The organism is Dyadobacter sandarakinus, assembly GCF_016894445.1.
GTDB lineage: Bacteria > Bacteroidota > Bacteroidia > Cytophagales > Spirosomataceae > Dyadobacter > Dyadobacter sandarakinus.
In genome coordinates this window covers 3,463,667-3,579,009 of the sequence record NZ_CP056775.1, presented here as the reverse complement: position 1 = coordinate 3,579,009, position 115,343 = coordinate 3,463,667, and the positions used below count along the sequence as shown (strand labels likewise).

The following is a 115,343-nucleotide window of genomic DNA, read 5'->3' as shown; positions in this document are numbered from 1 at the left end:
GATCGCCGCCCTGGATCATGAAATCAGGAATTACGCGGTGGAATATCAGTCCGTCGTAAAAGCCTTTTTTTGAAAGGTCAACAAAGTTCTTTACCGTTCCTGGCGCATCCTCATCGTATAGTTCGATCAGCATGGTCCCTTTGTCGGTGATCATTTCTGCTTTTGTCATATCAGAGTTTGAGAATAAAATGGATTACTTCAATTTGCCGCACTATTTTCCGGCACCTATAACAACACAAAGAAAGGGATAAACTATCCCTTTCGCGGCATTCAAATCAAATAAATAATCTGGATTTCTAGGAGCCGGCAAGTGTTTTGGCCAGCTGCGTACCTGCTTTTTCCTGTTCCGTTTTGAAATCGGCAATCCGGCTGAGTACATCGCCGTTTACCCATTCGCGGCTTCTTTCCGGGTTTGAAAACCACTCTTTCACTGCAAGCAGTTTATAAATATACCTGGCAGTTTCGGTATTCAGGCGCAGCTTGAAGTAGTTGTTTTTGTTCTGGGAATCCATCCGGTTCTGGATGTGGGTTGGACCGGCATTGTAGGCAGCGGCAACCAGTGTCCATGATCCAAGCTGGCGGTGCAGCTCCCGCAGATATTTACCCGCTGCATGGGTTGATTTTACAAGATGTTTGCGATCGTCCCTGGTGTCATTTACTACCAGCCCGAGCGATTTGGCAGTGGAGGGCATCATTTGCCAGTAACCTCCTGCGCCCCGCCGCGACGTTACTTCGTCGCTCATTTCGCTCTCTATCAAAGGAATGTATTTAAAATCGGCTGGTACTCCGTACTTTTTCAGAATGGGCTCAATAATCCGCATTCTCTTTTGGGTCCTGGTCATCAGCTTACGAAAGGTGGGATTATCGTAATTCCTGATCGTGTTCTGGTATCGCTCGGCAATTCGAAGCTCCGATAACGGGATCGCTTCTCCACAGAAGTCAATAGCAAGAAGATCTGAATCAATGATGCTGGTTTCTTTCAGTTCCTTCTTTTCCACCTCCACCTCGCGCACCGGCAGCTTGCCGAATATTGCGATTGAGAAGGCCATAAAGATAAGTCTAATCATGCATGTTTTATTTCGTGAAACATCAGTTAAGGCTTTCAGCCGGAGTGCAAAGATAACGTGGTTGAACAAATAATATTTCCTTTTATGTTTAACCTGCTATGAATCAAATACTTACGTATTTTCGTATAGTATTAATTCAAGATGCTTCCATTTGGCTGCCTTTTTGATTTACTGCACAAAATCCGCGCCCGGGCATCTTTACTCAGAATTTTCGCTTGCTGCTGCACTGTTCTGCAGAATGCCGGCAAAAAACAAGAATCAAAGGCTTATATATAGAAAAATATTTTTGTTTACTGATAATCAGAATGTTATGGTTTTTTTTGGTAACATGTAGCCAGGTGCTTTCTTGGTTTTCAGGTAAAATTCTATGATCGCCTCCAATTTGTTCAGCTGGTTTCCCGGTGGAAACATTATCTTGCACTGATACATTTTACCGCAAAATGGTTACAGTTCAGGAGGCAAAACAGCGGGTCGCTGCCCATACAAAATTACTGCCAGTACAGGTCCGGGATCTTTCGGCGGCTTCTGGTTTCGTGCTGGCCGAAGATATTGCCGCTCCGATCTCGCTTCCAACGTTCAGGCAGTCATCCATGGATGGTTATGCTATTCTGCATACCGATGTTGTGGAAAAAGGCATCGTTTTGAGTATCCGGGGTGAGTCAAGAGCCGGCCAGGCCCAGGTTCCCGCATTACATCCCGGACAGGCATGCCGCATTTTTACCGGCGCGCCCGTCCCTGAGGGTGCTACCGCCGTCATCATGCAGGAGCATACTTCGGCAGTCAACGGGAAGGTTACTTTGCAGGAATTTCCCGTACCTGATGGCAAAAACATCCGCAGGGTAGGTCAGCAGATCCGTGAGGGAGAAGTAGCCCTCAAAGCAGGTACCCGCCTTTCTCCGGGCGCGATCGGATTTTTGAGAGGGTTGAATGTGCAGCAGGTAACCGTGTACCGCAAGCCGCGCGTGGCCATGCTACTGACCGGCGACGAGCTGCTGCAGCCCGGCGAACTGCTGGTACCGGGTAAAATTTACGAATCCAACTCAGGCATGGTCGTGGCTGCGCTGGCCAGGGAAGGTGTTACGGAAGTAGCATTGTCCTACACCCAAGATGACAGCCGGTCTACCATTGAGGCATTGGAAAAGCTGACGAAAGATTTTGACCTGGTGCTGATCAATGGTGGAATTTCGGTTGGTGACTACGACTACGTGGGTCAGGCATTGGGTGAAATCGGAGCCGAGACCATCTTTTATAAAGTAAAACAAAAACCAGGTAAACCCCTGCTGTTTGCCAGAAAGGACACTACCCTGTATTTTGCCTTGCCAGGAAATCCGGCGTCCACCCTGGTTTGTTTTTATGAGTACGTGCTGCCGGCAGTCAGGATGATGAGCGGCTTTCCCGATCCTTTTGTCAGAAAAATCAGGATGCCTGTCAAAAACCCGTATTCATTTGACGGGGACCGGGATGAATTTCTGAAAGCTTACGTTGAAGGTGAATATGTAATACCTTTGGAAGGGCAGGAGTCATTTGCTTTACGCTCGTTTGCGGCCGCCAATGCACTCATATACCTGCCGGCAGAACAAAACACCGTGCAGGCAGGAGAGCTGGTGGAAGTGCACCTGCTACCCGACTGAGGTACTTAAACGAAACAGAATTAAATGAGCTTTCGGATTACTTACTATGGAATGCTGGCCGAAATTGCAGGCCGGTCGGAAGAGTTGCTGGATGAGGATGGCCGGCTGACCGTGGGGCAGCTGCGCGGGCTGATCACAGACAAGTACCCTGCCATGCGGGAACGTAAGTTTAAGATAGCTGTAAACCAGCAGATAGCGGATGATCTCGCGCCGGTAGAAGCACATGCAGAGATTGCATTGCTGCCTCCGTTTGCGGGAGGATGATTTTGTAAATAATGGAAAAAACGCACAAGCCTAAAAAAGTCTTCGTTCAGGGGCCGGTCAGTCCGGAGTTTATATCGAAGTCTGTGGCCAGTCATCAGCAAAAAACCAGCATTGGCGCTCATGCCATTTTCCTGGGGCAGATCCGTGCCGATCAGAAACCGGAAGGTGCCGTAACCGGCATTGAATACTCCGCCTATGAACCCATGGCCGAGCAGGCTTTTCACGAAATCAGGGAAGCCGCCTTTGCAAAATTCGATCTGGTTTGCCTCCACATTTATCACAGTCTCGGCATTGTTCCCACAGGTGAGGTAAGCCTGTTTGTATTTGTCTCATCATCCCACCGCCGCGCCGCTTTTGAAGCCTCGGAGTTTATCGTAGAAGAAATCAAAACCAAAGTCCCCATCTTCGGAAAAGAACTGATCGGCGGGGAAGGTAAGTACATTTGGAAGGAGAATAGTTAGGGAGGAGGAGGAAGGAGGAAGGGAGGAAGGAGAAAGGGAGAAAAGAGGATAAAAAATCACTAACTCACTCCCTCACTAACTCACTAACGACTAACTCACCCACTACTCCCTCCCTCAAACATTCAGTCATTCAATCATTCAATCATTAAACTTGGTCGACATTACCCACAAATCGCCCACACTCCGCATTGCTACTGCCCAGGCTATTGTGCAGGTCAGCAAGGCCGAGACCATTGAAGCCATTCAGAAGCGCATTGTGCCGAAGGGAGATGTATTTGAAATGGCGAAGGCTGCCGGGTTTCTGGCGGTGAAGAAAACCCCCGATTTGCTGCCCGACTGCCATCCTATCCCGGTTGAATATACCGGCGTGCAGTACAGGATTGAGAGCCTGGATATTATCATTGAGCTTACGGTTAAAACGATATACAAAACCGGTGTAGAGGTGGAGGCTATGCACGGCGCGTCGGTTGTGGCGCTTACGATGTACGACATGCTCAAACCGATCGACAAGGGTGTTGAAATAAAAAACATCAGATTGCTCGAAAAGAAAGGCGGAAAAAGCGACCGCAAGCCGGTGCCGGCAAACCTGAAAACCGCTGTGGTTGTATGTTCGGACAGTATCAGCAGCGGATTGGGAGAAGACAAATCCGGCAAACGCATTATCGAAAAACTGAAAGAATGGAACTTGCAGGCTGCTGATTACAGCATTGTTCCGGACGATGTACAACTTATCCGTGATAAGGTCCTTGCTCTTTGCAGCACCGGCTTCCGTCTGGTGCTGATCACAGGCGGGACCGGCCTTTCGGAAAGAGATGTTACTCCCGAAGCTGTGGATGCGCTTATTGACAGGCCTATTCCCGGAATAGCAGAAGTTGCACGCCAGTACGGGCAGCAGCGTATACTTACTGCTATGCTATCGCGCTCGTCGGCCGGGTTTGTCGGAAATACGCTGGTGATCACCATGCCGGGCAGTACCGGCGGTGTGACAGAATATATGGATGCACTTTTTCCGCACGTATTACACGTTTTCAGCGTTCTCGAAGGAAACAGACACGATCAGGTTTGATGACATTACCGATTCTCGACACATTTGGCCGCAAGCATACTTATCTGCGTATCTCGCTCACGGATAAGTGTAACCTGCGCTGCACCTATTGCATGCCGCAGGAAGAAATGCAGTTTATGCCTTCCAAATGGTTGATGCAAGCCGACGAAATCGAGGTGCTGGCGGGCATACTGGTGGAAATGGGTGTCGAAAAGATCCGGCTTACCGGAGGAGAGCCGCTGGTGCGGAAGGATGTCGGTCAGATCATGGAAAGTTTGGGTAAACTGCCTGCTTCCCTGACCCTTACTACCAATGCGATCTACGCAGAACAGTATATTCCTGCCCTGAAAAATGCGGGAGTAACTTCTTTAAATGTGAGTCTGGATACCTTGAAGCGCGAGCGTTTTCAGCAGGTCACCAAGCGCGATCTTTTTTCTAAGACCATGCACAACATTGACCTGCTTTTGGAAGCGGGCTTTGTAGTGAAGCTGAACATGGTGGTGATGAAAGGAGTGAATGAGGATGAGGTCAATGATTTTGTAAGACTCACCGCCGCACAACCTAATCTGCACGTGCGCTTTATTGAGTTTATGCCATTCAAAGGCAATCAGTGGGATATGTCCAAGATTGTTTCCTACGCCGATTTGCTGAGCGGGATCGGGCAGGAATATGCATTTGAAGCATTGCCGGGTGAAGCCCACGATACTGCGCGCAGGTTCAGAGTGGAGGGCGGGGCAGGTACCTTCGGGATTATCGGTACCGTTACGCAGCCATTTTGCGCAGGCTGTAACCGGATCAGGCTTACGGCTGACGGCAAACTGAAAAACTGCCTTTTTGATACATCGGAAGCGGACCTGCTTACCCCGCTGCGCAGGGGAGAGGATGTGAGATCATTGATATACAATCATTTTCGTAAAAAGCATTTCGCGCATGGAGGACATATTGGTTTCCAGGAAAAACAAGCCCGCACTGACTACGAGCAGAACCGCGAAATGATTGCCATTGGCGGCTAGCCATTCAAACCTGCATTTAACCGTTCAAACCAGACATGCAACAGGAGTAACCGAAGCGGCCTCATTGGGTAAAATACAGAACGTTTTACTCCAACTTAACCTTCGGAAGCTATGAAAAACCTGATCAGAACCGTAGCAGCTACCGCATTGTCGCTTGCAATTTGCACCCAGGCCATTACCGCTGCCCCTATTGACCCCAAATCAGAATGTAAGAATAACACCTGCGAAACTTTCAGGGCAGGAATGTACCGCGTCAAAAATACCATGACGATGAATTTGCTGCTTGAAAAGCAGAAGGGAGAGCGCGTGGTAGTACGGCTGCTTAGTGAAAACGGCAAGGTGCTGCACAACGAATACCTGCCAAAAAGCCAGACAAAATATGGCCGTAAGCTTAACTTTTCGGAAATGAAAGACGGTGATTACATTCTCGAAATTTCCGGCGACCGCGAGAAAATTGTTAAGAATATCCGTCTCGGCAGTGATGACGTGCGTGAAGTGCGCCGCACACTGATCACCATGAACTAGTACTGTTGCAGCTGCGTCCGGGAGTGAAGCCGCATCACTCCTGCAACGCAGCCACTGGGTTTTCTTCCCTTTCTTCCAGTTTGCCGAACATCAGATCCAGCCAGATCTTACCCCATACCAGGATACACGGCACTGCCTTAACCACGTAAGGCTTGAACCATTCATTGCGAACAAATTTTGGAAAAATATCCGTAGGAGCGAGTGTTGTGAATACAAATGCAAGCACCAGCAGCACATAGTTGGCAGTGGTTTGTTTCTGCGAATAGTACCATATGGCCACACCGCCCGCTGCAATGATGAATGTAGGGGACTCGGCGCGGTGATTGAAGATAACCACCCAAATCATTACCGACGCCAGGAACAGCGCCCGGAATGTAAAATCACCATATTGCCTGATCCTGAGCAGTGGAATACAGAACAGTATTGCTCCTGCCACACTCACGTACGTTTTATTCCCATCCCAGCCGAACCACGATTTCAGCCATCCGATAACAGAAAGTCCGTCGGATATGGAGTGATCATTGGACAGCAGGTTTCCCCAGCTTTTATACAAAAACACAAACTGCCCGCTATCCACAACAATCAGCGGCAGCAGGGTAAAAAGCAATACCCAGAAAGCCGTGGTATAGGTCAGCTTCAGCTTTCCGGGATACAGCAGGTAAAGCGCCAGCGCCACAATCCCGAACAGTTTGATGTAAATGGTGGATATCAGGAAAAAGGAAGCCAGCCAGTAATTCCGCTTTTCCAGTGCGCCGAACATGAGCAGGAACAACCCGGCGATCAGCGCATTGCTTTGCTCGTTCTGCATTGCTGTAAGCAGCTCAACCACCACAAAAACGAGGATCAGTCCCTTGGTGCGTGCTGTAAACCTGGGTAAATGCTCTATCGCATAAAACAGGACTACTGCATTCAGTACGTTCCAGAGGGTAAGTCCCACAACGTCCGGAAGGATTGCCAGGATACCGAAAACCAGTGCAAAGGTCGGACTGTACTTGAACAAATCTCCCTGCTCCTCAATAAATTCCGCATACAGATCCTGCCCGTGGATCAGGTGAAAAAAAGACTGCTTGAAAATAATATAATTGTTGTAGTGGGTGTACAAATGTCCACCCGGTACAAAGCTGTCGAGCCGCCCGAAGTACGATTGCAGACTGGCAAAAACGGCCAGGGCGATATACACGAAAAGCAGGTATTGATGATTAGTTAAAAAGCGGTTGATAGCCTGCATGCAAGGAATTCAGTGACATTAATTTTTCATATACCCGCGCGATTTCAGCCAGCCTTCCATGGCTGCGGGCCAGCCGGAGAGGGAACCTTTTCCTTCCGTCCGCATGCCGTAACCATGTCCCCCGATAGGGTAGAGGTGCATTTCGGCAGGGATTTTCAGTTTTTTCAATGCAAGATAGTACTCAATGCTGTTTTCAACGGGCACAGCTCCATCATCTTCGGCGTGTACGAGGAAGGCAGGCGGCGTTTTCTCACTGACCTGCAATTCATTGGAGTAGTAATTAATAAGTTCTTCCGATTTCTCCGCGCCCAACAATTTATCACGTGACCCCCCGTGTGATATCGCAGGCATGAACGATACAACCGGGTACAGCAGGATGGAGAAATTCGGTTTGGCTTCTTCCGACCCATTTTTTCCTGCATGGTAATGCGTGGAAATCGTGGCAGCAAGGTGACCACCCGCCGAAAAGCCCATCACACCAATCTTCGACGGATCAATATTCCACTTTCCGGCATTCTGACGGATCAGTTTCATGGCTTGCATGGCATCCATCAGCGGAACTTCGTGCTGGTGCGTCATTGCTTTTTCGTCGGGGAGCCGGTATTTGAGGACAAATGCAGAAATTCCGCGCTCGTTAAACCATTTAGCAAAATCGCTCCCCTCATGGGACGCTGCAAGAATGGAGTAGCCGCCGCCCGGGCAGATCATCACAGCCGCACCTGTGGCCTTTTCTTTGGGCGCTATGTAAGCCGTGATTGTAGGTACGGTTACGCCGCTGATACGCAAAATGCCGCTCGCATCGGTCTCGGATTTCTCCTGCACGGAGCTGGCTTTGAAGTTTGGTACTTTGCCCTCGGGCCAGAGGTTCATGGTTTCGTTTTGTGCCATAGCAGCTATGTTGCTTGTCATCAGCCAGCAGGTTATCAGGGTAGGAAGCGCTTTGTTCATAGGTAAATGTTTATTCAAAAAAGCATCCTTTCACGGCAAATTACCCACATAAAGCATTTTCGCACGCAGTACGCCGCGCCATCTCTAAAAAAAATATTCGTGAAAATAGTAAATGAGCGCCTGCGGTACTCTTATATGTGCGGTTAATGGCCGGCACCCGGCCTGAATAAGTCTTCGCATCCAACTCACATGAACTTTAATAAAACATTAAAACTATTGCCCGCGGGCTGTCTTGTGCTGGGCCTGATGGTCGCTTCCTACCAGAAGTCCAACCCCAGTACGGCCGACAGCCGGACGCTCGACAGTCTTTACAAAGACCTGACCGATGCCCAGAAACGTTCCGCCAAATACGCCGTAGCAGGTCTTTCCGTCACCGAAGGACTGGAAGCAACACTATTTGCAGCGGAGCCGGCCATTACCAATCCCACCAACATTGATGTCGATCATCTCGGTCGGGTCTGGGTGTGCGAAGCTTACAACTACCGCCCTGCCATTAACGGTAATCCCACCAAAAATGAAGGTGACCGCATACTGATCCTGGAAGATACGGACGGTGATGGCAAGTCGGATAAGACAACTGTATTCTACCAGGGCAAAGAAATCAACTCGCCGATCGGAATCTGGGTGATGGATAACCGGGTAGTTGTTTCCCAGAGCCCGTATGTGTGGCTTTTTACTGACGAAAACCGCGATGGAAAGGCGGATAAAAAGGAAGTGATTTTTGAAGGAATCGGAGGAGAGCAGCACGACCATGGTATGCATGCTTTCGTATTTGGTCCTGATGGCAAGCTGTATTTCAACTTCGGAAATGAGGGAGGACAGCTGCTGGACGGAAAAGGAAAGCCTGTCATCGGGAAAAATGGTCAGCCTATTGATTTTACAAAACTAAAGCAGGGTATGGTTTTCCGCTGCGACCCTGATTTTACCAATATAGAAGTGCTGGCCAACAATTTTAGAAACAACTACGAAGTGGCGGTCGACAGCTACGGTACCCTGTGGCAATCCGACAATGATGACGACGGCAACAAGAGTGTCCGGATCAACTATGTAATGCAGTACGGAAATTACGGCTATACCGACGAGCTCACCGGCGCAGGCTGGCGGGCGGGCCGCACCAATATGGAAGATTCTATCCCATACCGCCACTGGCACCTCAATGATCCCGGTGTAGTGCCCAACCTCCTGCAGACAGGCTCCGGCTCACCCACAGGCATGGTCGTGTACGAAGGCAGGCTGCTGCCAAAAGCATTCTGGGATCAGATGATCCACTGCGAGCCTGGTCACAATGTAGTTCGGTCATATCCGGTGCAGAAAGCCGGCGCAGGATACACGGCCAAAATCGTCAACATCGTGGACGGCAAGCGCGACCAATGGTTCAGGCCATCGGATGTTTGCGTGGCTCCCGACGGTTCCCTGATCGTGTCAGACTGGTATGATCCGGGTGTAGGCGGGCACCAGGCGGGTGATCAGAACAAGGGCCGCATTTACCGTATTGCACCTCCCGGCACTACTTACCGCATTCCCAAAAACGATTTTACAACGGTAACAGGGGGAATTAAGGCACTTCAGAGTCCGAGTGTTTCGGTGCGGTACATGGCTTGGAATGCATTGAGCAAAATGGGCGACCAGGCAGTACCGGCACTTGAAGCTTTGTATCTGGATAAAAAAGCCAACCCGCGCATGCGCACCCGGGCCCTGTGGCTGCTCAGCAAAACCGCTGCCGGCGAAAGGAACATTGACAAGGCTGTAAAAGACGCAAACCCCGACATCCGCATTGCCGGATTGCGGGCTGCCAGCGAATTAAAAGCATTGCAGCTGATACCCTACATACAGCTTCTTGCCAGGGATACGGATCCGCAGGTACGCCGCGAATGTGCCCTGATGCTTCATAACAATGCTTCGCCCGAGGCTCCTGCCTTGTGGACACAGCTTGCACAGCAATATGACGGCAAGGATCGCTGGTACCTGGAAGCACTGGGTATTGCAGCCGAAGGTCAGTGGGATTCATTCTTCAAGGCATGGCTGAACAAGTCCGGGATAAATCCTGTGGCTTCACAAGCGGGCAAAGACATTGTTTGGCGGTCACGTTCCAGCGAGTCGGTGAACCTGCTCGCTTCCCTGGCAAGTGATTCCAATGTTCCGCTGAAAAGCCGCCTGCGCTATTTCCGTGCATTCGACTTCAATCCGGGAGCCACTCAGAAATCCAGTGCCTTGCTGAAAATTATGAAGGGAAATGCACCGGATCAGAGCAAAGTCAATGAGCTGGTACTGCGGCATCTTGATCCTGCATTTGTAAAACAAAGCCCTGAGGCAATGGCAGCCGTGCAAAAACTGCTCGATTCATCTTACGGCACGCCCGTATACCTTGAAATGCTCGGCCGGTATGAGCTGCCAGGTGAAAACCAGCGGCTGCTTGAAATGGCCGTGAAAGAACCTTATTCGGGCCTGGGCCGGGGCGCTGCTTCTCAGCTGATGAAGCAGGGCGGAGCAGAACTGATATGGTCGGTGATCAAAGGGAATGATGCAGATAAAAGTGAAGCCGCAGTAACTGCCATGCGGAGTATCGGCTCAAAAGAAGCACTCGATATGCTGAAAACCGTATCGCTCGACACCAAATACCCCGAGCCGCTGCGCCTTGCCTCGGCACGGGCGCTGGGCGGCACCATGAGCGGAGAGGATATTGTCCTTGACCTCTTGAAAGATGGAAAATATACGGGCGACATCAAGGCGGCAGCTGTAAAAGGTCTGGCCGGCGCCTGGCGGAAATCTGTTAAAATGGAAGCAGCCAAATACTCGGATGCAGGTGCCGTAGCAGCCAGAAAGCACCCGGATGTAAAAGAACTCATCACCATGAAAGGCAATGTTTCCAAAGGAAAGCAGGTGTTCTCATCCTACTGCTCCGTATGTCACCAGGTCAATGGAGAGGGTATGGATTTCGGACCGAAGTTATCCGAGATTGGCAGCAAGCTGCCCAAGGAAGCACAATATGCTGCCATTTTTGAGCCAAGTGCGGGTATCGGGTTCGGGTATGAAGGCTTTGAGGTAAAATTCAAGGATGGTTCGACCGTTTCGGGGATTATATCCAGCAAAACCGAAACTGACCTGATCATGAAGTTTCCGGGTGGTTCTACGCAGGAATACAAAATGTCACAGGTCAAATCCATTAAACAGCTCAGCGACTCCATGATGCCCGCCGGCCTCCCCGATGCCATGAGCACGGAGGAGCTCGTCAGTCTGGTGGATTATCTGAGTAATCTGAAAAAATAGTAAAGGGGAGCAAATCGCTCCCCTTTAACTTTTATAAGGCACTGCCTTGATAAGCCGGAGGTTGTTTAACTGGCTGATGTGGAGGACATTTTCTTTTGGAATGACATTTCGGGCGATCCAGTTGTTGACGATCATTGTATTTTTAATGCCGAACCGGCGGCAATATTCCTTCATTGTCACCCATTCACTAAGCGGGTACTTTGTCCCATCGATTTCCAGACTTACTTCCTGCCCATGGAGTTCGGCCATCAGCTCGGCCGCACGCTGACGTGCTTCCACTGCTTTTTCCATAATTTCGTCAGCCTTTTTCAGCAATGCTTTCCGGATATGTTCACGGTCTGCCTCGGGTGCGCCAGCAAAGTAATCTAATGCTTCTGCACTTGCTTTTTCGTATGCCTCGCCTGTCTGCGATTCAGCAACTTTTTTCAGAATATGATTGATGTTCATTTTGCCTGGTCTATAAAGTTCGCAGTACTGCTTCAAGTTTTCTCACCGTATCATCTATTGCATTTAGCTCGTCAAGAATGGCATTTTACATGTCATCCGTCAATGCGCCTGTCATTCGCAGGCTGTTCAAGGTCATTTTCAATTGCATTTTGTTCGGTAGCTCAATGGCGATAAGGTAGCTTTACTTTTTCTTTCACAATTAAATTTTAGTGGCGTGTATAATGGATTGTTTAGCAATATAACAAAACAATCTTTCAAGATTCTAGCTCCAATTACTTTGATGGCGGTTTTCATTTTTCAGGAAACATCGGGTATTTTTAGGAGGAATTCTGAATAAAACTCCTCATTGATTTGATTTTGAAACAGTTCGATTTCAAGAAATTTACATTTCTGATTGCCGTAAACACACTATTCTGTATTTCTTACGGTTTTTCCCAGTCGGCCGACACCCTGGCCGCAGTCCATCCCGACAGCGTCTATGCAGCCCTGTCCGAAGCGGAAAGAAGGTTTACTGCCAATGCAGTGGCTGGCCTGCAGCTTGCCGATGACCTGGAAGCAACCTTGTTCTCCTCAGAACCCCACATTACCAATCCCATCAACATTGATGTCGACCACCGCGGCCGTGTATGGGTATGCGAATCGTACAACTATCGCCCGGCTGTGAATGGAAAGTCGGAGCTGGGAGTAGGAGACCGCATTGTGATCCTGGAAGACAAGGACGGTGATGGCAAGGCGGATGTGAGCAAGGTTTTTTACCAGGGTCCCGAAATCAATGCGCCGCTGGGGATCTGGGTGATGGGCAACAAGGCAATCGTTTCACAAAGTCCGTATGTGTGGCTCCTGACCGATACCAATGGTGACGACAAGGCCGATACCAAAGAAATTTTATTCAAGGGAATTGGCGGTACCCAGCAGGATGCGGGCATTCATGCCTTTGTTTTTGGTCCGGATGGTAAATTTTATTTCAATTATGGAAATGCCGGCCGGCAGCTCGTCGATGGGCAGGACCGGCCGCTGCTTGATAAATACGAGCGGCCCATTGATTTCAGACAGTACAAGCAGGGCGTGGTTTTCCGGTGTGACCAGGATTTTACCAAAGTGGAAATACTTGCCGAAAACTTCCGCAATGGGTTCGAGGTGGCTGTGGACAGCTATGGTACCATGTGGCAATCTGATCAGGAGGAGCCCGGCAACGGGGGTGACCGGGTGTCTTACGTCATGGAAAATGGCAATTTCGGGTATGTGGACGAAATGACCGGCGCAAGCTGGCGGCTCAATCGTACCAACCTTGAAGACGAAATTCCGCGTCGCCACTGGCACCAGAACGATCCCGGCGTGGTACCCGACCTGATCGAGACTGGCTCAGGTTTTCCGATGGGAATGACCGTGTACGAGGGCGATCTGCTGCCCAGGAAGTACTGGGACCAGGTAATCGTTGCCGATGCCGGACAAAATGCACTGAACTCATTTCCTGTACAGCCCGATGGCGCCGGCTTCAAATGCATGGGCATCAATCCCATTGTGGAGGGTAAACGTGACAAATGGTTCAGGCCAACGGATGTTTGTGTTGCTCCGGACGGTTCCCTCATGGTTTCCGACTGGTATGACCCGGTGATCGGTTCCAATAAAATGAAAGACAAAAGCCGCGGCCGTGTATATCGGATCGCTCCTCCCGGCACAGCATACAAGGTTCCTGTTTTTGATCTCAACATCCCTGAGCAGGCTGTACAGGCGCTGCAAAGTCCCAATTTGTCCATGCGCTACCTGGCCTGGAATGCATGTGTGAAGCATGGCTGGGCCGCTGAGCCTTACCTGGAAGCACTTTTCAGGCAGTACGATGCCAATCCCAAACTCAGGGCCAGGGCGCTGTGGGTACTCAACCGCATTGAAGGGTTCAACTACCGCAACCTGGACATTGCATTCAGGGAATTGAATCCCAATATCCGGATTACTGCGCTCCGGGCTGTACGCCAGCGCAACAGTGATCCTACCGAGTACATCAAGCGGCTGACGTCTGATCGTGATCCGCAGGTGCGCCGCGAATGCGCGCTGGCGATCAACCATAACCATACCTATGAAGCGCTTGACGTATGGCTGCAACTGGCGCAGCAGTACCAGGGCAACGACCGCTGGTCGGTGGAGGCGCTGAGCATTGGGGCGTATGATCAGTGGGAGCGGATTTTTCCGGCCTGGCTGAGCAAAGCAGGCAGTAACCCGGGCGCAACTCCTGCCGGCAAGGACATCATCTGGCTCGCCCGTACGCGACGCGCCATTCCCTATCTGACCGACCTTGCTGCCGATACAACGGTGAGCTTCAAAAGCAGGCTCCGGTATTTTCGTGCGTTCGACTTCTTTCATGCGGGATACGAAAAGTCGCAGGCACTGCTGAATGTGATGAGCATTCCGTCTTCCGACAGGATTGAGGTAAGCAAGCTCGCGCTTTTACATTTGGATAAATCATTTGTAACCAACTCCCAGCAGGGACTTACGGCATTGAACAAGCTGCTGGACGAAACTTACGGAACCGAGCACTACATTGATTTGATGACACGCTATGCCCTGGAATCGGAGCAGGACCGGCTTCTGAAACTGGCCCTCGACAAATCGGACGAAGTAATCGGGCGGGATGCGGGTTCGCTGCTGCTGGAACAGGCAGGGATTTCCTACATCAATCAAAAAATCGGTACGCTGGATGACACACGTAAATCGGCCCTGCTTGCGAGCATTCAAACAGTCGGTAGTCCGGAGTCTGTATACCTGCTGCGCTCGGCTGCAACAAGTGAAAGTGAGTCGGCGATGGTGCGCAGGCACGCTGCCAGGTACCTGGGTGGAAGCTGGCCGGGTGAGGAAGTGGTTGTGAAACTTCTCAAAGAAGACAGACTTACGGGAGAAGTCAAAGACGCTGCACTGGAAGGTGTAAAAAATGCATTCAGGGAGGATATCAGGGCGGAGCTCGCTCCGTTTTTTCCAAAACCCGTGGAAGAGCCGGTTGCCACGCAGGCAGAAGTGAAGTCTAAAAAAGAAAAGAGAAAGCGCAGAAAGTGAGTCAGAAATGAAGTTTGCAGCGATTTGGAGGTATATTTAGTAACTCTTTCACTTTACCATTCTGAAAATAAACCTTAACAATATGCTCCGCAGAAATTTTGTAAAATCTTCCATTGGTTTGGCAGGTGCAGCGCTCGCAACCGGAGAAGCGTTCAACGCGAAGCCCGCGGCCAAGAATAACTTTAAACTTAAATACGCCTCCCATTTCGGCATGTTCGAGAACACGGCTGGTAAAAATGTGATTGATCAGCTGAAATTCATGGCTGATCAGGGTTTTATGGCGCTGGAAGACAATGGAATGATGGGCCGGCCGGTGGATCAGCAGGAAGCCATTGCCAAGGAAATGACGCGGCTGGGCATGGAAATGGGCGTGTTTGTAGTGGATAAAGGTGGAAACGGAGCCAATACCCTTGCAGCCGGGAAAAAGGAGTACATCGATATCTTTTTGAATGGTTGTAAAAAGGCCGTAGAGACGGCCAAGCGTGTGAATGCCAAATGGATGACCGTGGTGCCGGGAGACTTTGAAAGAAACCTGCCGATAGGCGTACAAACCGGTAACGTGATTGACGCGCTGCGCCGTGGTGCCGAAATCCTTGAACCAAACGGACTGGTGATGGTACTCGAACCCCTCAGCGATTCGCCTAATCTGTTTTTGAGAACCTCCGACCAGACCTACGAAATCTGCCGGGGTGTCAACAGCAAGTCGTGCAAGATCCTGTACGACATTTACCATATGCAGAAAAATGAAGGACGCATCATCCACAACATTGATATGACGTGGAGTGAAATCGACTATTTCCAGATTGGTGACGAGCCGGGCCGGAAGGAACCTACTACCGGCGAGATCAACTATAAAAATGTGTTTAAATACATTTACGACCGGAGCAAAAAAGAAAACCGCTCATTTATCATGGGAATGGAGCATGGTAATTCCAAAGCCGGCAAGGAAGGCGAAGCTGCGCTGATTAAGGCGTATGTGGAGAGCGATAGTTTTATGTAGAGCAGTCGGCAGTCGGCTATCGGCTTTCGGCTTTTAGATTTCAGACAATAAAAATGGCTTGCTAGAATTAGCAAGCCATTTTTATTGTCTAAGAAAGGCTGATTGCCGACTGCCGAAAGCAAAAAAGCCATTTTTCCTTATAGTACCACTACCGAGTTCTCAGTAGCATCCACGCCGGCAGGGACATATTTGTCTGCTTCCCAGTCATTTTCCCATTTCTCACCATCCAGTACATACCGGAACTGGTACTCGCCTGAGGCCAGCTCAAGTGTTGTTTTGAATGAACCGTCTTTTTGCTTTTTCAGGGCGATCGCCTCGTCTATATTCCAGTCGTTGAACTCTCCAACAAGGGCCACTTGTTTGGCTTCAACCGCCGCTTCTGCAGGTACTGTAAACGTTACTTTGTAAAGGGATTTACTTTTTACAAATTGCTTTGATAATGCCATGTTTGGTAGTGTTAAATAGTTGATAGCACAAAGATACAATCAAACATTATTCAAATCAATGAATATCAACACAATATCGACTATTGCTCTTCGAATAGTTATATAGGCACGTTTTTGTAGGTAATCTGGCGAGACGTATTGCCCTTTTTAGCGAAGCGTATATCTCAGTCCCAGAAAGCCGCGGATCCCCTGATTGGGCGCGTAAACATACGACGGGTCAAAGGTTAGCCGGTAGGGATTTTCGGGTGTTGCCACTACCTGTCCATGTGGATCAAACTGTACATTCTTATCAAATGGATCAAACGACCGGGCAATGGAATTGGCTGGGGGCGTGAAGTTTAAGAGGTTTTTGACACCACCGTAAATTTCCAGTCCGCCCGTAAATTTTTTCGTAACCTGAATATTCTGCAGCGACCAAACCGGCGACCGTGCGGCGCGCGGATCTGCTTCACTCAGCAGGGGCAAGCGCATGGGTCCGTAAATATTTCCGGTATAATCCACAGAAATCCCCGACTTGGAAAATTCATAAGTCAATGCCCATACGCCTGTGAACCTCTCGGTAAGCACAGGACGGAACCGCACGCCATGCTCACGCTGGAAATTGTCCATGTAAGTGCCGCCGGCATTTATTTTCAGCGGAAACGGGAAGTTAAAGTCCAGGTTAAGACTGACGCCCTTTGATACCGCGTATCCATCGAGGTTGTCGTAGATGATCTCGTTGGGATTGGTATCATAATCGGGTAAGATGCGATTGGTGAAATGGGTGTAAAAAACCGACGCGTCGATACCCACGAAAGCATCGCCGGTCACAATCTTCTTAATCACATTCACATTGACATTCCAGCTTTGCTCGGGATCGAGTGCTTCCTTTACAATCACCTGCCTTGATCCCGTGAGCGCAGCATGGTCTTCCGTGAAAAGGTTCACGATCCTGAACCCGCGGCCCGCATTGATCCGGATTACATCGGTTTGGTTAAACTTGTACTTGTAGGCAGCCCGGGGCGTGAAAATACTGCCATGCCTGCTGTTGTAATCGTAGCGGCCGCCAAGCAATACGGCATGTGCACCCACCCGTATTTCATCCTGCACAAAAATACCCGGCAAAAATATGCGGTCTGCATGATCACCACCGTCGGCATAGCGGGTAGCCGTGGTGTTATCATTGTAGTAGGTATAGCGAACAGGCGTACCCAAAAGAAAGTTGTGCTTTCCAACCTGTTTATCCCAAAGCAATTGGGCAAATGCAATTTTCTGATCCGCCCGGAAAGGAACCTTCCCGTAGGCTGAATTCTGGTTATGGGAGCTGAATGAATACTGGAAAGTCAGTTTATGAGGCAGCTGGTAGCTTCCGAGCAGTTCAAAACGCTTGGTATAGATGCTTTCCCCATACACCTCGTCACCTCCGCGGTGGGTCCGGTTCCAGTTCATTTGGCCGCCCCAGCGGTCTTCATAGTAGTACCGCCCGGCAATGCTCGCCTGCCGGTTTCCTTTCAGCCCAAACGACCATTTGTTAAAAAGTGAAATCCTGTTTTGTAAAGTCAGGTCCGTAAAGCCGTCACTGTTGTGGTCGGCGGGGCGCTGGTAGTTGTAGTAGCTGAGACCGAGGAGCGAGCTCGTTTTTTCTCCCGGACTAAATTTCACACCCAGGTCTACATTATAGTCCTGCCAGGTGGTACCAAATACGTCCGCAGAAAACAAGGGCGCTTTCGCCGGATTTTTTGTGATGATATTGATCAATCCCCCCACCGCTTCGGATCCGTAAAGTGTGGAGGCCGGACCTTTAACGATTTCGACACGCTCGATGAGGCTGTTGGGAATGCCCGACAATCCGTAAACGGTCGAAAGTCCGCTTACCATCGGCATACCGTCGATCAGCACCATTGTGTAGGGACCTTCGAGACCATTGATGTGAATATCGCCCGTATTGCACACATTACAGTTGAGCTGCGGTCGAACACCATTTACATAGCTGAGTCCCTCAAAAATGCTGGGGACAGGGTTTTTGTAAATAAACTTGGCGGTGATCACATCCACGGGTACGGGACTATCGAGCTTGGACACCTCCCGCATGGTACCCGAAACAACCACTTCATCCAATGCCTGCGCATCTGCTTTGAGCTCGAAATTCCTGCTCAGGTCACGGTCAATCCTGACATTTTTTTCAATAATGGGCGGAAGCGACACATAGCTGACCCTGATGGTGTACAGGCCGGCAGGTATCCCGCTAAGTGAAAATTTTCCCGTGGAGTCAGCCGTAGTTCCTGCCTGCAGCTCGGTAATATATACCGCTGCTCCGAATGCTGCATTCGCATCACCTTGCAGGGTAATGCGCCCTTTCAGTGTGAACTGCGCACTGGAATCGAAGGCTAAGAAGCTTAGTATGAACAGGGGTAAGAGTAGTTTCATAGTTTGTCAAAACATGGTTACCTAATTGGTCTCAATTGTAATTTAGGTAAATCTAAAATTTAGTATTGACAAACAAAAATATTTTTCAAGACTAGCCTTGCGGTGAAGAATCAAAGAATTGAGCAAATTTTTGTAAACTGCTCCTTTAAACTTTTTAACTATTAACCTGCTACCATGAAAAAGTTCTTGAAACCGATCAAGCTGCCTGCATCAGCAGACTGGGGTGTGCTGATCCTGAGAATCGGGATTTCATCGATGATGCTTACGCACGGCTATGCCAAGCTGGCTAACCTGCTGGCCGGCGAACACGGCTTTGCCGACCCTATCGGAATAGGGGAGGAGCTCTCGCTCATACTGACTATTTTTGCAGAGTTCGGGTGCTCCATACTTGTGCTCCTGGGCCTTTTCACAAGAGCTGCATTGATCCCGCTGATTTTTACGATGGCAGTTGTACTGCTGGTCGTACACGGCGCCGATCCGATTGACAAGAAGGAACTGGGGATCCTGTTTCTGTCGGCCTACGTGACTTTGTTTTTGACGGGGCCGGGAAGGTTTTCGGTAGATAATGGTTTGTATAAATAAAACAAAAGCGGCTCAGCATTGTGCTGAGCCGCTTTTGTTACTACTGTGACCATTCGGTAGGCGTACGGTCCCAGCGGTGTTGCCGGAGCTTTGAGGCAACTTCTGGTGAAAGCTTGCTGCCATCGCTTGCCGCCACATTTGCTTTTACGTGCGGAAGCTTGCGCATGCCCGGGATCGTCGTATGCACGTCGGGATTGTTCAGGATAAACCGTAATGCAAGTTCAGGCATGGTCATACCCCCGGGCAGATCGGCCCGCAAGGCCTCGGCGTGGTCCACGCTGGCATTCAGGTTTTCAGGAACAAAATACGTTGAGCGCCAGTCGTCCTTCGGGAATACGGTTTCTTTGGTGAGTGTGCCGGTCAGTGTACCTTCATCAAAAGGCACCCGTGCGATGACTCCGATATCCATTTGCCGGCAAAGCGGGAAAAGCTGATCTTCCGGTGCCTGGTCGAATATGTTGTAAATCACCTGTACGGCATCAATAAGCCCTGTTTTAAGCGTTTCAAGCGCATTGTTAGGTTCCCATCGGTTGATACTGATGCCCCAGGCAGCTACCTTGCCCTGCTCCGTGAGCTTTTGTACGGCTTCCTTCCACTCATCCTGCCCGGCCCAGGCATCTTCCCAAACGTGGAATTGCATGAGGTCAATTTGTTCGGTACCAAGGTTTTGCAGGCTTTTGTCTGTATACTCGATAATGTAGTCGGCCGGAAAAACTTCATCCAGCGTAAACTCGGGCCTCGACGGCCACTGGCGGTTTTTGGGCGGGATTTTGGTGGCAGCATATAGCTTCTGGCCGGCATTCCGCCGGATCAGCTCGCCCAGGATACGCTCGCTCAGACCTTCCCCATACCCCCAGGCGGTATCAAAAAAATTGACGCCCGACGCCACGGCCAGGTCGAGCGAATCATCTGTTTCTTTCCGGTCTGAGCCGGTCCAGCCAGCCAGGCCCCACATTCCGTAGCCGATCTCGCTGATGTTCCAGCCAGTTCGTCCAAATCGACGGTATTGCATGTTTGTTTTATTTAATGTGACAGGTTAAAAGTTCACCACTTTGTTTTGGTGCAGAAAAGATACATTTGCAGAATTTATTTTTGCATAAACTGACGTAAAACTTCCTCTTCTTCCAGTGAAACTTCATGAACTGTTTACAAAAGTATGGTCGATGACGGTGAGGCGGGCAGGATACATAGCTTTTATAATCAGCATTTCGGCACTGGTAAGCCAGCCGCCAGCCGCTCCCCGCATTCCGGCATTCAGTACGGCATTTTACCGCATGCAAACCGACATCCGTGACAATGTTATCTCACCCGATTCGGCCCGGAGTGCGTTTGCTGCTGTTGTAATGCAGTTGCGCGCTGCCTATCCGCGGGATACCTGCGCGCCTATCGATTCAGCCTATTTCGTATATCCGCTCCGTGGCTATTACCCGCGCGAATCCATTGGCGGGAGAGGGCGCGGCTACCGGCCCAAAGGTTTTGATCTGTTTGATATGAATGCGTCGGGAAGTCACCCCGCACACGATCTTTTTATCAAAGACGGCAACCAGGACAATCTCGACGACCGTACCTGGAAACCTGTGGATGTGCTTGCATTTACCTCCGGGGTGGTGGTCGCTACCGAAACCGGCTGGCGGTACGATAGTGAGTACCGCGGCGGCAACTGGATCTGGATTTATGACCCGTGCCTCGATGGCTTTTTTTATTATGCCCATAACAACATCGTTCAGGTGCAGCCGGGACAGTGGGTGCACGCAGGAGAAAAAATTGCTGAGGTGGGTCGGAGTGGCTACAATGCTTACAAAGAAAGGTCGCCTACGCATGTCCATTTGATGTATCTTCAGCTGGATCAAGCCGGTATGCCCGAGCCCTACAACACTTACGAATGGATGAAGCAGTCGCAGACTGTGGAGGTTTTTGACGCGGAATGATTTGGATTGAGGCTAATAATCAATAAATTGGGTCTCACTCCATTCCTATTCCGAAAACAAAATCCTTATGAACAACCGCCGGTCTTTTTTCAAAAAAACCGCTGCCCTAGGTCTGGGCGCATTCGGTTCCGACAGTCTCTTCAACCAGCTCCATTCAGAACAATTCCGGGAAGCCGAACAGCTTTGGGACGATGATAGCCAAAGCAATGAAGCATACTGGAATGTTATTCAGGATGCTTATACAGCGAGTAAAAGCGAGATAATCATCCTCAACAACGGAGGCGTTTCACCTTCGCCCCTGGTGGTACAGGAGGCGCTGGAAAAATACAACAAGGTAGCCGCGCAGGGACCATCCTATTATATGTGGCGCATCATGGACAAAGGCCGCGAGCCGTTGCGGCAGCGGCTGGCCGGGTTGGCCGGGTGTGATCCCGAGGAAATCGCCATTAACCGGAATGCTACCGAAGCGCTTAATACCGTCATTTTCGGGCTTCCGCTACAAAAAGGGGATGAGGTAATCGGCACGGTGCAGGATTATCCCAATATGATGCACGCCTACAAGCAGCGTGAAATGCGGGACGGCATTGTTTACAAACAAATATCCTTTGATTTTCCCATTGAGGACGACGACCAGATTGTAAAAGCCTACGAAGCGGCCATCACGCCACGCACCCGCATTGTGCATGTAACACATATTATCAACTGGGTCGGGCAGATCATGCCCGTGAAGAAGATCGCTCAGATGGCGCATAAAAAAGGCATTGAAGTAGTGGTAGACGGCGCACATACCTTCGGTTTGCTGGATTACAAAATTCCCGACCTTGAATGCGATTACTTCGGTACAAGCCTGCACAAGTTCCTGAGCGCGCCCGTAGGCAGCGGCATGATGTGGGTGAAAAAAGATAAAATTGAGAACATCTGGCCGCTCGTGTGCAACAGTGAGCCTAAAAGCAAAAACATCCGGAAGTTCGAAACGCTGGGTACCCGGAGCTTCTGCATTGAGCAGGCAATCGGTGAGGCGATAAACTTCCAGGAGGGAATAGGTACTCGGCGCAAGCAGGAACGCATTCATTTCCTGAAAAAATACTGGGCGGGGCAGGCGGTTCAGATTCCGGGTGTGAAGCTGCATACTTCCCTCAAACCCGAATATTCATGCGCCATCGCCGGCGTGAGTATCGATGGCATGAAGCCGGAGGAGCTGGATAGCAGGCTGATGAAAGACTACCGGATTCATGTAGTGGGAATGAACTACGCCAACATCCATTGCGTAAGGGTCACGCCGCATGTTTATACCAAAACCAGCGACCTGGACAAGCTCGTGGGTGCCCTGCGCGATATCGCCAAGAAAGCCTGAACTTTTACCCTGGCAGAGTATTTGAGCATGGTTTGTCTGCAATGGACGGCCGTGCTTTTTTTGTGAACCAAAATGCCGCTTGCAATCCGGCTGGGAGCTCTGGTCCGCACAAATCCGCCTTTTGAACCAATGCTTTGTTAACTGGCGGGAGTTCAGCCTAAATTTGATTTAAACAGGATTTAAAATCAACATGCTATGATACGAAAGGGTACATTTATTAAAACAGCAAGGGAAATCAGCGTTAGCAGTGCACTGGCCATTACGCTGCTGGCAACGCCGGTTGTACTGCCCGGGTGTTCGTCCGGCGGGGATGATGAGTCGGCTTACAGTTATGAGGAGACCTCGTACGGCAAAGGCATCAGGTCACATATCCGTGAAGTCAAGGCTGGCGAGTTTCGCATTACCGACGAAGAAAGTGTGGAGCCTGCGCAGTCAGGCGCAATTGTAACCTACCTCGACGGCCATACCGATTCACTCAGTACTACCGCTGCCAAGGCGCTCATCGACAATGAGGTCAGGACTAATCCTGGCTATGTCGGGCATCACAGCGGTCTTACGAGCATGCTGCTTTATGGTGGAATCGGTTACATGCTGGGGCGCAATGCCAATAACGGCTACATTAACTCCTACCGCGATCGCGACGGAGGTGCTACTGCCAGGGGATTTTACGCCAATCCCGATACTTACAACCGTGCGCGTACTGCCGTCAGCAATGTAAATGCTTCACGCACTACCCGTACCGTTACAGCCAGACCCAAGAGCGGAAGAAGCGGTTTCTTCGGGCGATCTTCAAGCCGCAGCGGAGGTTAAGCCGGATTTTAATACTATATAAAATGTCAATAGAACTGAAACACCTAGGCACGCATCCCGAACAAGCCCTGCGTAATGCCGGCTGGAACTGGATGCTGGGTACCGATACCCTGCCGTATGTCACCAGCGACGTGGTGGTAGTGAGCGAAGCTCAGGCAGAACGTTTTTACGAAGCTGCCAACAATCTGTACGAAATGCTTATAGAGGCTGCCCAGTACATCATTGATCACAACCTCTGGCAGGAAGCAGGCATTCCATCCAATCTGATCGATCTTATCAGATATTCCTGGGAGGATGACAGGCATGTACATCTGTACGGACGTTTTGACCTGGTGGAAACGCAGGCGGAGGCAGTAAAACTGATTGAGTTCAATGCAGATACTGCGACCTGCATTCCTGAAACAGCAGTGGTACAATGGGCTCATTTGCGCATGAACGGTCTGGATGATTCGGAGCAGTTCAACACGATTTACGAAACGCTCGTGGGCCAGTTCAGGTACATCAGAGAGGTGAATGCCGACCTGGATGCGTCCATGCTGTTTTCAACCATGCGCGATAATCCTGAGGATGATGCCAATGTGGCCATTCTGGTGGAGGCGGCCCGGGAGGCAGGCTTTGATACCGACTTTGCCTATGTGGATGAAGTGGAGTTTTCCACTGCCGAGGGTATTTACAGGCAGGATGCTGAAAATGGCAGTTTTGTGCGGTTCGACTTCTGGTTCAAGCTGGTGCCTTGGGAATACATCGGGCACGATGAGCCTGAACTAGCCGGGTTGCTGACAGAGATCATCAGGAGCCGCCGGGCTGTGGTGTTAAATCCTGCTTATACCCTGCTCTTCCAGTCCAAATACATTTTGAAAGTGGTTTGGGACCTTTTTCCGGGACATCCCCTTTTGCTTTCCGCGGATACGAACCCGGTTCATAACACAAAGTCGGTGAGCAAGGTACTTTTCGGACGGGAAGGTGCAAATGTTACAATCATGGATCAATCGGGTAGTATTACCGAGGCAGTGGAAGGGGAGTACGAAGATCAGCCGCGTATTTATCAGGAGTACACAAATTTCCCCACCGATATGGCTGGAAGCAGCTACCAGGCCGGGGTGTTCTATGCCGGCGAAGCTTGCGGACTGGGGTTCCGGCGGGGAGGCAGGATCCTTGATAATACTGCACAGTTTGTAGGCCACATCGTAGTGTAAGGCCTGCTCTGAAGAATGTACTCAGGAGAGAAAGTGCTGAATTGAAGCTGGTTGCGAACTAATTTTTGCAGGATCTGTAAAACCGGTCTTACAAATACACCGTATGCTCGCCGGTAAATAACTCAGAAAACCGTTTGATAATCCTAGTGCAAAAATGTCATCATTGCTGACCATGTTTGTACTGTTCTTGTACAAAGTAAAAATTACAATTTTTGAGGGGCGCCTGAGGCTTTTCTGGTATGAAAATTTTAGTGCAAACGTTATTAAACAAATAATTCTCCTGTAAATCCCAAATCCTTAAAATTATAATCATGATTCACGAAAAGATTTTCCAGTTAAAAAGCGGCAGAGAAGTAAAGGTAATTATCAAAGGTTATCACCTTCATGACAACCCACAGCTTAGTACTGAATATGAAATTTTGATACGCGAACCGAAGGAAAAATATTTTCGTGAGCCGATCGGCATCAACCATCCGCAATACTGGAAAATGAAGCGCATCAGCCCTCAGCAGGCTAAAACGGTACTGCTGGAATACAGTGGTATTTCGCAGCGACAGTTGAGTCTTGCCATTTCGGAGTTTAACAAGCTTGCAAATCATACTCCGCTGGTCGCGGAAACACAATATACAGCACAAGTAGCCTGAATAAGGCCTGTGTAACACACATAAAACGCTACACAATACATACAACAAGCAAATGGCGGGTAAGAACTTCGTGTTCGTACCTGCCTTTTTTGCTTTATTACGCTAAGTACGCTGCTTTTCCAGCTCGATAAAATCCTGCCGTGCGGGCGTAAAGCAATCAATCACCTTGCAGGTTGTATGTGCCACAGCAGAGTGCGGCGCATTTGAGGGAATATAAGCCGTCATGCCGCTGGTCAGTAACTTTCTTTCGCCAGCAATCTCAAATTCCAGCTCACCTTCCAGCACGTGGCACCATTGCTCATGAAAGTGACTATGCTCCGGCAGGATCGTACCCGCATCAATCGTCAGATGCCCAAACGTTTGCTGATCCGAGTGAGCCAGGGTACCATAGATTCCATCCCATATCCGGATCACTTTCCCTGCATTAAAATTAATAAAAGGCATAAGTTGCTGTTGAATAAAGCTTTGTTCATAAAATTGTTTAAAATTAAAGCAGAAAACCTGTGAGTTTTTATACTTTTGTTTCAATCTGTCACTTTTTATAATATTCAGGCATTGCGCAGGATTATTTCCATAGCACTTCTGGGGCTGCTGCTTTACAATATGGTAGGCTACTCGCTGGTTTACCTGTCGGAGCAGACACGCACGATTAGTGCTGCAGGAAACAGTTTTGTAGAGCGGGCCAGGGGATCTGAAAATATCCTGATCAAAGTGCCGGTGTCTGTTCCATATCAGAACGACTGGGCTGCACCAGAGCCGGTTCAGGGGCAGATCGAACATCATGGCCGGTTTTATCAGATGAAAAGCCAGCAGCTGATCAATGACACGCTTTATGTACAGTGTGAGTACGATCAGAATGCACGCGATAGGTTTACCGAACTGGTATCTCAGATCAATGACCAGGTGACAGGTCAGCTGCCCGACTCGCATGATGGTCAGCATTCGACGATTCTCAAAAATCTTCTTAAAGAATATATGTCTTCCGGCAGGAAGCATACTTTTTACGTGATGGAGTGGGTTCCAGCTCGCCCGGCGCCTGTTATGGCTACTCCGCTGCATGCTGCGTCACTGCACTTCAGTATGCCTTCACCTCCGCCCGACCGCGCGTAGGTAATCTCCTTTTTTACTGTTCCAGTCACTTTCAGATTTTCGGTTTGCTGCCGTGCCAGGTGCCGGCAGGCATGTCCGTATCCGGTTTTTACCGCGTTTGAATTACTTCAATCCGGCACAATTGCATCTTTTAGCCACAAAAATATTGCCGGTAAACCTGCATGGGAGCCTTCAGAGCCTCATTGCATCAATACCGCTGAAAAGAGTTTAATGTGCATCACACTATCATAGGTTAATATTTGGGCAAACGGGTTTGCCGGAGAGCGAACCCGTTTCTTTTTATTTTCTCAATGGTCAAAATGCGAGCATCCTTCCATCTTTATCAGTACCATTTGCATGAAATCATTTTGCAAACTTTTTCCTCAATCAGGGTTTTCTTTTTTAAGCATATCAGTCTTCTTCCTATTATTTGCAAATCCTGCCTGGGCACAGTGTGTGATAAAAGGTCAGGTACTTACAGAAAAAGGCCAGCCGCTGGAAGGCGTGGCGGTACATTTACAAAACACCCGCTTTGGAACGCAGACCGGCAAAGATGGCCGGTACTTGCTACAGAAATTGCCTGCCGGATCATACAGGGTAAGATTTTCAATGGTTGGTTTTGAAACACAGGAAATCAGCGCCGAGGTGAGTGAGGGCGAAAGCCTGATTTTGTCGGTATCCATCCGTGAAAGTACGCTCAGCCTGAACGAGGTCACAGTGGGCGACCGGCGCAATGTGGTACATACCGAGCGCCTCCCTGATGTACACGACCTTTTTATAGCAGCCGGTAAGAAAACCGAAGTGGTTCAGCTGGCAGGTGTTAATGGTAACATCGCAGAAAAAACCGGCCGGCAGATTTTTGCCAGGATCCCGGGCGTGTTTGTGTACGATATGGATGGAAGTGGCAATCAGATCAACATCTCAACCCGCGGCCTCGATGCGCACCGATCGTGGGAATACAACATCCGGCAGAATGGGATCATTACCAATTCAGATATGTACGGCTATCCGGCTAGCCACTACAGTCCTGCGATGGAATCAATTGAAAGAATAGAGCTGGTACGCGGCACATCGTCACTGCAATATGGGGCTCAGTTTGGCGGAATGATCAATTATGTAACAAAGCTGCCCGACACGACCAAAGCCTTTTCCTTCGAAAGCATTAACTCCGGCGGATCGTTCGGTTTGTTCAGCTCGTATAATTCTGTGGGCGGCAGGATTGGTAAAATGACGTACTCCGCATATTATCAGAAACGGCATTCAAACGGATACCGCAAAAACGCGAAGTCCGACGCACAATCACAGTTTGTGAGCATTGGCTACGATTTTTCGAAATCTTTTCGTGTAAAGGCCGAGCTGGGCAGGTCATCATACGTATACCAGATACCCGGCCCGCTCACCGATGCAATGTTTAATGCTGACCCGCGGCAATCGACCCGCTCGCGAAATTATTTTAACCCTGATATTTACATTCCCTCGATCGTATTGGACTGGCGTCTCTCAGCATCTACCCACCTCAAATTAACCAGCTCAGGAGTGTATGGCGCGCGAAACAGCGTCATGTACGATGCATTTGCCAATGTTCCCGACACGATCAATCCCGCGACCAACGGGTACAAGGCCCGCCAGGTGGACATCGATAATTTCAAAAGCTTTACCTCCGAGCTGCGGATGATTCAAACGTTTAAAATCGGCAGTGTCCGGAACACCTTATCAGCCGGGGTACAGGTTATGCGCAATCATCTCCGACGCAGGCAGCTTGGCAAAGGTACCACGGGCAGCGATTTTGATCTGAGCCTGACAGAGCCTGTTTTCGGGAGAGATTTACATATGAAAACAAAGAACATAGCACTGTTCCTGGAAAACCTGATTCAAATAACCCCGGAACTGAGCGTATCGCCCGGGCTGCGTGTGGAAAGCGGCTCGACGGATATGACCGGCGTCATCAGCTACTACGATCCATTGCATTTACCCAACCGCATCTCGCACCGCTTTCCACTTTTCGGGGTGAGTTCGCAATATCGGATCAATGCATTCAACAAGCTTTATGCAGGTGTTTCACAGGCTTACAGGCCAGTGGTTTTCAAGGATATTATTCCGGGATCGGTGTTGGAGCAGGTTGATAAAAATCTGAAAGACGCCTACGGCTATAATCTGGAAGCAGGACTGACGGGCAATCTGCGTAATTTTTTGAGGTATGATATCGGTGTTTTTCAGGTGATGATCAATCACCGGATGGGTACGGTTGGCATGCGCAATGAAAACAATGAAAGCTATTTGTTCAGAACCACCACTGGCGACAGCAAAACGCGGGGTGTAGAGGCATACATTGAGGTGGTGCCCTGGCGTGTTTATAATGGTCAAAGTCCTACTGAACTTTCTGTTTTTACGTCCACATCCTACTTTGATGCACGCTATGTACACGGAACTGCCGTGCAGAATGGTGAAAATACAACCATTGCAGGCAATCGCGTGGAGGGAGTTCCAGCCTGGATCAGCCGGAATGGCATACAGCTGGAACATAAGAAGCTCTCGCTGACCGCCCAGTTCAGCTACGTGAGCTCCAATTATGCCAATTCGTTAAATACGGAGACGCCATCGGTCAACGGGACAATCGGGAAAGTTCCTGGTTACGGACTATGGGACCTGAATGGTACTTTCCACTTCAATCGAAATTATACGCTTCGCATGGGCGTGAACAACATCGCCAATAAGCAATATTTTACCAAACGTCCGACCATGTATCCGGGTGCGGGAGTGTGGAGTTCGGATGGGCGCAGCTTTAATGTGTCTTTCGGAATCAAAATCTGAATACCGTACTGGATTGGTTTTTGCAGCAATTTTGTCAAACAAAACTGTAAGAAAATGAGTAATCAAACACTTCCGGACGATCAGCGTCTGATACTGTTTACCGATCTGACGCAAACAGAAAGAGAAGGCTTTTACAGCGATGATCTGGGCCTGTTTGTAGAAGCAACCGGCAACAGTGCTCATGATCGTACCGGCAAAACATTCGGTCCCGGTGAAGTAACCTCCTGGAAATACATAGAGGATAATTCCCGTAACTCCGACTTCATGGTCATTTTTTAGTTATAAGCTGCTTGCCGGCTGCTCAGGATTTTGCTGAGGCGAAAGGATATGTACATGCTCCGGGTGACAGGGGTCAAACGCTACACGGATATGGTTACCGGCAAATAGGGTTGGCCATTCAAGGCAGGTTGATTCATAAACAAACCTGATCTCATGAGGCTCGCCTTTTTCGGGAAAAATCAGGACGCGCAGCCAGACATTGGGGGCGTGGAAAACGATAGGCCGGATGGGAAATACGTCGAGAATAATGCCGTCGAACTCACGGCCGTTCCGCAATGTATTGGCCAGGCAACGTTCCTGGCGTGCACGCATCAAGAAAATGCCGGTAAACGCTGCTGCGCAGAATAAAAGCAGGGTTGCAAGCGTATAAATAAAGTATTCCATGCATTTGAGCGTCCAATGTTCAAGCTCAAATTAGAATGCATGGTGAGGTGCAGCAATTTAAATGAGCAAACCGCAGGAGGTCGTTTATCCTGCGGTTTGCTTTTATTTTATTCTGTGATCAACAGCTTAATAGCTTCTGTGAAACCGGAAGATTGCATTTCCAGCACATACAATCCGGGTGGGAGCAGCTTGCCGGATAGATCGACACTCGCTTTTGTCTTGTTTGTTTCACGCATAATGGATCCCAAAGGGATTATTGTGCCCATTCCGCTCACCAGATTCAGTTTTACATTTCCCTGATGATTATCGGACAATGATACATGGAGTGTACCTTTTGCAGGGTTTGGATAAACGAGCGAAGCAGCGTTGCTGTGGCCTTTCTTTTCGGCAGGCAGCTTTTCGGCACTCATCCTGGCGAGGGTAGCCTCTGTTGCCGTTTCAATGATCAGCTGGGGAGGGTAGGTGCCTTTTTCTTTACTGTAAAATTCAAGGTTCCTGTTTTGTGAATCGGGATTGCGAAACAGTATACTCACCGTCTTATCACCGGCCTGCTGTGCACTGACAAAGGCAGTCACATCCAGTTCGTAATATTTGTATTGGTTATTCACATCCATATTTCCCAGAGCCGCAGCCGCAGCGGGAGCATTGTTCCAGGTAATGCCGTCTTCTGTCCAGGAGTCGGTTGTTACGGAAAATGCAGTCAGACTTACATTATCAGCATTTTCCGTATTTCTTCCATACAGGCGCAATTTCGCAGAATTTACCAGCCCGACATCCGCAAGTGAGAATTTCAGGTAGGTCGTTCTGTCATTGCTGTTGCCGGAGCCACTTTTTACATTCAATGCATTATTGCTGCCGCTATTGGTATTGGCGTAATTTCCGCTTCTTACAAATGCATCGGCAACGGGCATCAGCGTCATGGAGGAGGATGGTACTGCGGTTTGCGGTATTACTTCAATGGCAGCCAGTGAGGGCAGATTGGCAATTGCTGTGAAGTCGATATTAAGCTCACCATCTGTAACATTGACCGTGAAGGTTTCCTGAACAGCCCTGAGTGCGCCGCCGGCTTCTGCAAAAATATCATAGCTGGTTAGCTTTCGGGTATTCTCGATATCCACATTGAACAACCGGCTTCCTTCCCCTCCCTGGCCGCGATTTGGAATACCAAACCAGATTTCGGCAAAGTGCAGGATCACATTCACGGTTCCGTTTACGACCGGGATATCATAGCCGAATGCGTTGGAAGACCGCTCTGTCCGGTAAAGTACATCGTCGGTCGTATTCAGAATATCGTTTCCGCCGGGCAGGGTGCTTACGCGGTTGATACCTGTAAAGTATTGGTCTTCCATAAAAATCCTTCCGTCGGCAGCTGTAAAGTTGGCGCCACCCGCATTGATCCTGATGGCCTTTGCAGTACTTGCATTATTGACTGTGACGGTAATTTGTTCCTGGTCTGATAGCGCCGGCGAACCACTGTCTGTTACTTTCACTGCAAAGGTGTACTTGCCGGGTACAGTGGGTGTCCATGCAAATGCGCCGGTAGCTTGCTGAATGCTGGCTCCTGCCGGAGCGTTTACGAGTGAAAACACAAGTGCTTGTCCGTCTTCGTCGCTTGCCACTGCATTGAATGTCAGTTTCTGGCCTGCAACAACACTCTTATTGCCGATCACACCAAGTACCGGTGCCGTATTTGTAAGTTCCTGAGGAATCACTTCAATGGCCGATATCTTTGGCAGGTTGGCTTTGCCTGTGGTAAAGTTTATATTTAAAATGCCATCCGTAACCGTAACCGGGAATATCTCCTGAATAGGTTTCAGTGCTCCGCCTGCTTCGTCGTATATATCATAATCGGTCAGCTTGCGGGTGCCTTCTATGTCCACATTGAACATACGCTTGCCCTTGCCGCCGGCAGCTCTGTCGGGAGCACCATACCAGATTTCCGCAAAATGCAGTACCACGTTCATGGCTCCGTTACGCACGGGAATGTTGTAGCTGAATGCCTCCGAGGAACGCTCGGTGCGGTAGAGCGCGTCGTCGGTCGTATTCAGGATATCACCTGTGAAAGGTGTACCGGTACGGTCAATACCGCCATAATACTGGTCAGCGGTAAAGGTCCGGTTGCCTGATGCATTAAATGTCTGACCGCCTGAATTGATGCGGATGGCATTTACGGTTTCTTCGTCGGATACTTCCACATTTACGCAAAATGTAGCCAATGAACCCGGCTGGCTTCCAATCGCTGTGATGATGCCGGAATATTGCCCGGGTTCCAGGCCCGCAGTGTTGATCGTAACTTCGGTTTCAACACCATTCAGGTTTACGGAGCCCTGCTTGTTTTTCGTTACGGTGAGCCAGCCTGCATTGGATGTAAGCGTATAGTTGGTTGGATCCTCGATGACATACAGCAGGTTTTTTAAAACAGACTTTTGCTCGGGGGCCAGCTGCTCTGAAAAGCAGGGTACGCTGAAACCCAGCGTGCGTGCCGGCGTGCGCGGAACCTGCGCTATGTACGTTTCCTTGCGTTCATTTGCATAGGAGTCGAGCGCACCGTTGGTGATGATAAAAGAGCTTCCCACGAGCTTGGCAGACAAGCCCAGAAAGCTGCCGGGCAGGCGGTAGGCTGTCAGGTTGGACCAGCTGCCCAGACCGTTGTTGGCTTGTGGATTAAACTGGTATACCGTGTTCTGGGTGCGGTCATTTACCCCCTGGCCGGCTGTCAGAAATATTTTTCCATCTACCGCGAAAGTAGAAGCTTCGGCGTGCGAGCGGACGATAGGAAGATCGGTCAGGCGTGTCCAGGCGTCGGTAGCCGGATCATATACGTGGCATATAGGCTGGTCTAGCGCAAGGCAGTCGTGCTTGAACTGGCCGCCCAATGCATATATTTTTCCGCCCAGTGTTACATAGCTGATGTGGTTACGCGGCTCAGGCATAGGAGCCAGCTTGTTTTCCCAGGTAACTGTGGAAGGGCTCGCGAGGTATTTATCCACGTCAATGGTCAGGTGGAGCTTGGACTGATCTTCGCAAATGACCGGCCCGAAGCCGCCAAAAACGTGGATCGTGCGTCCGACGAGCGCATAGCCGCCGCCTCCGATGGGGAAGGCTTTTCCGGTTGAGGGATCAATAAGTTCAGGACCATTGGACCAGGTGTTTGTGGCAATGTCGTAGATGATCACCTGGCTGCTCACAGGTCCATGTGCGTCCACGGACCTGCCGCCGATATGCCATACTTTATTGTCAACCAGCACAACACCCTGATGTGTAATTTCCTTGCCTGCCGGAAACCGGGCAATGCTGGCCCATGAGTCGCGTGCAATATCGTAGACCTCATTGGTTTTCTCGATCACAGGATTGTCGGCAAAACCGCCAAATACGTAAAGCTTACCCTGATAAACTACATTGTTCCCCTCAGCACGCTTGGCAATTTCGTCCGCCTTGCGCGTCCATTGGGCCTGGACACCTGTAATCGTGAGCAACAAAACAGCCACCACCGTCAACCGCCGTAATAAGGGGATGAACGCAGGAGATAATAAATGGAACGTTGAGTAAAATCGGATCATAGAAAAGGGATGAATGGATGATTAAGAACTTCTTGGGAAAAGAACCGGGTAGTAAAATTTGTACTTGAATGCCAGTCGGACGTAATATTTGGGGTAATGCATTGAAATTTAGTGGCTTCACATCCTGAACCAGGGGTGTCAATTGCGGTTACAAAATGTACTGGAAGAATTCTGGAACTGGTATTTATCAGATTTCAAAGGTAGAAAATTTACACTGTCAGTGTATATACGGATAATAAGTAAATTCTGATAACTCACTTACTATCAAGTTGATCGGATAGAAATAGTTTGGATGTCACTTCTTGCGGCGATGATAAATTGTTCGTGCGGTACACGTTATACGTTTGATTTTGCCAGAAGTATTCAAGGGTATGTAGTAATAATATTTATATTGCATGTACGAGTTTAAAGTAGCTTTGTAATACTTCTTCAATTTGGTTAAACAGTTGCAAGACTTGGATCCGATACCCACTAACGAAATAGACCGGTTAAATGCCCTTTTGGGCTACCAGATACTCGATACAGAAGCAGACATTGAATTTGACAGGCTCACGCAACTCGCATCGATCGTCTGCAACGCCCCGATTTCTCTGGTATCACTGATCGATCAGAACCGGCAATGGCTCAAATCGCAGGTTGGAATGGACATCCGGGAAGCGCCCAGGGATGTGGCTTTCTGCGGATACACCATTTTAAATGACAAGCTCTTTGAAATAGAAGATGCAGCAGCCGACGTGCGTTTCAGTCAGAATCCTTATGTTACCGGCGACAGCAAAATCCGGTTTTATGCGGGACATCCGCTGACCGATCCCGATGGCCTCAACCTTGGTACGCTCTGCGTACTCGACCGCGTACCCCGGAAACTTTCAGAAAGCCAGAGAATGGCGCTGAAGCTCATCAGTGCGTCGGTGGTAGACCTGATTGTCAACCGGAGAAAAAAACAGGAAACCGAGCATTTTGAAAAGGTATTTACCCTCTCCAATGACCTGATATGCATTGCGGGAAAGGACAGGGAATTGAAAAAAGTAAATCCTGCATTTGAAAAGGTACTGGGCTGGGACAAATCCTACCTGCTTTCCACTTCATTCTTTGACCTGGTCCATCCCGAAGACCTGGCCGAGACCGAACAAGAAATCAGAAAACTAACGGCCGGCGCACCGGTGATCAATTTTTCACACCGGTTCAGGTGCAGCGATGGAGGGTACAAAATGCTGCAATGGGTAGCGACACCGGAACCCGAAACGGGCTTCCTGTTTGCCATCGCGCGGGATATCAGTGAAGAGCGGAAAAAAGAACTCATGCTTCACAGCTCGGAGCAGCGGTTCCGCTCATTTTTTGAAAATTCACAGGGGCTCATCTGCACGCACAGTCTGTCCGGTAATTTCCTGGCGATCAACAAGGCAGGGGCCGCCTCGCTGGGCTATACGCAGGAAGAGGTACTGGCCCTGACCATTTTCGACATTGTACCCGCACATTACCACGATCAGCTGAATAAATACCTGGAAACCATTGCGGAGGCAGGACAGTCGAGCGGGCTGATGCCGACGGTGCGCAAGGCAGGCGGAGAGCTTACCTGGCTTTACAGCAATGTACTTGAAAAGAATGCCGAAGGCGATTTTTACGTGATTGTCAATGCCATCGACATTACGGAGCGGCATAGCCTCGAAAAAGATCTGAAGCAAACCAAGCAGATGCTTGAACGTACCAATAAGGTCGCACGCATCGGTGCGTGGGAGCTTGATCTTTTCACCGAAAACGTATTCTGGTCGGATGTGACAAAAAGCATCCATGGTGTGACACCGGACTTTGTGCCGGACTATGCCACCGCATTGCTTTTTTATACCGATGAAAGCCGGGAGCGCCTTTCGGCTGCGGTTGCACGTACCGTAGAGCTGGGCGAGCCTTATGACCTTGAATTACAGATCATGACACCTGCTGAGCGGTTGTTGTGGGTGCGGGTGATCGGGGCTGCTGAGTTTGAGGAAGGCCGGTGTGTGCGGCTTTATGGTACCTTCCAGGACATAACCGAATCGTGCCGGCAGCGTGACGAGCTGAATGCTGCCCGCCAGCGCGCTGAGCAGGCGAGTATTTCCAAGTCCGAGTTTCTGGCCAACATGAGCCACGAGATCCGCACTCCGCTGAACGGTGTGATCGGCTTCACGGACCTGATGATGAAAACGCCTCTTAATTCGGTACAGAACCAGTATTTGTCCGTGGTCAACCAGTCGGCAAATGCATTGCTGAGCATTATCAACGATATTCTTGATTTTTCAAAAATAGAGGCAGGTAAGCTGGAACTGGATGTTGAAAAGTGCGACCTCTACCAGGCTTGCACCGAGGCGGTTGACATACTGACCTACCAGGCGCAGAAGAAAGGGCTCGAAATGCTGCTCAACTATTCAGGTACCTTGCCGCGCTTCATCTGGGCGGACGCCGTCAGGCTCAAACAGATCCTCGTAAATCTGCTGGGAAATGCAGTGAAGTTTACAGAAAAAGGGGAGATCGAGTTGAAAGTCAGTGCATTGAGCGATACTACCGGGCCTTATGTGGATTTTTTGTTTGAAGTATGGGATACCGGAATCGGTATCAAGGAAGATAAACAAGGGAAAATTTTTGAGGCATTTTCGCAGGAAGATATTTCTACCACTAAAAAATACGGCGGTACCGGCCTCGGCCTGACTATCACCAACAAGCTGCTCGGCATGATGGGGAGCAGCTTGCAGCTGAAAAGCAAGCCGGGAGAAGGAAGTTGTTTTTATTTTGAAATACAGCTAAAAGCCGAGCAGGGAGAAGCCGTCAAGTACAGCAAGGTAGGCGAAGTCAAAAAGGTGCTCATTGTAGATGACAATGAAAATCACCGCCTCATTCTGAAGAATAATCTCCTGCTGAAAAATATACTGGTGGAAGAAGCCGGTAACGGTTTTGAGGCATTGCAACTGCTCGCCAAGCAGCACCAGTTCGACGTGATCCTGATGGATTACCACATGCCGTACATGGACGGTCTGGAATGTATCCGCAAGATCAGGGAAAATTTCAGCAACAATCCTCTGGAACTCCCGATTGTCCTGCTGCACAGCACGTCTGACGACGAGCGCATCATTCGTGCCAGTGAAGAGCTGTCGATCAATAGCCGCCTGGTCAAACCCATTAAGACACAGGATCTTTTTGATTGCCTCCACCGCATCAGCCTGCAGCAGGCCGAGGTCACACAGCCGCGCGCATTGCACCATTTTGTTATGGATACGACAGATATCACTGTGCTGGTGGTTGACGATAATCCTATAAACATGTTACTTGCCCGCACGATCCTGAACCGCATTCTGCCCAATGCCGAAGTACTTGAGGCCGCCAACGGGGAAGAGGCCCTGGCGGTGTACCGCAATGCAGATATTATCCTGATGGATGTACAGATGCCCGTCCTCAACGGGTATGAGGCTACGGAGAAGATCCGGTCGATGGAGAAAGATTTTCACGTACCTATTATTGCGCTTACGGCCGGCAATGTAAAAGGCGAGAAGGAACGGTGCCTGGCTTCGGGTATGGATGATTTTGTAACGAAACCCTTTGTGGAAGAGTCACTGGTACAAATATTCCGTCTGTGGCTGAACCCGGCATCTGGCCAGCAGAAAACCCCGGTTTTGGAAGAGAAAAAACCGCTTGAAGCTCACCTGGATCTTCAGGTGCTCACCAATATGCTCGGAGACGACGAGAAAATGCTGAATAAAGTCCTGAGCGTGACGATCACCGAGCTGAAAAGTTCTTTGAATGGAATTCAGCAGCAGGTACGGGAGCGTAATCTGGAATCGCTTAAAACCTCGGGGCACAAGCTGAATGGTACTGCAATGACCGCCGGCCTGCACATGCTTTCGCAGCTGGCGTGGGAGTTTGAGCACATGGACAGCATTGACGAGTCCCGGATTATGGATCTTACACAGGCCCTGGAAGCCGAAATCGGGCTTGTACTGGGGCTGATCGAGGATACTTTGGTAGACTGATCGGGAAGCTTATTTCCCGATCAGTCGTTTTGCAAACCCTACGCCGTGGATCAGCGTCAGCCATGCATTCCGCTTCCATTTGTCGAGCATCGTGGCACGGGCTACATAGCCTGTAAAACGGATCGGGCCGTAATTTTCTTCTATAAATTTTTCGGCATTGCGCTCGGCATTCCAGTAAATATCCGAGCTGGTATTGGCTTTGGTGCCGCTCCCCGTGCCGTCGAAAGGTGCGTGCGTGGTGTAATTTTCCAGGTGCAGGTGGCGGAAGGTATAGCCTTTCCGGTACATATCATGCGACCAGATTGTGGCCGTATCAATGCCTCCCCAGTTTCCTCCGTAGCATCCGATCTCACCGTGGGGAACGGTTTCTTTCCGGTACTTTTCCACGTCGATCATGGCGCAGTACTCATTGAGCCGGCACTCGGGCAGGATATGTACGCGACCATTCCGGATCACATCCAGCTGAATAGCCTGGCGGGGCGTGTCGTATGCTGCGGTGAGTTCAAGCAGCTCCTCTTTATCCGGTACATATTCTTCAAACTTGTACGAGTTGCAGCGATTGCCCCAGTCGGGACCGGCCGGACAACTCCAGCACTGTCCGATGGATCCTACGCCTGCCAGGCTTTCGGGTGACGCGGCAAACGTTTCCAGCATATCTCCGATCATATCGCCATGGTACAGCATATCATTGTGCATGATGCAGAGGTACTTTTTATCGGTAGTTTCCAATGCATACTGGTACATGATGCTCTGGCGCCAGCGGGTGTCCGTTTTGGCACGTTCCAGGTCTTTCACACCCAGGCCCAGGTGATGATACGGGTATTGTACCACCAGCCTTACATCCGGATCATTACGGAAATAGTCGATAATCTTGAAAATACCTGCGTAGTCATCATGAGGCTGCTTCCGCTCTCTGGACAGGTAAATTTTGTCAATATGCTGCCTGCTGTGCAGCATTAACGTCTTGATTGTTACAATTGCCTGGTAGGGTTTGCCGTAAAAAGCAATGCTCACATCGACCTTCTGACTCATCTTGAAAAACTGAAATGAATGGTACCGCAGTGCAGGGGTAAAGCTGCGCTTGCATAGCATTATAAAAATGAAAAGCACTCACATAGAAGTATGCAAGTGCTTTTGCTGCGTGTGGGCCCACCTGGAATCGAACCAGGCACCTACTGATTATGAGTCAGTTGCTCTAACCGAATGAGCTATAGGCCCGTCGCGGGATGCGAGTTTGGAGTGCAAAAATAGCTAAACACCGCAATTCTGCAAAGTTTAATCATAAGATTCCCTTCCTTTGTCCGTTGCTTGTGTATTACTTTGTCAAAAAGACCATCTTGAACAAAAGGAAGATCATAAATGATCCGGTGTACGGATTCATATCCATTGCTTCGGATTTGCTCTACGATCTGGTAGATCACCCTTATTTCCAGCGTCTCCGGCGCATCAAGCAGCTCGGTCTGGCCGAAGTTGTTTACCCCGGAGCACTCCATACCCGCTTTCATCATGCATTGGGCGCCATGCACCTCATGGGCCAGGCATTAACCACACTCAGGGAAAAAGGCCACACGATCAGCGACTATGAAATGGAGGCAGCCCAGGCCGCCATCCTCCTGCACGATCTCGGGCATGGCCCCTGCTCGCATGTGCTTGAAAGTGTCGTAATTCCGGGTGCGCCGCATGAGGCAGTCACCCTGGCAATGATGAAGGATCTCAACCGGCAGATGTCCGGCAAGCTGGGTATGGCTATCCAGATGTTTGAGGGTACTTACCCGCGGCGGTTTTTTCACCAGCTTATTTCAAGCCAGCTGGACATGGACCGTATGGATTACCTCAAACGCGACAGCTTTTATACCGGAGTGGTTGAAGGCTCCATCGGTACAGACCGGCTCATCAAGATGCTCGACATCAGCAATGACCAGCTGGTCGTGGAGGAAAAAGGGCTTTTGAGTATAGAAAATTTCCTGCATGCCCGCCGGCTGATGTACTGGCAGGTTTATTTACATAAAACATTACTGAGTGCCCAGGCCATGCTCACACGCATCCTGTACCGGGCCCGTGAGCTCAGTGAAGAAGGGGAGCAGCTGTTTGCGACACCCGACTTCGGCAGGTTTCTGGCCAACCGTTATTCGCTGGCGGACTTTGATTCGCAGCCGGATTTGCTGAATGCTTTCAACGGATTGGATGATAATGACGTATGGGCTTCTGTGAAAGGATGGAAAAAGCACCGCGATCCCGTATTGTCAGTCCTTTGTGAAATGCTGCTCAACCGGCGGCTTTTCAAGATCAGGTTTTATGATACGGTACCTGACGAGTCGGTGCTGGCCCCGATCCGGGAGCAGCTGAGAGAGTCGGGAGTACTGGACAGTGAGATGGACCATTTTCTGGTAACCGGGCAAACTACGAACTGGGCCTACGCCCGTGAGCAGGACCCGATTTGCGTAAAAATGAAGGACGGAAAACTGCTTGATATTACTGATGCATCGGACATTCCGACCATTGAAGCCCTGACCAAGATTGTACGCAAGTACTATGTATGTTGGGCTAAAAATGTATCTTTGCGTGGTTAGTCAGGATCCTGGCAAGGAGATTTCTTAATACATTATTGTAGTTTATATTCTAATAAACGTTACCCGAAATTAGCCGTAAAATATGAAATTTACTGTCAGCGAGATTGCTCAGATGCTTGATGGAACTGTTGTTGGGGATGACCAGATAATCATTAATTCGGCTGCTAAAATTGAAGAGGGGCGTCCGGGCTGTATTTCATTTTTGGCCAATAGTAAATACGAGAACTACATATATTCGACAAATTCATCTGCGGTAATTGTCAACAAGGATTTCACCCCAAAAAGAGAGATTGCCGCAACACTCATCTATGTTGAGAATGCTTATACCGCATTCACCATCCTGCTTGAAGCTTACCAGAAAAAAATGTCCGGCAGCAAGTCCGGTGTGGAGCAGCCCAGCTTTATAGGCGACAACAGCCTCACTGGTGAGGATTGCTACCGGGGTGCATTTTCATATATCGGTAAAAACTGCATGATCGGCGATGGTGTAAAAATCTATCCCAATGCTTACCTGGGCGATAATATTTCGGTTGGAGACAACTCGGTAATTCATCCGGGGGTTCGCATTTACGACAATACCATTATCGGTAAAAGCTGCGTGATATTTGCCAATACGGTTATTGGAAGCGATGGATTTGGTTTTGCCCCGCAAAGTGACGGTACTTACAAGGCCATTCCTCAAACCGGCAATGTGGTGATCGAGGATAATGTCAGCATTGGGGCCAACTGCTCGATTGACTGCGCTACCATGGGCTCCACCATTATCAGGGCCGGTGCCAAAATAGATAACCTTGTACAGATCGCGCATAATGTGGAGATTGGAAAAAATACCGTAATTGCAGCGCAGTCCGGAATTTCGGGTTCTACTACCATAGGCGAACAATGCGTGATTGCAGGACAGGTTGGTATTGTAGGACATATTTCAATCGCCAATAATACCAAAATAGGTGCTCAGTCAGGACTTGGGAAATCCATCAAAAAAGAGGGGCTTTCACTTTCCGGCTCGCCTGCCCGGGATCTCAACGAACACCTTCGGTCTATGGCGCTGGTACGTCGCCTGCCCGAAATGGAGGAGCGGCTGAGAGAACTGGAAAGCAAGGAAGTAGCCAGCGTGATTCATAAGGAAACTTACAAATAGACACCATCAGACCTGGGCGTTTTCAGCCAGCCCGGTCAACCCCGGCCCTTTTTAAAAGAAAAGGAAATTTATAATGAACGAAAAACAACAAACCATTTCTAAATCTGTATCCGTTACGGGAGTGGGTTTACATACTGGGGTTGTGGCCACAATGACATTTGTGCCTGCACCAGCCAATCACGGGTACAAATTTCAGCGCGTTGACTTACCGGATATGCCCATCGTGGATGCAGACGTCGACAATGTGGTCGACCTGTCGCGTGGGACAACCATCGAACAAAACGGAGCAAGGATCCATACCGTGGAACACACGCTCGCTGCCCTCGTTGGCTTGCAGATCGACAACGTCCTGATTCAGCTCGACGGTCCCGAGCCGCCCATTATGGACGGAAGCTCCGTCAAGTTTGTGGATGCGCTGCTGGATGCGGGTATTGAGGAGCAGAATGCCTACCGCAATTACTTCGAAGTACCCGAGTACGTTCATTATAAAAACAAAGAAAAAGATACCGAGCTGGTAGCCCTGCCTTTGTCCGATTACCGGCTTACGGTTATGGTAGACTATAATTCCAGCGTGATCAGCAGCCAGCATGCCTCTTTGAACGACATCACCCTTTTCAAGGACGATATAGCAGCTTGCCGTACTTTCGTGTTTTTGCACGAGCTGGAAGCACTTTACAAGCAAAACCTGATCAAAGGCGGTGACCTTACCAATGCCATCGTGATTGTGGACCGTGAGGTACAGGACGGGGAACTTGATCATCTTTCGCAGCTGCTCAACAAGCCGAGGGTTAGTGTTGATAAAACCAAAGGCATACTGAATAACGTTGACCTGCATTATTCCAATGAAATGGCCAGGCACAAGCTGCTGGACCTGATTGGTGACCTGGCCCTGATCGGCCGTCCCATTAAGGCGCAGATCCTCGCCGCGCGCCCCGGCCATGCTGCCAATGTAGCGTTGGCTAAAAAAATAAAGAAGCTTATCAAGTCCGGAAAAGGCGATATTCCGCAATACGATCCGCAAAAAGCGCCCGTTTTCGATATAAACCAGATCGGCCAGCTCCTGGCACACCGGTATCCTTTCCAGATGATCGACAAGATCATTGCATTGGATGAGAACAGTGTGGTTGGCGTAAAAAATGTGACAATCAACGAGCAGTTTTTCCTGGGGCATTTTCCCGGAAACCCTGTAATGCCGGGTGTATTACAGCTGGAAGCGATGGCTCAGACGGGCGGTATCCTGGTACTGACCAGTGTTCCGGATCCGGATAATTACTGGCCATATCTGATCGGGATTGATGCCTGCCGGTTCAGGCGGAATGTATTTCCTGGAGATACAGTAATTTTTAAATGCGAATTCACGTCTCCGATGAAGAGAGGGATCGTAAAAATGAGTGGCCGCGGATATGTAGCCGGGCAACTTGTGTGTGAAGCGGACATGATAGCAAGCCTGGTAAAGAAAAAATGAGTTACTCCTTAGCATATGTCCATTCTGATGCCAAAATCGGTCAGAATGTTGAAATAGAGCCTTTTGCGATGATCCACAAGGATGTTGAAATCGGGGAGGGGACCTGGATAGGATCTCACGCCGTAATCAATTCCGGTGCGAGAATAGGAAAGAATTGCAAGATCTACCCGGGTGCAGTAGTTTCTGCAACACCGCAGGATCTGAAATACAATAATGAGTATACCTTCACCATCATCGGCGATAATACGACGGTTCGCGAGTACGCTACCATCAGCCGGGGTACCGAGGAACATTGGAAAACCGTGGTCGGTTCCGACTGCCTGATCATGGCCTATGCGCATGTGGCCCATGATTGCCGGGTAGGAAGCAACTGCATTATCGGCAACAATGTACAAATGGCCGGGCACGTGCATGTAGGTGACTGGGCGATTGTAAGTGCACTGAGCGCAGTTCACCAGTTTGTAAAAATCGGTGCACATGCCTTTGTATCAGGAGCATCGCTCGTACGCAAGGATGTGCCTCCGTTTACCAAAGCTGCCCGTGAACCCATCTCCTACGTAGGTATCAACTCGGTAGGACTGCGGAGAAGAGGGTATACCAATGAAAAAATTGTTGAAATCCAGAATGTGTACCGCTATATCTATATGAAAGGCCTCAACAATGCCGAAGCCTTGCAGAAGATTGAGCTGGAACTGCCGCCTTCCAATGAGCGGGATATCATCGTCAACTTTGTCCGCAACTCTGAGCGGGGCATCATGAAAAGCCCGTTTCAGACAACCGGCTCCTCCGAAACAGAAGCATCATAACCAGCAAAAAGGCCCGCTACGGGCCTTTTTTGTTTTCTTTCAGGATAAAGTCACGGGATCTCCAATCCGGATTAAGCCCGGGTTGCTGAGAACAAAGTCCTGCCCGAATATGACTTTCTTGTCCATACGCCGGTAAGTAGCCAGTGTTTTTAATGGTTCCGTACCTTTTTCGGCTGTCTGTGGGTCAATGGTTGTGAGTACACAGCGCGCGCAGGGTTTCACACGCTGAAATCTGACATCACCTATTGAAATATAAGTCCATGCATCCTCGGCATATGGATCAGCGCCCGTCACTACAAGATTTGGACGGAAGCGGCGCATTGTTACCGGATCAGCCAGCCGGGCATTCAGATCGTCCAGGGAAGCTTGTGAAATGAGGTGGTAGGGGAAACCATCCGCAAAACTTACATTCTCACCATACTGTGCATAACGCGGATCAGCCTTGCGCTCGGTGGACTCCGGCATTACAACAAGTCTGACTTTTTTGCCAAGCTGCCGTGTCAGCCACTCGTCGGCTTCGCGGGTGACTGTCACTGCTTCCGCTATGTCGTCCCACACTTTTACATGGAGCAACTCGCCGGTGACTGGTTCCCGTGGTACGAGCACTTCATCTCCCTCATGGTGGCGGTGAAAAATCCTGAGTCCCGCATCCTGGATTTCGACGCCGATCAGGGCCATTTTGTTCAGGACACGCTGGGTGACAAACACATTTTCCTCATCCACCACCATCCAGCGCCTGTCATCCTGCAGGCCTCTTTCCTCTGTGTGTGCTTCCCGCAGGCTGATTCCTCCGAGTGATTTGACAGGGTAAATCCATATTTCCGAAAGTGTCATCATATCAGCTGTGGAACTCCATTCTGGCCAGCGGACTGGCTGTCTGGTCCGTAAAGTCGTTTGCTAAATATTTAAAATGCGCTGCCATGGCGATCATGGCGGCATTGTCTGTACAATACTCGAAAGCAGGGATATAAACCTGCCAGCCCAGCTGACTTCCCAATTCGGTCAGCGATTTCCTTAAACCCGAATTTGCCGAAACGCCACCGGCGATGGCAATTTCCTTGATCCCGGTCTCTCGGGATGCCCTTTTCAGTTTTTTAAGTAAAATGTCGATTAAGGTAAACTGAATGCTCGCACAGATATCATCCAGATTTTCATGTATAAAATCAGGGTTTTCACGCACCCTTTTCTGCAGGAAATATAAAAATGAAGTTTTAATCCCGCTGAAAGAGAAGTCCAGGCCGGGCATCTCGGGCAATGGAAACGGATAGGCCTGAGGGTTTCCCGCAGCGGCATGCTTATCAATCAGCGGACCGCCGGGGTAGGGCAGGTCAAGCAGTTTTGCAGTTTTATCAAAAGCTTCACCCACAGCATCATCCCGGGTTTCACCGATGATTTCCATCTGCAAAGGTCCGTTCACCTTCACTATCTGCGTATGTCCGCCGCTGACCGTAAGGCACAAAAACGGGAACTGCGGCCTGGGGTCGTCGATAAAATGGGCAAGTACATGCGCCTGCATATGGTGCACGGCAATCAGGGGAATACCCAGTCCCAGCGCCATGGATTTGGCAAAGGAGCTTCCGACGAGCAATGCGCCCAGCAAGCCCGGACCTTGGGTAAATGCAATGGCATCGAGGTCAATTTTTCCTACCTTTGCGTCAGTAAGCGCTTTATCGACAACGGGAACGATGTGCTGCTGGTGTGCACGCGAAGCCAGCTCGGGAACGACACCTCCGTATTGGGTGTGAATGAGTTGGGTAGCTACAACATTGGAGCAGATTTTCCCGTTAGTGATTACGGCTGCAGAGGTTTCGTCACAGGACGATTCAATTGCGAGAATGTTCATACCATTGAATATATCGCTAAATTAAGCATTAACAATAAGATAAGCGGTGTCCTGCTGCGAAGCTGTATATGTTAAAATTTCTGAAGGCGTTTGGCAATGGTCTGGTTGTTGTTATCATCTTCGCGCTGCTTGCGCTGGGAATTGCGACCATTGCTCTTCAGCTTCCTTCGGTACAAACCTGGGCAGTGCGCTATGCCACCAGCAGCATTTCTGAAAAGCTGCATTACCCCATATCCATCGGAAAGGTCAACATCAAGTGGTTTGATGTGGTATCCCTCGAAAATGTTTCTGTAAAGGATTCCAGCCGCAAAGACCTCATTGATGTAGGACGCATTGACGTTAACCTCAACGTTCGCAACATCATGGAAAACGCGTCCAGGGAGATTTACCTGGACGAAGTGAATGTATATCAGCCCAATGTGAAGCTGGCCATCGTGCCCGAAACTGGCTACCTCAATATTGATGGCTTTATCGAAAGCATTAACCGGCTCACCGCACCTGCCACGCCCCGCCCCAAAGACGCTCCCGAAAACAATACGCCTTTTATCATCGGCCGCTCGAAAGTGATCGACGGGACATTCAGCTATGACGATCCTCGCAAACCCCATGACCGGCGCAAGCGGGTATTTGATTACTCCCATTTTCAGCTGACAAACCTGAACGGGGAGTTGAAAGATTTCCTTGTGCAGGGTGATACCATTGCTTTTCAGGCCCGGAACCTGCGTACCACAGACCGGCAGACAGGACTGGCCATGCGTGACCTTGATACGCGTTTTTTGTTTTGTCAGAAAAAAATGGAGCTCAAAGAGCTGGATGCGCAGGTGGGCAGCTCGCATTTGAAAGATGAAATCATATTCAACTATAACCGCTCCGGTGAGCTGGGTGATTTCAATCACAAAATACTCATGCAGGGGCACCTGGTGGGTAGCCGGGTAAGTGCGGAAGACCTCGGCCTCTTCTCAGAGTACATCGACGCCCTGCATGAAACCTGGTACGTGTCGGGTAACTTTTACGGAAAAGTTGACGATTTTACACTTTCTGCCATGAACCTGCGCTTTGGGCAGGGCAGTACCCTGGCCGGCTCGGTGGCCTTTAAGGGACTGCCTGAGATGGAGGGCGTACAAATGGATATCCATCTGGCCCATACACAGGTACAGCCTGCTGACCTTGTTCAGTACTATCCTGAATGGGATCAGCATGACAACCTGAAAAAGTTTGGTACTACTACCATGGACGGTTCATTTAAGGGTACACTGGAAGATTTTACAGTGAATGCACAGGCTGGTACAAAGCTCGGGCAGCTGGGCGGTGACCTGGTTTTTCATATTGCAGATTCCCGCTCAACAACGTATTCAGGCAAGGTAAAAACCATTGCATTGGACCTGGGAACGCTGCTTGATCAGAAAGATACCTGGCAGAAACTTGATTTTGACGGCGAAATTCACGGGAAGGGACTCGAAATCCAGTATGCTTCCACCGACATGAATGCCCTGGTAAGCCGGGTGGGTTTCCGTAATTATGAATACAGGAACATCCGGCTGAAAGGAAACCTGCAGAACCAGTACTTCAATGGACAGGTAAGTGCCAGAGACAGTAACCTGCTCGCCAGCCTGGAAGGGGAGTTTGACCTTACCGGGGTACGCAATGCATTTGATGTGCAGGGAGTAATTGAAAGAGCCAATCTGCAGGAACTGGGATTAACCGCAGACCCGATAACGCTGCGTACCCAGCTCAATATCAATGTAAACGGCAACAGTATCGACGAGCTTACCGGCGACGCCCGGCTGTTGAATACGTATCTTTTAATGACCAGCAAAGAACGCAACCTGGTGATTGATACGCTCGTATTTTCATCCACTCAAAATGAAAACTTGCGCAGCCTTCGCGTTGAAAGTGAGTTCCTGACCGCCAGGGCCGAAGGTCCGTTTCTGCCTACCCGGGCCTGGGCAGATATCACCAGCGTGCTGGATGAGTACAAGCTGTATTTTTTTGAAAATGCCGCCAGCAGGGCTGAGTACTATGCCCGAAAGCCGCTCCGCCCTGTTCAGGACAGGTACCAGATCGATTATGAAGTGGAAACACGTAACCTGGCCAGGTTCCTGGCCTTCCTGAATCCTGATATCCATGTTTCCAAAGGTGCGCGGGCGGAGGGTTTTTTCAAAATGGACAACACGGCTTTTCTTACACTCAGCGCTTCGGCTGATACGCTGCGGTATGGTAAAAACCAGTTTGTGAAATCTGACCTGGATGTCACCACCTCCAAGTTCGTCAACAGTGCGGAGGTACTGGCCTCGGTGCTGGTGACCTCGCAGCAGCAGCAGATCAGCGCGCTGGTCCCTACCGAGAAGCTTGAAATGGAAGGTACCTGGGATGTAGATCACATTGATTTCAATGGCGCTATGCATCAGGTAAAAAGTACCAATATGGCCAATCTCGCGGGGGAAATCCGGTTTTTGCCCGCTGGTTTCGATGTCAGCTTTAAAAATTCGCGTCTGAACCTGCTGGATGAAGAATGGACTGTACCTTCCGAAAGCCTGATTTCCTTTGCAGGCAGCAGCATTACGTTCTCGAACATGGGCCTGGTGAGTGGCAAGCAGCGCATATCGCTCAATGGTACCGCCTCCGAGGATGCCGACAAAACGTTGATGATCGACGTGAAAAACTTTGGCCTTGGCAGTCTTAACCCTGTCCTGAATACCCAGCTTGCGGGGATCATGGACGGCTCGGCCCGGATCAAAAATGTATACCACGACCTAATCCTGGATGTTGCGTTCAATGTGGAAAGTCTGGGTTATGCAAGCTACGAATTCGGCAACCTGGCAGGTACGGGCGATTGGGACCAGTTTTCGAAAGAGTTGCAGATTGATGCGCAGCTTAACAAGAATGCGCGTCGGGTGTTTCTGCTGACAGGTGCTTACCGGCCGCAACTAGCCGAAAACACGCTCAATCTCCGTGCGGTGTTCAACTACATTGATTTCAAGGCCCTTGAACCATTTGCCGAAGGCCTGATCTCGGACGTGAGCGGCACAGCGAACGGAACCGTACAGATCAAAGGTATGCTGACTGCCCCGGTTCTGGAAGGCTCACTGATGGTGGATAAAGGCCGTATGAAGTTCGATTACCTGCAATCGGTTTTTACATTTAGTGACAAGATCAACTTTACCGAAAGTGAGATTACTGTAAACAATATTATCGTCACGGATGCTGACGGAAATACAGCGACGGTCCGGGGTGGGGTTTTTCATGACGGGTTCAAATATTTCTCACTTGGGTTTAATGCAGACCTGCATAATTTCAAAATCCTTAATACCGTCGGTAAAGACAACACGATGTTTTATGGTACGGCCTACGTGACCGGGCCTGTGGCCGTGTACGGGCCGATTGACAACATGAGCATTGAGGCTAATGTGACGAGTAATAAAGGCACACGCATTTACATTCCGCTGGATGGTGCCACCGAGGTTGTAACCCAGGATTACATTCAATTTGTCAGCAAGCTTCCGGCAGATAGCGCTGGTGCGCAGCTGGCTGACTCCGTCGCACGCAGCCAGCTGTCGGGCGGAATCAAAATGGACTTTAACTTCAACCTGACCCCGGACGCAACCTGCGAAATCATCTTTGACCGCCAGACAGGTGATATTCTGCGTGGGAATGGCAGCGGCCGGCTCAACCTGAACATTGATACCAAAGGGGACTTTACCATGGCAGGAACCTACGAGATCGAGCGGGGGGAGTATAATTTTACATTGCAAAATGTTATCAACAAAAAGTTCAGCATCAAGCCCGGCAGCCGCATTATCTGGTCGGGCGACCCTTACGGGGCTCAGCTGGACGTAAAGGCAGGATACACCCAAATGGTTTCCCTGCTTGGGGTACTGCCCAGCACAAGTACCTCCGGAGGCGCAGGCGACGCACTTTCCCGGAGGTATCCGGTTGAAGTTACCATCGGACTATCCAATGGACTGATGTCGCCCACGATCCGGTACGACCTGAAAATTCTCGACAACCCGTCACTTAGTGCGTACCGCGGCCAGCTCGAAGCATTCCAGAACAAGCTGAAATCCGATGAGCAGGAGCTTAGCCGGCAGGTGAGCAGCCTGCTGGTAGTCAACCAGCTTCTGCCCGAAACGAGTCTTGCCGGTCAAACGAACCAGAACTTCCTCGGAAGCAGCATCAGTGAGCTGGTGTCCAACCAAATAAGCCGGTGGGCTTCGGGGATTAATGAAAACCTGGAAGTGGGCGTTTCGGGCCTTTCTCTGGACCAGAATGCATTGAATAACCTGCAACTGCGCTTTTCCTACCGGTTTCTCAACGATCGCTTCCGGGTAACCCGTGATGGGCGGTTTACGTCGGGCGCACAAAACGGGGTTGTGCAGTACAATGCGGCAACATTGCTCGGGGAATGGACATTGGAATACTGGCTGAACAACTCGGGCTCGGTGCGGGTCAAAGCGTATAACCGTAACGTACAAAACCCTTTTTCCCTCAATACAGCTACTACGGGCGGGGTCAGCATGCAGTTTACCCACAGCTTCAACCGCTTGCTGCCCATTCAGAAACCGGAACTCAAAGTTCCGTATGTAGTCCCGGCCGACTCTGTGCGGCAGGATACCACGGCCAATAAAATGCTGTCGGAAAAGAAAGACTCCCGCTAGTTGCTGATCAGGCTGTTTTTCACGGTTCTAATGCGTTCGTTGAAGTCGAGGCTGGCGAAGTCCAGCCCCTGAACGCAGGTAGCTGCCAGGTACTTCATCACTTCTTCCGGGTGGGGCACGCGCTTGCCGGTGTCTACGCTCACATGTTTGGAAATGCTCCAGAGCAGTGATTTCAGTTCTGTACGCCGGTCGTTGGTCATGAAATACTCTGTCACCATCGTATCCGCGTCAAAATGGATAACCCGGCTTGTGATGCGTACCCACTCGCTGATCAGCGCCGGTCTTACGTAGGCAATCTGGTGCTGGTACACCACCCAGCTCGTCCGGAGCTCACGGTACATGGCTTCGTAGCTGAAACCATAGAGCTTTGAAACCTGGTCTTCGCGTGCATTAAAGAAGTATTCAAAGTACTTGAAGTTATTCAGATGCATCAGCGGGTCGCAATCCTGAAAGCGAATAATGACCCGCGATTCGGATTCTACCGGCAAATCGGACAGGTCGGCCTTGAAGAACATGGAGAGCAGCTTTTGGTGAGTTTTTTACGAAAATAAAGATACCCGCCTGAAATTAAAAGCTACTCGCCCCGGTAGCGTACCGCCAGGCCGCTCAGCATATAGCCTTCTTTTTTTACGCTTGTAAAATATTTGTAACGCACGTGAATGATTGCGTCTGCACCAATTTTCTGTGCTTTCATGACCAGCCGGGCGGTAAGCAGTTCTTTGGTTTTGGCATCATTCCCCCGGTACATCATCCTTTTGTCCTGCGTCTGATCAGCCGTGAGTGAGTCTTCACTGCTGATTTCAACAATCCCGATTTCGGAGTAGGGCCGCTCCGGCTCCTGGTTTTCGTACAGAACCTCGATCGGATAGCGCGTATTGGTGGATATGGGAATGCCCGACCCGGCACAGCCGGCAACTACGAAGGCAACAAATGCTGACAGGGAAATACTTACAGATTTACAGAGTGTCATTACAGAACAGGTCATTTATACTAAGTACGTCGGGGCGGCCTTTTTTATGGCAAAATGAAGGTATTAATATTTACCTTCAGAAAAAACGCGCAGCTGCCCGCTTTCCTGTACCGTTTGTCATCAATAGATTGGTAAATGGAAGAAACTGCACTATTTTCAAAAATCTTAAATCAAACCATTACACCTATATGGTCATGAAATTTATCAGAATGAACAGGCTGCTGGGCAGCGGTATGCGGGGGCTTTTGCTGGCATCGGTCCTGAGTATACCTGCCTGGGCGCAGGATCTGCCCAAAGGAGTGAAAAAGATCACCTCCGTAGAAGGAATTACCGAGTACACCCTTGAAAACGGATTGAAAGTGCTGATGTTCCCGGATCCTTCCAAGCCTACGATCACAGTCAATGTGACCTACCTCGTGGGCTCGCGGCATGAAGGTTACGGTGAAACCGGGATGGCGCATTTGCTGGAACACCTTGTATTCAAGGGTACGCCCAAGCACCCCAACATCCCACAGGAACTTACCGAGCACGGCGCCAGGCCCAATGGTACCACGTGGTACGACCGGACTAACTATTTTGAGACCTTCTCGGCCACGGAGGACAACCTGAAATGGGCGCTGGATCTGGAATCGGACCGGATGGTTAATTCCAATATTGCGAAAAAAGATCTGGACAGCGAGTTCAGTGTTGTGCGGAATGAGTTCGAATCCGGTGAAAACAGCCCGTTTCGTGTGCTGATGGAGCGTGTGATCTCGGGGGCATTCCTCTGGCATAATTACGGGAAGTCTACCATCGGCAACCGGTCTGATATCGAGCGCGTGCCCATCGACAACCTGCAGGGTTTTTACAGGAAATTTTACCAGCCTGATAATGCCGTACTGACGGTAGCCGGGAAAATAGACGAGTCCAAAACGCTGGCGATGGTGAATGAATATTTTGGCAAGATCCCAAAACCTACGCGCGTACTGCCTACCTCCTATACCGTGGAGCCGACCCAGGACGGGGAGCGTTTTGTGGAGCTGAAAAGGACGGGTGACGTGCAGATGCTTATGGCTGCTTACCACATCATGCCCGGCTCGCACCCTGATTATCCTGCTATGGAAGTGCTCACCGAGCTGCTTACTGCCGAACCAAACGGAAGACTTTACAAGAATCTGGTTAATACCAAGAAAGCCTCATCGGAATTTGGATTCAGCTTCCAGCTTTATGATCCGGGTATTGTACTTTTCGGGGCTGAAATCCTGAAAGAAAATTCCCTGGAAGAAGCCAGAAAAGCATTTGTGGCTACACTGGACTCCTCAGCAGTACTGAAACCTACTGCGGAAGATGTGGAACGTGCCAAAACGACCCTCCTTAAAAACTGGGACCTCGAATTCAGAAATTCCGAAAGGGTGGGACTGAGCATCAGCGAGTCTATTGCTACCGGGGACTGGCGGCTCGCTTTCCTGTTCCGTGACAACATCCGCAAGGTTACACCCGACGACGTGTTCAGGGTTGCACAATATTATTTCAAGCCATCCAACCGGACACTCGGTACATTCGTGCCGGAACCAAACCCCGTGCGTACCGAAATTCCTGCCGCACCCGATGTGGCCTCATTGGTAAAGGATTACAAAGGCGAGGCAGTAGTGGCCGAAGGGGAAGCATTTGACCCGTCACCCGCCAACGTAGAAAGCCGCACCAGCCGCATTGAAAAGGCAAATACCATTGAAACCGCGCTGCTGCCTAAAAAGACGCGCGGCAACGTGGTGGCAGCACGCATTACGCTTCGTTACGGGGATGAAAAAAGCCTGATGAACAAGGCTACGATCTCCGACCTGACAGGCTCCATGCTGGACAGAGGCACCAAAAACAAGACTCGGCAACAGCTTAAAGATGAGTTTGACAAGCTCAAAGCACGGGTTAGCTTTTTTGGAGCGGGCAACCAGGCCGGTGCCAGCATTGAAACCACCCGTGAAAACCTGCCGGCGGTACTCAAACTGGTAGCCGAGGTGCTGAAAACACCGTCTTTCGATGAAGGCGAGTTTGAAAAACTGAAGCAGGAAGAACTGGCAGGTATTGAGTCACAGCGGAGCGAGCCGCAGGCTATTGCATTCAACCAGTACCGCCGCATTGTTACGCCTTATCCCAAGAGCGATGTGCGCTATGTAGGTACGTTTGATGAGGATGTTGCCAGCATCAAGGCTACCACCATCGACCAGATCAGGCAGTTTCACAAGGATTTCTATGGGGCTAATAATGCATCTGCGAGTGTAGTGGGTGATTTTGACAAAGCAGAAATCCAGAAATTACTCAACGATGCATTTGCAACCTGGAAAAGTGAAAAACCTTTTACCCGCATTGCCTCGCCCTACCTGGCTGTAAAAGCAGAAAACAAGGCAATTGAAACACCAGACAAGGCCAATGCCATGTTTGTGGCGGGAATGGCCATGCCTTTGCAGGATACTGATCCCGATTATCCGGCCCTGATTATGGCCAACTATATGCTGGGCGGTGGTTTCCTCAACTCACGCCTGGCTACGCGCATCAGGCAGAAGGATGGACTGAGCTACGGGGTCGGTTCCCAGTTTTCGGCCAGCTCGCTGGATAAAAACGGGACTTTCATGTCGTATGCCATTTATGCACCTCAGAATGCAGAGAAGCTGGAAGCTGCTTTCAAAGAGGAGATCGAGCGGGTAGCGAAGGAGGGTTTTACGGCTGACGAGCTTAAAGCAGCCAAGTCGGGGTACCTGCAATCGCGCCAGGTGGCTCGCTCGCAGGATGCTTCGCTCACCAATACGCTGACCAATAACCTCTACCTCAACCGTACCATGCAGTGGGACGCCGATTTTGAGAAAAAGATAGAGGCACTGACGCCTGAGCAGATCAAGGCGGCCTATGCCCGGCACATCGACTTCAATAAGCTTACCATTGTTAAGGCAGGTGATTTTTCAAAAGCAAAAAAGACCCCGGTGGAAGGAGCTCCGGCTCCGCTGGGCGGCAGCGAGAAGAAGTAACCGCAAGCGACAGTTGGGAAAACCGGGGGCATTTTGCTTCCGGTTTTCTGCTTTTAAACGTAGTACATCTTTATCTTTGCCCTGTATTCCAAGTGAATTCCTGTCTGCGTATTAATTCCTGCCCCCATGAAACTGGTATCTAAACTGATTGTAAGCGGCGTACTTGCCGGCGTGCTCGCTGGTCCGCTGAGCTTTGGACAAGTCAAAACCAAAAGTAATATTACCCCTTCAACACTCGCCCGGCCCAAGCTGGTTGTAGGTATGGTGGTGGACCAGATGCGCTACGACTACCTTTACCGGTATTATGATAAATACAAAGAAGGCGGCCTCAAACGCCTGATGAACGAAGGTTTCAATTGCAGGAACAATCACTATCACTACGCACTCACTGTCACTGCTGCGGGTCATTCGGCGGTTTACACGGGTTCTATGCCGGCCATCAATGGGATTGTCGGAAACGACTGGTATGATGCTGCCAAGGGACGGAATGTATATTGCACGGACGACAGTACGGTGGCTACGGTGGGCAGCAGTAATGTGACAGTGGGTAAAATGTCGCCCAGGAACCTCCTTGTAAGTACCGTCACCGACCAGCTTCGCATTGCTACCAACTTCCGCTCCAAGACGGTGGGCGTAGCGATCAAAGACCGGGCGTCGATACTGCCGGCCGGGCATGCGGCCAGTGGCGCGTACTGGTTTGACTCGCGTACCGGCAACTTTGTGACCAGTACCTACTATATGCCGGCACTTCCGGGCTGGGCAACCGATTTCAACAACCGCAAACTTGCGGCTGAATATGCGCGCACCGGCTGGACAACCCAATTGCCCATTGAACAATATATCCAAAGCTCACCCGATGACGTAGCCTGGGAAGGTAAGCTTGCCGGGCAGCCCAAGCCCACATTCCCGCATGATCTTACCGGAAATTCGGGAGACGCATTCGGGCCGATGACAACCTCGCCCTGGGGCAATACGCTGACAAAGGAAATGGCGATTGCAGCGATCCGGGGAGAGAACCTGGGCAAAGGAAAGGATACCGATTTTCTGGCAGTAAGTTTTTCCTCCCCCGACCGCATCGGGCATACTTTCGGGCCCAATTCAGTGGAGCAGGAGGACGATTATATCCGGCTGGACCGGGAATTTGCAGATATGCTCAACTTTCTGGATACCTGGGTAGGAAAGGGTAATTACACCGTCTTTCTTACTGCCGATCATGGCGCAATGGATGTACCGGCATTCTGGCAGGAACACAAACTTCCCGCCGGCCTGATGAATGCGGCTACCCTCACACGTACCATTGTGAATGCACTGAATGCTGCATTCGGGGAGGCAAAATATGTGGCAGCATTTGAGAATTACCAGCTGTACTTTGATAAAGCACTGCTGGCAGAAAAGAAAGTTACCGTAGCGCAGGCATGTGCGGTGGTTCGCACTGCTTTGCTCGCTACCGAGGGCATTGCCGATGTGATAGACCTTACCAACATCAACAATGCGCCGTTGAACACCTATCAGCTCGAACTTTACAAAAACAACATCAATGCCAAACGCAGCGGGGATGTGCAGGTGATCGTGCAGCCAGGGTGGTTTGCATCATCGCTGGCCACCGGTACCGACCATGGTACGCCTTATAATTATGACACCCATGTGCCGTTTTTGCTGTATGGTTGGGGTGTAAACAAAGGTGAAACACTGAGGCGTACCACCATCGCCGACATTGCGCCCACCATTTCTGCCTTGCTGCACATTCTTCCGCCCAGCGGCAGCGTGGGCAATCCCGTGGAAGAGGCAATCAAAAAGTAATTATCTGTCCCAGTGGTGGTTTGACACCTGCCATCCTTATTTATTTTTTTTACCAAAATCCTGAACCGTGAACAAATTAACCTGCCTGGCTTTATGCCTTTTCATGTCCGCTGCATTACACGCACAAACAAAAAAAGCAGCTCCTGCTCCTGCGCTTGCCCGCCCCAAACTGGTGGTTGGGATTGTGGTGGATCAGATGCGGTACGATTACCTTTACCGCTACTATGACCAGTATGGAGAGGGTGGGTTCAAGAGAATGATGAATGAGGGTTTTAACTGCCGCAATAACCATTACAGCTATGCACTAACCGTGACCGCGGCAGGTCATGCAAGTGTTTATACAGGATCAGTACCGGCTATCAATGGGATTGTAGGCAACGAATGGTATGATCCCATTGCAAAACAAGGCGTGTACTGCGTGGAAGACAGCACCGTGCGAACGGTTGGAAGCAATAACAGCAGTGTGGGCAAAATGTCACCCCGGAACCTGCTTACGACTACGGTTACCGATCAGCTTCGTATTGCAACCAATTTCCGCTCCAAGACGGTTGGTGTTGCGATCAAGGACCGCGGCTCCATTTTACCCGCAGGGCATGCTGCCAATGCCGCCTACTGGTTTGATTCCAAAACGGGCAACTGGGTGACCAGCACCTACTACATGGATGACCTGCCTCAATGGATGAAGGATTACAATGCCAAGAAAAAGCCTTCGGAGTACCTGACAAAAGGCTGGCAGCTGCTGCTGACCGCGGATGCCTACACCCAGAGCTCGCCGGACGATGTGGCTTGGGAAGGCAAGCTGCCGGGCTCTTCCAAAGCAGTATTTCCGTACGAGCTGGCCGGTCTGGCCGGGGATGCATTCGGGGTAGTGACCGAGACGCCCTGGGGCAATACCATCACCAAAGAAGCAGCGATTGAAGCTGTAAAAGGCGAAAAGCTGGGTAAAGGAGCAGATACAGATTTCCTGGCAATCAGCTTTTCATCTACTGACAAAATCGGTCACCGCTCCGGCCCGAACTCCGTAGAGCAGCAGGACGACTTCCTGAAACTGGACCGCGAACTGGCTGAGCTTTTCACTTTCCTGGATGGTTATGTGGGCAAAGGCGCTTACACGGTTTTCCTGACTGCGGATCATGGGGTTGTGGACGTGCCGGGCTTTGCGGCTGAGCACAAGCTGCCCTCAGGCATTGCCGACCGGAAAGCACTTAACTCTGCTGTGCAGGAGGCAATCAAGTCAGAATTTGGGGATGGAAAGTTTATTGTCAGCTCCGAAAATAACCAGTTATACCTGGATCATGACTTGTTGAAGAGCAAAAAGATCAGCGTGGATGCATTTACAGCCGTGGTCAGGAAAGCTGCATTGAAAGTTCCTGGTGTAGCCGATGTGATTAACCTTACAGATATGGGAAAGGCTCCTTTAAACACCTACCAGCTCGAACTGTACAAAAACAACGTGAATGCCAAACGCAGCGGTGACATCCAGGTGATTACACAGCCAGGCTGGTTTTACGGCACTGCTACGGGTACTTCGCATGGTACGCCCAATAACTATGATACCCAGGTGCCTTTTGTCATTTTTGGATGGGGAATCAACAAAGGAGAGACCCTGCGCCGGACTTCGGTGTCGGACATTGCGCCTACGGTTGCTGCATTGCTGCATATTCTGCCGGGTAGTGGGAATGTGGGCAATGCAGTGGAAGAAGCTTTGAGAAAATAGCTTTTCAGGATTCTTCAACAATCAGTACAATGCCGTCTGTGCGGGTAATTACGACTTTGCTGCCGGCTATAATGGGGGTGTGGTGTACGGAGACAGCTTTCCACTCCGCACCCCTGTAATATATTTTTCCTTCCCCGTTATTGGGAATGTCTTTGATCACCAGGGCCGTTTCGCCCACAAATTCCCGGTATCCGGGTGCTTCTTTTTTTTCCATCAGCGAGCGTGCGTGCTTGCGCAGCGCGATCAGCGATACCAGGGAAATGGCTGAAAACGCAAGGATCTGACTTTCAAAACTTGGCAACAGCCCCAATGCTGCCAACAGGGATGTGAGCAACGCTCCGATTGCAAAAAACACGAATACCAGCAACACACTGGCCAGCTCGGCAACAAGCATGACCAATCCTACAATGAGCCAGATCTGGGGCAATGTCAATTCCATACTATCTTATTTCTTCTGTTCTGATTTTACAACGGTCAGCGCAGTGGCAATGAGTGAGCCTATGTCAGCAAGGTTGGCGGGAATGATCAGCGTATTGCCGGCTTTCGCCAGCTTACCAAACTGATCCACGTAATTTTCAGCCACTTTCAGCTGCACGGCCTCCACACCGCCATCCGTGCGGATAGCCTGGGCAACCAGCCGGATGCTTTCCGCGGTAGCTTCTGCCACCGAGCGCAGCGCAGCAGCTTCACCTTCCGCCTCATTGATCTGCCGCAGGCGCAGTCCTTCCGATTCAAGTACCACCTTTTGCTTCTGACCTTCGGCTACATTAATGGCCGCCTGCTTTTCACCATCCGATTGCAGGATGACAGCCCGTCGCTCACGCTCTGCCTGCATCTGTTTTTCCATGGCGTTGAGCACAGTTTGGGGAGGCGTAATGTTCTTGATTTCGTAGCGCAGTACTTTCACGCCCCAGCCCGTGGCAGCCTCGTCGATGGCCTCCACCACTGCCCGGTTAATGGTCATACGTTCTTCAAAAGTCTTGTCCAGATCGAGCTTGCCGATCTCGCTCCGCATGGTGGTTTGTGCCAGCTGGATCACCGCAAAAGTATAGTCCGCAATGCCGTAGGCAGCTTTTTTTGCATCAATAACCTGGATAAATATAACGCCGTCCATTCTCACCTGCACATTATCCCGGGTAATACATATCTGCTCAGGAATGTCTACCGCCGATTCTTTCAGCGTGTATTTGTAGGCAATGCGATCAAAAAACGGAATGATAAAGTTGATACCGGGTTGCAGCACAGCATAAAACTTGCCAAGTCTTTCGAGTATGTAGGCGGTTTGCTGTGGTACAACCTTGACGGTCATTAATATCGTTAAAACAACAAGGACAAGCAGTACTATGAGTGGAGTCATTGCGTAGTCAGGTTTGATGGTCTGTTGCGAAAGTATGGATTACCCGCCTGTTGTCCTATTCATCTGGGGTGAGTGAAACGAAAATCCGACTACCGGTCTTTGTGCGGGATAAATGGGCACTGACCCGTTATTATTTCAATATTTCTTTTGAAATAACCATTTTCTGGATTTCGCTGGTCCCTTCTCCTATGGTACAAAGCTTGGCATCGCGGTAAAACTTCTCCACAGGATAGTCTTTTACAAACCCGTAGCCGCCGAAAATCTGCACAGCCTCATTCGCAACTTTCACGGCTGTTTCGGATGCATGATACTTGGCCGTCGAGCTCGCCAGCGTCACGGACTGTCCTGCATCTTTCAGGTCGGCGGCGTGGTAGGTAAGCAGGGAGGCTGCCTGAATGTCGGTGTACATGTCTGCCAGCTTGAATGCAATCGCCTGAAAGTCGCAGATCGCCTTCCCGAACTGCTTTCGCTCTTTGGAGTAGGAGAGGGCTGCCTCGTAGGCTCCGAGCGCCGTACCTACACTGAGCGCAGCAATGGAAATGCGGCCTCCGTCCAGTATTTTCAACGATTGGACAAACCCTTCACCCACTTCTCCCAAGCGCTGGGCATCGGATATCCTGCAATCCTGGAAAAGCAGCTCTACGGTTTCGGACCCGCGCATACCCAGCTTATCTTCCTTTCGCCCGGCCGAGAATCCCGCCGTACCTTTTTCGATGATAAATGCGGTAGCCCCGTGCTTGTCGCCCGGCTCACCAGTACGGGTAATTACCACAGCTACGTCGCCGCTTTTACCATTGGTGATAAAGTTCTTTGACCCATTGATGATCCAGCCGTCATGATCCCTTACCGCTACGGTTGCCATATTGCCTGCGTCCGATCCTGTGTTGGGCTCCGTGAGGCCCCACGCACCCAGCCACTCCCCGGAGGCAAGTTGGGGCAGGTAGGTCCTTTTTTGTTCGTCATTACCAAATTTGAGGATATGATTGGTACAAAGCGAATTGTGCGCTGCCATCGAAAGTCCGGCAGAAGGATCGGTTTTGGAAAGTTCGATGATGGCGGTAACGTACTCGCGGTAACCTAGGCCAGCCCCGCCGTATTCCTCGGGTACCAGCATACCCATCACACCCAGTTCACCCAGACTGCGGAACAGGTCGATAGGGATCTGCTGATCCTCGTCCCACTGACGGACATGCGGCCGGATCCTGACAGCGGCAAAATCCCTGATACTTTCCTGAATGAGCCGGCAGGTCTCCGTCCGCTCATTTTCAATGAAACCCGGTTTTGCTATGTCCATAAATGCTGATTGTTATATTTGTGAAAATCAATGTATCAGGAATATAGTGAAATTTGACACCGGGCAATGAACAAATAAATGCTTCTACTTTGAGATTCACCTAAAAAAATTACTTTTGCAGCTACCCTCAAAGGTTTTTTACTTACATATGTACAATTCCTGATCCTTCACGATTTTTGCGCTGTAACAACTATCTTCTAATCACTATATTTTATGAAAATTGCAGTTGTAGGAACGGGATACGTAGGCCTGGTGACGGGTACCTGCTTTGCTGAAACAGGCAACCAGGTAACTTGTGTAGATATTGATGTCAGAAAGGTAGAACGTCTTCAGGGCGGAGACATACCTATTTACGAACCCGGCCTGGATGTTCTGTTTCACAGGAACGTCGAAGAGGGCCGCCTGCTGTTTACGACCAACCTGGCCGAAGGGATCAAAGATGCGGAAGTGATCTTCCTGGCACTGCCTACACCTCCGGGTGAGGATGGTTCGGCCGATCTGAAATATATTCTCAAAGTAGCGGATGACCTCGGTCCCATTCTCGACAGCTATGCCGTGATTGTGGACAAAAGTACGGTGCCTGTGGGAACTGCTGAGAAAGTGAGCACGGCCATCGCCAAAAACGCGAAAGTAGATTTTGATGTCGTGTCTAACCCCGAGTTCCTGCGGGAAGGTGTAGCCGTGGAAGATTTTATGAAGCCCGACCGTGTGGTGGTGGGTACTACCTCCGAAAAGGCGAAAAAGGTCATGGAGAAGCTGTATGCTCCGCTTGTAAGGCAGGGTAACCCGGTTATTTTCATGGACGAACGTTCAGCGGAAATGACCAAATATGCTGCAAACTCCTTCCTGGCCATGAAGATCACCTTCATGAACGAAATCGCAAATCTTTGTGAGAAAGTAGGAGCCAATGTGGATGATATCCGCCGCGGGATCGGTACTGACAGCCGCATCGGCAAGCGTTTCCTGTTTGCAGGGATCGGGTATGGAGGAAGCTGCTTTCCGAAGGATGTTCAGGCACTTGCAAAAACGTCCCGTGATTTTGACTACGATTTCCGGATCCTGAAATCAGTGATGGATGTCAATGATGATCAGAAGAAGAAGTTGCTGCCTGCGGTCAGCAATTATTTTAACGGAGACCTGAAAGACAAGACGATTGCGGTATGGGGCCTTGCTTTCAAACCTTATACGGATGATATCCGTGAAGCTCCTGCATTGGAAAACATTGAAGAACTGCTTGCCGCGGGAGCCAAGGTGGTGGCCTACGATCCTGAGGCAATGTCAAATGTCAAGAAAATACTGGGTGATCGGATCACTTTTGCACATACAGCCTATGCTGCGCTGGACGATGCCGATGCGCTGATGATCTTTACGGAGTGGCCCCAGTTCCGCACACCGGAATTTGAGAAAATTGGCCGATTGCTGAAAAACAAGGTAATTTTTGACGGAAGAAACCTGTATGAGCTTGATCAGGTGAAGGAGCTTGGCTATACCTATTTCAGTATCGGGCGTGAGACGGTTGTTCCGGCCTAAACAAACCTGTTTTTTACAACACTAATAACTGAAGAATGAAACGTGTACTAATAACCGGGGCAGCCGGTTTTCTGGGATCGCACCTTTGCGAGCGCTTCCTGAAGGAAGGTATGTACGTGATTGCGATGGATAACCTGATCACCGGTGACATGCGCAATATCGAGCACCTGATGCCGGATCCTAATTTTGAGTTCAATCATCACGATGTAACCAAATATGTCCACGTACCGGGCGAGCTGGATTACATCATGCACTTTGCCTCGCCTGCCAGCCCCATTGATTACCTTAAAATTCCCATTCAAACCCTGAAAGTAGGTGCGATGGGTACACACAACCTGCTTGGACTGGCACGTGTCAAAAAAGCCCGGTTTATTATTGCTTCCACGTCGGAAGTATATGGCGATCCGCTGGTACACCCGCAAACCGAAGACTACTGGGGGCACGTTAACCCGATCGGGCCGCGTGGCTGCTATGATGAGGCGAAGCGCTACCAGGAAGCAATTACAATGGCATACCACCGCTACCATGACCTGGAAACGCGCATTGTCCGGATATTCAATACTTATGGACCCAGAATGCGCCTGAATGACGGGCGGGTACTGCCTGCATTCATTGGACAGGCTTTACGCGGAGAGGATATTACCGTGTTCGGTGATGGTTCACAAACGCGCTCTTTCTGCTATGTGGACGATCTAGTGGAGGGTATTTACCGCCTGCTCATGAGCGATTACACGCTTCCTGTCAACATCGGTAATCCCGGTGAAATTACGATCGGGGAGTTTGCCGAAGAGATTATCCGCCTGACCGGGACAGATCAGAAGGTGGTGTACAAGCCACTGCCGCAGGACGATCCCAAGCAGCGCCAGCCTGACATTACCAAAGCAAAGGAAATTCTTGGCTGGGAGCCTAAGGTGTCACGGGAAGAAGGTTTGCGCATTACTTACGACTACTTCCGGAACTTGCCGAAAGAGCGTTTGTACGAAGAGTCAAACCACCGGGGATTTGAAGGTTTCAGCGATGCTAAATAAACTAAAAAACCCGCCTCAGGCGGGTTTTTTAGTTTTATGGAAGCTTGTTTGCTATACTTCCATAATCTCTTTTTCCTTGGCGGAGAAGATCTGCTCCACTTTTGAAATATAACCGTCGGTCAGCTTTTGTACGCGGTCTTCGCTGATTTTCACCAGATCTTCCGCTACGCCTTCCTTGGTAAGCTTACGCAGGGAGTTGTTGGCATCCTGGCGAATGTTGCGGATGTTGATCTTGGCCGTTTCAATCTCGTTTTTTGCGCGTTTTACCAGTTCGCGACGGCGTTCCTCATTGAGAGGCGGCACGGAAATGCGGATCATTTCACCATCATTCGAGGGAGAAAAACCCAGATTGCCATTCCGGATCGCCTTTTCAATCTCATTGATGATCTTCTTCTCAAAAGGCTTGATGGCGATGGTCCGTGCATCGGGCGTATTGATGGTCGCCACATTCTGCAAAGGTGTCATGGAGCCGTAATATTCAATCTGAAGACCTTCCAGCATCTGGGGAGAAGCCTTTCCGGCCCTGATTTTTCCCAGTTCTATGATGAGGTGCTTGATAGCACCTTCCATGGTATCCTTGGCGTCGTCCAGATACAGTTCTATTTCTTCCATTGTTTTTAGTTAACTGAGTAGTGCTTGGTTAGATATCAGCGTTCCTACATTGCCGCCCATAACCAGGTCGTAGAGGTTGCCGGGTTTGTTCATATCAAAAACGATGATAGGCAGGTTATTTTCCTTGCAAAGTGTAAATGCAGTCAGGTCCATGATTTTCAGGTTCCTGGCCAGGGCTTCGTCGAAGGTGAGCTGGGTGTATTTGGTAGCAAGCGGATCTTTTTCAGGATCAGCAGTGTACACGCCGTCCACCCGGGTGCCTTTCAGCACCACTTCCGATTCCGACTCGATGGCACGCAGGCCGGCTGTGGTATCCGTTGTAAAATAAGGATTCCCGGTACCAGCTCCGAAGATCACCACACGGCCTTTTTCAAGGTGACGGATTGCACGCCTGCGGATCAGCGGCTCACATACCTGCTCCATTTTGATCGCAGACATCAGCCTGGTATTTACACCATGCTTTTCCAGCGAGCTTTGCACAGCCATGCCGTTGATGACGGTTGCCAGCATGCCCATATGGTCGCCCTGTACACGGTCAATCCCCGATTTTTCGACGGAAGCTCCACGGAAAATATTTCCTCCTCCAATCACGATCGCTACCTGAACCCCAATCTCTGTAATTTTTTTTACTTCGCGGGAGTAGTTATCGAGAATGTTAAAGTCGATTACCTGCGCTTTGTCGCCTCCGTTGAGGGCTTCGCCGCTGAGTTTGAGCAGCAGACGTTTGTATTTTGGTTCGGGCATGGTGGTGTTGTGGTGTTTGAACCCGTAAAAATAAGTCGAGGAAGCTCAGATTAACAAGAACGGGCTGGCCCGAACCCAGAAATTTTCAGTACACCACTTCGCTGTAATGCGCTACGATTTCGTGGAGTGTTGCGTCGAGCTCATCAAATGTCATGGCTTCTACCAGCCGCATGCGGAATGGTTTGAAGTTGTCAAAACCCTTGAAGTAATTGGTATAGTGACGACGCATTTCAAATACGCCCGCCACGGGCCCCTTCCAGCGGATGGAGAATTCAAGATGCCGGCGGCAGGTGTCAACCCTTTTTTCCAGGGATGCAGGCCCAAGCTTTTCACCGGTTTTAACATAATGCTTGATCTCGTCAAAAATCCACGGATTTCCGATTGTTGCGCGACCGATCATAATGCCGTCCACGCCGTACCTGTTACGATATTCCAGGGCTTTCTCGGGAGAATCTACGTCCCCGTTTCCGAAAATCGGGATGGTAATGCGCGGATTATCCTTGATGCGGGCGATCAGTGACCAGTCTGCAGAACCTTTGTACATCTGCACGCGGGTGCGTCCATGGATGGAAAGTGCCTTGATCCCGATGTCCTGCAGGCGCTCAGCCACTTCCTCCACATTCTTGGTATTTTCATCCCAGCCCAGGCGGGTTTTTACAGTCACGGGCAAATGCGTTGATTTGATTACCGCCTCCGTCATTTTCACCATTTTGGGAATATCCTGCAGCAAGGCAGCTCCCGCACCACGGCAGGCCACGTTCTTGACGGGGCAGCCGTAGTTGATATCGATAAGGTCCGGATTTACGCGGGAAGCGATTTCGGAGCAGGCGCCCATGGTTTCCACATCGCTCCCGAAGAGCTGGATGCCTACCGGTCTTTCATACTCGAAAATGTCAAGCTTTTGCACGCTTTTAGCCGCATCACGGATCAGTCCCTCTGAGGAAACAAACTCGGTGTACATCAGATCGGCCCCGTTTTCCTTACACACAGCCCTGAATGGCGGGTCACTCACATCTTCCATAGGGGCGAGCAGCAAAGGGAAATCTCCCAGCTCTATGTTTCCGATCTTAACCATCTTATTGTTGCAATTTGTTCAAATGAATGCCGCATACAGTCTGGCATAAGCCTTTTGTCAACTGTCAGCCTTTATTTTTAAATTCATAATAAACTGTAAATTTACACCAATTATGCAAAATAGTAACCCGAATCTGACGGTTTCGCGTGTACCTGGCACCTGGGGCAGTTTATTGGTTTTAACCGGTCTGGTACTCATCGGGATGGCCGTAGGCAATGTACTGGCATTGCTGCTGCTGGCACTTTACACTTCCCAGGGCGCTGAAAACGTAGCAACTACGATCACCCGTCTGATTACTAACCCGGCCGGGGTGCCTGATGGCTGGGAGGCGCTTATGTTGCTGCAGGGTACGGTGCACTTCTTCTCCTATCTGCTTCCTGCGCTGGTTTACTGGTACTATATCGAACGCAGGTCTGCCGCTGATTTCAACATCAAAAAGCATCCTTCGCTGCATGTATGGCTGCTTTCGTTTATACTTGTTCTTGTCTTTATCCCTATCAACAGCAAGTTCATCGAGTGGAATGCGGCCATGAAGCTGCCTGATGCCTGGTCGGGGCTGGAAGTGTGGATGCGTGAAAAAGAGGACCAGCTCACCCGGATGACGGCATTCCTGACGAGCTACAAGCAGTTCAGTCAGCTGCTGATTGCATTGTTTGTGGTGGTACTGCTGCCTGCTTTTGGCGAAGAGGTCCTGTTCAGGGGCGTGATCCAGACAAAATTGCTGCGTCAATGGAGAAATCCGCACATTGCAATATGGGTGTCTGCGGCGATATTCAGTGCGATCCACTTTCAGTTTTACGGCTTCCTGCCCCGCATGCTGCTCGGGGCGGTATTCGGTTATCTTTACTTCTGGACGGGGAATCTTTCCATAGCCATCCTGGCACATTTTGTAAACAATGGTTTTGTGCTGATTATGATGTACCTGCACAACATCGGCATTGTTGAAGTGAATATTGAAGAAAATGAATCCCTGCCCGGCGCACTGATCGGTGCATCACTTGTCATTTCACTGATTATCTTGCAAACCATAAGGAAGGCCGGCGGCCACCCCGGCTCTCTGCATACCGGGCATTCAACAGATTTTTAAACAACATTATGGCAGAACAATGGGTGAAGGCATTTCAGAGCGGAGAAATGATCCGCGCGGAAATTGCCCGGGAAATATTGGATCAAAACGGCATTGCGGCCGTGATCGTCAACAAACAAAGCAGCAGCTATCCTATTTTTGGCCTGTGTGAGGTCCATGTACTTTCAAGTGACCTGGCTCAGGCGCAAATAATTTTAAACAATGAGGAAGCGGTTAGACAACCTGAGTAATTTACAGCAGCGTACCATCACGGCACTGGCGGGCGTGTTTGTAATTATCTGGTGCATTGTTTACAGTGACGTAACTTTCCTGCTCCTTTTTTGTACAATCAGCTCCCTTACGCAACTTGAATTTTACAAACTGCTGGGTCTGGACGGAAATCAGCCGCTCACTTACTATGGTACTTTTTGTGGCACAGTAATGATCCTGCTGGCATACCTGATAGAGCAGGACCTTGTACAGTTTGAGAATTACTTTCTGATCAGTCCGCTGCTTTCCATGATCTTCTTTATCAAGCTGTATAAGAAGAATGATGTAAAACCTTTTACCAACATCGGATTTACCTTCCTGGGGATCATTTACGTTGCACTGCCTTTTGCCCTGATCATTGTGATGGCATTGCGCGGCGGCAAGTACAATTATGAAATCGTACTCGGCAGCCTTCTGCTGCTTTGGGCCTCCGATATCGGCGGGTATTTTGCCGGGACAAAGTTTGGAAAGCGGAAGCTTTTCGAGCGTATCTCACCCAAAAAATCATGGGAGGGAGCGATGGGCAGCGCGGTATTTGCGGCTTTGATCGCTTTTCTGCTGGGACTTTATTTCCGCACTTTCGAACCCTGGAAATGGTACTGCATTGGTGGCATTATCGTAGTGGTAGGCACTTACGGCGATTTGGTAGAGTCACTGTTTAAAAGGAGCATCGCCATTAAGGATTCGGGCAGCAGTATTCCGGGCCACGGGGGCTTCCTGGACCGTTTTGACGGCCTTTTGCTTTCGGCCCCGTACATTGTCACCTTTCTTAAACTATTTTCCTGATCACCGGCGGCGCAATGGCCGGGCTTTCCGTTCGTTCTTCTGACAGGAACAATTTTTACAGTTTATAGGATGAAATGGCGCTGGCGAAGCTGCTTTTTTGTAAATTTTGGACTTTAAATCCTTCCCGGGACTGAATGTATGAAACAAAATCAGTCTTGATTAACAACCTGCAACGAATGAAACGGAGTCTTGTCATATTATTTTTTGTGCTGTCGGGAATATTGTCGATCCGTGAATTGCATGCTCAGGGTGAACAAAAAGCGATCGTATTTTCCGGTGTGGTAGTAGGGGGCAAAACTACCGAGCGACTGCCGGGGGCGACGATCTTTATTGTCAATGCAGGCCGGGGCACACTGGCCAAAAGTGACGGATCATTCACCATTCCAGTGTTTCCGGGTGATAGTATTATTTTCAGTTATGTTGGTTTTAAAAAACAATATCACGTTGTTCCGCGCAACTACAATTCGGATATCTACTCGGCTATTGTAGCATTGCGGGAGGATGTGGTAACGCTTTCCGGGGTGACCATTTACCCGTATTCAACCGAAGAAGAGTTTAAAAAGGCATTTCTGGCCCTCAAATTACCCGATCAGGCAGACCGTGAGGCACTGGCCCGCAGCACCGATCCGGATTACATTAACCGCCTCGCTGCCCAGATGCCCAATAATGCGCAGACGAACTATCGCTACTCCATGGACCAGCTGATGTTCGGGCGGGAATCTGCGGCAAATAAAAGCTTTGCTACTACCTTCCCTTTCCTCAATCCTTTTGCCTGGGCTAACTTTATCAAATCTGTCAAAAAAGGCGATCTGAAACAAAAAGACTGGCGGAAGGAACTGAATGCTTCTCCCCGCGAGAACATCACCAAGCAGGATTTTATTCCGGCTCCAAATACGGAAGAGGATCTTAGAAAGACTTCGGGAAACTAGGTTTTTCCCGGCTGACCGCAGGAGCATATTTCACCAGCGCCACATCATCACCGTCGAACACGGCGTAATGCTGCTGCTTCACCCATTCACCAAGATTGATGTACCGTGATCCTGCATTGACTTTCATGTCAAGTACCAGGTGACGGTGCCCGAATACATAGAAGTCGTGATGTGAATGCTGCTCTACTTCCCGGCAGTACTGGAAGAGCCACTCGTGATCTTCTCCTAAAAACCTTTCTTCACCCTTATTGACATGCGACAGCCTGCTGCGCCGTGACCAGGCATGCGCGATCCACAGACCCAGGTCGGGGTGAAAAAGGCAGAACAATAGCTTGAAGAAGCTGTTTTCAAAGATCTTTTTAAGGAATTTATAAGTATGGTCGCCCGGCCCAAGCCCATCGCCATGACCTATATAAATTTTCCTGATGCCTGATACAGATGCAAATTCAAACGATACCGGGTCCCGGTAAATGGTAGCGCCCAGCTCCTCCGTCAGGTATCCCGACATCCACATATCGTGGTTGCCTGTAAAAATGATCAGCTCCACGCCTTTATCCGATAGCTCCGCCAGTTTGCCGAGTACTCTTACAAAGCCTTTTGGCACTACCTTTTTATACTCAAACCAGAAATCGAAAATATCCCCGACGAGAAAGATCACCTGCGCATTATGCTCGATGGATTCGAGCCAGCTCACGATTTTTCGTTCTCTTTCCTGGCTCTCCGCCACAGACGGGACGCCCAGATGGAAGTCGGAACAAAAGTAGGCGCAGCGGCCGGTATCAAGGACAATTCGTTTTTTAAGTGTAGTGGATGTCATGCCGGTGGGGATAAAGGTGCAAGTTACAAATCCCCGCTGAAAGACAGTAAGTGTGCGTAGCTGTGGTACGGGAAATCAAAGGCTGATAAATTTGCAGTCTGAAAACAAGTGATAAACTGATTGGTACAATGAAAAATGTTTTTTGCGGTGTATGGATGAGCATCATACTGGTCTGCTGCGGGTATGCATCCCTGGCACAGACCGTCCGTAAGATTCCGGCGGATAAGCAGCGTGCCTTGCAATGGAAGCCTGAAAAGGGTCAGTATTATTTCAGCCACGCGCTGGTGTTTGACTATAACAACAAAGCTGAAAAATCGAAAGGCACCATCAAAGTGTACCTGGACCCGGTGACCGGCGCCATGTGCTTTAAAAAGGAAACGAGCTTTGGGAGCAGAGGAAAGCAGTTTGACTTCATTATCGGTTTTCCCGATGGCAGGTATATCTACTGCGGAAATGACGAAAATGGCCGGAAAATCCGGATTAATGAAGTTGTAAAAGAGCTGAAACCTGATGCGGAAACACGCAGCCAGCAAAAAGAAGATTTTACAACCTACTGCATTCCTACGGGCAATACCCGCACGGACTTCGGCCTGCAAAGCCTGGAATATGAACTTACCTATGCGACTTCGGGCAACAAGGATAAGGTTTGGCTCACGCGCACACCATTCAGTAACTATCCGCTATATGGGATGGAGTTCCTGGAAGGTGCCGTCAGTATGCCGGTGACTTTTGATTACATGTACCTGCTTCCGCAAGACCTGCTTGTAACCGAAATCAGCTCCAAAGACCTCAGCCTGAAACTTACGGGTTTTGGTGCCGATCCGCTTACAGTATCCACAAAGGGGTACCAGGAACTCAAACTGGGCGACTAGCTCAGCCTGTGTTCCTGGTAATCGGGTCAGGCATTTTCTGCTGCGGCCCGCTCGGCCATCACTTCGGACAGCGGCCGCATGTTGGCCGGAATTTCCTGCTGTTCCTCCTCGGCAGTGTACGGGAACACATCCAGGATGGGTGTCAGGTTGATGTCGGTTGTTTCGTAGGGGATCAGGAAATTGCGCATGCTTTCATTGATCCGGTCGAGCGCCTGCTGGATACCCTCTGCATTCACAAGCATGTAGTTGACGATCTTCTTCTCCTTCCCGCTTTTTTCATCCACTGAAAAATAGATCACTTTTACCTTAAACCACTGCTCGCCGTCTTCATAGGCAAACAGATCAGCCAGTCGCATGCGGGTAATGCTCGTGACACTGAAATCGCTGGCGCCGGTAACAATCTGCTTGTACAGCCTGGCTTCTGACTCGGTGTAGGATACCGCGTCGACCAGGTAAGTTTCATTGATCGTTTTCAGGCTGCCCGCCTCGTCTTCTTTTTGATACCTGATTTTTCCTAAATACCAGCTAGCCATTTTCTTTGATTGGTTGTTTTAAAGAGTTTGCAAAAGTAGAAGCTGGGGCATTGGGTTGCAAAAAATATCCGGGATGCCAATAATCCGGCCAGTTTGTGTGCGTTGTGATACGTACCGTTTTATATTGCGTGAAAAAAATAATGAGAACAACCAGCTGGATCATCGGAATACTTGCACTTTGGGGTGTGCTTACAAGCTGTGGCGTAGGCCGGCAGGTATCGGAAGCCAAGACTTTCGGAGATTGTAAATATGATATTGCGTCGGTGGACAGCGTCTACCTGGCGGGCATTGATGTGCGCGAGTTCCGTAATGTGCGGGGCTTCAATGACTTTGATCTTGCGCGCTATCCCGGGCTGGCTATGGGCCTTTTGCGTAAAAATGTACCGCTCAACTTGCGTGTGAATGTGGATATTACCAATCCCACAAAGAAGCGTGCAGCCATTAACCAGCTGGAATACAAAGTACTGCTCGGTGAACATGAAATTTTTAACGGATACCTCAGCCAGCTGATCGAGGTAATGCCTGGTACCGGCAGTACGAGGGTTCCTGTGAGGCTGAATGCCAATGCCTATGAGCTGATTGCCGGTGACAAGACGCGGGACGAGTTTATCAACATGGTACTTGCTCTCACAGGGAAATCAGAGGCGCGGCCTGCCAAATTTACGGTCAAAGTACGGCCTACGCTTGATATTGCAGGAAAACAGGTCAACTACCCGGGTTATATTACCTTTGAAAAAGAAATTACGAGTCAGATGCTGACCGGGGTAAAGTAAGTACTCCGGTCACAAACGCCCCGCACTTTGAAACTTTTCGTATACGATCCATTTTTACCCGAATACTTTTTCATTGTTATTAGCCTGCTCGCATTGTTCGGGCTGTCCTTTGCCGTCAAAGGTTTGCGGGTGCTGCAAAAATGGTCAGGCATAGGATTGGTGGTTGTTCCAATCATTTACTTTTACATAATCCTGGCTGCCAGTGTCGTCAATATCCCTTATACGGACGATTTCAACCTGCTGGAAACAATTTTTAACTTTCAGCATACGACTGGCTTCCTGCCAAAGCTGAAAATACTTTTTGAGCAGGTTAATCAGCACCGGTTTGCATTTGAGCGCCTGGTGATGTTGCTGCTGGCAGGGCTTACCGGGACGGTCAATATCAAAGTGCAGGTGCTGACCGGAAACCTGTTCCTGCTGGGAATCCTCTGGCTTCTTTTTTCAGCATTACGAAAACAGGGGATATCCTGGCACTACTTCATTCCGGTGCCCTACATTATCTTTAATCTCGTTTACTACGAAAATGCGCTCTGGGGCATTGCCGCAATCCAGAACACACCCCTGATCTTTTTTGCATTACTCTCCGCCTATGGCCTGGGCCGGAGCGATGGCCGGGGCTGGTTGCTGGGCTTTGCAGCTGCATTGCTGGCCACGTTCACCAGCGGCAGCGGCATGCTTGCCTGGATCATCGGGGCTTTGATTCTGATTTTACAGAAAAGATACAAACCGCTCGCGGGCTGGCTCATCACTGCCGGGCTGATCATCGTATTCTACTTCATGTTCAGCTACCAGGTGATACCGTCCCCTGGTGACAGGCCCTGGAAACATCCGTTATTCAACCTGATCTTCATTCTCGGGTTCTGGGGCAATGCATTGTACCTCGACGTGCCGCATCCGCTCGTTCCTGCCTTTTATCCCGATCTGGTACGCTGCGTATTGCTGGGTGCTGCGATGGCGCTGGTGTTTGGTCTCTGGCTTATCCGGTTATGGAGGAGCAAAAACCTTAACTGGTCAGACTGGTTTCTGTGGGGCGGGATGATGTTTATGATGGGTACCGGCGCCATGTTTATCATCAGCCGGCCCATCGCCAACTACCTGATGTACGGCGGCAATATATTTTCGCGGCGTTACATGATTTTCGGCGTGGTACTGCTTGCGGTTTGTTATGTTGCGGTCATTGTTTTGGTAAAAACAATAAGAGAACTTTCCCGGGGAGTAGCGGTACTAAGCTTTTCCGGCATTCTGCTGCTGCATTTCACGAGCTACTATCTTTCTCTGGTCAATGTGCGTAAATGGTATGAAGACCTGGTGATCGACAGCTACTACTGGAAAAATTTCAGCACCTTCCTGACTACGGGCGACCATTTTGGGGATATTCCCTTCTGGAACCATCCGACCCGCATGAAAAACTTGATTGCCAATCTCGATTCCTCCGGACTGAGCCGGTTTTACCATTCCGGTCCTTTTCCGGACCACAGCAAAGTATTGCCGCAGACTGCCGCAGAAAAGGAAGTTTATGGGGGAGAGTTTCACTTGACGCGCGTTTTGCAAAGTGACCGTAACAATCAGCCGCTTCCGTTTTTAACATTTACTGCGAAAGATACTGTGCAGCAGCCTGGCTACTTTGTCCTGGCGTCGCCCGACCATACGATCCTGCTCCCGGCAGTACCTGTTCCCCACAATCCGGCCAATCTGCTTAGAGCACGCAGCTATTATAGCCAAAAGGTGGCGTACGCACTTTTTGAACAAAAGCTTCCCAAAGGAATTTTTAAAATCTGGATGATGTACCCGCAGGCAAATGGACACTGGAAATCGGTGTTTACAGGTAAACAAGTATCTTTAAAAGGACAGCAAAACCGCAACACGCCATAGTTTATGCAAATACTGACCTACAATCTCAATGGTATTCGGGCCGCCCTTAAAAACGGTCTGGTTGAATGGCTGGCGGGCATGCCGGCGGATATCCTGTGTTTTCAGGAAGTGAAGGCAACGCCGGATGTTGTGGATCTGAGCGGGTTTGAGAAACTGGGCTATGAGCTGATCGGCTGGCACGCGGCAGAGAAAAAGGGGTATAGTGGCGTCGCTATTTTTTCCAAGATCAAACCCGACTTCGTAACGGCCGGCTGCTCCATTCCGAGCTATGATATGGAAGGCAGGATTCTTCGCGCCGACTTTGGAGATATAACCCTGCTCAACTGCTACTTTCCTTCCGGCACGAGCGGGGAGATCCGGCAGGGGGTAAAGATGTCTTTTCTGGCTGACTTTTACATCTGGGTGAATGAGCTGAGGCATGTACGTCCCAATCTGATCGTTTGCGGCGATTATAACATTGCGCATACGGAGATAGACATTCATGATCCGGTTCGTAACAAAAAAACCTCGGGCTTCCTGCCCGAAGAACGGCAGTGGCTAACCAACTGGTTTGGTAACGGCTATACCGATGCATTCCGCTATAAAAATCCCGATTTGCGGGAGTACTCCTGGTGGACCTACCGGGCGGGTGCCAGGGCCAATAACAAGGGCTGGCGCATTGATTATATTTCGGTATCCGACGGACTGAAAGATCGCATCCTTGCAAGCCGGCAGTTCAATGATGCTGTCCATTCGGACCATTGTCCGGTATGGATGGAAATTGAAAGCTAGTTTTTGCCGGAGCCAGGAAAGACGAATGGTTCGAGAATGATTTTTTCGGTATTTTTGGAAATATCAACCGGCTAAATGTCAGAGAAAATGCAATTTCCAATGCCAGTGACTTTGAAGATGGGAGAGCTGATGAGCAGCGAAGAATTTTTTCAGTTTTGCCAGATGAACGACACACTAGAGTTCGAAAGGGACTCGCATGGAAATATCATTCTTATGTCACCAACAGGATCATTTACAGGTAATTTCAATCTTCGCATTGCTGGTTTATTGTTTCAATGGAACGAGATTACACAAACAGGATTGGTTTTCGACTCTTCTACCGGCTTTACACTGCCGAACGGAGCTGTGCGTTCGCCGGATGTATCTTGGGTATGCAATGAAAAGTGGGATGAGCTGAGCCTGGAAGAACAGGAGCAGTTTGCGCCGGTCTGCCCTGATTTTGTGATCGAGATCCGATCCAAATCGGAAGATATCAAGTACCTGCTCGATAAAATGAAAGAATACATGGCCCATGGAGCCTCGCTGGGGTGGCTGATCGACCGTTTTGATAATAAAATATATGTGTACCGGCCCACCGGATGCATTGTTCATGATTCACTCAACGTGGCGCTTAGCGGAGAAGATGTACTTCCCGGCTTCACCCTACATCCCGGCAGCCTGATTCGTTAGTTGCCGGCTAAATTCGCTTACCTTGTTTCGTTATTTTCTTATCTACAAGCCTTTCGGAATGCTTTCGCAGTTTAGCAGGGAAGGTGACCATGCTACGCTAGCCGATCTTGGATTTGAATTTCCGAAAGATGTTTATCCGGTAGGAAGACTTGATGCCGATAGCGAAGGCTTGCTGCTGCTGACCAACGACAATCACCTGAAAACCCGCCTTCTTGAACCCCGCAACAAACATACCCGTACCTATTACGTTCAGGTAGAAGGGGAAGTTACTTCCGAAGCCTGTACCCAGCTGGCGACCGGCATCGATATAGCTGTTAATGGAAAAAAATACCGCACCTTGCCCGCCCGCATTGCTGCCATCAGCCAGCCGCAATTGCCTGAGCGCAACCCGCCGATCCGTTTTCGCAAAAGCATACCTACATCCTGGCTGTCCGTCACGCTTCATGAAGGCAAAAACCGGCAGGTACGAAGGATGACGGCTGGTGCCGGTTTTCCTACCTTACGACTAGTAAGATGGGCCATCGGGAAAATTTCCCTGGCAGATACCCCGGGTGAAATACATAACCCCGGGGACGTATGGGAAGTTACGTCCGCCGACGTCAGAAAGTTGCTGCAGTGAGCGGAAAGGCCGGTCACAAAAGCGCCGCGGCCTTCTTGCCAAACCGGACATAAGGGTTAAATTTGTACATATCCTGTTTCTTAACTACGGTCGATAATTGGCAAAGGCACATAAGGAAACCCCTCTTAACAAGCAATATAACCAGATCAAAGCCAAGTACCCGGGTGCATTGCTGCTCTTCCGGGTGGGAGACTTTTATGAGACTTTCGGGGAGGACGCCATACGTGCTTCAAAGATTCTCGGAATTGTACTTACCAGACGCAATAATGGCGGCTCGCATGAGGAGCTCGCCGGATTTCCTCACCACTCGCTCGACAACTATCTGCCTAAGCTGGTCCGTGCTGGAGAACGGGTTGCTATTTGCGACCAGCTGGAAGATCCTGCTACGGCAAAGGGCATTGTAAAACGCGGTGTCACCGAGCTCGTAACCCCGGGGGTATCGCTGAACGATAATGTTCTGGATATCGGAAAAAACAATTACCTGGCTGCAGTGCATGCAGGAGAGGATGGATTGTACGGTGTAGCGTTTCTGGATATCTCGACGGGTGAGTTTATGACTTCCCAGGGCAATGCAGCGTATATTGATAAGGTACTGCAGGGTTTTGCACCGGCGGAGGTCCTTTTTTGTAAAAAGCATAAAAGTGAATTCAACCAACTTTTTGCCGGCAAGTTCCACACTTTCCAGCTGGAAGACTGGTGCTTTGGCTATGATTACAGCTACGAGCTGCTCACAGGTCATTTTCAGACTACCTCACTGAAAGGTTTCGGAATTGAGTCACTTTCTATGGGTGTGATTGCTGCGGGCGTGATCCTGCATTATCTCAAAGAAACCGAGCATAGGGAGGTTGCGCATATTGGCAGGATTACTCGCCTGGAAGAAGAAAAATATGTTTGGTTGGATCGTTTTACTGTTCGTAACCTGGAACTGGTACTGCCGCAGCAGGAAGGTGGCGTGCCGCTGATCCACGTGCTCGATCGTACCGTGACGCCCATGGGGGCACGGTTGCTGCGCAAATGGATGGTGCTGCCCCTGAAAGAAAAACAGCCTATTGAAGAAAGACTGGATACCATCACGCATTTTCTCGAAAATGAAGACCTGCATGATACTATTACCCAGTACCTTAAACAGATCGGGGACCTCGAAAGACTGATTTCCAAAGTAGCTGTACGCCGGATCAACCCGCGGGAGCTTGTGGCATTGAAGAAGTCTCTCAAACAGATTGCACCTGTGCGGGAGCTGCTGATCGACATGAAAGAGAAGCAGCCGAAAGGTGCAACCGAAGTACTCAGGAAATTTGCCGATCAGCTCAATCCATGCAGCTACCTGGTAGAAAAGATAGAAAATGAACTGCGGGAAGATGCGCCTGTTTTATCCCATCAGGGACGCATGGTCAAAACGGGCGTTGATCCGGAACTGGATGAGCTGCACGCAATATCCTACGAAGGCAAAGACTATCTGCTCAAATTACAGAACCGCGAAACGGAGCGGACCGGCATTGGCTCTCTCAAAATTGCATACAACAAAGTTTTTGGGTACTACCTCGAAGTTACCCACGCCCACCAGAACAAAGTGCCGGCCGATTGGATCAGGAAGCAGACACTGGTGAATGCGGAACGGTACATTACCCCCGAGCTGAAAGAGTATGAGGAAAAGATCCTTCATGCAGAGGACCGGATCTCAGCCATCGAATCACGGATTTTTAACGAGCTGGTTACCGCTGCCGCGGACTATGTGGGCACGATCCAGCAGAATGCCCTGGTTATTTCGGGTCTGGATGTACTGAGCTCTTTTGCCACGGTGGCGCGGAAGAATAATTATACCAAGCCTCTCATCACGGAGGAAAATAAGCTGGACATCAAGGATGGCCGGCACCCGGTGATTGAACAGCAGCTTCCGGTTGGTGAAAGCTATGTGCCCAATGACCTGTACTTGGACGATAATTCGCAACAAATCATCATTATTACCGGGCCTAACATGGCAGGTAAATCTGCATTGCTGCGGCAAACTGCGCTGATTGTTTTGATGGCGCAGATCGGGTCGTATGTTCCTGCAAGTAAGGCAAGCATCGGGTTGGTCGATAAGATTTTCACGAGGGTAGGAGCCAGCGACAACCTAAGCCGGGGCGAAAGTACTTTCATGGTCGAAATGACCGAAACAGCCAGCATCCTCAACAACCTCAGTGATCGCAGCCTCGTGCTCATGGACGAAATTGGCCGGGGAACAAGTACGTACGACGGTGTTTCCATAGCATGGGCGATTGCCGAGTACCTCCATAACCTGCCCCAATGCCGCCCGAAAACACTTTTTGCAACCCACTACCACGAGCTCAACCAGCTTTCCGACGATTTTCCCCGAATCCGGAATTTCAATGTGGCCGTCAAGGAAGTGGATAACAAGGTGATTTTCCTGCGAAAATTACAGCCGGGAGGCAGCGCTCATAGTTTCGGGATTCACGTAGCTCAAATTGCCGGTATGCCTCAGCACATTGTACTTCGTGCGAGCGAGATCATGCAGCATCTTGAAAAAGACCACGTGAGCAAAGAGCATAAAAAGCGCGTAAAGGATATTCCGAAAAACAATTTCCAGCTCAGCATTTTTGAACCTGCCGATCCGCAGATGGAAGAGCTGAAAGAAAAGCTGGCCCTCGTAGATGTGAATGCGCTGTCGCCCATCGAGGCACTTTTAAAGTTGAACGAATTTCAGAAAATCGTTAAAAAATAGACCTATGTTCTTCATTTTAAACCAATTTACTCAATCTACTAATTAACAACTCCTATTCCTGTTTATGAAAAACTCAACGCGCATCCAATTGATGGCCATGATGTTCCTGCTCTATTTTATATGGGGCTCGTGGTACGGACAAATGAGCAAATACATGTTTACCAGCCTGAAAGCAACCGGATTGCAGGTGGGTAATGCTTATGCGGCCTTTTCAATCGCGCAGATTATTGCTCCCTTCTTTGTTGGTATGATCGCCGACAGGTACTTCGCAGCCCAGAAAGTGCTGGGTGTGCTCAGCCTGGCAGGCGCGGTACTGTTATATGTACTTTCCGGCATTACCGATGCCGATTCTTTCTTTTGGGTGATCCTGGTATACTGTATCAGTTTTGCGCCAACCATGTCCCTGACCACCTCCATTGCCATGCAGCAGGTGACCGATTCTGAAAAGGAATTTCCCGTAATTCGGGTGATGGGAACAGTTTCCTGGATTGTAGTTACCAACATCATTGGCTACTATGGCTTTGGAGACAGCAACATGATTTTTAAAATTTCCATGATTGCGGCGGCTGTACTGGGTGTTTATTCCTTCTTTTTACCTAACACACCTCCCAAGCCAAGTACCAGCACTTCCTTCTCGGACATTCTCGGGCTTGATGCGTTCAAGCTTTTCAAAGACCGCTCTTTTGCCATCTTTTTTCTATCGTCCCTGCTGATTTGCATTCCGCTTTCTTTTTACTACGCAATGGCCAATCCTTCCCTGACCGACTCAGGTATGACCAACGTGGAGAATAAAATGTCGCTAGGACAGGCTTCAGAGGTAATTTTCATGCTCCTCATTCCTCTGGCATTCCGTCGTCTTGGTGTTAAATGGATGCTGATTGTGGGGTTGATTGCCTGGATCATCCGCTTTGTCGGCTTCGGCTATGGTGATGCTTCCAGCGAGTGGTTGCTGTACCTGGCTATTGTGCTGCACGGTGTTTGCTACGACTTCTTCTTTGTGACAGGACAAATTTACACAGACAGCAAGGCAGGAGAAAAGTACCGTTCCTCTGCTCAGGGGCTTATTTCCATTGCTACTTACGGCATTGGAATGGGGATCGGGTCATGGATTGCGGGCCTTGTAGCCGACATGTATACCGTCAATGGTGTGAAAGACTGGACCAGCATCTGGATGGTGCCTGCGGGTATCGCGGCGGTTGTGCTCGTACTTTTTGTTGTGCTTTTTAAAGACAATAAAGTAAAAGCTGCCTGATGAAATCATTCCTGACGATTGGCCTGCTGATATTGTCCAATACCTTCATGACGCTGGCCTGGTACGGGCATCTGAAGTTTAAGGAGCTGGGTTGGTTCCAAAAGTCGGGTATTCTTACCATCATTCTGGTTAGCTGGGGGATCGCATTATTTGAATACTGCTTTCAGGTCCCGGCTAACCGGATCGGTTTCAAGGAAAATGGGGGACCATTTTCATTAATGGAGCTCAAAGTAATCCAGGAAGTAATCACACTCGTGATCTTTACGATCTTCACGTTGCTGTTTTTTAAAACAGAGACCTTCCGGTGGAATCACCTGGTTGGATTTGTTTTCCTGGTACTTGCCGTCTATTTCATTTTCAGGAAATAAAAAAAGCGGCAAAGCATTTCAACCGAAATACTTTGCCGCTTTTATAAATTCTTCGGATCTCAGTAAAGATCGTCTTCGTCTTCGTTCAGATAACGTTCGTAGCTTTTCTTGGAACCGCCGCCTCCCTTCCGGACGTACTCACCTTTTCCACGGTCGTCGTACTTAGACTTGCTATGTTGGCCACCGCGGTCGTTGTGCCCTCCTCCGTGACTCCGATCGTTACGGGAACGATCATGCCCCGGTGTACGGGGTGCAAATCCATTGCCGCCAGCGCCTCCAACAGCTCCCCGGTCAAATCCGCCTCCTGTCGGAGCCGGACTGTCGTCACCATCCCGGTCACCGGCAGACGCAGGCCGCGCAGGTGCGCTGCGGTCACTCGCGTAACGATTGGGTGCACTGCCTGTGCCCGTGTTGTTGTTGAACGAGCCACCGCCGCCGTAGTTGCCAGATCCGCGGTTATCGTCGTTAGACGGGCGTGGCCTGTTAAATCCTTCCCGCTTAACATCTCCCCTTGGCGCTCCGCTATCCCCTCTGGATTCTCTTTTCTGGGATTCGTTTACTACCAATGGTCTTCCGTACATCTCCGCGCCGTTTAGCTGGCTGATAGCCATACGGGCCTCTTCTTCGTTCGGCATTTCTACAAAACCGAAGCCTTTGCTTTGACGCGTAATCTTGTCAATGATGATCTTCGCGGAGCTCACATTGCCGTATTTCTCGAAAGCCTCACGCAGTTCGCTTTCTTTTAACTTAAAAGAAAGACTCCCAACAAAAATGTCCATGGAAACGCCTTAGTTTTTTATTTTAGGTTTCAGGTTATAAATATATTTATTTTAGCTGATACGCTACAACACTGTTTTTCATGAATGTAGGAACATACACGATTTTTTTGGCCGGATCATAGCCAATATCGGCCGTATTAGACTGCTCAGCAGTCGTATCAAGCAGTTTTTCAGTGCTGCCGTCTGATTTTACATAATAAATAATTCCTGCCCACGACGAAACCAGGTACTCACCGCGTTTGACCTGCTCAATGCCGTCGGTGCTTTTGTCCATACCTTCTGCAATTACGCTTATCTCTTTGGAGGCTGTCAGTTTTTTGAGCGAACCCGAATCCAGAATCAGCAGATCGGTGCCCAGTGCAAGCAATCCGTTTGGTCCGGTCAGGTTTTCATAGTAGGTAGTCACCTTTCCGTTTTTCAGCAAATGCACTTTTTTGGTCTGCGAGTCGGAAACGTAAATGTTCCCTTTGGCATCAATCGTCAGGTCATTCAGGAACTTGGAATCTTCCACCGGGTACTTGTTCAGGATTTTACCTGACTGGATGTCGATCTCAACAATGTCAGTAACATCCGCCACATAAAGTTTACCGGCAGTCTGGCCCATACCCTTGGGTGCATGGAGGCCGCTGACCCAGTCTTTGGAAATAATTTTACCATCCAGACCTACTTTGCCAATCGCACCCTTTCCGTCCTTTTCAGCTGCCTTTCCGTCAATCTGGGCTACATACAGTGCCTTGTCTGCCTGGCTGTACAACACGGATTCAGGAACAGGAAGCGTCGTGTCGGTGGACCATATCTTGGTAAGCGTATGCTGCGCCTCCGCGGCAAAAGGGAATGAAGCGGAACATACAGCAGCCAGTAAAATTGCCTTAGGGTTCATAGCGTCTCGTTTAAAATGTTGTTCAGGTAGTTTTTGTTACAGCTTAGCAAGGGTAAATGTAGCCTTATTTACTTTTTCAAACTGCAAATTTCGCCAAATGCTGGCGCCCGCCCAATGCCTGCAACAAGGATTAAAGTAATGCAGCTATGGCCTGGTAATCGAGTTGCGTATAATCTTCAATGTAAAGGTGGCAGGGCGGCAGCTCATCCCGGCTGTGCGATGTTAGTACGCCTACTACATGCATTCCTGCATTGAGGCCCGCAGTCACACCCGAAAACGAATCTTCAAATACAACACACCGGTCCTGACTCACACCCAGGTTGCGCGCCGACGTGAGGTATACTTCGGGATCGGGCTTGTGCTTTTTTACATTTTCACTGGCCAGGATGGAGCCCAGGTAGCTGCGCACCGGCACACGGCTGAGGATAAGGTCCAGGTTCGCGCGGGGAGCCGAGGTTGCTACGCCCAGCTGCACATCATGGGTATGCAGGTCTTCAATAAACCGCACGAAACCAGCCACAGGATCAACATGCGGCTCATAGAGTTGTCGGAAAAGGCTTTCTTTTTCATCTTCAAGCTTCAGTAACTCTTTACCCTCTATCACCCTTTCCAGAAAATGGCTCAGAATATAGCTGTTACTTTTCCCAAACATATGCTGCGCAAAGTCCTCATCGGTAGGGGAGAGGTTCCTTTTGGAAAAAAATTCCCTGAAAGCCTGCGAGTGATACGGGTTGGTATGACAGATGACGCCGTCCATATCAAATATGACAGCCATACTACTTACTATTGTACGTTTGTTCATCAAAATATTTCTACTACGTAGTTCTTTGTTGATACTTTGTAAGGTTATTCTATTAAATTTACTCTTACGCAGCACAAAGTTTTGCGAAAGCTGCCGGGAATTCAATACACTTTGGCTTACCTCCAACAAATTTGACTATAATTAATTGTAGTGTATGAATGATTTAGAACGTATCGGCGGCGGGCACCCGGCAGTGGCTGGTCGCGGCCGCAATCTCACCTCGGTAGAAGTCTACGACCAGTTTGGTGCGATGGCTTATGGGATCATTTTGCAGATCATTCCCCAGCCACACCTGGCGCAGGAAGTATTGGTAAATGTATTTTCTTCACCTCAGTTGCAGGCGTGCAACAGTTATCCGTTTACCTTTGCAGTGTGTGTGATCAAGCTGGCCCGGGCCAAAGCCGTGGAAGCCAGGCGCAAGCTGATGGCACTCAATCCTGAGCCCGACAAGATCGCCGGCATGCCCGAAAGGTCGCCGCAGCAGATTTTTGACCTGGCATTCAGGCAGGGCTTCACACCCGACGAGGTAGCCGAGAAATTATCGATCTCGAAATCCGAGGTACTGCGTTCTTTTCATGAGTTTTTTAAATCACCCGGCACACCTTAAACAGCGAGTAAGTTGAGCACCCAGGATTTGATAAAAAGTGGTCTTGTTGAATCATTCCTGCTCGGCTTTGCAAGTAAGGAGGAGCAGGAGCTGGTTCGTGAAAGAGCATTGACTGACAGTCAGTTCAATGATTACCTGGCAGATATTGAGTCGAATGTGAGAGCGTATTTCAATGGAAAATCCGTGATTCCACCGGCACCCCTGCGCGAGGTGATTGCATTACGCAGCCCGCAGAAAAATGCAGGCAAGCCGAAGCACGAATTTCAGTCCGCCGACGCTGGTCCGTTAAACGGAAATGCCCGGTACCACGAGATTGAGGTTAATGATACGCATATCAAAGTGCATAAATACTGGCGTCCGGCCTTCATCGCTGTTTTTATACTTTCCAAGATTTTCCTGATTGCCGGCCTGTACTTTTATTTCAAGTCACAGCATGTGCAGGACGAGCTCAACCGCCTGAAAGCGCAGACGGAACTTCATAAATAGCTTTTGCAAGCCGGCCCCTGCCGGCTTTTTTGTTGTAAAACACAGCTGCGGTGCCCGTCACTGCATTGCCCGAATGCCTTATATTTCTTTTATTGCATTTTTTAAATCACAAAAACTGATCGAGAATGTTTGCTTTCCGGGTAGGGCAGGGCTACGATGTGCACCAGCTGGAAGAAGGGCGGCCATTCTGGCTGGGAGGTATACTGATACCGCATACACATGGTGCCAGAGGGCATTCGGATGCCGATGTCGTGTGCCATGTAATCTGCGATGCGCTGCTGGGAGCGGCCAACCTTCGTAATATCGGCTATCATTTTTCGGATAAAGATCCTCAATGGAAAGGTGCAGACAGTAAAGTCCTGCTGGCGCGCGTACTCGAAATGGTGCGGGAAAAAGGGTATGAGGTGGGGAATATAGACGTGACCGTTGTATTGCAGAATCCGAAGCTGAACCCGCATATTCCTGCCATGAAGGCCTGCCTTTCCAAAGTGATCCGGCTGGACGAAGACCAGCTTTCCATCAAAGCGACCACTTCGGAGCATATTGGATTTGTAGGAAGAGAAGAGGGGATTGCGGCACATTGTGTGGCGTTGATATATGTTCCCGGAGCTGCTTCATTCCATATATAGCCGACAAACCTGGCCTTTCCTATGAAAAAACTGTTTACCACCTTTCTGATGCTGGCACTGGCGATGCCGGCCTTTGCACAACAGTCCCCCGTGGCTACCGAGCCGCTCGGATTTGAGGAGTACGATCCCATATCCACGCTGAAAGTGGAGGAGCACCTGCTGAAACGTGCCAAATTTCCATTTATCGACGTACACAATCACCAGTATCAGATGCCTACCCAGGACCTCAATGCGCTGACCGCCGAGATGGACAGCCTGAACATGGGCATCATGATCAATCTCAGCGGACGCGGCTGGTCGCAGGAGTGGGAGGAAGGTACCGCAACCTTGAAAGGCTCGGTAGAAAATATCCGCCGGACACAGCCTAAGAGAATTGCGGTTTTTACCAATCTTACATTCAAGAATTTCGGTGAAAAAGGCTGGACCGAGCGGGCGGTGAAGCAGCTGGAAGACGATGTGAAGTCCGGCGCGTGCGGTCTTAAAATCTACAAAAGCCTGGGATTTGCCGGAATCAAGGATGATAAGGGTAACCGCGTGGCGGTAAGTGACGTACGTTTGCAGCCGGTATGGAAAAAGTGTGGCGAGCTAGGCATTCCTGTTTTGATCCACACGGCGGACGTACCCTCATTCTGGGATCCGATGGACCGTTATAATGAACGCTGGCTCGAACTGAAAACCCATCCCGGACGCCGCCGCGGACCCAATGATCCGGTACCGTTTGACTCCCTGATTGCCGAGCAGCACCACGTATTCCGTACCAATCCAAAGACGACATTTATCAATGCACATATGGGCTGGTACCCCAATCACCTGAAAAAACTGGACAGTCTGATGATCGCTTTTCCAAACATGTATGTGGAAATCGGAGCGGTGATCGCAGAGCTGGGAAGGCAGCCCCGCACAGCCCGTAAGTTTTTCGAGAAGTACCAGGACCGCATCCTGTTCGGAAAAGACAGCTGGGTTCCAGCGGAGTATACGACGTATTTCAGGGTTTTGGAAACCGAGGATGAGTATTTTCCTTACCACAAAAAGTACCACGCATTCTGGCGCATGTACGGTATGGGCTTACCTGACGAGGTACTCAAAAAGGTTTACTACAAAAATGCGCTACGCATTATTCCGGGCCTGGATGCCAGCCGGTTTCCACGCTGATCCTTATTTGTACGCCTTCGCTTCGCGGATGAGCGCACGGTACTCGGCTTTATCGAGGCACTTTTTGTAATACTCTTTGGCCTTGGCCTTGTTGTTGGCGCGCGAGGCAATACGTGCAAGGCCGGCATACGCCATGGCGTGATATTCCTTGGTATACTGGTCGTCGTAGGATGCTTTGATGGCCAGAAGGTACTCATGTTGTGCGGCTGCATCGTTTTTATGGCCTTTTTCTTCCAGTAATCCCTGGAAAGTACGCCAGGCGGCAGGATAAAAGCCGGTATTTACTTTCTTCAAAATCGCAATATCCGGGCTGGCGGCATCATACTTCCCTGCCAGCAGCAGGCCTTCTATGTTTTTCATCCTGAAAATGGTGTTTTTGGGATACAGGTCCACCAGCTTCTCGGTATAGGGTACTGCCTTTTCGGGGCGGCTTTCATATTTGAGATACAAATGCGCAAGATAAAAGCAGGCTTCGGCCCGGGTGATCGTGCCGAGCCTTGTAGCAGTATCTACCTGCTTCAATCCCAATGCTTTATCTCCTCCTTTAAAAAAAACCAGCAGCGGCTTTACAATCGGGTGTTCTTCCGGATATACCTCCACATAGTAGTTGTACATGCCTGAGGTGAAGTAAAATTCAGGATTTTTATTGATCAGCTTCATGCCCTCGATGAATGCATTGTAGGCCTTTTTGCCCTCGCCTGCGGCATTCAGCATTTCGCCTTTGTAGTTATAGATCATGGCCATGTAGCCCCGGGCCACCATTGTGTAAAATACCGCCTCCGGGTCCAGACTGTTTTTGCCATACTTCTGATTGACGGCATTCAGGCACGTTTCCAGCTTTTGGAGGTACTCTTTGGATTTTACCGGATTGTCTTTGATCGGCATGTACTTCCAGAAAAGTATAAAGGAATCCAGAATATGGGTAACCGGATGGTTGGGGTATTTCTTTTCTACCTGCCCGATAAAGGTCTCGGCTTCCTCAAACTCGTAGTTGTAAATTTTATCAAGACTATTCTGAATGGTTTTCAGCGAAGCCTGGTCATTGAGCAGCTGTGCCTGTCCCCGAAATGAAATGAAAATAAAGAGCAGGCAAAGTAATTTGAGGGTATTTGGCATGGCTTGGACTAATAACTCGGATTGGTTTGGTGGTATCCCACTTGCGCGTTAGCTTTGTTTATAACCCTATTTCACCGGGACGGGTTTCTGTGGCAAAGCTAATTTTGCCGTTTTAAATGATATTACGCTCAGACTTATGATCCGCTACAAGCAATTTACACTGGACAATGGCCTGCGGGTTTTTGTGCACGAGGACTTCTCTACGCCGATGGCGGCTGTGAATATCCTTTATAATGTGGGTTCCCGCGATGAGGACGAGGAGCGTACCGGCTTTGCGCATTTGTTTGAACACCTGATGTTCGGCGGTTCCAAACATATTCCCAGCTACGATATTCCCGTGCAGAATGTAGGTGGTGAAAACAATGCATTTACGTCCCCCGACATCACCAATTATTACATTACACTTCCTGCTGATAATATAGAAACGGCTTTTTGGCTTGAATCTGACCGGATGCTGAGCCTTTCTTTTGACCCGAATGTACTGGAAGTGCAGCGCAAGGTGGTTATCGAGGAGTTCAAGCAGCGCTACCTGAACCAGCCCTATGGCGATATGTGGCTCAAACTGCGGCCACTGGCGTACCAGGTACATCCCTATCGCTGGGCAACAATCGGCAAGGACATTCAGCATATTGAACGTGCCTCGCTGGACGATGTAAGCAGCTTTTTCTTTCGTTTTTACCGCCCCAACAATGCTGTGATGGTTGTAGCAGGCGCCGTAACTGCCGCACAGGTAGAAGAGTTGTCGAAGAAGTGGTTCGGCGATATTCCTCCCGGTCCGGCTTATATCCGCAGCCTGCCCAAAGAGCCTGTTCAGATGGAGGCACGCGTGCTCGAAGCCTCAGCCGCCGTACCCCTCGATATGCTCGTGAAAGTGTTTCACATGCCGGGCAGGTACGAATCCGGCTTTTATGAGGGAGATCTTGCCAGTGACATCCTGGGCCGCGGAAAGTCGTCGCGCCTTTATCAGCAGCTGCTGAAAGAACGTAATATGTTTAACAGCATCAGCGCCAGCGTAACTTCATCTCTGGATCCGGGGCTGCTGATGATTAAGGGAAATCTGAATCCCGGCGTGTCGCTGGAAGAAGCCGACAAGGCGGTGGACGAAGTGATCAGGGAGTTTGTGGAAAAGGGTACCAGTGATGAAGAAGTAATCAAAGTCCGGAACCAGGCAGAAGCATCGCTTGCATTTTCGGAGGTGGAATTGCTGAACCGCGCCATGAACCTGGCTTTTGCCGCCAATGCAGGTAATCCGGAGTGGGCCAATCAGGATGCGGAAATCATCCGTAACATGACGGCCGGTGACCTCAACCGTGCCGCCCGCAATATCCTTCGTCCGGGTAATGCATCCACCTTGCTGTACCGGGCCGATCAGAAGGCCATGGCATAACACAAAAAAAGCCTCCGGATGATCCGGAGGCTTTTTTTAATCTTCTGGTATAAATGTGAGGTAACTGAAATTAGCCTCGTCAAACATTTCCTGCGCAATTTCCTGCAACTGTGCGGCGGTAATCTGCTCAATTTCTGCAAAGATTTCAGGGAGGGAATCAACCTTCCCGGTGTCCAGCAGGCTTTTGGCCATCATCAGCATAAAGCTCATATTGCTTTCCTCGGACATCGCAAGCTGACCCATCAGCTGTACTTTGGTCTGGTGTAACTGCAGCACGGACAAGGGCACCTGGCGAATCCTTTTCAGTTCCTTGTGAATCAGGTTAATGCTTTTGGCAAGCTGCTTTTTTTCGGTGCCAAAGAATATGCCCGTAAAGCCTGTATCCAGGTACGGTGTGTAGTTGGCCTCAATGGAGTACACAAAACCATACTTCTCACGCAGCGACAGGTTGAAGCGCGAATTCATGCCTGGTCCGCCGAGCAGGTTGATCAGTACAAAAAACGGCAGCCGGCGATCGTCCTGCAATGCATAGGCAGGCTGGCCCATCGCACATTGCGCCTGCTGGATCGGCCGCTCTTTCTGCAATGAAACAGGCGCATAATGTATAGGCGCCGTTCGGGTCCTTTCAGTGCGGTGGTGCGGTACCTGGCCCAGGTACTTTTCAGCGGTTTTTATAACTTTTGCAAATGGCAGCCGGCTCACGGAAGACACTACAATCCTTTCGGTATCAATGTTATCATGGATAAACCGGAACAGGTGCTCCCGGTCAAACGAACTTACGGTTTCATTGGTACCCAGAATATTTTTGCCCAATGCATGATCCGGAAAAACCAGCTCATCAAAATCGTCCTGGATCGCGTCCTCCGGAGAGTCCACGTACATAGACATTTCTTCCAGGATCACATTCCGCTCGCGTTCAATCTGTTTTTCAGGAAAAACGGAGTGAAAAGTAATATCGGCCAGCAGTTCCAGTGCTTTTTCAAAATGGTCGTCCAGTACCGAGGCGTGAAAGCAGATTTTTTCCTTAGTCGTATAAGCATTTAATTCACCGCCTACGTTTTCAAGCCGGTTGATGATATGATAGGAGCTGCGTTTCTCTGTTCCTTTAAAGGCCATATGCTCCCAAAAATGCGCGAGTCCCTGCTGGTAGGGAAGCTCGTCGCGGCTGCCGATATCCAGCATAATGCCGCAATGCGCAATCTGCGTGTACGGAACCTGCTTGTGGGCTATCCTGATTCCGTTGGCAAGCGTATGTATCTGGTATTCTTCTGCGGGTGAGATGGAGGTGGATCGAGGGTTGCCTCTTTTACGAATGCTGTTTCTCTTCATTCCTTATGAACACAAAATAATCGCCAATAATTTACGGCGGTAAATACAAAAATACAGACTTTTGCGCTGAAAGCCGCCAGATGTCCGGCCGTTATTCTTTCAAAATGGACGAGTCGCATGCGCATAGGATTTGATGCCAAGAGGGCATTTGCAAATAAGACGGGCCTGGGCAATTACAGCCGTTTCGTGCTGGAATCGCTTCTTGCCTACGAGCCTGGCGACGAGTACCTTGCCTACACGCCCAAAGACCGTAACGGACTTTTTCAGACTTTCCCGAAAGAAAACATACAGCTGCCCGACCGATTTTTAGATAAAAAGCTATCAGCCTTCTGGCGATACAGCAGCGTTTTACATCAGCTGAAAAAAGACAGGATCGGGATTTTTCACGGACTCAGTAATGAGTTGCCGCAGGGGCTGGAACAGGCGGGCATTGCATCCGTTGTTACAATCCATGATCTGATTTTCGAACGTCTGCCGCATTTGTTCAATCCTGCCGACAGGCTTATTTACCGTCACAAGTTTAAATCTGCCTGCCGGCGGGCAGATGCAGTGATTGCCGTGAGCGACCAGACACGCCGCGACCTTATAGAGCTTTACCGGGTACCAGATACAAAGATAAAGGTCATTTACCAGGATTGTAACCCTGTATTCCGGCACGCGGTACCGCTAGCAGAGCGAAAGCAGATTGTGCAGTCTTATGGTTTGGAAAAACCCTACATACTGAGTGTAGGTACTTTGGAGGAGCGTAAAAATCAACTTCGCCTCGCGGAAGCATTTGCACGGCTGCCACGAAAGGATTTTGATCTGGTACTTGTCGGAAAGCCCACTGCCTACGCTGAGGCGATCCGGGATTTTATCAGGAAAAACAATTTGGAAAATAGTGTGCGGCTGCTCACCGATGTGCCTACTGCGCATTTACCTGCCTTATACCAGCAGGCAGAAGTATTCGCCTACATCTCCGTTTATGAAGGTTTTGGAATTCCGGTTGTAGAGGCATTGCATAGCGGAACGCCCGTACTGGCCGCCAAAGGTTCCTGTCTGGAAGAGGCCGGAGGTCCGGGAGGCTTGTATGCAGATCCCGTTGACCTGGACGATATTACCGGAAAATTGCGCCAACTTATTGAGCATGAAACACTCCGCGCGCAGCTCGCGGTGGCAGGGCAGGAGCATGTCCGGCAGTTTGATGGTCAGCAGATAGCGGGGCAGCTTGCCGCTTTATACGGGAGTCTGAAGTAACAATACCGGGAGGTTATTTCTCCCGGTATTGTTCGATGATGCGGTATAATGCTTTTTGTTTTTCCAGATCGGGAAAGAAATCAAAAAGCTGTACGTGGCCCTCATAATCAAGGGTGAGTGCATTTTCAAGATTAACCAATGCCTCGCGGTATTGTCCTGCATGGATCTGGTAAACGGCCATGCGGTAGTGCAGATCGGCTTCTTCCGGCATTTCGTCGACAGCAGCCTGCAGCAAGTCACAGGCGCGGGCATAATTGCCTTGTTCAAACAGCACATACGACCATTTCAGCCAGATATCAGGATTGGAAGGCTCAATTTCTGCTGCTTTTTCAAAGGCTTCAAATGCCGAAATAACATTCCCGACTTTAAACTCGGTCTCTGCAAGTGCCAGCCAGTAATCCGGGTTGAGTTCGGTAATCTGGATCGCTTTGCGAATAAAACCCACTGCTTCATACCAGCGTCCAAGTTCACTGAAACAAATGCCCAGCCCATACCATCCGTCATCCCATTGCTTGTCCAGCTTCACGGTTTGCCGGTAGTAGCGGATCGCCGTCTCAAAATCGCCCAGCTTTTCGTAGCAGGTACCCAGGCAGCAGCAGGTTTCGGGCTGTTCGCCTTCCAGCTCCATAGCGCGCAGGTACTGGTCTTTGGCATCGGCATATTTTTCAAGACTCATGTATGCATTGCCCAGCTGAAAGAATGCGGATGCAAAATCATCTTTGACAAGCGTAGCATACTCATAGGCATTCACCGCGTCTTCATGCCTTTCCAGCTTGCTGAATGCAATGCCCAGATTATACCAGGCATGGTGCGAAAACGGATCACGGTCTACCAGCTCGTGGTAATAGGACAAATGGCTTTCGAGCTGACCGACCAAGTCAAGGCAATGGGCCAGTTCGTACAATGCACTTTCGTTATTCAGATTGTTGCGCAGCGATTTTTTGTAGTACAGGATCGCATCCTCGTATTTGCCCCAGTTCTGGTACGTTTGCCCGATCTGAAAGTAAATCTCATCCTGATCTTCCACACGCTGCAGAAGACCTTCAAGGACTTCAATGGCCTCTTCATATTCCCCCATCATGTTGGATATGGCGACCTGCATAAAGGATATTTCAATATCGCCCGGATGAAACAGCGATGCTCTTTCGAGGATCTCCTGAGCCAGGTCGTGCTCACCGCGATTGGCATGCAGCTGCACCATGTTCAGCAGCAAATCAAGGGAGTAAGGATAGTCGGAAAGGCCCAGCTCGCAGGCTTTAAATGCCTTGTCCCAATCCCCTTTTTCTATGTAATGTATGGTAACCTTTTCATAAGTGTCCAGATCGAAAAATACCGGCTCACTGGTTTTCAGCATTCTCTCAAACCTGAGCAAGGTTTCATTTAAGTAGTCTCTTCTTTCCCCGAAATTTTTCTCCATCATACCTACTTTAAGTTAAATCTGAGGGCTCCCTTTTCTAACTGTTAATGAAAGAAAGTTATAAAATAAATCCCCGTTATTCAAATCTTGCCAAGCAAACTTTCACTAATCCGCGACACGCTTTTCTCAACTGGCTGAAAGCTAAAATCTAATGCTTCCCTTATTTTTCGATTGTCGTATCTGATTTTTCGGGCTGCTGATTTGGCTGTTTCTTTGGTAATCAGCGGCTTTGTGCCGAGCAGCCACGTCCGTACTGCCTCTATGCGCCAGATGATCCCTGCAAGCCATGGTTTTACCTGATAGGCGGGTCGCATCTTACCCATAGCGTCTGCGATTAAGGAGAACAAATTTTCGTACGTAATTGATCCTGCATTGAGCAAAAAACGCTCGCCCGAGATGTTCGAAAATAGGAGTTTTTCAATAACCTCAGCTACGTCCTGCACATCCACTACATTGGCGATGCCCTCAGTATAGAATGGATTTTCCTTGTACACATATCGAAAAAGCTGCGTACTGCTCCTGGTCCAATCGCCCTCTCCGAGAATTACGGTCGGGTTCACAATTACGGCGCCCAGTCCCTCCGCAATGCCCCTCCACACTTCCAGCTCGGCTAAGTGCTTGGTTTTGGCATACTCCGAGTTCTCGGGAGAGTCTTCCCAGCGCTGGTCTTCATTGAGTACCACTTCACGGCCGGCCTGGAATTTACGGCTGTCGGGCCTGCCAATTGCGGCGATGCTGCTGACGTGGCAGAGCTTTTTGATGGGGTATTTCAGACAAACATTGACCACATTGGCAGTGCCCTCAACATTTACCTTGTACATCATTTTACGATCACGGGGCACAAAGGATACCACAGCCGCCGCGTGCACCACATAGTCGACCTGGCGTATCGCTGATTCCAGCGCTCCAAGATCAAGGATATCGCCCTCCTGCCAGGTAATGGAGCTTTCAATGCCGGACAGCAGGCTCCTGTTGGCACCATTCCTGACCAATGCATGCACCTCGCAGCCTGCTGCAATCAGCTTGCGTGCCGTATGACTTCCAACCAGCCCGGTAGCACCGGTAACAAGAACTTTCATGCGAGCTCCTTAAAATTTTCAGTTCCCAAGTTCGGTATTGAAATATTAAGGACAAAAAAATACCTCCGGGCTGTAAGAAGGTATTTTGACTGCAAGATCCCGTTTCAGCGCTTACCTGACAGGCTTATATATCTTTCTGCCCGTGCATGCATTTGCCGAAAACATCCGCAGACTAGTCGGGAACGTTGTCGCTTTTACTATTTTTACGTGCCTGCATAAAAGCCGTAAAATGACTTTTCAGGCACTTCAACTTATTTTTTTGACAAATACCAATGCCTATCTCCAATCCACAACGATATACTGTTACTGCTGCGCTCATCTATGCCAATGGTCCTATTCACATCGGGCACCTGGCTGGCTGTTATATTCCGGCTGATATTTACGTCAGGTACCTGCGGTCCAACCGGAAGGAAGTAGCTTTTATCAGTGGCACCGACGAGCACGGTGTTCCTATTACCATCCGGGCAAAAAAGGAAGGACTTACCCCACAGGGCGTTGTTGACAAGTACTACGCACAAATTGACCAGTCTTTCAAAGCGCTGGGCATTACATTCGATATCTATTCCCGGACAAGCAAGCCGATCCATCACGAGACCTCGCAGGCGTTTTTTCTGGACTTGTATAACAAAGGGGTGTTTACCGAGGAGACGACGGAGCAGTACTATGATGAAACTGCGCAGCAGTTCCTGGCCGACCGTTACATTGTCGGTACTTGCCCGGTATGTGCCAATCCCAATGCTTACGGTGATCAATGTGAGCGTTGTGGCTCTACCCTCAGCCCGATGGAGCTCAAAGATCCACGCTCGATGCTCTCGGGAGCCAAGCCTGTCTTAAAAGCGACCAAAAACTGGTATTTGCCCCTGGACACCATGCAGTCGCAAATCGAGGAATATATCAACAGTCACCCCGAATGGAAAACCAACGTGGCCGGCCAATGCCAGTCGTGGCTGAAAGACGGGCTTAAACCCCGCGCAATGACCCGTGATCTCGACTGGGGCATCAGCGTACCACTGCCTCACACGGACGGAAAGGTATTGTATGTATGGTTTGAAGCGCCCATCGGCTATATCTCGGCCACCAAAGACTGGCTTGTGCAGCAAAACGGAAGCGACGAGGGCTGGGAAAAATGGTGGCGGCCAGCGGAAGATGGCGGGGGAGAAACCAAGCTGGTGCATTTTATTGGTAAAGACAATATCGTTTTCCACTGCATCATATTTCCGGCTACTCTGATGGCTGAGGGTAACTATATTCTGGCTGATAATGTACCTGCCAATGAATTCATGAACCTGGAAGGCGATAAGATCTCAACTTCCCGCAACTGGGCTGTGTGGCTGCACGAATACCTGGAAGAGTTGCCCGATAAGCAGGATGTACTGCGTTATGTACTCACTGCCAGTGCACCTGAAACCAAGGACAGTGAGTTTACGTGGAAGGATTTTCAGACCAGAAACAACAGTGAGCTCGTCGGTATTTTCGGGAATTTCATTAACCGGGCCACGGTGCTGACCCAGAAGTTTTGTGACGGGAAAGTACCGGCTGCCGGGAACCTGGAAGATGCCGACCGGGCATTACTGAGCGAGCTGGCAGCTTTTCCTGCGCGCATCGGCGAGTCGATTGAGGCCTACCGCTTCCGGGAGGCACTTTCCTATATTATGGACCTGGCGCGCCTTGGTAACAAGTACCTGGCCGATACCCAGCCGTGGCATGTGATCAAAACGGATCCTGAGCGTGTGAATACTATTCTTAACCTGGCTTTGCAGGTATGCGGAACGCTGTCGATTGTGGCGGAACCTGTGCTTCCGTTTACAGCTGCAAAAATCCGGGAGCAGCTGGGCATTGCCGGAAAAGACTGGCTGGATGCGGGAAAAGCCGACCTGCTGACTGCCGGTTCCCTGGTGCCGGAAGGGAAGCTTTTGTTTGAAAAAATAGAAGACCACGTGGTCGAAAGGCAAATTCAGAAGCTGCATGATGCAAAACGTCAGAATGAGCTTGAAGGAAAAGTAGTAAGTCCTGTGAAAGCAGAAATCCAGTATGATGATTTTGCCAAAATGGATATACGTGTAGCAACCATCCTGGAAGCCGAAGCAGTACCGAAAAGCAAAAAGCTGCTCAAATTGCTGGTAGACATCGGTTTGGAAAAACGTACGGTGCTTAGTGGGATTTCGGAACATTTCAAACCGGAAGCTATCATTGGCAAAAAGGTACTGTACCTGGCCAACCTGGCCCCACGCAAAATGATGGGCATGGAAAGCCACGGAATGATCCTGATGGCCGAGCAGAAGGATGGTAGTCTCTCCTTTGTACAACCCGAAACCGATGTATGGAATGGCGGAACGGTGAATTGATTTAAAAACAGCGATGGGCCGGGTTACTCAGCCCGCCTATCACTGTTTTCAAATAATGTCAATGATCAGGCAAATAAAAAAACCGGCAGCTTTTGACTACCGGGCATCCGTTTTAAATCCAGCATGTAGCACCGTTACCATCTTTCGATCTCAACTTTTCGGTGAAAATCGCCCTTCTCATTTCCATAAGGAAGAAACAAGACCAGGTGACGGAAAGTATCATCATATTTAGCCGAAATATTTTCAACATCAACGCCATCCGGAATTACGAATGTATTAATGAACCGGACCGTCCTCCATTGTTCATCGTCTGCGAGATTTTCCTGAGAAAATATAGGGAGCAAGTGAAACAACTTTAAGTTATTGGTGTTCCGCTTTCCTTTTACCACTTCCAGCTGCATATCTTCTACTTCGATGCCAGGAACTTTAACAACCACTTCAAATCCACTTTCACCACGTTCCAGCTTAATAGCAGGTTCACTCATCCCGCCATTCACTGTGTTGATAAAGTCGATGTTCATCAACATTTCTTGTGGTATTTTCAATTTGCTTTCCATAGCTATCGCAATTTAGGTTCACAAGTATGGTCTCTGTGTCAAAAACTGTGTGCCAAAGGTTAAGCAAAAGTTAAGTACTTACGAGTTACCTGCATATTTTTCAGGAGAAATGCCCTCAGCGGCTCTAAATGCACATTTGAAGAAAAACAGTTTGTGCATAAAGATACCCGCGACGCATATACATGCCATTATAGCAGGTCGGCTTCATGTGGAGCGACAAAATGGCTGGGTTGCTAGCGATCGCTATGACCCAGCGAGCGCTCAGGATCAATCTCGTCACGTACTTTTTGCTTGACTTCTTTGGGCTCAGGAAACCGGCCCTCGCGTTTGCGGTCCCAGAGCAATGTATTATCTATTTTAATCGTGTATCTTCCTGATACTTCTGACGGAATGAGCTGCACAGCGAGCAGGTCATTGCTGAAAGTGGTAAGCAGCTCCTGGGCCATCCATGCCGCCCGCAGCAACCAGCCGCACCTGGGGCAATATTCTATGCTGATAGTCGGTTTCATGCGCTGTTTGTAAATATGAATGTAGGACGTTCGGGTAAAAACCGAAAAAGCCGCAAGGAAAATTCCTCACGGCTTTTTAATATTAACCTAACCCTTTTAATCTCGATGAGAAAGTCCTTGCCGGTCTTTCCTATACATAACAAAGGTAGCTGGTGCCGTCAGCAGCTTTTAGCGTGATAATCCCCGATTTTTTTGCCTGCGTGATATCCTGTGCCCCGTTTGTAATACTGCGTGTTTTAACAGGTAAAATTACGTGATTTTAAGAGGCCTACTTATTGTAAAGACTTGACATATAGACAATTATCTTGTTTTTGATTAATCAGTAGGCTGTCTCCGGCTTGTTGAAACACGTTTCCGGATCTAATTTTACCATATCCAATTATCTACATTCAGCTCTAATTTTTTACTGTTATGCCACAATACAGAGGAACCGAAGGGGAGCTAATCCCGGTAAGAGAAGCCAGACATCTTACAAGGCGTTATCAAAGAAGAAAAGAGGAATATCTGAGAGCGGGGGATAACTATGTTGAAGCAGAATTTTTCGGACTGGAAACGTTCCGGCGCCTATTGGACGAATGTGGGGGAGAGCCGGTTGGATTTCGGGTGTATTACAGTATTACGGAGGAAGATCATGAGGGAGATGAGCCGGTATTTACCGAAGACGGTACAGGGAGACCTACGCCGCGCCTGGTGATCGTGCCTGTGGATGCGGAAGGTGTAGAGCTAACAGGCCGGATGAGCATCGGCGGCCTCAAGGATATGCCGGATGGGGGAGGAAATGTGATGGCAAAGGGCCCGATATGCCCTCGCCATTGTTAATGTTTTAATCCTGCCAAGATGTTCGAGAGCTATATTTCCTATGCTTTACGACAACCTATTCCAACCATCCCGGTATTTCTGAACCTGTTCCCTATTATTCTGATCTTTAAAAGAAAAGGTTATAGGGAACGGACCATTTTATTGTTGTTGGTTTATCTGATCATCAAGTTCCTGATTGATTTTGTCATGTTTGACTGGGCGGCACAGAAGAAGAACACGGTGATATTATACAACATCAATGTACCTGTAAGGTACCTGCTGGTGAGCGGAATGTATTATTTCCAGCTACAGACGCGCCCCTACAAGATGCTTGTACTGGTAATGATGCCCCTTTTTACATTATTTTCAATCTGGGACATTTTACACATCAATCCTACCGGAAACGACCTTTACCACCACAACATGGTACTGTATTCAACTACAGTGGAAAGTTTGCTGATGATATTCTGGGTACTCCTGTACTTTTATGATACGATACGCACACTCAAGATCCCCAATCTGCTGACCTATCCTTTTTTCTGGATCTGTTCGGGACTGCTGATTTATTATTCCTCGTTTCTTTTTATCGCGCCGGTGCTGCATTACTCTTCGAAATGGGAAGACTGGCTGGATTTCGGATTCCTGGCCTATTTTCCGTATATATTTGAATCAGTGAGCATTGTTCTTTTCAGCATAGGCATTTATCAATATTCTCCCAAACTGTATGCAAAACACTGAGGAACTCAAATATGCGCTGCTCATTGCTTCCATTGCAATGCTGATGATGGCATTTTTTGTTATCTCATTTGTGATGTACTATCAGAAGCGAAGGTTTGAAGAGGAAAAGAAGATTAACGAAATCGAGAAAAATTACAACCGCATGCTTCTGGATACGGCTTTAAATTCGGAAGAAACCGAGAGAAGGCGTATTGCCCAGGACCTGCATGACGATATTGGTACCATGCTATCGCTCACAAAACTCAGTCTCAACCAGCTCAGTAAAATGGTGGGGACGATGGAAGGGGACAAGGAGGAGCAGATCATGCGGAAGTCGCAGTCGCTGGTGGAAGAAACAATCCTGCACGTGCGCCGCATCACACGCGACCTGGTGCCTACCACGCTCGAAAGGTTCGGGCTGATGGAGGCGATCGAGGAATTTATTCACAAGCTGGAAGAGGATAGTAACCTGGTCATTACCTTTCAGTCCAATACGGAGGAGTTTCCAAGGCAGGGACAAAAGCAGGAGCTGACGCTGTACAGGATTATGCAGGAGCTGGTAAACAATGCGATCAAACATGCCAGTTGCACCCGGATTGAGATTTCACTGGAAGTAAATGAAAAAACCGTCGGCCTCCGTGTGACAGATAATGGGGTAGGGTTTAACCCTGAGAAGATCAAAGAGAATAACCTGGCCGGGCTTGGCCTGCTGGGAATCGAGAGCAGGCTGGCCATCGTAAATGGTACGGTTCAGTATGAAAAACCCGAAAACGGTGGTTCCAGCGCATTGGCTGAGATTCCGATTGTTGCTGTATCCAATAGTAAACCAGAGCCACTGCATCCTTTTCGTCGGGAACGCGTGAATGCATAGCATATGAAAACCTTAAAATTAGGCATCGCCGACGATCACGAGCTGTTCAGGAAAGGCTTCATTTCCATGCTCAGCGGTATCCCGGATTTTGAATTTATTCTCGAAGCCGCCAATGGCCAGGAACTGCTCGACAGACTTCCGGCCAATACGCCTGATATTGTTTTCATGGACCTGCAAATGCCCGTCATGGACGGAATACAGGCAACTGAAGCTGCTTTCGAAAAATTTCCAAATATCAAGGTAATCGTGGTGTCTATGTACACCGAGGACCGGTTTGTGATCCACATGCTTGAAAAAGGCGTGCAGGGTTATCTGCTGAAAGATACCAGTCCCGATGAAGTGGAAAAAGCGATTCGCCGGGTGGATGAGGAAGGTTTTTACTACAATGACTTTGTCTCCAAAGCCATGCACCGCAAAATGGTGAACCGGCAAACCAATAAACACCCCTTCTTTCCGAATGCCTGCAATGTGGCCCTTTCTTCCCGTGAAAAGGAGGTATTGCAACTGATTTGTGACGGACTATCTACGCAGGAAATCAGCGATAAGCTGTTTATCAGCGTCAGGACCGTGGAAGGTCACCGGCTGAGGGTTCTTGAAAAAACCGGCACCAAAAGTACTGCCGCCGCCGTCGCTTTTGCCTACAAAAACCAGCTTTTATAACAGCAATGCTGCATCTGGTGTTTTATAAACTCGGCTTGTAACACTGGAAAATACCTGGATAAAGTGGTACCTTAAACTTTGTATCTTCCAGGATGTACTATGAAGGCTTTGATTGTCTGCACCAATCACGATGCTTACCCTACCAAGGCTGGTAAAACCGGTTTGTGGCTCAGCGAGTTGACACATTTCTATGATCTGATGGCCAGCCGCAATATCCTGATGGATTTTGTGAGTCCGAAGGGCGGCCATATTCCCGTGGATGAACGCAGCCTTGACTTAAAGGATGATTGTAATGCCAAATGGTGGGCAGATGCTGCGTTTCGTCATAAGCTTGAAAATTCATTCTCTCCCGCAGCTATCATCGCACGCGATTACCGCCTCATTTACTTCACCGGCGGCCACGGCGCCATGTGGGACCTGTATGAAAATCAGGAACTGCAGGAAATTGCCCGGGTCATTTATGAGCGCAATGGAATGATTTCGGCCATTTGCCACGGCGTATGCGCTTTACTTAATGTGAAACTTTCCAACGGTTCATGGCTCATCGCAGACAAATACCTGACGGGCTGCAGCAACATGGAAGAAGCCCTGATGAGCTTCGTGACCGAGGTGCCGTTTTACCTCGAAGATAAAATCAAAGAGCGCGGCGGACACTACACCCGTACAGTAATTCCATTTATGGAATTCATCGAAATGGATGAGCGGCTTATCACCGGCCAAAATCCGAATTCGGCCAGGAAAGTTGCTTCAAAAGCATTGGAAGAACTTTTTGAAAAATAAACTCAGGCTCTGCTATCCTCAAAAAGCGACCTGAAAGTAGGAAGTATAATATCCTTTTCTGAAACAATAGGATCTACTACACCCCAGTTGATGCCGAGATCGGGATCATTCCAGAGAATACCCGATTCAGCTTCCTTGTTGTACACATTCGTGCATTTGTAACTAAAAACCGTATCCTCCAGTGCCGCAAAACCATGGGCAAAGCCTTCGGGGATATAGGCTATGTTGTGTGTATCGCTCCGCAACTCAAAAATTTCGTATTTGCCGAAAGTAGGAGAGTCGGGGCGTATATCCACCGCCACATCCAGAACACGTCCCGAGATCACGCGTACCAGCTTACCCTGTGCAAAAGGTGCCTTTTGGAAATGCAGCCCGCGCACTACGCCCTTTTTCGAAAATGACTGGTTATCCTGGACAAACCCTGTCGGTAACCCATGCTTCTGAAAAGCCTGCTCGTTGTAAGATTCAAAAAACAGTCCCCGCTCGTCTTCAAAAATGCGTGGAAAAATCTCGATCAGGCCGGCAATGGAAGTTTCTCGGATCTGCATGGATCAAAAAAAGGGGTTTGTTGAAAGCTTATGTCCGGACAAATTTATGAATCTATTGACAGAGGTTGTAATTTCGCCGCATTATTTCGCAAAACATGACGTACGAATTCTTGTTTGGGCAGATTTCCCAAAAACAGTCTTACCTGTGTGTTGGTTTGGATACCGACATCCGGAAAATACCCGCCCATCTGCAGGGATTGCCGGATCCTGTGTTTGAATTCAACAAGCAGATCATTGATGCCACCGCCGACTACTGCGTCGCTTACAAGCCTAATATTGCATTTTACGAGGCACTTGGCAAGCAAGGCTGGGAGAGCCTGCAAAAAACCATAGCTTACATTCCAAAAACCCATTTCACAATCGCCGATGCCAAGCGCGGTGATATCGGAAACACCTCGGGTCTTTATGCAAGGACTTTCTTCGATCCGGCTTCTTCCGGGCTCGATTTCGATGCAGTTACTGTGGCGCCGTACATGGGCAGTGATTCGGTTATGCCGTTTCTTGACTTTGCGGATAAATGGGTAATCCTGCTGGCACTTACCTCCAATCCGGGGAGTACGGACTTTCAGCGCATGAATGCGGACGGTGCACCCCTGTTTGAACAAGTGCTGAAAACTTCCAGTGAATGGGCAGGCAAGGACAGACTGATGTACGTTGTCGGCGCTACGCAGGCAGGGGAATTCCAGCGCATCCGCCAGCTTGTGCCCGAACATTTTCTGCTGGTACCCGGCGTAGGCGCGCAGGGTGGCAGTCTTGAAGACGTTTCCAGGTTTGGTATGAATGCACATTGCGGACTGCTGGTCAATGCATCGCGCAGCATCATTTATGCAGATAACGGATCGGATTTTGCATCGCATGCCCGGCAGGAAGCCTGTCGTTTACAACAGGAAATGGCCAGATATCTTGATCTTTATTGCCGATAATCATATAACCTTCCCGCAGTTTTACCCGATTCAACATGCAATTGACACAAGAGGAAACATCCCATAGTATCCAGGGCATTGACCTGGCTGAGCTTACCGAACAATTTGGCAGCCCTTTGTACGTGTACGACGCCGATGTAATCCGTCGCAAGGTTACTGCATTGCAGCACGCATTTTCTTCTGTTGATATGAAAATGAAGTATGCGTGCAAGGCGAATACCAATCTTTCTATTTTACGACTGATGAGAAGTATCGGCGTGGAACTGGATGTCGTGTCGCCCGGGGAGCTTGAAATCGGGATGCTTGCAGGTTACGAAGCCGGGCAGATTACCTTTACACCCAGCGGAGTCCCTTTTTACGAAGTACAGGAGGCCGTAGAAAAAGGAGCGATCGTCAACGTTGACAGTCTGCCTCTTCTGGAATGGTTCGGACAAACATTTGGAAATACAAAGCCCTGCCTGATCCGTATCAAACCGAATGTGGCGGCAGGTGGAAATATCAAAATCATGACGGCGCATGCCGATTCCAAGTTTGGTATTTCCGTACTTCTGCTGGATCAAATTCTGGAAGTTGTTAAAAAGTATAAAATCCGTGTTATCGGGTTGCACCAGCACACAGGATCGGATATCAAAGATGCTGCGCCTTTCCTGCAAGTGGCTGATATTCTCCTGGATACCGCCAGGCACTTTCCTGATCTTGAAGTAATTGACCTGGGAGGCGGGTTTAAAGTTTCGTACAAACCCGGCGATGAAATCACGGATATGAAGTTGCTGGGTAATAAAATTTCCGAGCGTTTTCAGGCTTTTTGCAAAGAATACGGCAGGGACTTGCAGCTGTGGTTTGAACCGGGCAAATTCCTGGTGAGTGAATCGGGCTACCTTTTGGTAAAAACAACCGTCGTTAAAGAAGATCCCGCACGCAACTTCGTGCATGTCGACTCAGGACTCAATCACCTGATCAGGCCGATGATGTATGGCGCTTACCACCATATTCTCAACATTTCCAATCCGGCAGGTGCACTCAAAACCTATAATGTGGTGGGTTATATTTGTGAAACGGATACTTTTGCCTCAGACCGTGAACTGCCGGAAGTCAGGCAGGGCGACGTGCTGGCGTTCCTGAATGCAGGTGCCTACGGCTTTACCATGAGCTCCAACTACAATGCGCGGCAGCGCCCTGCTGAGGTAATGATCGACAATGGTGAAGCAAAGCTGATCAGGAGAAGGGAAACCATGGAAGACCTGCTCCGTACCCAGCTGGATTAATATGCATTTAAATCAGGCTTATTCATGTTGCTTGGCACGTGAATAAGCCTGAACCTTATCATGCCGGTTCTATCGCCTTCTGTTCCATTCAACAGTACGGTATCCTATCAGAAGGTCGGCGCGGCCTGCCGGCGGGCGAAAGTAGACCAATACGTCATAATCATTTTCCGTCGGAGCAAAATTCCCTTCAATGGGCGCTTCATCCGGTTTACCGTTAGTGCCACGTACTACGCTGTAATTGTAATTGATCACGCCTTGTTTCAGCAGGATTTCAGCTTCGTATGCCTTTGTTTCAGGGTTGTAGGTCATGCGGTTCCTCTCATCCAGTTGCCATAAGTTGAATGCGCCATTCACATAGTAGGCTGCGCCAGGTTCCTCATCTGATTTCAAAGTGAAAAGTACAGGCGAGTAATCCGCTTCAATACTGCCGCGCCCCGACTCCCGCTGATCCACAATATATTGTCCGTTAAAGTCATCGACCTGAACGTATGGCATATCCACGCGTGACTTGTCGGCAAAAAGCCGCAGACGGGTATAGTCGCCGGTACGTTCAAGTTCACTGATCCCGTACCCGCGGGCCGACAATGTCCTGCTGTCAAAGTACCTGAATTCATTACCGCCCTGAAATGTATTTTCCAGATCAAAAAATGTGTATTCAAGGATCTGGTCAAATGGTCGCACATTGGTGGGGCGAAAGCCCGTTTTAGCCTGGTCCCACCGGAAATTTTTACGCATGATTACTTTCAGGTCGGTTTGAGGCGCATTGAGCGGATAACCTTTGTAACTGATGCTGAAATCAATCTGCTGGTCGGTAAACTGCTGCTGTATACCCTGCGAAAAACGTGCTTTGGCATCAATGCTGACCCTTGATTCGTATAGCATAAACCGTCGGCTGAGTATGGGCTGCCGGTCCCGGTCGGAATAAACATAGATCACATAGTTGCCGGCCAGTTTCAGTTTCGGAAGCTCAAACCGGTAGTGGAAATATGGGACCTTGGTGCTGAAAGATTGTTCGTAGCTGGTAATGGGGTATTCATTGAATTCATACGTAAATTCAATGTCATTCAGGTTCGACTTGGTCCAGTCTGCATTGCAGTGAACAATCTTAGCACGGTAACCCTCAAAGTCAGTGGAGAGGTCATCATATTCCAACACCAAGGGAGCAGGGTTACTTACCGGCATGACGGGCGGGCTGAGCAACCGCCGTGGATTTTCAGCGTCTTCAATGGCTGGGTAAAGTAAAACAGTCCGGATTTTCTGAGCATAAATGTGATCTTCGAGCCGGAGGTTCCTGGGCTGGGCTACTGCCTGTACCAGGCCTGCAAGCAGGAACAGCAGGGAAAAGAGGCGCATAAATTTTTGAAAGGATAACGTTACTTTACCCGTTAAGGTACGTCTGGTTAATGAAACGTGGTTTTCATTTTAATAACTATTTTTGCTAATCAGGTCAATGACAGCACAATTACAGAAAATGTACTCGGAGCAGGAATATCTTGAAATGGAGCGGGAAGCTGCATTTAAAAGCGAATACTACCGGGGCGAGATCTTCGCCATGTCGGGAGCGGGCTATAACCATAACCGGATCGTAGAAAATCTTTCTGTTGATATCGGTGGGTATCTTAAAGGAAAAAGCTGCCGTACTTTTTCAAGTGACCTGCGCATGCATATTCCTGCAAATGGACTGTACACCTATCCCGACCTGCTCATTACGTGCGGTAAAAATGAGTTTCTGGATGAAAAGAGGGACACAATCCTGAACCCGGTAGTGATCATCGAAGTATTGTCTCCTACGACTTCCGGCTATGACCGCGGGGAAAAGTTTCACTTTTACCGGAGTATACCCTCTTTAAAAGAATATGTCCTGATCAACTCGCTATCCATTGCCGCAGAGGTGTACCGTAAAAATGACCTGGGCGTCTGGTACCTGGCATCGGAAGCTTATACTGTCAATGAATCCATAGAAATAGCAAGTATAGGCATTACCCTGCTACTGGCCGATATTTACGCCGAAACAGAAGATCTTAAATAAAAGAAGGGAATCAAACGATTCCCTTCTCCCTTTATCCATTCCTCCATATTCCCGCCTATTTCCCCGCCAGCTCTTCCACTTCCATCATCGCATTTTCCCACGAGTCAGTAGCGGATTCCAGCTTTTGCTGAATGTCGGCATAAAACTGGTTAAGTTCTGATAATGCTTTGGCATCGTCGTAGATCTTCGGATCAGCCAGCCTGCCCTCGGCCTCGGCCTTCCGGGCTTCCAGGTTATTGATTGTGGCTTCCAGTTCTTCAATCTGCTTGCGCGCCTTTTTCAACCTTTGCGCATCTTCACCTGAGTGGGTCCGGTTGCTGGGAGCCAGTGCCGGTGCAACTGTCTGCACCTGTTTTTTCTGCGGAGGCGCACTGCTTACCACTACTTTCTCGCTCACTGCCGATTGCAGTCCCCGCTCTTCCACCCAGGTCTCATACTCCTCGTAGGTGCCGGGGTATTCCTTAATCTGGTGATCTTCGATGTACCAGATTTTATTGGCAATATTTTCAACGAAATACCGGTCATGGGAAACCACAATGTAGCTGCCTTCGTACTGCTGCAATGCCTGGATCAGGATGTTCACAGACTGCATGTCAAGGTGGTTCGTCGGCTCATCGAGCAGCAGGAAGTTGGCTTGCGACAACAGTACCTTCGCAAGCGCCACCCGCGATTTTTCACCTCCCGAGAGTACTTTTATTTTCTTGAAAACATCATCTCCTGTAAACAGGAAGCATCCCAGTACGGTCCTGAGCTCCGTCTCCGACTTTTCAGGATTGGCATATTTCAGCTCTTCAATCAGGTTATGCTGGACATTCAGCGATTCGAGCTGGTGCTGTGCGTAGAATGTAAATGACACATTATGCCCGAGCCGCCTTTTACCTTCGATGCCTTCAGTACCCGCCACGATCCGGAGCACAGTGGATTTTCCCCGTCCGTTTGCCCCGATCAGCGCGATTTTGTCGCCGCGCTCCATGCTGATGTTGGTATGGTCAAGAATGACCTTGTTGCCATAAGCTTTGGAGGCATCTTCCAGCTGAAACACATGCCTGCCCGGCTGGGTGGTAAACTGGAACCTGAAATGGACCTTCGCATTTTCATCAAGTACCTCATCTACAACATCCATTCTGTCGAGGGCTTTTACCCGGCTTTGTACCTGGCGTGCTTTGGTTGCCTTGGCTTTGAAGCGTTCAATAAAACGTTCGGTCTGCCTGATTTTGGCCTGCTGGTTTTCATAGGCACCTCGCTGGATATCGTTCCGCAGCGACTTTTCTTCAAGGTAAAAAGAATAGTTGCCTGCGTAGTAATTTAACTTTCCGCCCGAAACCTCCACCGTTGTATCAATGGTATTATCCAGGAACTGCCGGTCGTGGGAAACCACGATCACTGCATTTTCGTACGATTGCACATATTTCTCAACCCACTGAATGGACGGAAGGTCAAGGTGGTTGGTAGGTTCATCAAGCATCAGCAGGGAAGGTTTCTGCAGAAGCAGCTTCGCCAGCATTACCCGCATCCGCCAGCCTCCCGAAAATTGCCGCAGCGGCTTGTGCAGATCGTCTGTAGAGAAACCCAGACCTTCCAGGATCGCTTCGGCTTTGGATTGTACCGAGTAGCCGTCCAATGCCTCAAATTCGTCCTGAACTTTTGCAAGCCGGTCTACCAGGGCATCTGTATAGTTGTGCTCCATATCGTGCAGGATCTTGTCCATTTGCACTTGCAGCTCGTTTTGCCGCCCGAAAGCCTGCATGGCCACCGAGAGAATGGTATCGTCAGTCTGATAGGAAAGGAGATCCTGGTTGAGAAAGCCGATAGTGCAGTCGCCCGACTTGGAAATACTTCCGCCGTCCGGCTGGAATTCTCCATTAATCATCCGGAGCAACGTAGACTTTCCGGTTCCGTTCAGGCCGATCAGGCCGATTTTTTGTTTGGGTTTTATATGCAGGGAAGCAGTGTCATAAAGTGCCCTGTCTCCCAGAAAATAACTGAGGTTCGTTATCGCGATCATAATACAAAGGTAAGCCGAAAGGCGCACATAGTAAACGCGTACTTGTTGGAATAGTTATAAACCAAATGCGCCTCGTCCGAAACAAGCATTATTATTGTAAATTTGATTATATACACGTTCCGTCTGCCCATTGATTTTTGAACACCAGAAAAATGAACAATCTTTTTCCCATATTCCTGAAACTGGAAAATCTGCACACACTGATCGTAGGCGGAGGTTATGTAGGACTTGAAAAAATCACGGCTGTACTGGACAATTCCCCCCAAGCTACGGTGACCCTCGTAGCACCCGAAATCAGGGATGAAATACAGGAACTGGCGCAAGTCCGGGAGCGTCTTACATTGATTTTCCGGAAGTTTGAAGAACAAGATCTGGACGCGAAAGACCTGGTGATCGTGGCCACCAACGATAAGCTCGAAAACCAGCGGATCGCCAGTATAGCACGCGTCAGGCATATGCTGGTGAACGTGGCTGATACGCCCGCCATCTGCGATTTTTATCTATCCTCTGTCGTAAGGAAGGGTAACCTGAAAGTGGCAATTTCTACAAACGGCATGTCGCCTACGCTCGCAAAAAGGCTGAAAGAAGTGCTCGGCGAAGCCCTCCCGGATAATCTTGAAACCGCTATGGAGCAATTGCGTGCCGTACGCGAAATGCTGAGTGGCGACTTTGCTCAGAAAGTCGATGAGCTCAACCGCATTACATCCGTACTTACCGCCGGGCCGAAATGAATTCATTTGCCTGAAAAACACCCCCGGACGTCCACAATAATTCAAAAACTTGCCTGTTTAATAACAAATACAGGATTATTGCGTATCAGCTTGTACCTGTTGCATCATTATGCCGCATTCAGGTCGTATACTGTTATTTTATTTTTGTTTTTGTTTAAAAAATGAAATAAATGCTTTTGCCGGTGTTCCGGCGACGTTTGCTTTTCGTTTTTGGTGATAATGCGTATTATTGAGTTTGTTAATCCTTAAACCGCCAGGTGGCAATCCATTCATTTAGATAGACTTTTACTTACTTCCCATATGAATGTTTTTTATCGGATCAGAGGCCTGGGACGGCTTGTTGTGTTGCTCTGCGGTATAACATCTCTTTCAATTCATTTTTCAGGTACAGTTTACGCATCCATTGTTGCCGACATCGAGGTAAAAGGTGTTGTGAAAAGCACTTCCGGAGAGCCGCTGGTCGGATCTACGGTGCGGGTGAAAGGCACGCAAAAGGGTACCGTCACCAACGAGCGGGGCGAGTTCAGCATCACCGGTGTTGATGATAATGCGACCCTGGTGGTAACAATGATCGGCTTTTTACCCAAAGAAATAAAAGCCGGCAGGAGCGTGTCCGTGGAGCTTGCAGAGGATGCAGTAGGCCTTCAGGCTGTGGTGGTGACCGGTTTTCAGCAGATTGATAAAGACAAATTTACCGGTTCAGCCGTCACGCTGAAAACGGACGACGTCAGGATCGACGGGCTGCCCGATGTGAGCCGGATGCTGGAAGGTCGTGCTGCGGGTGTTTCCATTCAAAACGTTTCGGGTACATTCGGCGCTGCACCCAAAGTTCGTATCCGCGGCGCAACCTCGCTAAACGGGGATAATAAGCCACTTTGGGTCATCGACGGTGTGGTGCAGGAGGATATTGTGAACATTTCAAACGACCAGCTGTCGAGCGGTGATCCTACTACCTTGCTGGGCTCAGCCGTAGCAGGTATCAACCCGAATGACATAGAGACCTTTGATATCCTGAAAGACGCTGCCGCTGCTGCGCTTTACGGCGCGCGGGCGATGAATGGTGTTATTGTAATCACAACTAAAAAGGGACGGAGCGGCAAACCGGCGATTACGTATTCCGGCAATTTCAGCACCCAGCTTACGCCTTCCTACCGTAATTTCAACATCATGAATTCGGCCCAGCAAATGTCTGTGCTGGGCGAGCTCGAACGCAAAGGTTACCTTACTTCCAATGTTTTGTCCAAGCCGGATTTTGGGGTTTATGGTAAATATTACAATGCACTCAATGGCGACAATGAAGGTAATTTCCCGATCGCCAATACGCAGGAGGCTAAAAAGGATTTCCTGATGCGTTATGCCAGGGCCAATACAGACTGGTTTGACGTGCTTTTCAAGCAAAACTTTATCCAGGAACATTCCATCAGTATTTCTTTTGGTACGGATAAATCCAGCTCCTACTTTTCAACCAGTTACCTGGACGACAATGGATGGACGATCGCCGATAAAGTGAAGCGCTACACCCTGAACTTCAAGAACACGTACAATATTTCTGACCGGCTCAGCCTTACTACCTCCACGCTGGCGTCTGTCAGGCGGCAGCAGGCACCGGGTTCCCTGAACCGGAGGAGCAACCCGGTCGAGGGTAAGTTTGACCGTGACTTTGATATCAATCCTTTCAGCTACGCCCTGAACACCAGCCGCACGCTGACTGCCTACGATGAAAATGGGAATCTGGAATTTTTCCGCAGAAATTTTGCCCCCTTCAACATCATATCCGAACTCGCCAATAACAGGATCAACATCAACCTGGCCGATATTAAGCTCCAGGGAGAATTGTCTTTCAAGATCAACGATCACCTGACCTACGATTTCCTGGGTGCGCTGCGCTACATACAGACGGGCCGCGAGCATACAATTACAGAAAACTCCAATATGGCCAATGCCTACCGCGCTGCCGACAATGCAACGATCGCGCTGGCCAACAAGTACCTCTATACCGATCCCGATGTTCCCAATGCATACCCCGTAGTGGTGCTGCCGAGCGGAGGTTTTTACAACCGCAATGAGGACCAGATGCTGTTTTACAATGTTCGTAACAATTTGAGGTACAACCGGATCTTTGATGACCGGCATGCATTGAACTTTCTGGTAGGGCAGGAGGTGAAGTTTACCAATCGGCAAAACGCCAACAATACGGGTTATGGCTTCCAATATGAGCAGGGAGGAACCCCTTTTGTCGATTACCGTATTCTGAAACAGACCATTGAAAGTAACTTCCAGTATTATGGAATGCAGATGGATTACGAACGCTTTGCAGCATTTTATGGAAGTGCCGGGTATACGCTGGATGAGAAGTACAACTTTACCGGCTACATCCGGTACGATGGTTCCAATGGATTTGGAAAGTCGGCCCAGGCGCGCTGGCTGCCGACCTACACCGTGGCGGGATCCTGGAATTTTGACCGGGAAAACTTCATCAAGAGATTCAAGTGGCTGAGTATGGGGCGGCTTCGTGCGAGCTACGGACTATCTGCCGATACCGGCCCGGCTACCAATACAGCAGTACTTTTTCAAAGCATCATCACCCGCAGACCTTATACGGATGAAAAGGAATCGGCCATCCAGCTCAGCTCACTCGAAAATACCGAGCTGACCTGGGAAAAGCTGTACAGCGGCAACGTGGGCCTTGATTTAGGTTTTCTGGGTAACCGGATCAACTTTTCACTCGATGGCTACATGCGCCAGAGTTTTGACCTGATCGACCAGATCAAGACCTCCGGGATTGGCGGGCAGATCTACAAGGTGGCCAACTATGCGGATATGGAATCGCACGGGATTGACTTCTCGGTTGATGGAGTTCTGTTCAAAAACAAGGATTGGGATTTCCGGTCGCGCATTACACTGGGGTATGCCCAGACACGCATTACCAATGTGGAAAATGACCCGGGAATTTTTGATCTCGTAAAAGCCGAAGGAGCCAATGTGCAGGGCAAGCCCGTACGCAGCTTGTTTTCCATAGACTATCGTGCGCTCAAAGCGGAAACGGGTGTGCCGGTTTTTGTAAATGAAAATGGGGAAGTAAGCTCCGATGTATACTTACAGGACCAGAATGTCAGCTACCTGAAATATGAAGGTCCGGTGGATCCGCCTTTTACAGGAGGTTTCAATAATACATTAACCTACAAAAACCTGTCACTGAACGTGTTCCTGACCTACCAGGCCGGCAACAAAATCCGCCTGAACCCATTGTATAAAACCACGTTCAGCGACCTGGATGCGATGCCGAGGGAATTTCTGGATCGCTGGGTTATGTCCGGGGATGAAAGTGTGCCAAGCATTCCTTCCATTCCTGATTTGCTTGAAAAACAATACCTTACCGGAACGTATCCCTATAATATTTATAATTATTCTACAGACCGGGTGGCCAAAGGTGACTTTGTCCGTCTAAAGTCTGTATCACTGATGTATAAGGTGCCTTTGCCGGTGGCGATGAAGGCCGGGTTCAAGGGGGCAAGCATTCAGCTTTCGTCCATCAATCCCTGGCTGATTTATGCCGACAAAAAGCTGAAAGGGCAGGATCCGGAGTTTTTTAATGCAGGCGGAGTGGCTCAGCCCATTCAGAAGCAGTTTACGGTAGCGATCAAGTTGAGCTTGTAAGGGACCATTGAGCGATGAACAAAATGACTTTTTTTACTAAAATAAAAAGCAATGCAGCCCGGGCGATGATGCTTGCCTTTCCGGCATTGCTGCTGGTTTCGTGTGAGGATTTTCTGTCCAAGGAGCCGGATAGTACCCGGGCGGTGATCAGTACGCCCAAGCAGGTTTCACAGCTGCTGACCACCGCTTATCCCCAGGGTGGCTATGTGGTATTTGCAGAATCGATGAGCGACAATGTAGCCGATAAGGGAGTAGGCGTAGACGACCGCATTAACCGTGCCTCATACCTTTTTGATGTCGTGGAAGCCACGGTAGACCAGGAGGATTCGCCGGACCGGTACTGGGTAGAGTGTTACCGTGCCATTTCTGTCGCAAACCAAGCACTCGACATTATTGAACATGCTGCCGATTCATCCCAGTTCAGGGCGCAGCGGGGCGAGGCGCTGGTGGCCAGGGCTTACGCGCATTTTATGCTGGTCAGCTTTTTTTCCAAATTCTACAACCCGCAGCAGCCTAATTCAGATCCGGGAATTCCTTATGTAACCGAGCCCGAAACTATCGTAATCAAGCAATATGAGCGCAAAACCGTCGCATCCGTTTACGAAATGATTGAAAAGGACCTGCTGGAAGGCTTGCCGCTGATCAGCGACGGGGCTTATACAGTGCCTAAATATCATTTTAACCGGGCAGCGGCTTATGCATTTGCAACACGTTTTTATCTTGTAAAACGGGATTATGCCAAAGTGCTCGAATATGCCAATCTGGCTTTTGCCGGCACGAGCATAGGTGACAATCTGCGACCTTGGAACACGACTTATGCAAGCCTGTCCCCGGCTGAACTCTTTAACATTTACTCCCGCGCCAACCAGAATGCCAACCTGCTGCTGGCCGAAACCGCATCGCTCTGGGGACGCAATGTTTCGCAATACCGGTTCGGCATGACCTACCAGAAATGGCAGGAAGTTTCAGCGGGTGAAGGGATCATTACCGGCTCGGGCAACTGGGTATATCCGCTGTACTACCGGGGTGATAATAATTATTTTGTACCAAAGCTGACTGAGTACTTTGTGCGCGAGTCTGTCAATGCTGAAATTGGCTTCCCGTATGTCATGCTCCCGCTTTTTACTGCCGAGGAAGTATTATTCAACAGGGCTGAGGCCAATACTTACCTGAATAACCCGACTGCGGCTTTGGCCGATCTCAACCTTTTTGTAAGTAAAAGGGTTGCCAATTACAATGCTTCGAGGCATGCAGTGACTGCAGCGAGCATCCGCAGTTTCTTTGGAACTTCCAATACCACGCAGGGACTGGTAAATACCATACTGAGCTTTAAGCGGGTGGAATTTGTACAGGAAGGTATGCGTTGGTTTGATCTGCAGCGCTACGGCATTTCGGTCACGCATCAGACGGCTACCGGAACTGTCATTACCGTTCCGGCGAGTGACCCGAGGCGGGTACTTCAGATCCCGCAAACAGCAGCGATTTCAGGCATTGAACAAAACAGCAGGTAGGCTTACACAGCAGATATGATGAGCAAATCAGTAATAAAACTTTTGTCGGCCGTGCTGGTACTCAGCATGACGCTGGGCAGCTGCAAGGAGGAAAAAATCGGCGATGTGGAGGAAATTCCGGGGCTGGGAGGCGATACGTGGGTGAAAGGTCCGGTTGACCAGTGGATACTCGACAGCCTTACCACGCCGTACAACATTTCCGCCAAGTACAAATGGGACCAGTTTGAGTTTGCAAACATTACCAAAACGCTTGTGCCGCCTGACGAAGCTCAGGTAATTCCGCTCCTGAGCACCATCAGGAAAGCCTGGACACAGCCTTATGTGGAGGAGGCAGGAAAGATATTTTATAATAAATATTCGCCCAAGTTCTTCATTCTTTCAGGGAGCAATGAGTACAATGCAGAAGGCTCTGTAACGCTGGGAACGGCCGAGGGGGGCCGGAAAGTTGTCCTTTATGGCGTGAATCTTTTCAAGATCAAAGGAATGCCGGGCTACAATGCTGCCCGTGATTCGTCTTTTGTGAAAGACTGGTTTCTGCATACGATTCATCATGAATTCGGTCATATCCTGCATCAGACTGTATTGTACCCGGTGGAGTACCGCAACATCAGCAAGGCACTGTACCAGGGAGGAAACTGGATCAACTGGTCGGACGCCGATGCCCGCCGTGACGGCTTTATTACGGCATACAGCTCATCGGCCTTTGACGAAGATTTTGTAGAAATGATTGCGATGATGCTCACGGAGGGTAAAGTTGGTTTTGACAAGATCATCAATTCGATTCCCGAAGGAACCAGTGATCGCGGCACGACCCGCGCGCAGGCGCAGGCGGCTTTACGGCAGAAAGAGGCGATCGTCGTGGCCTATTACAAGAATACCTGGAACATCGACTTTTACAGCCTGCAGACCCGGGTGCGGCGTTCTATGAACCGGCTCTTTTAAGATCATTTATCAAATTCAAGGATGAAAAACTCCCTTTTATATTTTCTCTTTATCGGCTCGGTACTTTTTGGCTGCGAACGCAAGGAGGACACGGTGTTCGAAGAAACCGCGGATACACGGCTGAATGCAGCCCTGGCATCGTACGAAAAGCAGCTGGTGGAGGCGTCCAGTGGCTGGAATGCGGTGATTTACCCGGCAGGCGGAGGCAGCTATGGTTTTTATTTCAAATTCAATAACCAGAACCGGGTAGTGATGTATTCCGATTTTACGGATTCCTCGGCGGCTACCCCCAAGGAAAGCAGCTACCGGCTCAAAGCATTGCAGACACCTGCATTGATTTTTGATACATACTCCTACCTGCATGTGCTGGCTGACCCTGATGCTGAGGTAAATGGCGGAGATCTGGGCGTAGGATTGCTGTCTGATTTCGAGTTCAGCATCTTTCCCGATTCCGTAAAAACGGATGTGATTACCCTGGTAGGCCGGCAAAATAAAAGCAGGCTTGTGCTGACAAGAGCTTCCGAAGCGCAGGCTGCGGCATATACAAGCGGTGCGCTGGCCAAAGCAGTTCTTTTTAACAATATCACCAAATATCCTACTTACTTCAAGCGCATCACACTGGGGAATACAACTTACGAGATCACGGCCAATGCCACGTCGCGCACCATGAAGCTAACCTGGCTTGAAGGCGCAACACCCCGAAATTTTACCACTACTTATTATTTCACATCTGCCGGACTGGTATTTACCACCCCACTTGTAAATGGTTCCCAGACAATTGCCGGCTTCAGTAATGTTACCTGGAATGCGAATACCGTACAACTCGGATTCTCGGGTGGCGGGGCGAGCGGCGTGGTAGCGAGTGCTGTAAAGCCCGTAGCAGTAGATGCGGCAGCTCCCCGCCGCTGGTGGCAGGCGCCTGTTGCGTCCGGGGCATACTGGCGATCCTGGACCGGGTTTTCTGTCAATGGCGTTGAAGATGCCTTCGGGATTTCTAAGCTGACCTCGACCAAAGGTGAATATGCTTACGTAATTTATCAGCCTATCAGTGCGAGATACGACTATTTCGGCCCGGTGTTTTTTGCAGATAACGTCCTGGATAATGACTATGCTTACGCGCCGATAGCATCTTTTACCACTGACGGGCGTGTTATTTTTAAAGAGGGCGGAGGTTTCGGTATGCCGGCTCCGACTACGGGTCCGGCTGCAAGCACCATTAATTTGCTTTATGATGCCAGCGGTTTTTATCTCGTACAAACTTCACCAACTACCTATGATATGGTAAGTGCCAAAGATGCCAGAGCCTGGATCAGCTGGTTTTAGTTTGAACAGGCTTTAAAAAACAGTCGCGTGCCTCATTTACAAGCAACTTTATTTCAGCTTTAAAAACTTTCAGCGCGTATAAAAAACAAAGCGCACTGCCTGGCCGGCAGTGCGCTTTTTGCATAACATACGGTATTTGCTAGTTATACCCTTCATTTTGGACCAGCTTTGGATTTACATCGATCTCGCGTTGCGGGATCGGCAGGATCAGCTTTGGAGAGTTGTATGGCAGTGAGCCAACATTCGCTTTGTTGCGTTTCAGGTCATGCAGCATGTGCCCCTCAAATGCCAGTTCCAGGTGGCGTTCTTTGAGAATGGAAGCCAGCGTGACCGTTGTGGCAGCGGGCAGTTTTGCACGTGTACGGATCAGGTTGATATCGGCAAGCGGCGTTGCACCAACCGAAGTACCCAGCCTGAAATTGCTTTCTGCACGCGTCAGGTACATTTCAGCCAGCCTGAACTGCAGTACATTACCATAGGTATCAAGGTGTTTCTGAGTAAAGGTATTATTGGTTGGAGTCAGGAAAAACGCACCCCTTTCGTCGCCCGCCTCATACAGTGCCCGGTGTCTGGCAGCAATACGGATGTCGCCTCTTCCCGAAGTTCCTGGTATACCCGAGATCTGGGTTCCAAAAAACGTATTCATATCATTGACACCATCCTGCTGGGTCACGATCATCGAAAAGATGTACTCGGCAGGGTTGGCGCCGCCATTGCGCAGGAAGGTGTAGAACAAAGAGCTGAAAGTAGGGGCAAGTTTATATTTGTCCGACTCGATCACTTCGTTCGCTTCGTCCCGCGAAGCAGCAAAGTTGGATTGCATCAGGTATACCCTCGACAGCTGCGCAGCTGCGGCGTACTTATTGGCATAGTTGATATTCACATCGTTTACTTCCGGCAAAAGAGCCTTGGCTTCTGTCAGGTCGGAC

99 protein-coding genes and 1 tRNA gene (2 of these 100 running past the window's edge) are annotated in these 115,343 nt (G+C 49.5%); 62 read left to right on the top strand and 38 right to left on the bottom strand.

The window, feature by feature from the left end:
- Both HWI92_RS14460 and HWI92_RS14455 read right to left on the bottom strand, forming a co-directional pair.
- A protein-coding gene (locus HWI92_RS14460; RefSeq protein WP_204656352.1) for a peptidylprolyl isomerase crosses the window boundary here: on the bottom strand, positions 1–169 show its start. Its footprint begins 275 nt before the window's first position; 169 of the gene's 444 nt are visible here — the first part of the coding sequence; it begins with the start codon at positions 167–169; the stop codon falls past the left edge of the window.
- A 127-nt stretch (positions 170–296) separates the two neighbouring features.
- Positions 297–1,067, bottom strand: coding sequence for a lytic transglycosylase domain-containing protein (locus tag HWI92_RS14455; RefSeq protein WP_204656350.1), 771 nt, complete (start codon positions 1,065–1,067; stop codon positions 297–299).
- A gap of 440 nt (positions 1,068–1,507) precedes the next feature.
- On the opposite strand from HWI92_RS14455, the gene HWI92_RS14450 reads away from it, so the two are divergent.
- The 6 genes from HWI92_RS14450 to HWI92_RS14425 all read left to right on the top strand — a co-directional run bounded on the left by HWI92_RS14450 (position 1,508) and on the right by HWI92_RS14425 (position 6,006).
- Positions 1,508–2,698 carry a molybdopterin molybdotransferase MoeA gene (locus HWI92_RS14450; RefSeq protein ID WP_204656348.1) on the top strand — a complete coding sequence of 397 codons (1,191 nt, stop codon included), beginning with the start codon at positions 1,508–1,510 and terminating at the stop codon, positions 2,696–2,698.
- A gap of 24 nt (positions 2,699–2,722) precedes the next feature.
- Positions 2,723–2,962, top strand: coding sequence for a MoaD/ThiS family protein (locus HWI92_RS14445; protein WP_204656340.1), 240 nt, complete (start codon positions 2,723–2,725; stop codon positions 2,960–2,962).
- An 11-nt stretch (positions 2,963–2,973) separates the two neighbouring features.
- Positions 2,974–3,423 (top strand): molybdenum cofactor biosynthesis protein MoaE, encoded by a 450-nt coding sequence (locus HWI92_RS14440; RefSeq protein WP_204656338.1) that lies wholly within the window; start codon positions 2,974–2,976, stop codon positions 3,421–3,423.
- Between the two features lie 151 nt (positions 3,424–3,574).
- The gene (gene moaCB / locus HWI92_RS14435) at positions 3,575–4,489 is read left to right on the top strand and encodes a bifunctional molybdenum cofactor biosynthesis protein MoaC/MoaB (protein ID WP_204656328.1); all 915 of its coding nucleotides are present in this window, start codon (positions 3,575–3,577) and stop codon (positions 4,487–4,489) included.
- Entirely contained in the window at positions 4,489–5,481 is a 993-nt protein-coding gene (gene moaA, locus HWI92_RS14430) for a GTP 3',8-cyclase MoaA (protein ID WP_204656326.1), read from the top strand. The genes moaCB and moaA overlap by 1 nt, the downstream gene beginning before the upstream one ends.
- A gap of 111 nt (positions 5,482–5,592) precedes the next feature.
- Positions 5,593–6,006, top strand: coding sequence for a T9SS type A sorting domain-containing protein (locus tag HWI92_RS14425; protein ID WP_204656324.1), 414 nt, complete (start codon positions 5,593–5,595; stop codon positions 6,004–6,006).
- Positions 6,007–6,040: 34 nt separating this feature from the next.
- Here the strand turns inward: HWI92_RS14425 and HWI92_RS14420 are convergent, their stop codons facing one another.
- Positions 6,041–7,234, bottom strand: a complete 1,194-nt coding sequence (locus HWI92_RS14420; protein WP_204656322.1) for a glycosyltransferase family 87 protein — start codon at positions 7,232–7,234, stop codon at positions 6,041–6,043.
- 18 nt (positions 7,235–7,252) lie between these two features.
- Positions 7,253–8,182 (bottom strand): alpha/beta hydrolase, encoded by a 930-nt coding sequence (locus HWI92_RS14415; protein ID WP_229247966.1) that lies wholly within the window; start codon positions 8,180–8,182, stop codon positions 7,253–7,255.
- 189 nt (positions 8,183–8,371) lie between these two features.
- Here HWI92_RS14415 and HWI92_RS14410 point away from each other — a divergent pair, with 189 nt between their 5' ends.
- A complete protein-coding gene (locus HWI92_RS14410; protein ID WP_204656320.1) occupies positions 8,372–11,449 on the top strand; it encodes a PVC-type heme-binding CxxCH protein in 3,078 nt (1,025 codons plus the stop codon).
- Positions 11,450–11,473: 24 nt separating this feature from the next.
- Here the strand turns inward: HWI92_RS14410 and HWI92_RS14405 are convergent, their stop codons facing one another.
- Positions 11,474–11,896: a hypothetical protein gene (locus HWI92_RS14405; RefSeq protein ID WP_204656317.1), complete on the bottom strand. Its 423-nt coding sequence runs from the start codon at positions 11,894–11,896 to the stop codon at positions 11,474–11,476.
- 351 nt (positions 11,897–12,247) lie between these two features.
- Between HWI92_RS14405 and HWI92_RS14400 the strand changes: the two genes are divergently transcribed.
- A complete protein-coding gene (locus HWI92_RS14400) occupies positions 12,248–14,941 on the top strand; it encodes a PVC-type heme-binding CxxCH protein (protein WP_229247964.1) in 2,694 nt (897 codons plus the stop codon).
- 82 nt (positions 14,942–15,023) lie between these two features.
- Complete coding sequence (locus tag HWI92_RS14395; RefSeq protein ID WP_204656315.1) at positions 15,024–15,941, top strand: hydroxypyruvate isomerase family protein; 918 nt, start codon at positions 15,024–15,026, stop codon at positions 15,939–15,941.
- A gap of 137 nt (positions 15,942–16,078) precedes the next feature.
- Here the strand turns inward: HWI92_RS14395 and HWI92_RS14390 are convergent, their stop codons facing one another.
- Together HWI92_RS14390 and HWI92_RS14385 are read right to left on the bottom strand one after the other, a co-directional pair.
- Positions 16,079–16,387 carry an isoamylase early set domain-containing protein gene (locus HWI92_RS14390; protein ID WP_204656313.1) on the bottom strand — a complete coding sequence of 103 codons (309 nt, stop codon included), beginning with the start codon at positions 16,385–16,387 and terminating at the stop codon, positions 16,079–16,081.
- A gap of 147 nt (positions 16,388–16,534) precedes the next feature.
- The gene (locus tag HWI92_RS14385) at positions 16,535–18,793 is read right to left on the bottom strand and encodes a TonB-dependent receptor (RefSeq protein ID WP_204656311.1); all 2,259 of its coding nucleotides are present in this window, start codon (positions 18,791–18,793) and stop codon (positions 16,535–16,537) included.
- A 174-nt stretch (positions 18,794–18,967) separates the two neighbouring features.
- On the opposite strand from HWI92_RS14385, the gene HWI92_RS14380 reads away from it, so the two are divergent.
- Positions 18,968–19,375, top strand: coding sequence for a DoxX family protein (locus HWI92_RS14380; protein ID WP_204656308.1), 408 nt, complete (start codon positions 18,968–18,970; stop codon positions 19,373–19,375).
- A gap of 40 nt (positions 19,376–19,415) precedes the next feature.
- On the opposite strand, the gene HWI92_RS14375 is transcribed toward HWI92_RS14380, so the two are convergent.
- A complete protein-coding gene (locus HWI92_RS14375) occupies positions 19,416–20,387 on the bottom strand; it encodes an aldo/keto reductase (protein ID WP_204656306.1) in 972 nt (323 codons plus the stop codon).
- Between the two features lie 115 nt (positions 20,388–20,502).
- On the opposite strand from HWI92_RS14375, the gene HWI92_RS14370 reads away from it, so the two are divergent.
- From HWI92_RS14370 to HWI92_RS14350, 5 genes are all read left to right on the top strand, one after another.
- On the top strand, positions 20,503–21,303 hold the full coding sequence (locus HWI92_RS14370; RefSeq protein WP_229247962.1) for a M23 family metallopeptidase: 801 nt from the start codon (positions 20,503–20,505) through the stop codon (positions 21,301–21,303).
- Between the two features lie 67 nt (positions 21,304–21,370).
- A complete protein-coding gene (locus HWI92_RS14365) occupies positions 21,371–22,657 on the top strand; it encodes an aminotransferase class V-fold PLP-dependent enzyme (protein WP_204656304.1) in 1,287 nt (428 codons plus the stop codon).
- Positions 22,658–22,852: 195 nt separating this feature from the next.
- On the top strand, positions 22,853–23,467 hold the full coding sequence (locus tag HWI92_RS14360) for a Cj0371 family chemotaxis-regulating polar lipoprotein (RefSeq protein ID WP_204656302.1): 615 nt from the start codon (positions 22,853–22,855) through the stop codon (positions 23,465–23,467).
- A 23-nt stretch (positions 23,468–23,490) separates the two neighbouring features.
- Positions 23,491–24,663 (top strand): glutathionylspermidine synthase family protein, encoded by a 1,173-nt coding sequence (locus HWI92_RS14355; RefSeq protein ID WP_204656300.1) that lies wholly within the window; start codon positions 23,491–23,493, stop codon positions 24,661–24,663.
- Between the two features lie 311 nt (positions 24,664–24,974).
- Positions 24,975–25,307 carry a hypothetical protein gene (locus tag HWI92_RS14350; RefSeq protein ID WP_204656298.1) on the top strand — a complete coding sequence of 111 codons (333 nt, stop codon included), beginning with the start codon at positions 24,975–24,977 and terminating at the stop codon, positions 25,305–25,307.
- A gap of 102 nt (positions 25,308–25,409) precedes the next feature.
- On the opposite strand, the gene HWI92_RS14345 is transcribed toward HWI92_RS14350, so the two are convergent.
- The gene (locus HWI92_RS14345) at positions 25,410–25,751 is read right to left on the bottom strand and encodes a cupin domain-containing protein (protein ID WP_204656296.1); all 342 of its coding nucleotides are present in this window, start codon (positions 25,749–25,751) and stop codon (positions 25,410–25,412) included.
- A 111-nt stretch (positions 25,752–25,862) separates the two neighbouring features.
- Between HWI92_RS14345 and HWI92_RS14340 the strand changes: the two genes are divergently transcribed.
- From HWI92_RS14340 to HWI92_RS14330, 3 genes are all read left to right on the top strand, one after another.
- Complete coding sequence (locus tag HWI92_RS14340; protein WP_204656294.1) at positions 25,863–26,417, top strand: hypothetical protein; 555 nt, start codon at positions 25,863–25,865, stop codon at positions 26,415–26,417.
- Between the two features lie 435 nt (positions 26,418–26,852).
- The gene (locus HWI92_RS14335; protein WP_229247960.1) at positions 26,853–29,207 is read left to right on the top strand and encodes a TonB-dependent receptor; all 2,355 of its coding nucleotides are present in this window, start codon (positions 26,853–26,855) and stop codon (positions 29,205–29,207) included.
- A gap of 54 nt (positions 29,208–29,261) precedes the next feature.
- On the top strand, positions 29,262–29,486 hold the full coding sequence (locus tag HWI92_RS14330) for a hypothetical protein (RefSeq protein WP_204656290.1): 225 nt from the start codon (positions 29,262–29,264) through the stop codon (positions 29,484–29,486).
- On the opposite strand, the gene HWI92_RS14325 is transcribed toward HWI92_RS14330, so the two are convergent.
- Both HWI92_RS14325 and HWI92_RS14320 read right to left on the bottom strand, forming a co-directional pair.
- Complete coding sequence (locus tag HWI92_RS14325) at positions 29,487–29,870, bottom strand: hypothetical protein (protein WP_204656288.1); 384 nt, start codon at positions 29,868–29,870, stop codon at positions 29,487–29,489. It lies immediately after the preceding gene.
- Between the two features lie 107 nt (positions 29,871–29,977).
- Complete coding sequence (locus HWI92_RS14320; protein WP_204656286.1) at positions 29,978–33,430, bottom strand: malectin domain-containing carbohydrate-binding protein; 3,453 nt, start codon at positions 33,428–33,430, stop codon at positions 29,978–29,980.
- A gap of 455 nt (positions 33,431–33,885) precedes the next feature.
- On the opposite strand from HWI92_RS14320, the gene HWI92_RS14315 reads away from it, so the two are divergent.
- On the top strand, positions 33,886–37,425 hold the full coding sequence (locus tag HWI92_RS14315) for a response regulator (RefSeq protein WP_204656278.1): 3,540 nt from the start codon (positions 33,886–33,888) through the stop codon (positions 37,423–37,425).
- A gap of 9 nt (positions 37,426–37,434) precedes the next feature.
- On the opposite strand, the gene HWI92_RS14310 is transcribed toward HWI92_RS14315, so the two are convergent.
- Positions 37,435–38,457, bottom strand: a complete 1,023-nt coding sequence (locus tag HWI92_RS14310; protein ID WP_204656276.1) for a hypothetical protein — start codon at positions 38,455–38,457, stop codon at positions 37,435–37,437.
- Positions 38,458–38,569: 112 nt separating this feature from the next.
- Positions 38,570–38,643 (bottom strand) — tRNA-Ile (locus tag HWI92_RS14305).
- 116 nt (positions 38,644–38,759) lie between these two features.
- Between HWI92_RS14305 and HWI92_RS14300 the strand changes: the two genes are divergently transcribed.
- The 4 genes from HWI92_RS14300 to lpxA all read left to right on the top strand — a co-directional run bounded on the left by HWI92_RS14300 (position 38,760) and on the right by lpxA (position 43,404).
- Positions 38,760–39,995, top strand: coding sequence for an HD domain-containing protein (locus tag HWI92_RS14300; protein ID WP_204664572.1), 1,236 nt, complete (start codon positions 38,760–38,762; stop codon positions 39,993–39,995).
- 82 nt (positions 39,996–40,077) lie between these two features.
- Positions 40,078–41,133 carry a UDP-3-O-(3-hydroxymyristoyl)glucosamine N-acyltransferase gene (gene lpxD / locus HWI92_RS14295; protein ID WP_204656274.1) on the top strand — a complete coding sequence of 352 codons (1,056 nt, stop codon included), beginning with the start codon at positions 40,078–40,080 and terminating at the stop codon, positions 41,131–41,133.
- A 73-nt stretch (positions 41,134–41,206) separates the two neighbouring features.
- Positions 41,207–42,598 carry a bifunctional UDP-3-O-[3-hydroxymyristoyl] N-acetylglucosamine deacetylase/3-hydroxyacyl-ACP dehydratase gene (locus HWI92_RS14290; RefSeq protein WP_204656265.1) on the top strand — a complete coding sequence of 464 codons (1,392 nt, stop codon included), beginning with the start codon at positions 41,207–41,209 and terminating at the stop codon, positions 42,596–42,598.
- Complete coding sequence (gene lpxA, locus HWI92_RS14285) at positions 42,595–43,404, top strand: acyl-ACP--UDP-N-acetylglucosamine O-acyltransferase (RefSeq protein WP_204656263.1); 810 nt, start codon at positions 42,595–42,597, stop codon at positions 43,402–43,404. Before HWI92_RS14290 ends, lpxA begins: the two co-directional genes overlap by 4 nt.
- 39 nt (positions 43,405–43,443) lie before the next feature.
- Here lpxA and HWI92_RS14280 read toward each other — a convergent pair whose 3' ends face one another.
- Both HWI92_RS14280 and tsaD read right to left on the bottom strand, forming a co-directional pair.
- Entirely contained in the window at positions 43,444–44,241 is a 798-nt protein-coding gene (locus HWI92_RS14280) for an MOSC domain-containing protein (protein ID WP_310589476.1), read from the bottom strand.
- A 1-nt stretch (position 44,242) separates the two neighbouring features.
- Positions 44,243–45,247, bottom strand: coding sequence for a tRNA (adenosine(37)-N6)-threonylcarbamoyltransferase complex transferase subunit TsaD (gene tsaD, locus HWI92_RS14275; RefSeq protein ID WP_204656261.1), 1,005 nt, complete (start codon positions 45,245–45,247; stop codon positions 44,243–44,245).
- A gap of 68 nt (positions 45,248–45,315) precedes the next feature.
- Here tsaD and HWI92_RS14270 point away from each other — a divergent pair, with 68 nt between their 5' ends.
- Positions 45,316–49,902, top strand: coding sequence for a translocation/assembly module TamB domain-containing protein (locus HWI92_RS14270; RefSeq protein ID WP_204656256.1), 4,587 nt, complete (start codon positions 45,316–45,318; stop codon positions 49,900–49,902).
- Here the strand turns inward: HWI92_RS14270 and HWI92_RS14265 are convergent.
- Positions 49,899–50,417, bottom strand: a complete 519-nt coding sequence (locus HWI92_RS14265; protein WP_204656251.1) for an acyl-CoA thioesterase — start codon at positions 50,415–50,417, stop codon at positions 49,899–49,901. The two genes, HWI92_RS14270 and HWI92_RS14265, sit on opposite strands and share 4 nt — an antisense overlap.
- A gap of 59 nt (positions 50,418–50,476) precedes the next feature.
- The gene (locus HWI92_RS14260) at positions 50,477–50,872 is read right to left on the bottom strand and encodes a hypothetical protein (RefSeq protein WP_204656249.1); all 396 of its coding nucleotides are present in this window, start codon (positions 50,870–50,872) and stop codon (positions 50,477–50,479) included.
- A 188-nt stretch (positions 50,873–51,060) separates the two neighbouring features.
- Between HWI92_RS14260 and HWI92_RS14255 the strand changes: the two genes are divergently transcribed.
- The 3 genes from HWI92_RS14255 (at position 51,061) to pafA (HWI92_RS14245) (ending at position 57,385) form a co-directional block, all read left to right on the top strand.
- Positions 51,061–53,868, top strand: coding sequence for a M16 family metallopeptidase (locus HWI92_RS14255; RefSeq protein WP_374757875.1), 2,808 nt, complete (start codon positions 51,061–51,063; stop codon positions 53,866–53,868).
- Positions 53,869–53,994: 126 nt separating this feature from the next.
- Positions 53,995–55,668 carry an alkaline phosphatase PafA gene (pafA, locus tag HWI92_RS14250; RefSeq protein WP_204656247.1) on the top strand — a complete coding sequence of 558 codons (1,674 nt, stop codon included), beginning with the start codon at positions 53,995–53,997 and terminating at the stop codon, positions 55,666–55,668.
- A 103-nt stretch (positions 55,669–55,771) separates the two neighbouring features.
- Positions 55,772–57,385, top strand: a complete 1,614-nt coding sequence (gene pafA, locus HWI92_RS14245) for an alkaline phosphatase PafA (RefSeq protein ID WP_204656244.1) — start codon at positions 55,772–55,774, stop codon at positions 57,383–57,385.
- Between the two features lie 4 nt (positions 57,386–57,389).
- Here the strand turns inward: pafA (HWI92_RS14245) and HWI92_RS14240 are convergent, their stop codons facing one another.
- The 3 genes from HWI92_RS14240 to HWI92_RS14230 all read right to left on the bottom strand — a co-directional run bounded on the left by HWI92_RS14240 (position 57,390) and on the right by HWI92_RS14230 (position 60,036).
- Positions 57,390–57,824 (bottom strand): NfeD family protein, encoded by a 435-nt coding sequence (locus tag HWI92_RS14240; protein WP_204656242.1) that lies wholly within the window; start codon positions 57,822–57,824, stop codon positions 57,390–57,392.
- 6 nt (positions 57,825–57,830) lie between these two features.
- Entirely contained in the window at positions 57,831–58,742 is a 912-nt protein-coding gene (locus HWI92_RS14235) for an SPFH domain-containing protein (protein ID WP_204656240.1), read from the bottom strand.
- Between the two features lie 130 nt (positions 58,743–58,872).
- On the bottom strand, positions 58,873–60,036 hold the full coding sequence (locus HWI92_RS14230; RefSeq protein WP_204656239.1) for an acyl-CoA dehydrogenase family protein: 1,164 nt from the start codon (positions 60,034–60,036) through the stop codon (positions 58,873–58,875).
- A 213-nt stretch (positions 60,037–60,249) separates the two neighbouring features.
- Here HWI92_RS14230 and HWI92_RS14225 point away from each other — a divergent pair, with 213 nt between their 5' ends.
- Together HWI92_RS14225 and HWI92_RS14220 are read left to right on the top strand one after the other, a co-directional pair.
- Positions 60,250–61,566 carry a UDP-glucose dehydrogenase family protein gene (locus tag HWI92_RS14225; RefSeq protein WP_204656237.1) on the top strand — a complete coding sequence of 439 codons (1,317 nt, stop codon included), beginning with the start codon at positions 60,250–60,252 and terminating at the stop codon, positions 61,564–61,566.
- Positions 61,567–61,601: 35 nt separating this feature from the next.
- A complete protein-coding gene (locus HWI92_RS14220; RefSeq protein WP_204656235.1) occupies positions 61,602–62,594 on the top strand; it encodes a UDP-glucuronic acid decarboxylase family protein in 993 nt (330 codons plus the stop codon).
- 51 nt (positions 62,595–62,645) lie between these two features.
- On the opposite strand, the gene frr is transcribed toward HWI92_RS14220, so the two are convergent.
- The 3 genes from frr to dusB form a co-directional block, all read right to left on the bottom strand.
- Positions 62,646–63,206, bottom strand: coding sequence for a ribosome recycling factor (frr, locus tag HWI92_RS14215; protein ID WP_204656233.1), 561 nt, complete (start codon positions 63,204–63,206; stop codon positions 62,646–62,648).
- Between the two features lie 9 nt (positions 63,207–63,215).
- Positions 63,216–63,950: a UMP kinase gene (pyrH, locus tag HWI92_RS14210; protein WP_204656231.1), complete on the bottom strand. Its 735-nt coding sequence runs from the start codon at positions 63,948–63,950 to the stop codon at positions 63,216–63,218.
- A gap of 85 nt (positions 63,951–64,035) precedes the next feature.
- Positions 64,036–65,025, bottom strand: a complete 990-nt coding sequence (gene dusB, locus HWI92_RS14205; protein WP_204656230.1) for a tRNA dihydrouridine synthase DusB — start codon at positions 65,023–65,025, stop codon at positions 64,036–64,038.
- 112 nt (positions 65,026–65,137) lie between these two features.
- On the opposite strand from dusB, the gene HWI92_RS14200 reads away from it, so the two are divergent.
- The 4 genes from HWI92_RS14200 (at position 65,138) to HWI92_RS14185 (ending at position 68,076) form a co-directional block, all read left to right on the top strand.
- A complete protein-coding gene (locus HWI92_RS14200) occupies positions 65,138–66,112 on the top strand; it encodes a CPBP family intramembrane glutamic endopeptidase (RefSeq protein ID WP_204656228.1) in 975 nt (324 codons plus the stop codon).
- An 8-nt stretch (positions 66,113–66,120) separates the two neighbouring features.
- Positions 66,121–66,342, top strand: coding sequence for a putative signal transducing protein (locus HWI92_RS14195; protein WP_204656226.1), 222 nt, complete (start codon positions 66,121–66,123; stop codon positions 66,340–66,342).
- Positions 66,314–67,147, top strand: coding sequence for a phosphatidate cytidylyltransferase (locus HWI92_RS14190; protein ID WP_204656224.1), 834 nt, complete (start codon positions 66,314–66,316; stop codon positions 67,145–67,147). Before HWI92_RS14195 ends, HWI92_RS14190 begins: the two co-directional genes overlap by 29 nt.
- Before the next feature lie 176 nt (positions 67,148–67,323).
- On the top strand, positions 67,324–68,076 hold the full coding sequence (locus tag HWI92_RS14185; protein ID WP_204656215.1) for a carboxypeptidase-like regulatory domain-containing protein: 753 nt from the start codon (positions 67,324–67,326) through the stop codon (positions 68,074–68,076).
- On the opposite strand, the gene HWI92_RS14180 is transcribed toward HWI92_RS14185, so the two are convergent.
- Entirely contained in the window at positions 68,054–68,893 is an 840-nt protein-coding gene (locus tag HWI92_RS14180; RefSeq protein ID WP_204656212.1) for a UDP-2,3-diacylglucosamine diphosphatase, read from the bottom strand. The two genes, HWI92_RS14185 and HWI92_RS14180, sit on opposite strands and share 23 nt — an antisense overlap.
- 128 nt (positions 68,894–69,021) lie before the next feature.
- On the opposite strand from HWI92_RS14180, the gene HWI92_RS14175 reads away from it, so the two are divergent.
- Complete coding sequence (locus HWI92_RS14175; protein WP_229247949.1) at positions 69,022–69,765, top strand: hypothetical protein; 744 nt, start codon at positions 69,022–69,024, stop codon at positions 69,763–69,765.
- A gap of 26 nt (positions 69,766–69,791) precedes the next feature.
- Here the strand turns inward: HWI92_RS14175 and HWI92_RS14170 are convergent, their stop codons facing one another.
- Positions 69,792–70,298, bottom strand: a complete 507-nt coding sequence (locus HWI92_RS14170; RefSeq protein ID WP_204656210.1) for a DUF4494 domain-containing protein — start codon at positions 70,296–70,298, stop codon at positions 69,792–69,794.
- 140 nt (positions 70,299–70,438) lie between these two features.
- Here HWI92_RS14170 and HWI92_RS14165 point away from each other — a divergent pair, with 140 nt between their 5' ends.
- From HWI92_RS14165 to HWI92_RS14130, 8 genes are all read left to right on the top strand, one after another.
- Entirely contained in the window at positions 70,439–71,071 is a 633-nt protein-coding gene (locus tag HWI92_RS14165; RefSeq protein ID WP_204656208.1) for a hypothetical protein, read from the top strand.
- A gap of 27 nt (positions 71,072–71,098) precedes the next feature.
- The gene (locus tag HWI92_RS14160) at positions 71,099–72,943 is read left to right on the top strand and encodes a hypothetical protein (protein WP_204656206.1); all 1,845 of its coding nucleotides are present in this window, start codon (positions 71,099–71,101) and stop codon (positions 72,941–72,943) included.
- Positions 72,944–72,946: 3 nt separating this feature from the next.
- On the top strand, positions 72,947–73,714 hold the full coding sequence (locus tag HWI92_RS14155; protein ID WP_204656204.1) for an exodeoxyribonuclease III: 768 nt from the start codon (positions 72,947–72,949) through the stop codon (positions 73,712–73,714).
- A gap of 75 nt (positions 73,715–73,789) precedes the next feature.
- The gene (locus HWI92_RS14150; RefSeq protein WP_310589475.1) at positions 73,790–74,383 is read left to right on the top strand and encodes a Uma2 family endonuclease; all 594 of its coding nucleotides are present in this window, start codon (positions 73,790–73,792) and stop codon (positions 74,381–74,383) included.
- A 22-nt stretch (positions 74,384–74,405) separates the two neighbouring features.
- Complete coding sequence (locus HWI92_RS14145) at positions 74,406–75,002, top strand: pseudouridine synthase (protein WP_204656200.1); 597 nt, start codon at positions 74,406–74,408, stop codon at positions 75,000–75,002.
- A gap of 97 nt (positions 75,003–75,099) precedes the next feature.
- The gene (mutS, locus tag HWI92_RS14140) at positions 75,100–77,724 is read left to right on the top strand and encodes a DNA mismatch repair protein MutS (RefSeq protein WP_204656198.1); all 2,625 of its coding nucleotides are present in this window, start codon (positions 75,100–75,102) and stop codon (positions 77,722–77,724) included.
- A gap of 64 nt (positions 77,725–77,788) precedes the next feature.
- Positions 77,789–78,976, top strand: a complete 1,188-nt coding sequence (locus HWI92_RS14135; protein WP_204656196.1) for a nucleoside permease — start codon at positions 77,789–77,791, stop codon at positions 78,974–78,976.
- The gene (locus HWI92_RS14130) at positions 78,976–79,344 is read left to right on the top strand and encodes a DMT family protein (protein WP_204656194.1); all 369 of its coding nucleotides are present in this window, start codon (positions 78,976–78,978) and stop codon (positions 79,342–79,344) included. The genes HWI92_RS14135 and HWI92_RS14130 overlap by 1 nt, the downstream gene beginning before the upstream one ends.
- 59 nt (positions 79,345–79,403) lie before the next feature.
- Here the strand turns inward: HWI92_RS14130 and rbp are convergent, their stop codons facing one another.
- From rbp to HWI92_RS14115, 3 genes are all read right to left on the bottom strand, one after another.
- Positions 79,404–80,123 (bottom strand): RNA-binding regulator, encoded by a 720-nt coding sequence (rbp, locus tag HWI92_RS14125; protein ID WP_204656192.1) that lies wholly within the window; start codon positions 80,121–80,123, stop codon positions 79,404–79,406.
- A gap of 46 nt (positions 80,124–80,169) precedes the next feature.
- Positions 80,170–81,003: an SMP-30/gluconolactonase/LRE family protein gene (locus HWI92_RS14120; protein WP_204656190.1), complete on the bottom strand. Its 834-nt coding sequence runs from the start codon at positions 81,001–81,003 to the stop codon at positions 80,170–80,172.
- A 130-nt stretch (positions 81,004–81,133) separates the two neighbouring features.
- Positions 81,134–81,778: an HAD family hydrolase gene (locus HWI92_RS14115; RefSeq protein ID WP_229247942.1), complete on the bottom strand. Its 645-nt coding sequence runs from the start codon at positions 81,776–81,778 to the stop codon at positions 81,134–81,136.
- A gap of 181 nt (positions 81,779–81,959) precedes the next feature.
- On the opposite strand from HWI92_RS14115, the gene HWI92_RS14110 reads away from it, so the two are divergent.
- The 4 genes from HWI92_RS14110 to HWI92_RS14095 all read left to right on the top strand — a co-directional run bounded on the left by HWI92_RS14110 (position 81,960) and on the right by HWI92_RS14095 (position 84,679).
- Positions 81,960–82,412: a hypothetical protein gene (locus tag HWI92_RS14110; RefSeq protein ID WP_204656187.1), complete on the top strand. Its 453-nt coding sequence runs from the start codon at positions 81,960–81,962 to the stop codon at positions 82,410–82,412.
- 12 nt (positions 82,413–82,424) lie between these two features.
- A complete protein-coding gene (locus tag HWI92_RS14105) occupies positions 82,425–82,898 on the top strand; it encodes a hypothetical protein (RefSeq protein WP_204656185.1) in 474 nt (157 codons plus the stop codon).
- A 125-nt stretch (positions 82,899–83,023) separates the two neighbouring features.
- Positions 83,024–83,527: a 2-C-methyl-D-erythritol 2,4-cyclodiphosphate synthase gene (gene ispF / locus HWI92_RS14100; protein WP_204656183.1), complete on the top strand. Its 504-nt coding sequence runs from the start codon at positions 83,024–83,026 to the stop codon at positions 83,525–83,527.
- A gap of 48 nt (positions 83,528–83,575) precedes the next feature.
- Positions 83,576–84,679: an amidohydrolase family protein gene (locus HWI92_RS14095; protein ID WP_374757902.1), complete on the top strand. Its 1,104-nt coding sequence runs from the start codon at positions 83,576–83,578 to the stop codon at positions 84,677–84,679.
- A 3-nt stretch (positions 84,680–84,682) separates the two neighbouring features.
- Here HWI92_RS14095 and HWI92_RS14090 read toward each other — a convergent pair whose 3' ends face one another.
- Entirely contained in the window at positions 84,683–85,795 is a 1,113-nt protein-coding gene (locus HWI92_RS14090) for an ABC transporter substrate-binding protein (protein WP_204656179.1), read from the bottom strand.
- Between the two features lie 136 nt (positions 85,796–85,931).
- Between HWI92_RS14090 and HWI92_RS14085 the strand changes: the two genes are divergently transcribed.
- Positions 85,932–87,182 (top strand): M16 family metallopeptidase, encoded by a 1,251-nt coding sequence (locus HWI92_RS14085; RefSeq protein ID WP_204656177.1) that lies wholly within the window; start codon positions 85,932–85,934, stop codon positions 87,180–87,182.
- A gap of 36 nt (positions 87,183–87,218) precedes the next feature.
- On the opposite strand, the gene HWI92_RS14080 is transcribed toward HWI92_RS14085, so the two are convergent.
- Positions 87,219–88,511: a M16 family metallopeptidase gene (locus HWI92_RS14080; protein WP_204656175.1), complete on the bottom strand. Its 1,293-nt coding sequence runs from the start codon at positions 88,509–88,511 to the stop codon at positions 87,219–87,221.
- A gap of 117 nt (positions 88,512–88,628) precedes the next feature.
- On the opposite strand from HWI92_RS14080, the gene HWI92_RS14075 reads away from it, so the two are divergent.
- Positions 88,629–89,747, top strand: coding sequence for a glycosyltransferase family 4 protein (locus HWI92_RS14075; RefSeq protein ID WP_204656173.1), 1,119 nt, complete (start codon positions 88,629–88,631; stop codon positions 89,745–89,747).
- Between the two features lie 13 nt (positions 89,748–89,760).
- Here HWI92_RS14075 and HWI92_RS14070 read toward each other — a convergent pair whose 3' ends face one another.
- Both HWI92_RS14070 and HWI92_RS14065 read right to left on the bottom strand, forming a co-directional pair.
- Positions 89,761–91,167 (bottom strand): tetratricopeptide repeat protein, encoded by a 1,407-nt coding sequence (locus HWI92_RS14070; protein ID WP_204656165.1) that lies wholly within the window; start codon positions 91,165–91,167, stop codon positions 89,761–89,763.
- Positions 91,168–91,244: 77 nt separating this feature from the next.
- Positions 91,245–92,243: an NAD-dependent epimerase/dehydratase family protein gene (locus tag HWI92_RS14065; RefSeq protein WP_204656163.1), complete on the bottom strand. Its 999-nt coding sequence runs from the start codon at positions 92,241–92,243 to the stop codon at positions 91,245–91,247.
- Between the two features lie 272 nt (positions 92,244–92,515).
- Between HWI92_RS14065 and metG the strand changes: the two genes are divergently transcribed.
- Positions 92,516–94,588: a methionine--tRNA ligase gene (gene metG / locus HWI92_RS14060; RefSeq protein ID WP_204656161.1), complete on the top strand. Its 2,073-nt coding sequence runs from the start codon at positions 92,516–92,518 to the stop codon at positions 94,586–94,588.
- 134 nt (positions 94,589–94,722) lie between these two features.
- On the opposite strand, the gene HWI92_RS14055 is transcribed toward metG, so the two are convergent.
- Together HWI92_RS14055 and HWI92_RS14050 are read right to left on the bottom strand one after the other, a co-directional pair.
- Entirely contained in the window at positions 94,723–95,145 is a 423-nt protein-coding gene (locus HWI92_RS14055; protein ID WP_204656151.1) for an Hsp20 family protein, read from the bottom strand.
- 233 nt (positions 95,146–95,378) lie between these two features.
- Positions 95,379–95,654: an Rdx family protein gene (locus tag HWI92_RS14050; protein WP_204656149.1), complete on the bottom strand. Its 276-nt coding sequence runs from the start codon at positions 95,652–95,654 to the stop codon at positions 95,379–95,381.
- A 411-nt stretch (positions 95,655–96,065) separates the two neighbouring features.
- Here HWI92_RS14050 and HWI92_RS14045 point away from each other — a divergent pair, with 411 nt between their 5' ends.
- From HWI92_RS14045 to HWI92_RS14025, 5 genes are all read left to right on the top strand, one after another.
- A complete protein-coding gene (locus tag HWI92_RS14045) occupies positions 96,066–96,473 on the top strand; it encodes a hypothetical protein (protein ID WP_204656148.1) in 408 nt (135 codons plus the stop codon).
- 18 nt (positions 96,474–96,491) lie between these two features.
- A complete protein-coding gene (locus tag HWI92_RS14040) occupies positions 96,492–97,190 on the top strand; it encodes a hypothetical protein (RefSeq protein WP_204656146.1) in 699 nt (232 codons plus the stop codon).
- The gene (locus tag HWI92_RS14035; RefSeq protein WP_204656144.1) at positions 97,177–98,040 is read left to right on the top strand and encodes a sensor histidine kinase; all 864 of its coding nucleotides are present in this window, start codon (positions 97,177–97,179) and stop codon (positions 98,038–98,040) included. The genes HWI92_RS14040 and HWI92_RS14035 overlap by 14 nt, the downstream gene beginning before the upstream one ends.
- Before the next feature lie 3 nt (positions 98,041–98,043).
- The gene (locus tag HWI92_RS14030; RefSeq protein ID WP_204656142.1) at positions 98,044–98,700 is read left to right on the top strand and encodes a response regulator transcription factor; all 657 of its coding nucleotides are present in this window, start codon (positions 98,044–98,046) and stop codon (positions 98,698–98,700) included.
- A gap of 99 nt (positions 98,701–98,799) precedes the next feature.
- The gene (locus tag HWI92_RS14025) at positions 98,800–99,480 is read left to right on the top strand and encodes a type 1 glutamine amidotransferase domain-containing protein (RefSeq protein WP_204656140.1); all 681 of its coding nucleotides are present in this window, start codon (positions 98,800–98,802) and stop codon (positions 99,478–99,480) included.
- 2 nt (positions 99,481–99,482) lie between these two features.
- Here HWI92_RS14025 and rfbC read toward each other — a convergent pair whose 3' ends face one another.
- Positions 99,483–100,028 (bottom strand): dTDP-4-dehydrorhamnose 3,5-epimerase, encoded by a 546-nt coding sequence (gene rfbC, locus HWI92_RS14020; protein ID WP_204656138.1) that lies wholly within the window; start codon positions 100,026–100,028, stop codon positions 99,483–99,485.
- A 95-nt stretch (positions 100,029–100,123) separates the two neighbouring features.
- On the opposite strand from rfbC, the gene pyrF reads away from it, so the two are divergent.
- Positions 100,124–100,951, top strand: a complete 828-nt coding sequence (gene pyrF, locus HWI92_RS14015; RefSeq protein ID WP_204656136.1) for an orotidine-5'-phosphate decarboxylase — start codon at positions 100,124–100,126, stop codon at positions 100,949–100,951.
- Between the two features lie 35 nt (positions 100,952–100,986).
- On the top strand, positions 100,987–102,216 hold the full coding sequence (lysA, locus tag HWI92_RS14010) for a diaminopimelate decarboxylase (protein ID WP_204656134.1): 1,230 nt from the start codon (positions 100,987–100,989) through the stop codon (positions 102,214–102,216).
- 69 nt (positions 102,217–102,285) lie between these two features.
- On the opposite strand, the gene HWI92_RS14005 is transcribed toward lysA, so the two are convergent.
- Positions 102,286–103,569, bottom strand: coding sequence for a type IX secretion system plug protein (locus HWI92_RS14005; RefSeq protein ID WP_204656132.1), 1,284 nt, complete (start codon positions 103,567–103,569; stop codon positions 102,286–102,288).
- Between the two features lie 97 nt (positions 103,570–103,666).
- Between HWI92_RS14005 and HWI92_RS14000 the strand changes: the two genes are divergently transcribed.
- Positions 103,667–104,245 (top strand): Uma2 family endonuclease, encoded by a 579-nt coding sequence (locus tag HWI92_RS14000; protein WP_204656130.1) that lies wholly within the window; start codon positions 103,667–103,669, stop codon positions 104,243–104,245.
- Positions 104,246–104,300: 55 nt separating this feature from the next.
- Here the strand turns inward: HWI92_RS14000 and HWI92_RS13995 are convergent, their stop codons facing one another.
- On the bottom strand, positions 104,301–106,250 hold the full coding sequence (locus HWI92_RS13995; RefSeq protein WP_204656128.1) for an ABC-F family ATP-binding cassette domain-containing protein: 1,950 nt from the start codon (positions 106,248–106,250) through the stop codon (positions 104,301–104,303).
- A 152-nt stretch (positions 106,251–106,402) separates the two neighbouring features.
- Here HWI92_RS13995 and HWI92_RS13990 point away from each other — a divergent pair, with 152 nt between their 5' ends.
- From HWI92_RS13990 to HWI92_RS13970, 5 genes are all read left to right on the top strand, one after another.
- Positions 106,403–106,981, top strand: a complete 579-nt coding sequence (locus HWI92_RS13990; RefSeq protein ID WP_204656126.1) for a precorrin-2 dehydrogenase/sirohydrochlorin ferrochelatase family protein — start codon at positions 106,403–106,405, stop codon at positions 106,979–106,981.
- Between the two features lie 300 nt (positions 106,982–107,281).
- A complete protein-coding gene (locus HWI92_RS13985; RefSeq protein ID WP_204656124.1) occupies positions 107,282–110,638 on the top strand; it encodes a SusC/RagA family TonB-linked outer membrane protein in 3,357 nt (1,118 codons plus the stop codon).
- A 23-nt stretch (positions 110,639–110,661) separates the two neighbouring features.
- Positions 110,662–112,149, top strand: coding sequence for a RagB/SusD family nutrient uptake outer membrane protein (locus tag HWI92_RS13980; protein ID WP_229247940.1), 1,488 nt, complete (start codon positions 110,662–110,664; stop codon positions 112,147–112,149).
- Between the two features lie 15 nt (positions 112,150–112,164).
- Positions 112,165–113,091: a zinc-binding metallopeptidase gene (locus HWI92_RS13975; RefSeq protein WP_204656114.1), complete on the top strand. Its 927-nt coding sequence runs from the start codon at positions 112,165–112,167 to the stop codon at positions 113,089–113,091.
- 21 nt (positions 113,092–113,112) lie between these two features.
- Positions 113,113–114,414, top strand: a complete 1,302-nt coding sequence (locus tag HWI92_RS13970; RefSeq protein WP_204656113.1) for a DUF4302 domain-containing protein — start codon at positions 113,113–113,115, stop codon at positions 114,412–114,414.
- 139 nt (positions 114,415–114,553) lie between these two features.
- Here the strand turns inward: HWI92_RS13970 and HWI92_RS13965 are convergent, their stop codons facing one another.
- Positions 114,554–115,343: the 3' portion of a RagB/SusD family nutrient uptake outer membrane protein gene (locus HWI92_RS13965; protein ID WP_204656111.1), read on the bottom strand. It continues 596 nt past the right edge of the window; the window shows 790 of its 1,386 coding nt (coding positions 597–1,386); its start codon lies beyond the right edge, outside the window; its stop codon occupies positions 114,554–114,556.

Excerpts from the sequence above, each read along its gene's own strand:
- HWI92_RS14455 (WP_204656350.1), bottom strand. The coding sequence starts at position 1,067 with ATGATTAGACTTATCTTTATGGCCTTCTCAATCGCAATATTCGGCAAG.
- HWI92_RS14450 (WP_204656348.1), top strand. The coding sequence starts at position 1,508 with ATGGTTACAGTTCAGGAGGCAAAACAGCGGGTCGCTGCCCATACAAAA.
- HWI92_RS14445 (WP_204656340.1), top strand. The coding sequence starts at position 2,723 with ATGAGCTTTCGGATTACTTACTATGGAATGCTGGCCGAAATTGCAGGC.
- HWI92_RS14440 (WP_204656338.1), top strand. The coding sequence starts at position 2,974 with ATGGAAAAAACGCACAAGCCTAAAAAAGTCTTCGTTCAGGGGCCGGTC.
- moaA (WP_204656326.1), top strand. The coding sequence starts at position 4,489 with ATGACATTACCGATTCTCGACACATTTGGCCGCAAGCATACTTATCTG.
- HWI92_RS14425 (WP_204656324.1), top strand. The coding sequence starts at position 5,593 with ATGAAAAACCTGATCAGAACCGTAGCAGCTACCGCATTGTCGCTTGCA.
- HWI92_RS14420 (WP_204656322.1), bottom strand. The coding sequence starts at position 7,234 with ATGCAGGCTATCAACCGCTTTTTAACTAATCATCAATACCTGCTTTTC.
- HWI92_RS14415 (WP_229247966.1), bottom strand. The coding sequence starts at position 8,182 with ATGAACAAAGCGCTTCCTACCCTGATAACCTGCTGGCTGATGACAAGC.
- HWI92_RS14410 (WP_204656320.1), top strand. The coding sequence starts at position 8,372 with ATGAACTTTAATAAAACATTAAAACTATTGCCCGCGGGCTGTCTTGTG.
- HWI92_RS14405 (WP_204656317.1), bottom strand. The coding sequence starts at position 11,896 with ATGAACATCAATCATATTCTGAAAAAAGTTGCTGAATCGCAGACAGGC.
- HWI92_RS14395 (WP_204656315.1), top strand. The coding sequence starts at position 15,024 with ATGCTCCGCAGAAATTTTGTAAAATCTTCCATTGGTTTGGCAGGTGCA.
- HWI92_RS14390 (WP_204656313.1), bottom strand. The coding sequence starts at position 16,387 with ATGGCATTATCAAAGCAATTTGTAAAAAGTAAATCCCTTTACAAAGTA.
- HWI92_RS14385 (WP_204656311.1), bottom strand. The coding sequence starts at position 18,793 with ATGAAACTACTCTTACCCCTGTTCATACTAAGCTTCTTAGCCTTCGAT.
- HWI92_RS14380 (WP_204656308.1), top strand. The coding sequence starts at position 18,968 with ATGAAAAAGTTCTTGAAACCGATCAAGCTGCCTGCATCAGCAGACTGG.
- HWI92_RS14375 (WP_204656306.1), bottom strand. The coding sequence starts at position 20,387 with ATGCAATACCGTCGATTTGGACGAACTGGCTGGAACATCAGCGAGATC.
- HWI92_RS14365 (WP_204656304.1), top strand. The coding sequence starts at position 21,371 with ATGAACAACCGCCGGTCTTTTTTCAAAAAAACCGCTGCCCTAGGTCTG.
- HWI92_RS14360 (WP_204656302.1), top strand. The coding sequence starts at position 22,853 with ATGATACGAAAGGGTACATTTATTAAAACAGCAAGGGAAATCAGCGTT.
- HWI92_RS14355 (WP_204656300.1), top strand. The coding sequence starts at position 23,491 with ATGTCAATAGAACTGAAACACCTAGGCACGCATCCCGAACAAGCCCTG.
- HWI92_RS14350 (WP_204656298.1), top strand. The coding sequence starts at position 24,975 with ATGATTCACGAAAAGATTTTCCAGTTAAAAAGCGGCAGAGAAGTAAAG.
- HWI92_RS14345 (WP_204656296.1), bottom strand. The coding sequence starts at position 25,751 with ATGCCTTTTATTAATTTTAATGCAGGGAAAGTGATCCGGATATGGGAT.
- HWI92_RS14330 (WP_204656290.1), top strand. The coding sequence starts at position 29,262 with ATGAGTAATCAAACACTTCCGGACGATCAGCGTCTGATACTGTTTACC.
- HWI92_RS14325 (WP_204656288.1), bottom strand. The coding sequence starts at position 29,870 with ATGGAATACTTTATTTATACGCTTGCAACCCTGCTTTTATTCTGCGCA.
- HWI92_RS14320 (WP_204656286.1), bottom strand. The coding sequence starts at position 33,430 with ATGATCCGATTTTACTCAACGTTCCATTTATTATCTCCTGCGTTCATC.
- HWI92_RS14310 (WP_204656276.1), bottom strand. The coding sequence starts at position 38,457 with ATGAGTCAGAAGGTCGATGTGAGCATTGCTTTTTACGGCAAACCCTAC.
- lpxD (WP_204656274.1), top strand. The coding sequence starts at position 40,078 with ATGAAATTTACTGTCAGCGAGATTGCTCAGATGCTTGATGGAACTGTT.
- HWI92_RS14290 (WP_204656265.1), top strand. The coding sequence starts at position 41,207 with ATGAACGAAAAACAACAAACCATTTCTAAATCTGTATCCGTTACGGGA.
- lpxA (WP_204656263.1), top strand. The coding sequence starts at position 42,595 with ATGAGTTACTCCTTAGCATATGTCCATTCTGATGCCAAAATCGGTCAG.
- HWI92_RS14280 (WP_310589476.1), bottom strand. The coding sequence starts at position 44,241 with ATGATGACACTTTCGGAAATATGGATTTACCCTGTCAAATCACTCGGA.
- tsaD (WP_204656261.1), bottom strand. The coding sequence starts at position 45,247 with ATGAACATTCTCGCAATTGAATCGTCCTGTGACGAAACCTCTGCAGCC.
- HWI92_RS14270 (WP_204656256.1), top strand. The coding sequence starts at position 45,316 with ATGTTAAAATTTCTGAAGGCGTTTGGCAATGGTCTGGTTGTTGTTATC.
- HWI92_RS14265 (WP_204656251.1), bottom strand. The coding sequence starts at position 50,417 with ATGTTCTTCAAGGCCGACCTGTCCGATTTGCCGGTAGAATCCGAATCG.
- HWI92_RS14260 (WP_204656249.1), bottom strand. The coding sequence starts at position 50,872 with ATGACACTCTGTAAATCTGTAAGTATTTCCCTGTCAGCATTTGTTGCC.
- HWI92_RS14255 (WP_374757875.1), top strand. The coding sequence starts at position 51,061 with ATGGTCATGAAATTTATCAGAATGAACAGGCTGCTGGGCAGCGGTATG.
- pafA (WP_204656247.1), top strand. The coding sequence starts at position 53,995 with ATGAAACTGGTATCTAAACTGATTGTAAGCGGCGTACTTGCCGGCGTG.
- pafA (WP_204656244.1), top strand. The coding sequence starts at position 55,772 with ATGTCCGCTGCATTACACGCACAAACAAAAAAAGCAGCTCCTGCTCCT.
- HWI92_RS14240 (WP_204656242.1), bottom strand. The coding sequence starts at position 57,824 with ATGGAATTGACATTGCCCCAGATCTGGCTCATTGTAGGATTGGTCATG.
- HWI92_RS14235 (WP_204656240.1), bottom strand. The coding sequence starts at position 58,742 with ATGACTCCACTCATAGTACTGCTTGTCCTTGTTGTTTTAACGATATTA.
- HWI92_RS14230 (WP_204656239.1), bottom strand. The coding sequence starts at position 60,036 with ATGGACATAGCAAAACCGGGTTTCATTGAAAATGAGCGGACGGAGACC.
- HWI92_RS14225 (WP_204656237.1), top strand. The coding sequence starts at position 60,250 with ATGAAAATTGCAGTTGTAGGAACGGGATACGTAGGCCTGGTGACGGGT.
- HWI92_RS14220 (WP_204656235.1), top strand. The coding sequence starts at position 61,602 with ATGAAACGTGTACTAATAACCGGGGCAGCCGGTTTTCTGGGATCGCAC.
- frr (WP_204656233.1), bottom strand. The coding sequence starts at position 63,206 with ATGGAAGAAATAGAACTGTATCTGGACGACGCCAAGGATACCATGGAA.
- pyrH (WP_204656231.1), bottom strand. The coding sequence starts at position 63,950 with ATGCCCGAACCAAAATACAAACGTCTGCTGCTCAAACTCAGCGGCGAA.
- dusB (WP_204656230.1), bottom strand. The coding sequence starts at position 65,025 with ATGGTTAAGATCGGAAACATAGAGCTGGGAGATTTCCCTTTGCTGCTC.
- HWI92_RS14200 (WP_204656228.1), top strand. The coding sequence starts at position 65,138 with ATGCAAAATAGTAACCCGAATCTGACGGTTTCGCGTGTACCTGGCACC.
- HWI92_RS14195 (WP_204656226.1), top strand. The coding sequence starts at position 66,121 with ATGGCAGAACAATGGGTGAAGGCATTTCAGAGCGGAGAAATGATCCGC.
- HWI92_RS14190 (WP_204656224.1), top strand. The coding sequence starts at position 66,314 with ATGAGGAAGCGGTTAGACAACCTGAGTAATTTACAGCAGCGTACCATC.
- HWI92_RS14185 (WP_204656215.1), top strand. The coding sequence starts at position 67,324 with ATGAAACGGAGTCTTGTCATATTATTTTTTGTGCTGTCGGGAATATTG.
- HWI92_RS14180 (WP_204656212.1), bottom strand. The coding sequence starts at position 68,893 with ATGACATCCACTACACTTAAAAAACGAATTGTCCTTGATACCGGCCGC.
- HWI92_RS14175 (WP_229247949.1), top strand. The coding sequence starts at position 69,022 with ATGAAAAATGTTTTTTGCGGTGTATGGATGAGCATCATACTGGTCTGC.
- HWI92_RS14170 (WP_204656210.1), bottom strand. The coding sequence starts at position 70,298 with ATGGCTAGCTGGTATTTAGGAAAAATCAGGTATCAAAAAGAAGACGAG.
- HWI92_RS14165 (WP_204656208.1), top strand. The coding sequence starts at position 70,439 with ATGAGAACAACCAGCTGGATCATCGGAATACTTGCACTTTGGGGTGTG.
- HWI92_RS14155 (WP_204656204.1), top strand. The coding sequence starts at position 72,947 with ATGCAAATACTGACCTACAATCTCAATGGTATTCGGGCCGCCCTTAAA.
- HWI92_RS14150 (WP_310589475.1), top strand. The coding sequence starts at position 73,790 with ATGTCAGAGAAAATGCAATTTCCAATGCCAGTGACTTTGAAGATGGGA.
- HWI92_RS14135 (WP_204656196.1), top strand. The coding sequence starts at position 77,789 with ATGAAAAACTCAACGCGCATCCAATTGATGGCCATGATGTTCCTGCTC.
- HWI92_RS14130 (WP_204656194.1), top strand. The coding sequence starts at position 78,976 with ATGAAATCATTCCTGACGATTGGCCTGCTGATATTGTCCAATACCTTC.
- rbp (WP_204656192.1), bottom strand. The coding sequence starts at position 80,123 with ATGGACATTTTTGTTGGGAGTCTTTCTTTTAAGTTAAAAGAAAGCGAA.
- HWI92_RS14120 (WP_204656190.1), bottom strand. The coding sequence starts at position 81,003 with ATGAACCCTAAGGCAATTTTACTGGCTGCTGTATGTTCCGCTTCATTC.
- HWI92_RS14115 (WP_229247942.1), bottom strand. The coding sequence starts at position 81,778 with ATGGCTGTCATATTTGATATGGACGGCGTCATCTGTCATACCAACCCG.
- HWI92_RS14110 (WP_204656187.1), top strand. The coding sequence starts at position 81,960 with ATGAATGATTTAGAACGTATCGGCGGCGGGCACCCGGCAGTGGCTGGT.
- ispF (WP_204656183.1), top strand. The coding sequence starts at position 83,024 with ATGTTTGCTTTCCGGGTAGGGCAGGGCTACGATGTGCACCAGCTGGAA.
- HWI92_RS14095 (WP_374757902.1), top strand. The coding sequence starts at position 83,576 with ATGCTGGCACTGGCGATGCCGGCCTTTGCACAACAGTCCCCCGTGGCT.
- HWI92_RS14090 (WP_204656179.1), bottom strand. The coding sequence starts at position 85,795 with ATGCCAAATACCCTCAAATTACTTTGCCTGCTCTTTATTTTCATTTCA.
- HWI92_RS14085 (WP_204656177.1), top strand. The coding sequence starts at position 85,932 with ATGATCCGCTACAAGCAATTTACACTGGACAATGGCCTGCGGGTTTTT.
- HWI92_RS14080 (WP_204656175.1), bottom strand. The coding sequence starts at position 88,511 with ATGAAGAGAAACAGCATTCGTAAAAGAGGCAACCCTCGATCCACCTCC.
- HWI92_RS14075 (WP_204656173.1), top strand. The coding sequence starts at position 88,629 with ATGCGCATAGGATTTGATGCCAAGAGGGCATTTGCAAATAAGACGGGC.
- HWI92_RS14070 (WP_204656165.1), bottom strand. The coding sequence starts at position 91,167 with ATGATGGAGAAAAATTTCGGGGAAAGAAGAGACTACTTAAATGAAACC.
- HWI92_RS14065 (WP_204656163.1), bottom strand. The coding sequence starts at position 92,243 with ATGAAAGTTCTTGTTACCGGTGCTACCGGGCTGGTTGGAAGTCATACG.
- metG (WP_204656161.1), top strand. The coding sequence starts at position 92,516 with ATGCCTATCTCCAATCCACAACGATATACTGTTACTGCTGCGCTCATC.
- HWI92_RS14055 (WP_204656151.1), bottom strand. The coding sequence starts at position 95,145 with ATGGAAAGCAAATTGAAAATACCACAAGAAATGTTGATGAACATCGAC.
- HWI92_RS14050 (WP_204656149.1), bottom strand. The coding sequence starts at position 95,654 with ATGAAACCGACTATCAGCATAGAATATTGCCCCAGGTGCGGCTGGTTG.
- HWI92_RS14045 (WP_204656148.1), top strand. The coding sequence starts at position 96,066 with ATGCCACAATACAGAGGAACCGAAGGGGAGCTAATCCCGGTAAGAGAA.
- HWI92_RS14040 (WP_204656146.1), top strand. The coding sequence starts at position 96,492 with ATGTTCGAGAGCTATATTTCCTATGCTTTACGACAACCTATTCCAACC.
- HWI92_RS14035 (WP_204656144.1), top strand. The coding sequence starts at position 97,177 with ATGCAAAACACTGAGGAACTCAAATATGCGCTGCTCATTGCTTCCATT.
- HWI92_RS14030 (WP_204656142.1), top strand. The coding sequence starts at position 98,044 with ATGAAAACCTTAAAATTAGGCATCGCCGACGATCACGAGCTGTTCAGG.
- HWI92_RS14025 (WP_204656140.1), top strand. The coding sequence starts at position 98,800 with ATGAAGGCTTTGATTGTCTGCACCAATCACGATGCTTACCCTACCAAG.
- rfbC (WP_204656138.1), bottom strand. The coding sequence starts at position 100,028 with ATGCAGATCCGAGAAACTTCCATTGCCGGCCTGATCGAGATTTTTCCA.
- pyrF (WP_204656136.1), top strand. The coding sequence starts at position 100,124 with ATGACGTACGAATTCTTGTTTGGGCAGATTTCCCAAAAACAGTCTTAC.
- lysA (WP_204656134.1), top strand. The coding sequence starts at position 100,987 with ATGCAATTGACACAAGAGGAAACATCCCATAGTATCCAGGGCATTGAC.
- HWI92_RS14005 (WP_204656132.1), bottom strand. The coding sequence starts at position 103,569 with ATGCGCCTCTTTTCCCTGCTGTTCCTGCTTGCAGGCCTGGTACAGGCA.
- HWI92_RS14000 (WP_204656130.1), top strand. The coding sequence starts at position 103,667 with ATGACAGCACAATTACAGAAAATGTACTCGGAGCAGGAATATCTTGAA.
- HWI92_RS13995 (WP_204656128.1), bottom strand. The coding sequence starts at position 106,250 with ATGATCGCGATAACGAACCTCAGTTATTTTCTGGGAGACAGGGCACTT.
- HWI92_RS13990 (WP_204656126.1), top strand. The coding sequence starts at position 106,403 with ATGAACAATCTTTTTCCCATATTCCTGAAACTGGAAAATCTGCACACA.
- HWI92_RS13985 (WP_204656124.1), top strand. The coding sequence starts at position 107,282 with ATGAATGTTTTTTATCGGATCAGAGGCCTGGGACGGCTTGTTGTGTTG.
- HWI92_RS13980 (WP_229247940.1), top strand. The coding sequence starts at position 110,662 with ATGACTTTTTTTACTAAAATAAAAAGCAATGCAGCCCGGGCGATGATG.
- HWI92_RS13975 (WP_204656114.1), top strand. The coding sequence starts at position 112,165 with ATGATGAGCAAATCAGTAATAAAACTTTTGTCGGCCGTGCTGGTACTC.
- HWI92_RS13970 (WP_204656113.1), top strand. The coding sequence starts at position 113,113 with ATGAAAAACTCCCTTTTATATTTTCTCTTTATCGGCTCGGTACTTTTT.